Below are 103,996 nucleotides of genomic sequence, written 5' to 3' on the forward strand. Positions count from 1 at the left end.
AGCAGGGCGATCAGGACCCAGAGGATTTCCATGGGTACAAGGGTTCCAGATCGCGTGGCGGAACGGGGAGGGTGGGTTCGGGAGCGGTCCACAGCGGCTGGAGACGGGCCGGGCCCGGGCCCTCACGACGGCCGTCTCACCCCCGCAGCAGCACGAGCCGCCCCATCGCCTCCCGCTCCACACGCGCCACTTCCGCGAGCCGCAGGCCGGCCTCCCGCAGCGCACCCTCCTCCGCCTTCGCGATCAGTCCCGCCACCTCCGTCCACAGCTCCGCGGCCGTCGCGTACAGGTCGCGCCCCGCACGGAGGTCCGCGTCGTCGAGAAGCTCGGCGGCCTCGGTGAGGAAGTCGCGGTAGAGGGCGCGGAAGAGCGCCCCGCCCGTGCCCGCGCGTTCCATCAGCGCGGCGGCCTGCGGCAGGTCGCGGGCCGGGTCGGCCGCGCGGGCGAGCCAGCCGGGGACGAGCTTGGCGGCCTTGTCGATGCCGCGGTGGCCGAGGTTGGCGATGGGCGGGTCGAGGAAGGCGGCGGCGCACGCGGTGATCGCCGGGGCGAGACGGTCGCGTACGAAGAGAGGGTCGCGTACGGAGAGATCCGCGGGCACCTCCACGGTGAACGACCGCGCCCGCGCCGTCATCGGCCCCTTCGCGGTCCGCGCCTCGGCGAGCGCGGAAAGCGGCGCCGTGACCGCCCCGCCCTGTTGCGCGGTGTCGACGAGGTAGGCCCGCGCGTCGTCGTATCCGTAGAGCGCGACGACGTGCCCGCCGAAGTGCACCTTCGAGGTGAAGTACGGCAGGTGACAACTGTCGAGCTGCAGCCCGACCGGCCGCCCCGCATCGAGCTCCGAGGCCGCGTTCGCCCAGGCCTTGCGCGCCGATGACGTCTCGCGGACGTCGAGCGCGAGGCCGAGCGCGGAGGCGAGGTTGCGGGTCAGCTCGAAGGGCTTGACCCGGCCGCCGAGGAACGGGAAGTCGAGGTACTTCGCGTCCCAGTAGACGAACGACAGCCCGGAGCCGAGCCCGAGGAGCATGGGCTCGGACAGGTCGAGCCCCGCGTGCCGCAGCAGCACACCGAGCGCCGTGGTCTCGCAGTGCTCCCCGCCCCGGGTGTCGATGCCGCTCAGGATCACCATGCGCCGAGCCTCGCACGCCTCGTCCGCACGGAGCACCTCCGCGCGCGGATCCGCGCCGCCTGCGCCCACGGATCCGCCCACGGGCGGGCCCGCCACCCCGTCCGCCCGCACAGGTACCCCCCAACCCCCACCGCAGGGCTACCCTCGGCCTCATGAGCGACGAGCACAACACCCCCACCGGGGCCCGGAGTTTCGAGACCCTCGCCATCCACGCGGGGAACACCGCCGATCCGCTGACGGGCGCGGTCGTCCCCCCGATCTACCAGGTCTCCACGTACAAGCAGGACGGCGTGGGCGGTCTGCGCGGCGGCTACGAGTACAGCCGCAGCGCGAATCCGACCCGTACCGCCCTGGAGGAGAACCTCGCCGCCCTCGAAGGCGGCACCCGCGGGCTCGCCTTCGCCTCGGGCCTGGCCGCCGAGGACTGCCTCCTGCGCACCCTGCTCGCCCCCGGCGACCACGTGGTGATCCCCAACGACGCGTACGGCGGCACGTTCCGCCTCTTCGCGAAGGTCGTCTCGCGCTGGGGCGTGGAGTTCTCCGTCGCCGACACGAGTGATCCCGAGGCGGTACGGGCGGCTCTCACCGACCGTACGAAGGCGATCTGGGTCGAGACGCCCTCGAACCCGCTGCTCGGCATCACCGACATCGCCGCGCTCGCGGGCATCGCACGGGCCGCGGGCGCGAAGCTCGTCGTCGACAACACCTTCGCGAGCCCCTACCTGCAGCAGCCGCTGGCCCTCGGCGCAGATGTCGTCGTGCACTCGACCACCAAGTACATGGGCGGGCACTCGGACGTCGTCGGCGGCGCGCTCATCACCAACGACGCCGCCCTGGGCGAGGAGTTGGCGTACCACCAGAACGCGATGGGCGCGGTCGCCGGGCCCTTCGACGCGTGGCTGGTGCTGCGCGGCATCAAGACCCTCGCCGTCCGCATGGACCGGCACAGCGAGAACGCCACGCGCGTCGCCGAGATGCTCGGCCGCCACCCCCGCGTCACGCAGGTCCTGTACCCGGGGCTGCCCGAGCACCCGGGGCACGAGGTCGCGGTCAAGCAGATGCGGGCGTTCGGCGGGATGGTCTCGTTCCGGGTCGAGGGCGGCGAGCAGGCCGCGGTCGACGTCTGCAATGCGGCGAAGCTGTTCACGCTGGGTGAGTCCCTCGGCGGCGTCGAGTCCCTGATCGAGCACCCGGGCCGGATGACGCACGCCTCGGCCGCGGGCTCGCCCCTGGAGGTCCCCGCCGACCTGGTCCGGCTCTCCGTCGGCATCGAGTCCGCCGACGACCTCCTCGCCGACCTCCGCCAAGCGCTCGGCGGCTGATCTCCGACGCTTCGGGTGGTGGGCGGACCCACGGAAACCGGCCGCTCACCACCCGGGCAGGTACAGGCTCACCGCGACCCTGGCAGGTACAGGCGCACCACGACCCCGGCAGGTACAGGCTCACCGCGACCCCGGCAGGAACAGCCTCACCACCCCTGCAGCGGAGGCGTCACCTCCGAAGGCGGCGGCACGAACGGATCCGCCACACTCACCCACACCACGAACGCCAGGAACCCCAGGAACACCGCCCACCACACGAGCCGCCGCACCACGACCCGCCGCCGAAGCAGCCGCGCCCCGCGGTGCACCACCTCGTCCAGGAGGTCCGCCGGCACCACCGGCGCGGGCCCGGCGTCGAGCAGCCGCCTGACCTCGTTCTCCTTACGGTCGGACACACCCCACCTCCCTACGGTCGGACACGCTCGACCCCCCGTACCGTCTCCGCGGCCGTCAGCCGCAGCGCCTGCGAACGCCCGGCGAGCACGATCGACATCGCCCGGAAGCACAGCGTCCGCACCCGCTCCACCGGCACCCCGAGCAACGCCGCGGTCTGCTCCTCGGCGACCGCCTCGTACACCCGCAGCACCAGCACGAGCCGCTCCTGCGGCGACAACTCCCCAAGCACGCCGCCCCGGTTCTCACGCAGCCGCCAGCTCATCATCAGGAAGCGGTACGCGAGTTGCTGCCGGGCATACGTGTACGGGTCCTCGCCGTGCAGCCGGTCCCACGCCGCGTACGTACGCGAGAGAGCCGAGGTGAGCAGCCGCTGCGCCCGCGGGTTCGCGTCGGCCGGCTCGGCGGTCAGCAGGGTCGCGGCATGCAGAAGACGCCCGGCCGCGCCCGCGACGAAAGACTCGAACTCCCGGGCCCGGCGGACGAGTTCATTCGTCTGCCGCTCACGCACCGCGCCTCCCGGAACCCCTGTGCAAAGGTCCCGGTCCCATACCAGGCCAGCGTGCGCCTCAGGTCAAGACATCAGCGCGCACACGTTCGCACCTGTACGCCGGAGCGGCCTCACGAGTCCGCGGGCGCCTGTCCCATGCGGGCCGACAGCGCGTCGTTGAAACGGGTGAGCAGCGTGCAGAAGTCCTCGCGCTCCTTCGGCGCCCAGTCCGAGGTCAGCTGCGCCATCAACTCGCGCCGTGACGCCCGTACCTCCTCGAGCCGGGACAGACCGCGCGGCGACAGCGCGAGCACCACCGCACGCCCGTCCTCGGGGTGCGAGGTCCGCTTGACCATCCCGGACTCCACGAGCGGCGCGACCTGCCGCGTCACCGTCGAGGAGTCGATGCCCATGGCCGCCGCGAGCGCCTTGACGCCCATCGGACCCTCGTTGTCCAAGCGGTTGAGCAGCAGATACGCGGCGCGGTCCATGGAGTTGCGCAACTGTCCGACCCCGCCGAGCCGGGTCTGCTCGGCGCGGCGGGCGAAAACGGCCACCTCGTGCTGCAGATGGTCGAGAAGGGCGCTCTTCTCTCCCGTAGGGCTGTCGGTCGTCATGTCCGGAGTTGTGGGCATGGCCGGGGCTCACTTCACGCTGGAGGCCGACCGACAGATGGTCGGTCCTGGTCGGTGGAATGGGGGACAGGGTACGCGGCCCGCGCGGCCGCCGTACCGGCGCTGCGCAAACCGATGCGCCCGGGTTGCCCGGCCGGGCCGCACCCGCCCCGAACTGCGAGACTCGATGTCATGAACTACCGCACGGCTGACTCCTTGCATCCGTCCCACCCGCGGCACCCGGTGACGCTCGACGACGTGCGGGGAGCGCAGAAGATGCTCATCGGCGTCTCGCGGGTCACCGCGATGGAGGGCAGCCGCCACCTGTCCGAACTCATCGGCTCACCCGTCCACTTGAAGTGCGAGAACCTGCAGCGCACCGGCTCCTTCAAGCTCCGCGGCGCCTACGTGCGCATCGCCGGACTGATCGCCGAGGAGCGGGCGGCCGGGGTCGTCGCGGCCAGCGCGGGCAACCACGCCCAGGGCGTCGCCCTCGCCTCCTCGCTGCTCGGGGTCCGCTCGACCGTCTTCATGCCGCAGGGCGCCCCGCTCCCGAAGGTCGCCGCGACCCGCGACTACGGCGCCGAAGTACGGCTGCACGGACAGGTGGTGGACGAGACCCTGGCCGCCGCGCAGGACTACGCGCGCGCGACGGGCGCCGTGTTCATCCACCCCTTCGACCACCCCGACATCATCGCCGGGCAGGGCACCGTGGGCCTGGAGATCCTGGAGCAGTGCCCCGAGGTGCGCACCATCGTCGTCGGGGTCGGCGGCGGCGGGCTCGCGGCCGGGATCGCCGTCGCGGTCAAGGCGCTGCGGCCCGACGTCCGCGTCATCGGCGTCCAGGCGGCGGGCGCCGCCGCCTACCCGCCCTCGCTCGCACTCGGACACCCGGTGGCCGTCGAACGCCCCTCCACGATGGCGGACGGCATCAAGGTCGGGCGGCCCGGCGACGTCCCCTTCAAAATCGTTGGCGATCTCGTGGACGAGGTCCGTACGGTCTCCGAGGACGCGCTCTCCAGCGCGCTCCTGCTGTGCCTGGAGCGCGCGAAGCTGGTCGTCGAACCGGCGGGCGCGGCCCCGGTCGCGGCGCTCCTGAGCGCACCGGAGCAGTTCGCGGGCCCGGTCGTCGCGGTCCTGTCCGGCGGCAACGTCGACCCGCTGCTGCTGCAGCGCATCCTGCGCCACGGCATGGCGGCGGCGGGCCGCTACCTGTCCCTGCGGCTGCGCCTGGCCGACCGGCCCGGCGCCCTGGCCTCGCTGCTCGCGGCGTTGTCAGTGCTGGATGCCAATGTGGTCGACGTGAGCCACGTACGGACCGATCCGCGGCTCGGGCTCACGGAGGTGGAGGTCGAACTGCACCTGGAGACGAAGGGGCCGCAGCATTGCGTGGAGGTCGCGACCTCGCTGCGGGAGGCGGGCTACACGGTCGTCGACTGACCGCGAACCCCGGCGCTCAAAACCGCTGCGCTCACGCGATGTATCGCGTTATGGTGTGTGACGGCTCGCACACTTGCGCGCCCAAATCTAAGCTTTCCGTGACAAAACCTCACATCGCAGCTGACAGCTGACACCCCCAACCCTGGGAGAACCCACATGCCAGGCGCCATCTACGCCGAAGGCCTGGTGAAGCACTTCGGCGACGTAAAGGCACTGGACGGCGTCGACCTCGACGTTCCCGAAGGCACCGTCCTCGGCCTCCTCGGCCCCAACGGCGCGGGCAAGACCACCGCCGTCCGCTGCCTGACGACGCTGCTCACCCCCGACAGCGGCAAGGCCTTCGTGGCCGGCATCGATGTCGTCAAGCACCCCAACGAAGTACGCCGCTCCATCGGCCTCTCCGGCCAGTTCGCCGCCGTCGACGAGTACCTGACGGGCCGTGAGAACCTGCAGATGGTCGGCCAGCTCTACCAGATGAGCAAGCAGGACGCGAAGAAGCGGGCCGTCGAACTCCTGGAGCGCTTCAACCTCACGGACGCCGCCGACCGCCCCTCCAAGACGTACTCCGGCGGAATGCGCCGCCGCCTCGACCTCGCCGCGGCCCTCGTCGTCTCCCCGCCGGTCATGTTCATGGACGAGCCCACCACCGGCCTCGACCCGACCAACCGCCAGGCCCTGTGGGAGGTCATCAAGGAACTGGTCGACGGCGGTACGACCCTCCTCCTGACCACGCAGTACCTGGAAGAGGCCGACCACCTCGCCCACGACATCTGCGTCATCGACCACGGCCGCGTCATCGCCCGCGGCACCTCCGACCAGCTCAAGGCCCAGACCGGCGGCGAGCGCGTCGAGGTAGTCGTCCACGAACGCGCCCACATCGAAACCGCCCAGGAAGTCCTGCGCGCCTTCGCGAAGACCGAGACCGGTCACACGGTCGACGACCACACCCGCAAGCTCACGGTCCCGGTCACCGGCGGCGCGAAGCTCCTCGCGGAGGTCATCCGCGAGCTGGACGCGCGCGGCATCGAGATCGACGACATCGGCCTGCGCCGCCCGACCCTCGACGACGTCTTCATCTCGCTGACCGGCCACAAGGCCGAGGAGGCGGAGGAGAACGGTGAGGGCGAGGACCCCAAGGCGGCGAAGGCGGCCGCGAAGAAGGCAAAGAAGGAGGCCGGACAGTGAGTGCCGTAACTGACACGGTCAGGCGGGGAGCGCCAGTTGCAGGGGGTGGAATTTCCGGGTCCATTCGGGATTCCTTGGTAGTTGCCCGAAGGAACTTGCTGCGCATGGCAAGGATTCCGGAGATGGTGATTTTTGGCCTTCTCCAGCCAATTATGTTCGTCGTGCTGTTCACTTACGTCTTCGGCGGCTCGATGAATATCGGCGGCTCGTTCGACAAGGCGACGTACACGAACTTCTTGATGGCTGGCATCTTTGCCCAGACCGTCACCTTCGCCACGGCCGGCGCGGGCGCGGGCATCGCCGACGATATGCACAAGGGCCTGATCGACCGCTTCCGTTCGCTGCCCATGGCGCGCGGCGCGGTACTCACGGGCCGCACGCTCGCGGATCTTGTGCAGACGGCCATCACCCTGGCGGTCCTCGCCCTGGTCGGCTGGCTCGTCGGCTGGCGGGTCGGCGTTCCGGACCCGACGAACGTCGGCAAGGTGCTCGGAGCCTTCGGCCTGATGCTTCTGCTCGGTTACGCGTTCACCTGGGTCGGCGCCCTGATCGGCCTCTCCGTACGCACGCCGGAAGCGGCCACGTCCGGTGGTCTGGTTTGGCTGTTCCCGGTCACGTTCATCTCGAACGCGTTCGTGGACACCAGCAACATGACCCCGTGGCTGCGCCATGTCGCCGACTGGAATCCGTTCTCCGCGACAGTCCAGGCTGCCCGCGAGCTCTTCGGCTCCCCGGGCGTCTCGAATTCCTCGGCCTGGCCGATGGAGAACCCTGTCTGGGCCTCGCTGATCTACTCGATCATCATCATCGTGGTCTTCCGCACCCTCGCGGTCCGCAAGTACCGTAGCGCCTCGGCCTGACAGCCCTGCAAACAGAAGCCCCCGGCCGAAAGGCCGGGGGCTTTCTTGTCATTAACTCGCACTTTTCAAGATGGAGTTGAGGCATTCGCCTGCCACGTCCATCCGAATCTGCTTACTGTGTGGGGAAATAGCACGTCCCCAGTGGGAGATTAGGCCCTGCCACCGGGGACGCTGGCCAGTCGTGAAGGGACTGACGTATGAACGAGCGTACCCGTGTGCGTGATGCCGCACCGCGCCGCGTGGCGATCTATCTGCGCGTATCCACGGCGCAGCAGCTCCAGGGCTACGGCCTGAAGTCGCAGGAGGTTCAGTGCCGTTCCTGGTGCGCGGACGCCATGCGAGGTGTCAGGTACGTCGTCGTGGATGTGTACGTGGACGGGGGAGTCTCGGGCAAGCTCGCCAGTCGCGACGAGTTGGACCGTATGACGGCCGATGCGATGGCTGGTCGACTCGACGTGATCGTGTTCAGCAAGCTGGACCGCATCGGTCGGACGATGAAGGACATCCACCGCTGGGTGTTCGACATGACCGGCAAGGGCATCCGGATCGCGACTGCGGATGGTCGCCTGGATTCCGACGGTGACAGCGACCTGTTCGGCGTCCAGCTGTCGCTCCTTGCGTACATGGCAGAGGTCGAGCACGCCTTGATCCTGGAGCGAGCGATGGCCGGGCGGATGCAGAAGATGGAGGTGGGAGGCTGGCCTCTCGGCGAACCACCTTTTGGATTCATGCTCGGCGAGGACGGGAACCCAGTCCGCCATCCCGGGGAGGTCCAGCAGATCGAAGTGTTCGCGGACTTCATGATCAATTCACAGGAAGACGTGACGCGGGAGGATGCGGCGCGACATCTGAACGCACTTGGTTACCGCACCCGCAGCGGCAAGGAGTGGGTTGGCGGCAACCTCGTGGGTCGTGTGCTCAACGGCCTTAAGGGATACGTCGACTTCACCTTCGTGACCGAGGACGGAGGAGGACCGGAGACCGCCACGTACCGGATCGAGACCCCGAAGGTGCTGTCGGACGACAAGGCCGAAGCTCTGCTGGCGGTCCTTTCGCGAACCAAGCGGGTCAGGACCAGGAGTAAAAGTCAGTACCTCCTGTCGAACAGGCTGCACAGCGTCTGTGGCGCGCGCCGGACGGGCGCCATGGTCGCGGTAGGGCGCGTGGTCAACACAGCCGGGCGTTACTACCGATGCATGGCTGGACGGCAGGGCGCCGAGGTCACCGAGCGTCACGAGGCCTGTTGGGAGGTTCCGTGTGACGACGTCGAGGCTGCGGTCTGGGCCGAGGTCAAGGGCCTGATGCGGGACAAGGAGCAGCTGTGCCACCTGGCCGAGGAGTCCCTGGGGGCTGTTCCTGACCGTGTCGTCGCCTACCGCAGTCGGCTTGCCGAGCTCGATGGCGAGGTCGAGAAGATGCGGGAGCACTGCAACCGCAAGATCGCTCTGCTCCGCGCTGTTGGTGGCCGCGATGACGGTGACACAGACCTGGTGGAGGAGCTGGTAACCCAGCTGATGCAGCAGGATGCCGTCCTTGCCGCGGAGCGCGAGCGCGTCACAGAGTGGCTGCTCGAAGCCGAGAAACAGGAAACTCAGGGGCACTCGCTCCAGCACCTGATCCGCACCGTGGATGCGAAGGGCGACGGCTTCACGTTTGAGCAGAAGGCGACTCTGATCAACTTCCTCGAGGTCCAGGTGCGCATCATGGACAAGGGAGTGCCGCGGCCCAAGGGGCTGGTCGACCCGATCACCGAGTGGCACAGGGAAACGGGCCTGGAGATCCCGGTCGGGCTCACGGACGAGATGTGGGAGAAGGTGCGTGGCATCCTCTCCGGCAATCGGCAGTGGCAGGACCCGCGGGGCGGGTTCGAAGTGATGCTGGACAAGCTGCGCACGGGCCGGGCGTGGAAAAGCTACAGCGGTTCGCGGATCATCGGCGGGCGTAGCCTTGGGGCGCTGTACCGGAGGGTGATGCACTGGTTCGAGTCCGGCGAGTACGAGCGCGCGCTGCAAGCTCTCGCGCCCTACGCCGGTGTTCCCGTGCCGCCCGCGTATGTGCTCCCGACGATCGAAGTGACCAGCGTCATCGGCTCGGTACGGGCCGGTGAGCACGTGCCCGGGCGCAGGGCGGTCGGCAGACTTCCCGGCACCGGCACCGGCACCGGCACCGGTGCCGGTCCGGCCCGTGTCCGGTGTCCCGGACAGCGGCCAGGGCGCTCCGTCAGGCGGCTGCGTGGTCTGCCGGGTGCGGCCCCGAGGTGTGCCCGGGTCTGACCGGACGTGCTTGCCCGACCATGCAGGTGAAAGCCCCCGGCCACGTGGGCCGGGGGCTTCCTCGTGCGTCGTCGAGCCGGCTCAGCCCGTGTACGGCTTGGCGTCGAGGATGCGGACCGAGGCCATCTTGCCGTTCGGCAGCTCGTACTCGGCGTCCTCGCCCTTCTTCTTGCCGTTGACACCCGCGCCGAGCGGGGACTGCGGCGAGTAGGTGTCGATGTCCGCGGAGGCGTACTCACGCGAGGCGAGCAGGAACGTCATGGTGTCGTCCTCGTCGCCGTCGAAGGCGATCGTGACGACCATGCCCGGCTCCACCACGCCGTCGTCGGCCGGCGCCTCGCCGACCTTGGCGTGCTCCAGAAGCTGGGTCAGCTGGCGCACCCGGAGCTCCTGCTTGCCCTGCTCCTCCTTGGCCGCGTGATACCCGCCGTTCTCCCGCAGGTCGCCCTCCTCGCGCGCGGCGGCGATCTTCGCGGCGATCTCGGTGCGTGCGGGACCAGACAGGTACTCCAGCTCGGCCTTGAGCTGGTTGTACGCCTCCTGGGTCAGCCAGGTGACGTTGTCGCTGGTCTGGGTCACAGGTGCTCCTCGTAGGTACTGGGAATACAAAGCATCGCCCTACCCCGAAGAATGTTCCTTCCCGGGTGGGCGAAACCACGAGCCTAACAATTCAGGCGGAAAAGGGGGAGGACGTAACGGGGAGATCTATGTCGCCGCAGGTCAGGGACGCGCGCGTCAACGCAGGTCAGCGCTGCGAGCAGCCGACCAGTTCGGCCGCGGTGGCCTTTTCCGTGGTCCGCAGCGAGAAGACCTTCGTGACCTCCGCGGCCCGCTGCTCGAACACGAAGTCCTTACGGCCCACCTCGGCACCGCTCTCCGCCAGCGCCCGCACCGTGCACACCCCGGAGGTCGCCGCGTCCTTGCGGATGTCGAGCTTGATCTCGACCTCGTCCGCGGACATCACCTTGGAGGCGACCAGCTCACCGCTGAAGGCCTGCTGCCCGGAGATGTAGTCGTAACCGAACCATCCGACGATCCCGAGCAGCACCGCACCGAGCACCGCACCGATGATCTTGAGCTTGCGGTCGGCCCGCTCGTCCGACGAAGCCCCGTAACGCGACTCGGGGAGCGTCTGCGGTGCCGCGCTCATGATCGTCCTCTCGGTGAAGGCTGCTTCGGGGCCTGGGGGAATTATCCCGCCCCGGCTTCCGTCACTATAGAGAGCCTCCCGAAGCGACCGATGACCGAGGACCCGCCTTGACTGAGCAACTGCGACTGATGGCCGTGCACGCCCACCCCGACGACGAGTCGAGCAAGGGCGCGGCCACCATGGCCAAGTACGTGTCCGAGGGGGTGGACGTCCTTGTCGTGACCTGCACGGGCGGCGAGCGCGGCTCCATCCTCAATCCGAAGCTGCAGGGCGACAAGTACATCGAGGAGAACATCCACGAGGTGCGCCGCAAGGAGATGGACGAGGCGCGCGAGATCCTCGGCGTCAAGCAGGAGTGGCTCGGCTTCGTCGACTCGGGCCTGCCCGAGGGCGACCCGCTGCCCCCGCTGCCGGAGGGCTGCTTCGCCCTGGAGGACGTGGACAAGGCGGCCGGTGAGCTGGTCCGCAAGATCCGTGCGTTCCGCCCGCAGGTGATCACCACGTACGACGAGAACGGCGGCTATCCGCACCCCGACCACATCATGACCCACAAGATCACGATGGTGGCGTTCGACGGTGCGGCGGACGCGGAGAAGTACCCGGAGTCCGAGTACGGCCCGGCCTTCCAGCCGCAGAAGGTCTACTACAACCAGGGCTTCAACAAGCCGCGCACGATCGCGCTGCACGAGGCGCTGCTCGCGCGCGGCATGGAGTCGCCGTACGCGGACTGGCTGAAGCGCTGGGACGAGTTCGAGCGCGCCGAGCGCACCCTCACGACGCACGTCCCGTGCGCCGACTTCTACGAGATCCGCGACAAGGCCCTGATCGCGCACGCCACACAGATCGACCCCGACGGCGGCTGGTTCCGCGTGCCGATGGAGATCCAGAAGGAGGTCTGGCCGACGGAGGAGTACGAGCTGGCGAAGTCGCTCGTCGACGTTTCCCTCCCCGAGTCCGACCTCTTCGCGGGCGTACGCGACAATGCCTGACATGAGCGCGAATCTGGCACAAGCGGTCCTGCTCGCGAAGGAGCTCGACGAGGACAAGGTGACCCCGGGCGTTCTGGGCTTCCTCGTCTTCGCGGCCCTCGCGGTGGGGGTGTGGTTCCTGATGAAGTCGATGAACCGGCACATGGGCCGGGTCGACTTCAAGGAAGCCCCCGAGACGGAGGCGGCCGCGACGCCGCAGGGCGGCGAAGCGCCGAAGGCCTAGCTTTCCGCGGGTACGGCGAAGCCCCCGGCAGGTGACCGGGGGCTTCGCCGTACGCGTGCGCTCGGGACGGGGGTCAGGCCGAGGCGTGAGAGCTGCGCGGTCACGTCCGGGCCCTGGCCGACCAGAACCTCACACCCCGGCCGGACTCGGCGGATTCACCCCCATCACCTCCCGCGCATGCCGCCCCGGCACCATCCCGAGCCGCCACGCCTGCCAGCCCGCCTCCAGGTCGATCTCGCGTTCCAGCATGAGGGCGTACGCGGCCAGGTACTCGCCGAGTTTTCCGTCCCGGGTCGGGTGGTCGGCCGTGGTGAGCTGGAGGAGTTCCTCGTGGGCGACGGCCGCGCCGATCTCCCAGCCGCCCGGGGAGGCGTAGGGGAGGAGGGTGCAGCGCAGGAAGCGGGCCCAGTCCTCGCCGCGGCGGTCGCCGTAGGAGGCGAAGAGCGCGGCGGCCGTGTCGCACAGGTCGAGTGCCTGGGCGGAGCGGCTGTTGCCCGCGTCCACGATGGCGAGCTCCAGACAGGTCCAGGCTTCGCCGTGGGCCACGCCGATCCGGTGGAAGTCGGCGCGGGCGTCGGCGAGGAGCTGGCGGGCGAAGCCGGAGTTGCGCAGGGAGCCGGTGCGGGCGGCGCCCTGGTCGCGGGTCACGCGGCCCGAGTGGTGCCGTGCGCAGGCGAGTCCGTAGACGTCCCGCATCCGCGAGAACATCGTGCGGGCCCGCTCCAGTTCCCGTACCGACTGGTCGAGGTCGCCGCGCTCCTCGAGGGCCTGGCCGAGGTAGTACAGGGTCCAGGCCTGCCCGCGGGCGTCCTCGTTGTCGCGGTGGCGGGAGAGGGCCTGGCGCAGTCCGTCGACGGCGGGGGAGATGTCGCCGTCCACGAGTCGTGCGCGGGCGATCTGGGTGAGGGCCCAGGCCTCGCCGCGCGGGTCGCGGGTGCGTCCGTACAGGTCGAGGGCGGTCGCCAGTTCGCTCTCGGCGCGCGGGACGTCGCCCATGCGCAGGCAGACCTGCCCGAGCTGGAAGTGGGCCCACGCCTGCCCGTGCACGGATTCGCCGGCTTCGTGGAGGACGAGGGCCTGGTCGAGGAGGCGTACGGCTTCGGCGATCTGGGCGCGGTCGCGTTCCACGGCGGCGAGGGCGTGCAGGGTCCAGGCGCGGTCCGCGTCGAGGGAGGGGGAGGCCTGCAGGTCGAGTGCTTCGCGGAGTTTCGCGGCGGCCTCCGCGAGCTGGCCCTGGTGGTGCAGCGTGATGCCGAGCGAGCACAGGGCGCGGGCGGCGCCTGCCTCGTGGTGGGCCTCGAAGTAGAGGTCGACGACGGAGGCGAGGGTGGTGCGTGCTTTGTCGAGTTCGCCGAGCTGGCGGGCCGCGATGCCCGTACGCCACTGGACGGAGCGGCCGAGGAGTCCCTGGTCGACGGCGGCCGTCAGTTCGCTGATCTCGCCGAGGCGGTAGAGGTCGCCGCGCAGCAGGCAGTAGTCGCACAGGGCGCCCAGGAGGTTGAGCACGGCCTGCTGGTCGACGCCCTCGGCGTGCCGCAGCGCGGCGGTGATGAAGGAGGACTCGTCGTCGAGCCAGCGCAGCGCCGCGTCCAGGGAGGTGAAGCCGTGCGGCCCGAACTGTCCGGCGCGCGTGGACGTCTTGCCGTCGACGAGGCGGATCACGGAGTCCGCGAGCTCGGCGTAGTTGGCGATGAGCCGTTCCTGTGCGGCGGTGCGCTCGGCGGGTTCCTCCTCGTCCATGAGGCGGGCCTGGGCGAAGGCCCGTACGAGGTCGTGCAGCCGGTAGCGGCTGCCGCGCACGTGGTCGATCAGGCCGGCGCGGGCGAGCGCGGTGAGGTGGCGTGCGGCCTCCGCCTCGTCGGTGGCGATCAGCGCGGCCGCGGCGGCCGCCCCGAGGGAGGCGCGTCCGGCGAGCGCGAGCCGCCGCAGGAGCCGGCGGCCGGTGTCGCTCTGGTCGGTGTAGCGCAGCCACAGGACGCGCTCGACGGCGTCGACGGGCCCGTACGCCTCCAGGTCGGCTGCGAGTTGGAGCGGGGTGCGCGGTCCGAGGGCGGATCCGGCGATACGGAGGGACAGCGGGAGTCCGCCGCACAGTGCGCGGATCGTGTCGGAGGCCTGGGCGTCGTACGGTCCGTCGGCGTCTTCCGCGGCGGACTTGAGGAGTTCTTCGGCTCCGGCCGCGTCCAGCGCTTCGACCGGCAGCTGGTGCACCCAGGCCGGGGTCTCGGCGCCCAGGTCGAGCGGCTTGCGGGCGGTGACGAGGACGAGGGATTCGGAGCGCTCGGGGATCAGGGTGCGCACCTGGGCGGCGTCGCTGGCGTCGTCGAGGACGACGGTGACGGGCAGCCCGGTCAGATGCTGGTGGTAGAGCTCGCTGAGGCGGCGCAACTGCTGTTCGGGCGAGGACCGTTCGCGGAACAGCAGCTGTTCGCGCGGGGCGCCGAGCCGGTTGAGGAGATGCAGCAGCGCGTCCCGTGTGGTGCGGGGCGCCTCGGTCGTGCTGTCGCCGCGCAGGTCGACGACGCACGCGCCGCGGAACTGGTCCCGCAGGTCGTGGGCCGCGTGCACGGCCAGCGTGGAGCGGCCCGAACCGGGCGGCCCGTGCAGGACCACGACCGTCGGTTTCGTCTCGGTCGAGGCGCGGGCCGCGTGCACCCACTGGGCGATCCGGGCCACTTCCTGGCGGCGGCCCGCGAACGGCCCGTCGGGCTCGGGGAGTTGCGCGAACGAGCTCTCCAGGACGGATCGCCGTCGCGCCGCCTGGCTCTTGTCGCGCGGCAGCAGCGGTGACGCGGTGGTCTTCTTCGCCTTGGCGCCGGAGCGCCCGGCCACGACCCGCTGCTGGTCGATGTAGGGCCGGATGCCCCGTACTTCCAGGGCCGTCAGCCACTGCAGCCGCAGCTGCTCGGGGCCGCCGGGCTGGTTGCGGGCGCCGGCCGCCTGGTGGGCGGCCGGCCAGTGCGCGGCCGTCACCTTGCCGACGGTCGCCGCGGCGCCGGCGACCGCGACGATGGCGCCCGCACCGAGCGCGGTGTCCGCACCGGTGCCGAACGCGAGGTCGGCGACCGCGGCGGCGAAGGCGGCCACCACGGTCACGAACAGCGGTGTGGCGCCTTCCTTGCCGAAGCGGTCGCCGAAGGACTGCGCCCCGGCCTCATGGACGTCGAGCGCCTGGACGTACGCCGTGTACTCCTCCGCCGCGCTCGCGGCCATCGCGTCGAGCGCGCCGCGCGCCCGGTTCAGCAGTACGTTCCCGTCGGTCCGCCCGCCGGAGCGGCGCACCTCCTCCTCGACCGCGCGCGCCAGCAGCCGCTCGGCCTCGGCCCGATGGCCGTCCCGCATATCGCGCCCCCTCGCCTACCTGTTCTGCTCTCGCCGTACCCAAGTGTCCTGCGGATGAAGCGGGTTCGCGAGGGGCGCAGGTGAGGGGGCGCGCCGCATCAGGCCGGGTCTACCAGTGGATGACGACCTTGTCGCCGGTCTTCACCTGGGTGTCGAACAGCCACTGGATGCCCGCGCGGTCACGGACGTTGACGCAGCCGTACGAGCCGCCGGTGTAGCCGTTCTGCGCGAAGTTCTCCGAGTAGTGGACGGCCTGGCCGCCGTCGAAGAACATCGCGAACGGCATCGGGGAGTCGTAGATCGTCGAGACGTGGTCGCGGCTCTTCCAGTACACGGAGAAGACACCCTCGCGGGTCTCGTAGCCCTTCGCGCCGAAGCGCACGTCGAGCAGCTTGTAGACCTTGCCGTCGATCATCCAGGCCATCTTGTTGGAGGTCTTGGAGATGCACAGCACGCGTCCGGTCTTGCACCGGTCGTCGAGGTCCGCCTTCGAACCGTCCACCTCGGGCAGGTCCACCGGCGGCTTCAGCTCGTCCGGGGTGGGCGTGCGGGTCTGCGAGGTCAGCTTCTCCCAGGTGTCCTCGTACACCGTGCCCGTGGCCTCGATGCCCACGGACTGCTGGTACGCCTTCACCGCCGCCTGCGTGGCGTCGCCGTAGTAGCCGGTCGGCTTCTCCTTGAAGTGACCGGTCTGCTTGAGGCGCGCCTGCAGTTCGCGCACCTTGTCGTTGTTGTCGCCGTGTCCGAGGACCTGCTTCTTCGGGTGCAGTTCGTCCTGCGTCGGCGTCTTCGTGAGCGACGTCAGCTTCTCCCACGTCGACTCGTAGACGATCCCGGTGAGCTTCAGCTTCTGTGCGCTCTGGAACTCGGTGACGGCGCCCTCGGTCGCGGGCCCGTAGTTCCCGTTCGGCACGGCCTTCAGATGCTTCGCCTGGACGAGGCGGGCCTGGAGTTCCCGTACCTTCTCGGAGTTGTCGCCGGGCTTGAGGACGACCTTCTCCGTCTTCTTCGGGTCCTTCGACTCCTTCGCGGAGGGCGAGGCGCTCGGTTCCGCGGTGGCCGACGGCGCCGCGGTGTTCCCGGCGGGCGAGGTCTTGTCACCGCCGTCCGAGCTGCAGCCGCTCACGGTGAGAACGGCCGCGGCGACGGTCGCGGCGAGGATCGTGCGTATGCGCCTGCTGTGCACTCAGGGGCTCCCGGGCAATGGCGTCGATGGAGTCGACGGATATGACGGAGGGGATGAAGTCGCCCGAGGTACGGGACCGACTTCGAGTGACTTGACCGGCTGAGGCGGGTGAAGGTTGCACTGATCCCGATTACGTCCTGATCACGACTTGCGGAACCGCAGGTTGACGAGCGCGGCGCGGGCCATCACCGGCGGGTTCAGGAATCGCACCGGACTGATCAGCCGGGACGCGAAGAGGTGCATGTGCCGCGCGAGGGCCGCGTCCCGCGACGCCGCCGAGAAGACGAGCCGCTCCAGCGGGTTGAACGGACGCGCCTTCGCGAAGTCGACACCGAGCGCCTGGTGCGGGCGCAGCCGCCGGGTGTGCTTGCGGCCGTACGCGGTCAGCGCCTTGTCGAGTCCGCCGCGCCCGGCCACGGCCGGCGCCACCTCCTCGGCCAGCCACCGCGCGGACTGCAGCGCCCAGCCGCAGCCCACGCCCCACAGCGGGTCGGCGGTCAGCGCCGCGTCGCCGATGAACGCGGCGCCGCGCGCGACCGGCTTGCGCAGATGCAGCGGGTAGTCGACCAGACCGATGATCTTCGAGATCCGCTCGGCGGTCCCGAAGTCCGGTGCCCCGGGCAGCGCTTGGACGTACGCCATGAAGGCGCCCTCCAGATCGGCGCGGAACTCCGGCAGCAGCTTCTTGTCCGGCAGCACCGCCACGACCGTCACGTCGTCGTCGTTCGGGAACGCGTACGCCATGTCGGGCTCGCGGAACCACGTGTGCGCGATGCCGTCGGGCAGCGGCAGTCCGCGGAAGTGCGCGAGATACCCGAACCGCCGGTTCTCGTACTCCTTCGCCGGCACCTTCGCGTACTTCGCGACCGCCGAGTCCTTCCCGTCGGCGCCGACCACGAGCCGCGCCCGCAGCTCCCGCTCGCCGCCGTCCGCCTTCACGCGTACGCCGACGACCCGCCCGCGCTCCTCGACCACCCCGGTCACCTGGTGCCCGAGCAGCAGCTCGACGCCCTCGGTCCGCTCCGCGTGCGCGCGGATCAGCGGGTCGAGGGTGCTGCGCCGCACGTTGTAGCCGTACGGCAGCTCGGGCCCGCCCGGCGCGGCCTTCGGCTCGATCCAGCCCCAACGGGTGTGCCAGCGCGAGCGGTTGGGCACGGCGCCGAGCTTCTCCAGGTCGGGCAGAAGGCCGAGTTCGTCGAGGACCGGGTGGGCGTTGGCCGTGAGCGAGTGCGTGCACAGGACCTTGTACGCCTCGGGGTCCGAGCGGCGCTCGAGGAGCGCGACGCGGACCCCGCGCCGGGCGAGCAGGATCGCCGCGGCGCAGCCCGCGAGACTGGCTCCGCTGACGATGACGTCGTACGTGCGCTCGGGCATGGTCATGTGCGGAGGACCCCCAGTGAGTGTGGCGCTACCGGGGAGTAACTCCGTCAGCAATCACCCTGGTTGTCAACCCTCGGGCCCGCGTCCGTGCTCACCCCTGTGGCTGCAGCGAGTCCAGCCACGCGAGAAGCCGCGCACCCTCGCGTGCCGTGATCTCCGGATCGCGCAGGGCGTTCGTCAGCAGCGACATGCCCTGGTACGAGGAGACGAGGCTGAGCGCGAGGCCCTCCGGGTCCTCCATCCCCAGAGCGCCGAACTGCCGGGCCACCCACTCCAGAAGCCGCCCGATCACGGCGCCTGCCTCCGCGTCCAGCGTCCCGTCGGCGCGCTTGTCGAGCTCGACGGCGAGGGTTCCGGTGGGGCAGCCGAAGCGCGCCGCGACCTCACGCTGGTCGATCCACGCCTCGATGAGCGTACGGAGCCGGGCGCGCGGGTCCGCCAGCTCCTCCAGGCGTGCGGTGATGGTGTCCAGATGCGCGCTGTGCTCGGAGAGCGCCGCCCTGACCAGGTCGTCCTTGGTCTTGAAGTAGTAGTAGACGTTCCCGACCGGTACATCGGCCGCCCGCGCGATATCGGCGAGCGTGGTCCGCTCGACACCCTTCTCGTGCAGGATCCGGGCCGCCTCGGTGGTGAGCCGCCGCCGCTTGTCGGCGGCGGCGCGGACGCGGGGCTTCGCTGAGCCGGGCTTATTTGAGTCAGTCACCCAACTAACTATAGACAACCGCCCGTGGTGCCGTGCTACGGTCATCCCACTTAGTCAGTCAACTAACTAACTGACTCACTCACTTCCTACCTCAGGAGATCGCATGATCGTCGTGACGGGTGCCACCGGAAACATCGGCCGGACGCTGCTCCCCCTGCTCTCCGAGCACGGCAAGGACGTCGTCGCCGTCTCGCGCTCCGCACAGACCTCCCCGCTCCCCGCAGGCGTCCGGCACACCCAGGCGGACCCCGGCATCAGCGCGAGCATGCGCCTCGTGCTCGACGGTGCCGACGCGCTCTTCCTGCTCCTCGGCGGTGAGCTGAACGGCGCGGGCGAGCACCCCGAAGCGCTGATCGGCACCGCCCTCGACGCCGGCGTCAAGCGCTTCGTGATGGTCTCGTCCCAGATCAACACCACGCGCCCCGACGCCTTTTCACACACACGCCTGCGCGACTTCGAGACGGCGATCCGCGCCTCCGGCGCCGGCTTCACGATCCTGCGCCCGGGCGGCTTCGCCTCCAACGCGTTCGCCTGGTCCGAGTCCGTCCGCACCCAGCGCACGGTCTACGCCCCGTTCGGCGACGTGGCCCTGCCCGTCGTCGACCCGGCCGACATCGCCGCGGTCGCCGCGGCCGCGCTCTGCGAGGACGGGCACGAGGGTCAGACGTACGAACTCACCGGCCCCGAGGCCATCAGCCCGCGCCGCCAGGCCGAGATGATCGGCCAGGTCCTCGGAGAGCCGATCACGTTCACCGAACTCTCCCGCGCCCAGGCACACGCCCACATGGCCCAGTTCATGCCGGAGGAGGTCATCGACGGCACCCTCGACGTCCTCGGCGTCCCGCTGCCCGCCGAGCAGCAGATCAGCCCCGACGTGCAGCGCGTCCTGCACCGCCCGGCAACTCCGTTCACGGACTGGGTCGCCCGCAACCTGCCGGCGTTCCGCTGACAGCCCACCGGGCGCACGGAAGGCCGTGCGCCCGGGCCGCGCCCGCGCCACTTCCTGCGCCCGGCCGGTTTGTCAGTGCGGTACGGCAGGCTCGTGCCCATGCCGATCACGCACCCGAAACTCACCACCCACGCGTTCCTCGAGCCCCTGTACGGCGACGCGTATTACCCCAACCACGTCCTCGACAAAGGCGCCGCCATCCTGACCCGCCTGTGCCGGCGCATCGAGGCCGAACACCCCACGGACCTCACAGCGCTCTACGCGCTGACTCACGCGGCGACCGAGGAATTCAACGATCTGGAGGCGGAGTTCGACGAGGCAGGCAGCGAGCTGGAGACGGTGGCCCGGGAGCAGATAGGTGAGGAGTTCTGGCTCGTCGCCACCACCTACGGCTTCGCGGACGCGGACGTGGAGCGGCTTATCGCGCCGCGGAACTGGTAGGGCGGCATCGCCCGATCGCCTGGGGGCTTGGCTCTCGGGCGACGCGAAGAGGATCAGGTTTCGCGCCGTGCGCCACCAGTACCCGGATGCCGAGGAACTCTGAACTTGGGTGCATTCCGCAGCGTCACGGTCAGAGTGTTCGTGGGAGTTCAGGTCGGTCATGTGGCGGGTGGACGCCACCAACCCGCTGTCGAAACGATCAATCGTCTGCGTGAACCCGACGTTGTTTGGACAGAGGACGACGGGATGGTTCCCCACTTCGGAAAAGGTGACGCCGCAGGTCCACCTGCTTCCTAACCTCACTGGCATGTCAGGGGGACGCAAGCGCGAAGATCACGCAACACTTGTCGAACTGGGATTCACTCCGGAGGAACTGGCCGAGCTGGGGCTCGACCGGCCGGCGACGGCGGAACCGGCTCGCGCCATGGATGCATACGTCCGCCGCAGCAACCGCCAGGAGGATGTGGCGACGTTGAGGGGGCACGTCCGGGACTTGGTGCAGTGGGCACAGTCCAACGGATTGCAGGTCCGGCATGTCTGGTTCGAGCAGATCTCGGCCTCCAAAGTGCACGTACGGAGGCGGCAGTTCGAGAACGCCACGCAGGCGATCATGGATGGTCGGGCGAAGACGCTCGGAGTCTGGAAGGCCGACCGCTTCGATCGCCGAGGCATGGGGGCCGTCGGCCGGATGCTGGACGAGTTCGACCGCAGGCAGTCCCGCCTGGTGTCGGTTTCCGAAGGGCTGGACTCTTCGAAAGGCGGCCGCGTGGTCTTCGCCATCCTGAGTGAGAGGGCGCGTGATGAAGCGAAGGACATCGCGGCACGTGTGAAGGCCGGTCACGACGCGCACAAAGCGGAAGGACGAAGAGGAACCGGAAAGCCGCCGTTCGGCCTCTACAGCGCTCAGGGCAGTGGAAAAGTCGAGCCCCATCACGATGAGTACGAGACGGCACGGCGGCTGGCCGATCTCCTGCTTGCCGGACGTACGACGAAGGACACAGCCCACCGACTCAACGAGGAAGGGCGCCGCACGCGAAGTGGCGCGACTTGGTCACCGACGGCCGTGAGCAAACTGGCGCAGTCGCCGTTGTTCGCAGGCATGGTTCCCGTCAGGCGCCGCAGGGCCGATGCACAAGGCAATCCTCTGGACAGTTGGGCAGGGCACGGAGAGCCGCTGAGGGACGCGCGTGGCGAGATCGTCATGTGCGGCACGGGCGTGGTGTCTCCGGCCGAGTGGCTCGAGATCAAGGCACTCATCGTCGAGCGGACCGATCATCGATGGCGCAGAGGAAAGCCGATGGCCAAGTACCTCGGCACGGGAATGCTTCGGTGCGGGCGTCTGCGGGACAAGACGGGAAGCGGCGAACTGGAACGCTGTGGTGGCTCGATGGGCCACCGCGGGGGGCGATACCGCTGTCAAGTGCGCCAAACGCGCGGCGAGTCGATCTGCCGAGGGGTTGTGACACTTGCCGAGCGCGTCGACAAAGCGCTCGGACAAGCGTGGTTGGAGCAGGTCACCACACTTGATCCGAATGCTCCCGTGCTACAGGAGATTGCGCGCCGATGGCTCGCCTTTGCCGAGCCGGACACCCAGGTTCGGCGTGTGGAGGCGCTCGCGGCACTCGAGGGCGCGCTGCAGCGATCGAGGAAACTCGAAGACGACTTCTACCTCTACGGGAAGATGGACGAAGCACGGTTCGAGGAACTGAGCGACTCCCTGCACGCTGTCATCGAAGGCGCGTCCGCGACGCTGGAGACGCTCAATTCGGAAGTCGCGCTGATCGCGCGAACGCGAGGCGGGGGACTGCGGCAGGCGTGGGACGAAGCCGGTACGCGCGACCGCCGCATGCTGCTGAAGTGCACGATCGGGGACGGGGGCATCACGGTCCTGCCGGCCACAGGGCAAGGAGACAAGACTCCGATCCTTGAGCGGCTCCGGTTCGACTGGTTGCGAGACTGACCCCGCTTCGTCAAGTGTCATGGGGTCTTCCGTGGTGTGCCGACCCGCGGCTCGACTCGGCCCGCCGTGGCGCGCGGGCACCGCTTCGGCGGGTGCGCGAGGATGGACGCATGGCCAACCGACTCGCGCATGCCACCTCTCCTTACCTTCTGCAGCACGCGGACAACCCCGTCGACTGGTGGCCGTGGGAGCCTGCCGCCTTCGAGGAGGCGCGGCAGCGTGGTGTTCCGGTCTTCCTCAGCGTGGGCTACAGCGCGTGCCACTGGTGCCACGTCCTCGCCCACGAGTCCTTCGAGGACGAGGCCACCGCCGCGTACATGAACGAGCACTTCGTGAACGTGAAGGTGGACCGTGAGGAGCGGCCCGATGTCGACGCCGTCTATATGGAGGCGGTGCAGGCCGCCACGGGGCAGGGGGGCTGGCCCATGTCCGTCTTCATGACGCCGGACGGGGAACCGTTCTACTTCGGTGCGTACTTCCCTCCGGAACCCCGCCATGGGATGCCGTCCTTCCGGCAGGTACTCGAAGGTGTTCACAGTGCGTGGACGGATCGACGCGACGAGGTGGGTGAAGTCGCCGCGAAGATCACCAAGGACCTCGCCGGGCGGGAGCTGAGCATTGATTCCGCAGGCTTGCCCACCGACGAGACTCAGGCCAGGGCGCTTCTCCAGCTGACCCGGGACATCGACCCCGCGAGCGGCTGGTTCAACGGCGACACCAAGTTCCCGCCGTCCATGGTGGTCGAGTTCCTCCTCCGTCACCATGCGCGGGCCGGCTCCGTCGCCGCGTTGGAGATGGCGGAGGGACTGTGTGGCGCGATGGCCCGATCGAGTTTGTACGACCAGGTGGGAGGTGGGTTCCACCGGTACGTGCTCACCCCCCGCCCAGGTGGTCCTTTGATCCCGCACTTCGAGAAGATGCTCTACGACAACGCGCTCCTGTGCCGCGCCTACGCCCACCTGTGGCGCACCACCGGCAGCGAGCTCGCCAAGCGCGTAGCCCTGGAGACCGCCGACTTCATGGTGCGGGAACTGCGCACCAACGAGGGCGGGTTCGCCTCCGCGCTCGATGCGGACTCCGAGGATCCGGTGTCCGGGAAGCATGTCGAGGGCGCGTACTACGTGTGGACGCCCGGGCAGTTGCGGGAGGTGCTCGGGGAGGCGGACGGGGATCTGGCCGCCGTGCACTTCGGGGTGACGGAGGAGGGGACCTTCGAGGAAGGGGCCTCGGTTCTTCAACTCCCGCAGGGGGATGGGCTCTTCGACTCGGAGAGGATCGAGTCGATCCGGGAGCGGCTCCTGGCGGCGCGCGGCGAGCGGCCCGCGCCGGGGCGGGACGACAAGGTGGTGGCGGCCTGGAACGGTCTGGCCGTCGCGGCGCTCGCCGAGACCGGGGCGTACTTCGAGCGGCCGGATCTCGTGGAGGCGGCGATCGCGGCCGGCGATCTGCTCGTACGGCTGCACATGGGGCCCGACGCCCGGCTCGCGCGGACGTCGAAGGACGGGCGGCGGGGTGACAACGCCGGTGTGCTGGAGGACTACGCCGATGTCGCCGAGGGGTTCCTGGCGCTGGCGGGTGTGACGGGGGAGGGGGTCTGGCTGGAGTTCGCCGGGTTCCTGCTCGACCTGGTGCTCGACCAGTTCACGGCCGAGGACGGTTCGCTGTACGACACCGCGCACGACGCGGAGCAGTTGATCCGGCGGCCGCAGGATCCGACCGACAACGCGACGCCGAGCGGCTGGTCGGCGGCGGCCGGTGCGCTGCTCACGTATGCCGCGCACACCGGCGCCGCGCCGCACCGGGCCGCCGCCGAGCGGGCGTTGGGTGTGGTGCAGGCGCTGGGTCCGCGGGCGCCGCGGTTCATCGGGCATGGGCTCGCTGTCGCGGAGGCGCTGCTCGACGGGCCGCGGGAGGTCGCGGTGGTGGGCGATCCGGCGGATCCGGCGACGCGTGAACTGGTGCGGGCGGCGCTGCTGTCGACGGCGCCGGGCGCGGTGCTGGCGTTCGGTCAGGGGCAGGAGTTGCCGCTCCTCGTGGACCGTCCGCTCGTGGGGGGCCGGCCCGCCGCGTATGTGTGCCGAAACTTCACCTGTGACGCCCCGGTCACGACTGTTCAGGAACTGACCGAAAAGCTCGTACAACCGTAGGCACGTGAGACGTGTCGAACATCTTGGGGGCTGAGACGAAACAAGGGATTTGCCGGTTGAGCTTCTGAGCTTCACAATCCCCCCGTATTCTCACCACGTTGGTGGGGGTGGCACGGCCGGGGGGCCGTGCCGACTAGGGGGTCTGGGGGGACTCGGTTTGCTGACGACTGTTGTCATCAGTGCTGTCTCGTTGGCGCTCTTCTGGATGGCCGCGTTCACCTTGTGGTGGCAGATGCACGCGTGGCGCACTCCGGAGACGCTGGCCGCGACGCGCTTCGAGCGGCCGCACGGAAACGACGGGCTTGCGTTCTCGCTGCTGCTGCCCGCGCGCCATGAGCAGGCCGTACTGGATCACACGATCCAGCGGCTGCTCGAATCGAGTCACGCGGCGTTCGAGATCGTGGTCATCGTCGGTCATGACGATCCGGAGACCGCGGCGGTCGCCGACGACGCCGCGCGCCGGGACCGGAGGGTTCGGGTCATCACCGACACCCATGAGGTCAAGAACAAGCCCAAAGCGCTCAACACCGCGCTGCCGCACTGCCGCGGCGATGTCGTCGGGGTCTTCGACGCCGAGGACCAGGTGCATCCGGAGCTGCTCGCGCACGTGGACCACGCGTTCCGTTCGACGGGCGCCGACGTGGTGCAGGGCGGGGTGCAGCTGATCAACTTCCACTCCAGCTGGTACAGCCTGCGCAACTGCCTCGAGTACTTCTTCTGGTTCCGCTCGCGTCTGCACCTGCACGCGCTCAAGGGCTTCATCCCGCTGGGCGGCAACACCGTCTTCGTACGGACGGACGTGCTCAGGGAGGCGGGCGGCTGGGACCAGAACTGCCTGGCCGAGGACTGCGATCTGGGCGTGCGGCTCTCGTCGGTCGGCAAGAAGGTCGTCGTCGCGTACGACTCCGACATGGTCACCCGCGAGGAGACCCCGGGCACCCTCGTGTCGCTCCTGAAGCAGCGCACCCGCTGGAACCAGGGCTTCCTGCAGGTCTACCGGAAGAAGGACTGGAAGCAGCTGCCCACGCTCGGGCAGCGCCTTCTGGCCCGCTACACGCTGATGACGCCGTTCCTGCAGGCGTTCACCGGCATCATCATCCCGCTCAACGTGGCCATCGCGATCTTCCTCGACGTGCCCGTGGGGATCGCCTTCATCACGTTCCTGCCGCTGATCACGGCCTTCGTCACCTTCGTCTTCGAGGTGGTCGGGCTGCATGACTTCGGCAAGCAGTACGCGCTCAGGATCCGCCTTGTCCACTACCTCAAGCTGATCATCGGCGGTCCCTTCTACCAGGTGCTCCTCGCCGGTGCCGCGATCCGCGCAGTGTGGCGCGAGAGCCGCGGCAACAACGAGTGGGAGCTGACCAGCCATGTCGGCGCACATCTGAGCCCTGACGCACATCTGAGCCCTGAGGAGATCCGCGCGTGACCTCCACGCTTCCGGCGGCGGAACCGGCTTCGGCCGAGATCCCCGCCCCACAGTCCCGTGCGTCCCAAAACGGTCAGCGGACGCCGGAAAAGCCCGGCGACAAGCGGAAGTTGACGGTCCGTCCGGTCATACGGTTCCGCAGCTCACCGCCCGACCTGATCCTCTGCACGCTGCTGCTCGCCGCGATCCTCGTCGTCCAGGGCTGGAACATCGCGGGCTATCCGAACCTCAGCGACGACGAGGGCACCTACCTCGCGCAGGCCTGGGCGGTCCAGGAGGGCAGGGGCCTCGCGCACTACACGTACTGGTACGACCATCCGCCGCTCGGCTGGATCCAGATAGCGGGCCTCACCTACCTCCCGTCGCTGTTCAGCCCCGAGTCGATGAGCGTCGCGAGCATGCGGCTCGCGATGCTGCTCGTCAGCGCGGTCAGCGCGGTGCTCGTGTACGTCCTGGCGCGCCGGCTGTGGCTGCCGCGCTGGGCGGCCGGTCTGGCGATGGCGCTGTTCGGGCTCTCGCCGCTCGCCGTCGTGCTGCAGCGGGAGATCTTCCTCGACAACATCGCCGTGATGTGGATGCTGCTCGCGTTCTGTCTCGCGGCTTCGCCGTCGCGGCATCTGTGGCACCACTTCGGTGCGGGGATCGCGGCCGCGGTCGGGGTGCTCACCAAGGAGACGATGCTGGTCATCCTCCCCGCGGTGCTGCTCACGATGTGGCGGCACAGCCATCGCGACACCCGGAAGTTCGCGGTCACGGGCGCGATCACGGGCTGTGCGCTGATCGGGTTCGGCTATCCGCTGTACGCGCTCCTGAAGGGCGAGCTGTTCCCGGGCGACGGCCATGTCTCGCTGTGGGACGGCATCACGTACCAGATGAGCCGCCCGGGCTCGGGCTTCATCTTCGACCAGGGCTCCGGCTCGAACGGCGTCCTCGAATCCTGGCTCTATTACGACAAGGTGCTGCCCGTCGGCGGTCTCGCCGCCGCGCTGCTGCTGCTCGTCGTGCTGCGCTGGTCGGTGACCGCACGGGCGCTCGCGGGCCCCGCGCTCGCCGTGGCGATCCTCGCGCTCGTCTCGATGCGGCCGTCCGGCTATCTGCCGGCGATGTACATCATCCAGGCGCTGCCCTTCCTCGCGCTCGTCCTCGCGGGCGCGGCGGCGAGCATCGCGCACGCGGTCCTGCGGCGCTTCGGCGCCGGGCCGGGGCAGCCGCGGGTGGTGACGGGGCTGCGCTGGGCGACGGCCGCGGCGCTCGCTCTCGCGGCGCTCGTGTACGTGGCGCCGCGCTGGTACGACGGCAACCGCACCGCCATGACAGTGGACGCCAACGGCCCCTACCGCGCGGCCGCTTCATGGATGGCCACGCACGTGGAGGACCGCGCCGACCAGCGCGTTCTCGTCGACGACGCGCTCTGGCTCGACCTCGTGCACGCGGGCTACGAACCGGGCCTCGGCGCCATCTGGTTCTACAAGGCCGACCTCGACCCGGCCGTCTCGAAGACGATGCCGCGCGGCTGGCGCGACGTCGACTACATCGTGGCCTCGCCGACGGTACGACGCGACGCGGTGGATCTGCCGAACGTCAAGGCGGCGCTGGAGCACTCCGAGGCGGTCGCGGTGTTCGGCACGGGCGAGGACCGGATCGAGATCCGCGCGGTCGACGCGGACGGCGGGGGGAAGCGTTGAGCGTCTACGAGGGGACCCCGGCCGAGGACGAGGCGTCCGCGCCGGTGGACGATCTCACCGCCGTGCCGGAGCCGGGCGCGGTCACGGTGATCGTGCCGAGCTTCAACGAGTCGGGGAACGTACGGGAGTTGCTGCACCGGATCACGGAGTCCGTGCCGTCGCGGGTGCCGTGCGAGGTGATCTTCGTGGACGACTCCACGGACGACACCCCGGACGTGGTCGCCAAGGCCGCGCAGGACTGCCCGTTCCCGGTCTCGGTGATCCACCGCGAGGTGCCGGTGGGCGGGCTCGGCGGTGCGGTGGTCGAGGGCATCAAGGCGGCGGCCTCGGAGTGGATCGTGGTCATGGACGCGGACCTCCAGCATCCGCCGTCCCTCGTACCGGAGTTGATCGCTGCGGGCGAGTCCACGGGCGCGGATCTCGTCGTGGCCAGCCGCTATGCGAAGGGCGGCAGCCGCGCCGGGCTCGCGGGCGGCTACCGCGTCGCGGTCTCCCGTGCGTCGACCTGGCTGACCAAGGCGCTCTTCCCGCGGGCGCTGCGCGGGATCTCCGATCCGATGAGCGGCTTCTTCGCGCTGCGCCGCTCGCTCGTGGTCGCGGAGGGGATGGCGCAGGAGCTCCGCCCGCTCGGCTACAAGATCCTCATGGAGCTCGCGGTCCGCTGTGAGCCGCAGAAGGTGGCGGAGGTCCCCTTCACCTTCCAGGACCGGTTCGCGGGGGAGTCCAAGTCGACCGCGCGCGAGGGCCTGCGCTTCCTGCGCCACCTGGTGGAGCTGCGCACCGCGCGCCCGCTGTGGCGGATGCTGGCCTTCGGCCTGATCGGCCTCACGGGCTTCGCGCCCAACCTCCTTGCGCTGTACGGGCTGACGGCGGCGGGCATGCACTACCTGCCCGCGGAGATCGTGGCGAACCAGTTCGGGGTCGCGTGGAACTTCCTGCTCATCGAGGTCCTCCTCTTCCGCACCCGCCGCCACGGCCGCACGGCCTCCCGCCTGGCCCGTTTCGCCCTGCTCGCCAACGCCGACCTGGTCCTGCGCATCCCGCTGATCGCGCTGCTCGTCGGCACCTGGGAGATGGACGTGCTCCCGGCCACCACGGTGGCGCTGCTGCTGACCTTCGTCCTGCGCTTCGCGGGGACCGAAGCGCTCGTCTACACCCGCAAGCGCACCGGCTACACCCGCAAGCGCACCAACCGAGCCGCACGACAGGGGGAACAGTGAGACGACCGAAACGCAGAACGGCCCTCGCCGGGGTCGGCGCCCTGACCACGGGCCTGCTGCTCGCGATACCGCAGCAGCCCGCCTCCGCCGCCCCGAACCTCATCAAGAACCCGGGGTTCGAGACGGCCGGCACCGCGGACATGCCGGAGTGCTGGTCCAAGTCCGGCTGGGGCGACAACGACTTCACGTTCACGGCCACGCCCGACGCCCACACGGGCACGAAGGCGATGAAGGTCGAGATCACCCGCCGCGTGGACGGCGACCGCAAGGCGCTCATCACGGAGAACGCGGCCTGCGCGCCCCATGTGACGCCCGACAGGCAGTACGACCTCAGCCTCTTCTACAAGTCGACGACCCCGGACGCGTCACTCACCCTCTTCCGCCACGACGCCACGGCCGGCTGGCAGTACTGGACGGACCTCAAGACCCTCCCCGTCCAGGCGGCCTACGCGAAGACCGAGGTCCGTACGCCCGCGGTCCCCGCCGGTACCGACCAGATCGCCTGGGGTGTCAGCGTCTACGGCACCGGCTCGGTCACGACCGACGACTACGTGATGGAAGAGGTCGCCCCGCCGACGCCGGACCCGGAGTGCACCGGCACCGAGGCGGAGTGCGCGGACGGAAAGTGGGAGGTCCTCGCGACCCCCAACCCGGTCCGCTCGATGCACAGCGTCGTCCTGCACAACGGCAAGATCCTGATGATCGCCGGTTCCGGGAACGACCAGACCGCCTTCGAGGCGGGCAAGTTCACCAGCGCCGTGTACGACCCGAAGAACGGCACGTACAAGCAGATACCGACGCCGAAGGACATGTTCTGCGCGGGCCACGTCCAGCTCAGTGACGGCAAGGTCCTCGTCATGAGCGGCACGAAGGGCTTCCCGAGCGCCGACGGCACGATCGGGTACCAGGGCTACAAGGACTCGTACCTCTTCGACCCGGAGACCGAGCAGTACATCAAGACGAACGACATGAACGACGGGCACTGGTACCCGTCGGCGACCATCCTCGGCAACGGGGACGTCATCTCGTTCGGCGGTCTGAAGGAGGACTCCACCGGCTCCGTCACGGCCGAGAAGTACTCGCAGGCCCAGCAGAAGTGGCTGCCCATCAACGAGGTCAACCAGACCTGGTCGTACTGGGGCCTGTACCCGGCGATGGTCCTGATGCAGGACGGCCGCCTCTTCTACACGGGCAGCCACACCTTCGGCAACGGCACGCCCGGCACCGGCGCCTCGATCTACGACTACGACGCCAACACGATCACGGACGTCCCGGGCCTCCGCAAGAAGGACGAGCGCGACGAGTCCGCGAGTGTCCTGCTGCCGCCCGCCCAGGACCAGAAGGTCATCACGATGGGCGGCGGCAACAACGAGCAGAACCCGGCCGCCAACCGCCTCGTCGACATCATCGACCTCAAGGACCCCAGCCCGCAGTACGTCCAGGGCCCCGACATCCCGCTCGGCACCGTCGACCAGGGCCAGGGCAAGCGGGCGCAGACCGGCGCCGAGGGCAAGATGTACGTCTCGGCGGTGCTGCTGCCGGACGGCAAGGTCCTGGAGACCGGCGGCGCGCTGCACGACCGCGCCGACCCGGTGTACGAGACCTCGCTGTTCGACCCGCAGACCGAGACCTTCGACCAGGTCGCCACGGACCCCGAGGAGCGCGGCTACCACTCCTCCGCGTTCCTGCTGCCCGACGGCCGCGTCATGACGACCGGCGACAACCCGGGCAACGGCTCCTGGAACCATGACGTCTCGGTCTACTCGCCGCCGTACCTCTTCAAGGGCCCGCGCCCGCAGATCACTTCACTGATCGACAAGCAGTGGACGTACGGCGACACGCAGCGGATCACGGTCGACCGGCCGATCGCGAAGGCGGAGCTGATCCGCCCCGCGGCCGTCACACACTCCTCCGACCCGAACCAGCGCTTCGTGGACCTGCCGCTCACGGTCGACGGGAACAACATCGACCTGAACGTCACGTCCAACCCGAACCTGGCCCCGCCCGGCTGGTACATGCTCTTCGCGGTCGACGCGAACGGTGTGCCCTCGATCGCCGAGTGGGTCAAGCTCGGCGGCCCGGCGGCGCTCGCCGAGGACGAGGCGCCGGCGGCCCATGTCCACGACTTCGCCCAGGACTTGGCGAAGTCCCCGAAGACCGACAGGCCGCGCCGCGACTCGGTCCCGGTCAGCCCCACGATCTCGGGCTGCGACCGCCACTACGGCACGGCCAACACCTGCGTCCCGACGGCCTTCCCGCCGGACGTGAAGAACACGACGAAGGCCCGCTGCACCTGGCTGAAGGACCACGACTACGGCCGCCTGAAGGTGCACGGCGACGACCCGCTGAACCTTGACCGCAACGGGGACGGGCTGGCGTGCGGGAAGGGGGATGTCCGCAGGCGCTGACCGGCTGTACGGGGTGGGCCCCGGAACGGACGTCCTGGGCCCACCCCGTGCGTCGGGCGGCGAGGTCGCCGCGTCCATGGCCGATGGACGGGAGGCTCTCCTCGGAGTACGGTGGATATATTCAATATCCGGTCGTATATCTCGGAGGTGCCGTCATGGCCAAGACCCTGATCGACATCGACGAGCAGCTCCTGGCCGACGCCGCGATCGCCTTCGGCACGAAGACCAAGAAGGACACGGTCATCGCGGCGTTGCAGGAGGGTGTGGCCCGCAAGCGCCGTGCCATAGCGCTGGCCCGCCTCGCGGCGCGGTCGGATGCGGGGCAGTTCGACGAGCTCCTGGACAAGGAGACGTATCGCCGGTGAGCGCCGCCGTCTACCTCATCGACACCAGCGCCCTGGTGCGCGTCCTCAGGCCACCCGCCCGGGAAACCTGGGAGAAGCCCCTGGAGGAGGGGATCATCGCGCGCTGCCCCATCACCGAGCTCGAGTTCCTGTACAGCGCGAAGAACGCCGAGGACCGCGCCGAACTCGTCGCCGACCTCGATGACTTGTTCGGGTGGACGCCGGTCGACGACCGGGCGTTCTCGCGCGCCTGGGACGTGCAGCGCGAGATGACCGGCCAGGGCAAGCACCGCTCGGCCGGTGCCGTCGATCTCGTCCTCGCGGCAACGGCGGAGCTTCAGGGGCTGACCGTGCTGCACTATGACCGCGACTTCGAGACGATCGCTTCCATCACGGGCCAGCCCACCCAGTGGTTGATGCCGCCGGGCACCATCTGACGCAGGCGCGCTCCTCGGCAGGGCGGCCTGCGGGATCTCAGAGCGTGAGCCCGCCCCCGAACATGTCGATCGCCCGGTCGAGAAGTTCCACGAGGTCGTCCTCACAGCCCCGTTCCCCCCAGTACAGGGAGGTCTGCATCAGGGCCGCGAGCACCGCCGCGGTGAACACCCGCACCTCCAGGTCCCCGGGATCGCGGCCCGCGCGTTCGGCGAGGGGCTCGGCGAGGAGGCGGGACGTCGCGGCCATCGACTCCATGAGACGGGCCCGCAACGCCGGGACCTCCACGAGCAGCCGGGTGCGCTGCACCAGCTCCTCGTGGTCCGTCTCCATGAACGCCTCGATGGCGCGCACGATCACGAACCGCAGCGATTCCAGGGGCGGTTCATCGGCCGGACGCGACATCAGGACCCCCAGCATCACGGGGTCGTACTCGTCGCTGAGGACGATGTCCTCCTTGGTCGCGAAGTAGCGGAAGACGGTCGACGGCGAGACCTGCGCCTCCTGCGCGATCTGCTCGATCGTCGTCGCGTCGTACCCCTGCTCCTTGATCAGCGCGTACGTGGCCCGCCGGATCGCGATCCGCGTCCTGAGCTTCTTGCGCTCGCGCAGCCCGAGCTCGGGCTGTCCCTCGGTGAGCAGCGGGGGCACGGCGGGCGGGGAAGCAGGGGTTTTCGAGCGGGCGGCCATGGCGCCATTGTCGGGCATACGGGCCGTCATCCGGGCTCCGGTCAGGGAGCGGCGGCCGTCGCCCCGGAAGCTGCCGCACCCTCACCCGTGCGCCGCTCCCGCGCCCGCCCCGGCAGCAGCAGCGCCGCGAGCCCCGCGGTGACCAGGGCCGCGGCCCCGCAGACGAGCAGGACGACACCCATGCCGTGGACGTACGCGGCGTTCGCCGACTGGGCGAGCGCCGGGTCGCCGAGCCCCGAGGCCACCGCGTGCGCGGCGACCACGGATTCGCGGGCGGTCGCGGCCGCCGCGTCCGGCAGCGTGCCGGTCGCCAGCTCCGCGGTGTACGCGCCCGCGAGCAGCGAGCCGAGCAGCGCGATCCCGAGCGCGCCGCCCACCTGCCGTACGGTCATCAGGAGCCCCGAGCCGCTGCCCGCGCGGTCCTGGGGCAGCGCGGACAGGGCCGTCGTCATGGCGGGCATCATCGCGAAGCCGAAGCCGAGGCCGGCGATGCTCAGCCACAGTGCCGTGAACCCGTAGCCGCTGTCGGCTCCGGTGTTGGAGCCGAGCAGCGCGGCGAAGCAGAGGACGACGAGGCCGGTGCTCACGACGGTGCGCGCGCCGAGCCGTTCGACGAGCGGCGCGCTTCCCCGCGCCGCCACGATCATGCCGCCCATCAACGGCAGCAGCCGCAGACCCGTCCCGAAGGCGTCATGGCCGAGCACGGCCTGCAGATAGGGCGGCAGCACGAACATCAGGCCGGCGAGCACGAACATCACCAGCGTCGCCGCGAGGGTGTTCAGCAGGAACGGGCGGTGCCCGAGCAGCGCGAGGTCGAGCATCGGCCGCTCCGCCCGGCGCTCGCGCAGGACGAGGCCGGTGATCAGGAGCACGCCCGCACCGAGCATGCCGAGCACGAGGGCGTCGCCCCAGCCGCGGACGGGCGCCTCGATGATTCCGTACGTGAGCGTGCCGAGCCCGGCCGCGGTGAGCGCGGTCGAGACGGCGTCGACGCGGGGCGAGGCGGGGTCGCGGGTCTCGGGCAGCAGGAACACACAGGCCGCGATGCCGAGCGCGACCATCGGCACGTTGATCGCGAAGACGGAGCCCCACCAGTAGTGGTCGAGCAGCCAGCCGCCGACGATCGGCCCGAGGGGCAGCCCGGCCGCGGAGGCGGCGGTGACGATGCCGATGGCACGGCCGCGTTCGTGCTCGGGGAAGAGCGAGGGCAGCACGGCGAGCGCGAGCGGCATCACGAGCGCGGCGCCGACGCCCATCACGGTCCGCGCGGCGATCACCGCGCCGACCGTGTCGCCCAGCATGCCGACGACCGAACCGGCCAGGAAGATCCCCAGCCCGGCGACCAGCATCCGGCGCCGTCCGAACCGGTCGCCGAGCAGTCCGGCCGGGAGCATCAGGGCGGCGAACACGAGGATGTACGCGTCCGCCATCCACTGCTGCTGACCGGTGCTCGCACCGAGTTCGGCGGCGAGGGTCGGCAGCGCCACGTTGAGGATCGTCATGTCGAAACCGAGCACGAGCATGCTCGCGACCATGGCGCCCAGGGCCCACCAGCGGCGGGGGTTCAGGTGCGGAGTCTCGGTGGTCATATTCTGAGAGTAGCTCTCAAGTGAGAGTCACTGTCAAGTTTTTCCCAGGGGTGCCGGCGCATCCGGGCAACGAAAAATGGCCGCGGCATCAATGCCACGGCCACTTCGGAGCGGAGCGGAACTACGCGTGCTGGTACGCCACCAGCGAGATCCCCACGTAATGCACGACGAACGCCGCCAGCGTGAACGAGTGGAAGACCTCATGGAAGCCGAACCAGCGCGGTGACGGGTTGGGCTTCTTCAGGCCGTAGATCACGCCGCCCGCCGTGTAGAGAAGACCGCCGACGATCACGAGGACCAGGACCGCGATGCCGCCCGTGCGCATGAACTCGGGCAGGAAGAAGACCGCCGCCCAGCCCATCGCGATGTAGCAGGGGGTGTAGAGCCAGCGCGGGGCGCCGACCCAGAAGACACGGAACGCGATGCCCGCCACCGCCGCCGCCCAGATCGCCCAGAGCAGCGGCCGCGCGGTGGAGCCGGGCAGCAGGAGCAGGGCGAGCGGGGTGTAGGTGCCCGCGATGATCAGGAAGATGTTCGCGTGGTCGAGCCGGCGCAGCACCGCCTCGCCGCGCGGCCCCCAGGTGCCGCGGTGATAGAGCGCGCTCACGCCGAACAGCAGGCAGGCTGTCAGGACGAACACGCCCGTGGCCACCCGCGCCCGGGTCGAGTCCGTGAAGGCGATCAGCGCGAGCCCGGAGATCAGCACCGCCGGGAACATGCCGGCGTGCAGCCAGCCCCTCAGCTTGGGCTTCACGGGGTGCGGCAGCTCGATCTCGGCCGGTTGCGTCATGGGCGTAATGCTACCTACGGCCCCGTAGGTTAAATGTCCACTGTGCCCATGCTCACGTGTGAGGCCCTCTGGACATATGGGCGAAGGGGCCCGATGATCAAATGAGTGAGGTCGGCACCGGATGAGCGGCTGTGCACTTTCACCAAGGCGCGAGGCATCCGGGTCGCAGCCCCCAAGGGGCCCCCAACTCCACAAACCCTCATTTTTAGGAGCGATCGTGGCGCGCGACAACGCGGCTCCCACCACTGCCCCCACTTCCCACCAGGGCCTCGTCGCCTGGGTGAACGAGATCGCAGCCCTGACCGAGCCGGACAGGGTGGTCTGGTGCGACGGTTCCGAGGCGGAGTACGAGCGCCTCGCGGAGGAACTGGTCGCCAAGGGCACGTTCAAGAAGCTCGACCCGGTCAAGCGCCCGAACTCCTACTACGCGGCCTCCGACCCGACGGACGTCGCCCGGGTCGAGGACCGCACCTTCATCTGCTCCGAGAAGGAAGAGGACGCGGGCCCGACGAACCACTGGATGGCCCCCGCGGAGATGCGCGAGGTCTTCGAGGGCAAGGACGAGCAGGGCGGCGTCTTCCGCGGCTCGATGCGCGGCCGCACGATGTACGTCGTCCCGTTCTGCATGGGCCCGCTCGGCTCGAAGCTCTCCGCCATCGGCGTCGAGATCACCGACTCGGCGTACGTGGCCGTCTCGATGCGCACGATGACCCGGATGGGCCAGGCGGTCCTCGACGAGCTCGGCGAGGACGGCTTCTTCGTCAAGGCCGTCCACACGCTCGGCGCCCCCCTCCAGGAGGGTGAGGCCGACGTCCCGTGGCCCTGCAACACCACGAAGTACATCTCGCACTTCCCGGAGTCCCGCGAGATCTGGTCGTACGGCTCCGGCTACGGCGGCAACGCCCTGCTCGGCAAGAAGTGCTACGCCCTGCGCATCGCGTCCGTCATGGCGCGCGACGAGGGCTGGCTCGCCGAGCACATGCTGATCCTCAAGCTCACGCCGCCGCAGGGTGAGTCGAAGTACGTGGCGGCCGCGTTCCCGTCCGCGTGCGGCAAGACCAACCTCGCGATGCTGGAGCCCACGATCTCCGGCTGGACCGTCGAAACCATCGGCGACGACATCGCCTGGATGCGCTTCGGCGAGGACGGCCGCCTGTACGCGATCAACCCCGAGGCCGGCTTCTTCGGCGTCGCGCCCGGCACCGGCGAGCACACCAACGCCAACGCCATGAAGACCCTCTGGGGCAACTCGGTCTTCACGAACGTCGCGCTCACCGACGACAACGACATCTGGTGGGAGGGGATGACGGAGGAGACCCCGGCGCACCTCACCGACTGGAAGGGCAACGACTGGACTCCCGAGTCCGGCGTCCCCGCGGCCCACCCGAACGCCCGCTTCACCGTCCCCGCCTCGCAGTGCCCGATCATCGCGCCCGAGTGGGAGGACCCGAAGGGCGTGCCGATCTCGGCGATCCTCTTCGGCGGCCGCCGCGCCTCCGCGGTGCCGCTGGTCACCGAGTCCTTCGACTGGAACCACGGCGTCTTCCTCGGCGCGAACGTCGCCTCCGAGAAGACCGCCGCCGCCGAGGGCAAGGTCGGCGAGCTGCGCCGCGACCCCTTCGCCATGCTGCCGTTCTGCGGCTACAACATGGGCGACTACATGAACCACTGGGTCAAGGTCGGCGCCGACAAGGACCAGGCGAAGCTGCCGAAGATCTACTACGTGAACTGGTTCCGCAAGAACGACGCGGGCAAGTTCGTGTGGCCGGGCTTCGGTGAGAACTCCCGTGTCCTCAAGTGGATCGTCGACCGCCTCGACGGCCGCGCCGAGGGCGTGGAGACCCCGATCGGCGTCCTGCCGACGAAGGAGTCCCTGGACACCGACGGTCTCGAACTGGCCGACGACGACCTCGACTTCCTGCTCACGGTCGACAAGGAGATCTGGCGCGAGGAGGCCTCCCTGGTCCCCGAGCACCTCAACACCTTCGGCGACCACACGCCCAAGGAACTGTGGGACGAGTACCGGGCACTGGTGAAGCGCCTGGGCTGAGCCCCGGCGGCGCCCCGTGCGTGACGCGTGCCCCTGAAGGCCCAACTGCCTTCAGGGGCGCGGTCGTTGACAGCTGTCCCACGGCTACCACATTGCTGCGCACGCCCTCCCTCATGGGGAGATTGCGGGCACACTCGGTCCATGAGGACACCGGTCAGTGACCCGCTGCGGGTCGGTGGCTACCGCATCGTGGGCCGCCTCGGATCCGGCGGCATGGGCTGGGTCTATCTCGCCCGCTCCCGCGCCGGGCGGCCCGTCGCGGTCAAGGTCGTGCGCCCCGAGCTCGTCGCCGACCCGGCCTTCCGGCTGCGCTTCGCGCGCGAGGTCGCCGCGGCGCGCGCGGTCAGCGGCGCGTTCACCGCCGCCGTGGTCGACGCCGACCCGGACGCCGAACTCCCCTGGCTCGCCACGCTGTACGTGCCCGGACCCTCCCTCAGCGAGGCCGTACGCTCCGGCGGCCCGCTCACCGAGCCGTATCTGCGCCGCCTGGGCGCCGGCCTGGTCGAGGCGCTGATGGCCATCCACGCCGCGGGCATCGTGCACCGCGACCTCAAACCGTCGAACGTGCTGCTCGCCGCCGACGGCCCGCGCGTCATCGACTTCGGCATCTCCCGCTTCGCGGGATCCAGCAGCATCACGCAGGCCGGCGTCGTGATGGGCACCCCGCCCTTCATGTCCCCCGAGCAGCTCACCGGCTCCGGGGTCGGCCCGCCCACCGACGTCTTCGCGCTCGGCGGCGTCCTCGCCTTCGCCGCCACGGGCCGCTCGCCCTTCGGTACGGGGGACCGCGCCGCGTACCGCGACGGCACCGAACCGCCCGATCTCGCGGGCGTACCGGCCGAGTTGAAACGGCTCGTGGTGCCCTGTCTGGCCCGCGAGCAGTCCGCCCGGCCCGGGCTCGCCCCGCTCCTGGAACTCCTCGCGTGCGACGGTGACGTACCCCGCTGGCCGCCGCCGTCCGTGGCCGCCTCGATCCGGGCGCGCGAACGCGACCTCGACAGCCGGCAGGGCGAGGACCCGGAGAGCCCGGCCGCCTCCGTGCCGTCCTGCCTCCAGTTGCACGCCCAGGCGCTGCTCGACGCCGGACTCACCGACGCGATGGTCTCCGGGGCGGTGACGCATGGAGCCACGCGTACGCGTTGACGACGGCCGCGAGCTCGATCTGTCCACGCACTGGCGCAAGCTGGTCCGGCTGTGGTGCGAGAAGCTCGGCGCGGAGGTCACCGGGGACGAGGAGGCGCTCAGCCTCGACCTCGACCTGCCCGGCTCGGACCGGGCGCTGACCCTGCGGTTCACCACGACCCGGCGGCTGCTCGTGGCGTTCATGACCGACGGCCGCCGGCTGCGCGCCGACCAGCTTGCGGTGGCGGCCGCGGCGGCCAACGCCTGGAACACCGAACAGCTCTTCCCGATGCTCTCGGTCTGGGACGTCCGCGGCCCCGACCCCTGCATCGCGGGCGTCTGCCACCTGCCCCTCGTCGGCCGGATGACCCCGGCGGACTTCGCATCGACGGCGGACGACTGGACGGACCAGGCGCGGCAGATGTTTCTGCGGTGCCATCAGGTGTTCCGGCTGTAGGGGGCGCGGTGGGCTTCGGCGCTCGGGCCGGGGCGAGGGGGCTCGGATGGGCGCGGCGGCGGTGCGGGTGGTTCGGCGTGATGGACCGAAGGCGGGGCGCGGAGGGGGAGTCGGGTGGAGTGGTCGCTTCGGGGGTGTGGAGTGGGGCGCGGAAGGCTGCTGCTTGGCGCGGGGCTCGCGGGTGCGCTGGGGCTCGGGCTGTTTGCCGCCGTGCCCGCGGCGGCGGGTGAGCTCGCCTGCTCCGGCGCCCTGTCGACCCGGCTCGACTGTCTGGCCGGGGAGATGGAACGGGGGAGTGCGCCGCATGTCGCGGAGCTGGACGGCCCGGTTCAACTCGGGGTGCCCGCTTCCCAGTTGGGACTCCAGGTCCACCGTGAACGCCTGGCGGACCTGACCGTACAGATCCCCGCGCGGCAGGAGACCGGCCCCGGCGGCACCGTCCTGCTGCTCCTCGCCGACGAGCGGCGGCTCGCGCCGGACAGCACGGTCACGGCCCTCGACGCGCCCACCCTCGATGCCGTACGGGCCGCGGGTCTGTGCACCGGGAAGCCGCGGCAGCAGCTGTGCGAGCGGCTCGGGCGCGAGCAGTCCGGCGCCGCGCTGCTCGACGCGCGGCTCGCCGATCCGCTCACCGATCCGCTCGGCACCACCGAGGACGGTGAGGGCGACACCCTGCTGTGGGTCCTGCTCGGCGTCGTCGCCGCGCTGCTCCTCGCGGCCGCCCTGCTGCTGCGCGCGGCCCGCAGCCCGGCCGTGGCGGAGGGCGGCGGAGGAAGGGGGCGCCGGGCGCGGCCCCGCGCCGACCCAGCGGCCCAACCACCGCACACAGAACCGGAGTCGGAACGGAAGCCGAAGCCGAAGCCGGAACGGAAGCCGAAGCCGGAGCCGGAGCCCGGGCCGGACCTGTCGGCCACCCCGCCCCGCGCCCTGGTCCGCTCGGCCCTGCACCCCGAGGGATACGTGGAGGTGGACCACTGCCTCTACCGCGCCCGCTGGACCGGCGGCCCGTCCACGGCACCGCCCGCCGTCGGCGCGTACGTGGACATCGGCCCCGTACAGCCGCACGAGCGGCAGCCGGACGAGAAGCCGGACGAGAAGCCGGAGGGGAAGCCGGAGGACAAGCCGGACCGGACCGCCCCGCACCTCCTCGCCCTCCCGCCCCGACCGGCCACGGACCTCACGGACCCCGCGCACCCGACCCACCCTCCTCACCCCCCAGGAGACCCTCATGACGCATGAACCACCACCACCCACCGCCGTCCCCCAATACGCCGACTTCGACTTCGAGCTCGACAACAACGCCCAGCGGCTGCCGCTCGTGCTCTGTCTCGACAACTCCCGTTCCATGGAGGGGCGTCCGGTGCAGGCGCTCAACGAGGCGCTGCGCGAGTGGACCCGTGAGCTGCACGACGACGTCAGCCTCAGCTACAGCGTCGAGGTCGCCGTGATCACCTTCGGGGACCAGTCCGTGACCGCATGGCGTGGCGCGGAGCGGCTCCGGCCGGGCGTGAACCTCAGCCCGTTCGTGCCCGCCCACGCCTTCACCCCGCCGACGCTCGCCGCCAACGGCGTGACCCTGATGACCGAGGCCGTCGAGCTCGCGATGCATATCGTCTCCGCCCGCAAGACGGAGCTGCGCAAGCTCGGCCTGCAGTACTACCGCCCCCAGATCTGCCTGGTCACCGACGGCCTGCCCACCGACGGCACCGGCCACTACACGACCGCCTGGCAGCGCATCGTCCCCGTGCTCGCCGAGGAGCAGCGGCTGCGGCGCTTCCGGCTGTACGCGATCGGGGTCGGCGGGATCACCGACCGCGGGCAGGCCGTCCTGAGCGCGTTCGCGCCCACGTTCAACGCGCAGTTGCAGGGGTTCCCGTTCCGCGAGCTGCTGCAGATGATGTCGGCGAGCGCGGCCGCCGAGCAGAAGGGCGAGGGCGAGGAGGCCTTCGAGAAGATCTTCCACCAGTTCCGTACGCAGCGTCCCGCCTGGGAAGCCTGAGCGATGGAGCGCACGGGCGGGACGGGCGGCGCGGGCGGTGCGGGGCACCGGCGGACCGGTGCGTGGCGCACCCACGGCGTGAGCGTCCAGGGCTACCGGCACCGGCGCAACGGCACGCCCTGCCAGGACGCGTGGGACAGCGCGGTGTGGAGCGGCGGCGAGCAGGGCCCGGTCCTGGTGCTCGCGGTCGCGGACGGAGCGGGCAGCCGGCCGCGCTCGCAGGAGGGCGCGCAGCTCGCGGCCCGGCTCGCGACCGAGCACTTCGGCCGGGCAGCGGCCGCCGGACGGACCGTGCAGGGCGCCCCCGTGCACGAGCTGCTGCACACTGCCTACCAGGACGTGTGCGGGGACTTCCTGCTCGCCGTCGAGCGGACCGGGGATCCGCCGGAGGACTTCGCGACCACGCTCACCGTCGTCGTCATCGCCCCCGACTGGCTGGGTCATCTGAGCGTCGGTGACGGCCTGGTGATCGTGCGGGCGGGCGCGGACGAGGAGGGCGCGGGCCTCTTCCATCTGCTGCCGCAGGCCGCCGCGGCCAGCGAGTACAGCAACGAGACGGTCTTCCTCACCTCGCGTGACGCGGGCCGCTGGGTGCGCACCGACTGCGTGGCCGACCCGGGGATCGACGCGGTGGTGCTCTCCACGGACGGCCTGACACAGGCGGCGCTCACCCGGTCCCGTACACCCAACGCCTCCTTCCTCTCCGCGGTGCTCGGCCCGCTCGAATCACCGACCGCGGACCCGGGGGCGGACGAGAAGGACCTCACCGAGCTGCTGCGCTCCGACCGGCTCTCGGCGGTGAACGCGGACGACAAGACGCTGTTGAGGGCGGTACGGATATGAGTGCTGGTCCGGGTGGGGGCGGCGGGAGCCGCCGGGTGCTGCTCGACGGGCGGCCGGTCACGCTGGCCGAACGGCCGCTGAAGGGCGGGGGAGAGGCATCCGTCTTCCCCGTGGAGGGCGACGCGGGCGTCGTCGTGAAGCTCTACCGCGAGCGGCCCGGACCCGAGCAGGAGCGCCGGCTGACCCGCATGCTGGCCATGTCCCCGCTGGGCGACCGCCCGGTCGACTCCTCCCAGGCGCCCGAACTCGCCTGGCCCACCGCGCTCGCCCGCTCCCCGGAAGGCGCCTTCCTCGGCTACGCGATGCGGCGCTTCGGCGAACCCCAGCACGTCCAGCTGGTGGGCCTGTTCACGCGCTCGCAGCGGCTGCGGCTGTTCCCCGAGCGGGCCGACTGGCGGTTCCTGCTCGGCGTCGCCTGGAACCTCGCCTTCATGACGGCCCGGATGCACCACGAGGGCCTGGTCGTCGGCGACTTCTCCAGCAGCAACGTCGTCGTCGACGCGAACGGCTTCGTCACCTTCCTCGACTGCGACTCCATCGCCTTCACGGACCGCCGCACCCGCGAGTCGTTCCCCTGCCTGATGCACACGACGGACTACTCGGCGCCCGAGCGCCAGGCGGGCGGCCCCGCCACCCCGCAGAGCGACGACTTCGCGCTCTCCGTCCTCGTCTACCAGCTCCTCGCCGTCGGCAACCATCCCTTCGGCGGCGTCCCGCACGACAGCCAGGAGGACTCGACGGTCAAGGACAACATCGCGGCGAGCATCTCCTACGTCGTACGCCCCGAGCGGGTCGTCGTGCCGCGCGGCATCATCGACCCCACGGTCCTGCCGCCCGGCCTGCTCACCCTCGCCCGCCGGGCGTTCGGCCCGGGCGTCCTCGACCCGAAGGCGCGCCCCACCGCGCAGGACTGGCTGCGGGCGCTCGACGAGGAACGCGGCCGGGTCCGTATCTGCCCCGCCCGCCCCCGCCACACCTTCGGCTCCCACCTGCCGTCGTGCCCGTGGTGCGCCCGGGCCACGACGACGGGCCAGGACCTCTTCAACGCCCCCGTCCCGCGCCCGCCCGCCGCGGCACCCCCGCCGATGGTGCCCCCGCCCGCGCCGCCCCCGGCCCCCGGACTCGACAGCCGGAAGCTGGTGTGGGCGCTGGTGGTGCTGCTCGCGGTGATCGTGGTGGTAGCGGTGATAGGTCAGCTTTAACTTTAGACTCAATCCAAGCTAGGATGGACTCATCCCTGAAGCATTGCCGGAGGTCCCTGCCATGTACGAGCCGATCCGCGCCAAGTCGGTCCACTCGCCGGGCCCCGACGGCGACTTCCCGCACCGCACCCGCGAGGAGGAGCTGGAACTCCAGCTCGCGGGCCACCTCGCGGCGCTTCTCGCGGTGACCGACGAGCTGCGCGGCCTCGCGCCGTCGACCGAACTGGACGACGCCTCGGCCGAGCTTGCCACCGCGGTCACGCGCCTGCGCGGCGGCCGCGCCCCGGTCCGCGCGGGCGTCGCCACGGCCATCCACGAGCCCCACCTGGCCGCACTCCACCAGCGCGCCCACGCCCTCGCGGGCCGCGCGCTCGTGGTGGCGGCGTCGCGCGCGGACACGGCCGCGGCGATCCTGGCGGCCCGCCGCATGGAAGCCCACGCGACGGCCCTGACACCCGCGGCGGTCTGACCCGCCCCGGACCCTGCCCCTACGGCTGGCTGTACCCGTCGAGGAACCGCCCGATCCGGGTCACCGCGTCCGCGAGATCGGCGGCCTGCGGCAGCGTCACGATGCGGAAGTGATCGGGCTCGGGCCAGTTGAACCCCGTCCCCTGCACGACCATGATCTTCTCGGCCCGCAGCAGGTCGAGGACCATCTGCCGGTCGTCCTTGATCTTGAACACCTTCGGATCGAGCCGCGGGAACAGATACAGCGCGCCCTTCGGCTTGACGCACGTGACACCCGGAATCTGCGTCAGCAGGTCGTACGCGGTGTCCCGCTGCTCCACGAGCCGCCCGCCCGGCAGCACCAGATCGTTGATCGACTGCCGCCCGGTGAGCGCGGCCACCACCCCGTGCTGCGCCGGCATGTTGGCGCACAGCCGCATGTTCGCGAGGATCGTCAGCCCCTCGATGTACGAGGACGCGTGGGCCCGCGGCCCGGAGATGACCATCCACCCCGTGCGGTACCCGGCGACCCGGTACGCCTTCGACATCCCGTTGAACGTCAGCGTCAGCAGATCCGGGGCGAGCGCGGCGGTCGGGGTGTGCGTGGCGTCGTCGTAGAGGATCTTGTCGTAGATCTCGTCACTGCACACGAGCAGGTTGTGCCGCCGCGCGATGTCCGCGAGCCCGCGCACGACGTCATCGCTGTACACAGCCCCCGTGGGGTTGTTCGGATTGATGATCACGATCGCCTTGGTGCGGTCGGTGACCTTCCGCTCCACGTCCGCGAGATCCGGCATCCAGTCCGACTGCTCGTCGCACCGGTAGTGCACGGCGGTCCCGCCGGACAGCGACACGGCGGCCGTCCACAGCGGGTAGTCGGGCGCGGGAACGAGCACCTCGTCCCCGTCGTCGAGCAGCGCCTGCATCGCCATGACGATGAGCTCGGAGACCCCGTTGCCGATGTACACATGCTCGACATCGGTCTCCACGCCGAGCGTCTGGTAGTGCATCATCACCGCGCGCCGCGCGGACAGCAGCCCCTTCGCGTCGCCGTAGCCGTGCGCGGTCCCGACGTTCCTGAGCACGTCCTCCAGGATCTCCGGCGGGCAGTCGAACCCGAAGGCCGCAGGGTTCCCGGTGTTCAGCTTCAGGATCCGGTGCCCTGCCGCCTCCAGCCGCATGGCCTCCTCGAGAACCGGACCCCGGATCTCGTAACAGACGTTGGCTAGCTTCGTGGACTGGATCAGCTGCATACGGCAACTTTACGAGCGTGTTTCGTCCGCCCGCGCGGTCTTTGCGGCCGCTTGGCCGCAGGGGCCGCGGCGGCGTACGGGCCCGCCTTCCATCGCAATGCGCCGGACGGCGGGCACGTACGGAATGCCGGATTACGGGCCGGACGGGGCTTGGATGTCCCGGCCCGGATCCGGGACGTGACGTCTGCCACGCGGGTCCGTCATCCGGACCCGCAGCGACCACCACACCCCTGGAAGGGCCAGGGCGATGAGGCCCGCGCTCACCCACAGCGGTCCCCGCGGGCCCCACGTCAGGGCGAACCCGCCGAGAACGGGTCCGATCACCGCGCCCACGTTCAGCGCCGCCGTCGCGTACGCGCCGCCCAGCGTGGCAGCGTCCTCCGCGGCGTACAGGATGCGGGAGATCAGCGTGGCGCCGACGCCGAAGGAGAGGGTGCCCGCGAGCAGGGTCAGGGCGACCGTGGCCGGCGGGGACCCGGCGGTTGCGGCGAACGTGGTCCAGGTCGCGAGCAGCGCGAGGCTCCCGGCGCCGGCCACGGCGCGCGGGCGGCTGTCGGCGAGGCGGCCCGCCAGGGTGACGCCGAGGAAGGAGCCGAGGCCGAAGAGCGCGAGCAGGGCCGGCACCCACGCGTCCGTGAGCCCGGCCACGTCGGTGATCACCGGGGCGAGATACGTGAACGCGCAGAACGTCGCACCGTTCACCAACGCGCCGAGGAGCAGGGCCAGTTGGAGGCCGGTGCGGCGCAGGACACGCAGTTCGGCGCGGGTGTCGGGGCGGGGGGCCGCCGATGCGTCCGACGGCGTGCGGGGAGGGGCAGGCGCCGCGACGAGGATCGCGAGCAGCGCCGGTACGGAGAGCGCGGCCACCGCCCAGAACGCGGCGCGCCAGCCCCAGAGCTGACCGAGGAGCGCGCCCGCCGGGACCCCTGCCACGCACGCCAGCGTCACCCCGCTCAGCAGGACGGAGGCGGCCCGGCCCTTCTGGTCCGGGCGGACCAGCGTGACGGCCGTGGCCAGGGCCACCGCCAGGAAGCCCGCGTTGGCGAGGGCGCCCAGGACGCGCGTGGTCAGAAGGACGGCGAAGCTGCCGGTCAGGGCGCCGGCGACATGCACCGCGAGGAACGCGGCGAGGAACGCCAGAAGCGCGGAACGGGGCCGGAAGCGGCGGGCGAGAAGCGCCATCGTGGGCGCGCCGACGACCATGCCGACCGCGAACGCCGAGGTCAGCAGCCCGGCGTCGGACAGCGGTACGCCGAGGTCGCGGGCGATGTCCGGGCCGAGCCCGGCGAGCATGAACTCCGAGGTTCCTTGCGCGAACACGGCAAGGCCGAGGAGATGGAGGAAGAAAGGCACAGCAGAACTCCGCAGCACACGGTGGGCCGCACGCGAGGTCACGTACAGCCGGTGGAAGAGGACCGTGGAACGGCAGACCGGCAGCAGGCGGCACCCCGCACGCAGAGGCGGGGTGTGACAACGCGAGCAGCCACCGGGGAGCCGGTGGCTAGAGTCTGGAGGCCTCGGGGCTGGACATGGACCGCAGGCTAGGCGGGGCGCCCGCCCGCGGTCCAGCGAATTCCGGTGACGCGGCCGTGCGCCGCACGGCGGCTACGCGGCGGTGCGCCGCACCGACCGCCCCGCCAGGACATCCGTCCGCTTCCCGTCCTCGATCACGAACGTGCCGTCGATGAGGACGTGCGGGATGCCCACGGGCAGCGTGCGCGGGTTCTCGAAGGTCGAACCGGCCGCGACCGTCGACGGGTCGAAGAGCACCAGGTCGGCGCGGTAGCCCTCGCGGATCAGGCCGCGGTCGGTGAGCCGCAGCCGGGCCGCCGGGCGCGAGGTGAGGTGCGCGACCGTCTCCTCCAGGGAGAGGATGCCCAGCTCGCGCGAGTACCGCCCGAGGTACTGCGGGAACGTGCCGTACGCGCGCGGGTGCGGCTTGAAGCCCTGCAGAATGCCGTCCGAACCGCCCGTGTGCACACGGTGCTTCATGATCTGGCGGACGTTGTCCTCGTGGCCCACGTGCTGCAGGATCGTCGAGCCCAGCCGGTCGTTGATGAGGAGACGGCGGGCCGTCACCCACGGCTCCTCGCCGCGCATCTCGGCCGACTGCTTGATCGTCTTGCCGACGCAGGAGGCGAGGCCCGGGTCCGAGACGCCGCTGATCTCGATGGTGTCCCACTCGATCGGCACGCCATGGCAGCCGTCCGCGCCGATGACCTCCATGTGGTGGCGGATCTTCTCGGCGGTCTCGTCGTCCTCGAGCCGCGCGAGGACCGCCTCGGGCCCGCCCTCGCTCGCCCAGCTCGGCAGCATCGCGACGAGCGTGGTGCAGCCGGGGGTGTACGGGTAGGTGTCGAGGCTGATGTCGGCGCCCTCGTCCAGCGCGCCGTCCAGGAGGGCGAGCAGATCCGGTGCCTTGCCCTTGTTCACCCCGAAGTTCATGGTGGCGTGGGCGAGATGCAGCGCGCAGTCCGCCTCGCGCGTCAACGTCACCATCTCCTCGTACGCCTGGAGCGCGCCCGCCCCGTACGAGCGGTGGTGCGGGCAGTAGTAGCCGCCGTACCGCGCCACGACCTTGCACAGCTCGCTGAGCTCGGAGTCCTTGGCGTACATGCCGGGCGTGTACGTCAGCCCCGACGACATCCCGACCGCGCCCTGCTCCATGCCTTCCGCGACCAACTGCCGCATCCGGTCCAGCTCTTCGGGCGTGGCCTCGCGGTCGTCCCAGCCCATCGCGTACATCCGGACGGTGCCCTGCGGAATGAGATACGCGGCGTTGACGGCGATCCCCTGCCGGTCGAGCCGGTCCAGGTACTCGCCGACGGTCCGCCAGTCGAAGTCGATGTCGCTCCCGTCCCCGTTCCAGCCGGTGATGGCCCTGCGGACCTCGGCGAGGGTGCGGTCGTCGACGGGCGCATAGCTGAGCCCGTCCTGCCCCAGCACCTCCAGGGTCACGCCCTGGGCGGCCTTGGCGCTGTGGTCCGGGTCGCGGAGGAGGGCGAGGTCGCTGTGGGCGTGCATGTCGATGAAGCCGGGGGAGAGGGCGAGGCCGTCGGCGTCCAGGGTGCGGGTGCCTGTGGGGCGCGGCCCCTCGGTGCGGATCTCGGCGATCCGCCCGCCGTCTATGCCGACGTCGGCGGTGTACGACTTCTCGCCTGTGCCGTCGATGACTTGGGCGTTGCGGATGACGAGGTCCATGGGGGTGCCTCTCGGAAGACTCAGCCCGTCCGGCGTTTGAGGACGAGCGCGTTCAGCGCGAAAAGGGGGTCTGGGGGCGAAGCCCCCCACGCGGCGGAGCCGCAAATGTCACTGCCGGGAAGGGGCGGGGTGGGGGCTAAAAGTACGTGCGGACGAAATCGACGACCGTGCCGTCCGACTCCACCACCGGAATCAACTGCCACTTGTCGAACGACGTGCACGGATGGGAAAGACCCATCCCCACCCACTCCCCGACCGCCACGGCCTCCGACGACGAGGTCCGCATCCACGTGTGCTGATCCGAAAGCCCCGTCACCGTGACCCCCTCGGCGGGCCGCTCCGTACCGTCCAGGGAGCGGACCACCTGCGCGACCGGCAGATCGAGGTCATACGCCGCATCCCGCTTGCCCGCGTTCGCGAACGCCTGCGACGGCGTGGGGCGGGACATCACCTGGGCCCAGAGCCGGAACGCCGGCTCCAGCGCACCTTCCGCGGGGACCCGGTTGAACGGGGTCAGATGACGGTAGTGGCCGTCGTCGTGCGACACGTACGCACCGGAGCGAAGCAGCTTCAGAACGGGCGCCGACAGCGACGGAATCTCGGCGAACACCGTCGCCACCGCGTCGAACCACGCCGAACCGCCCGCGCTGATCACGATCTCGTCGAGCCCGGAGAAGTACCCGGCCTTGTCGAAGTCGGCGGCCAGCGAGACGAGACGTCGCAGCCACGCCTCGACGGACTCCAGGGAGGCGTCCGGCACCTCGCCCTCGTATCCGGCGACACCCACAAGACGCAGCGTGTCGGCGGCGGCCACGGCGAGTGCGATCTCGACGCACTCGGCCTCGGTGCGGACCCCCGTCCGGGCGCCCTCACCGGCGCCGAGCTCCACGACCACGTCGAGCGGCCGCGTCGCCCCGGCCGCCGCGAGCGCGGTGTGCATCAGCTGGACGCCGGCCACGGAGTCCACGTAGCAGACGAGACGGAAGGACGGGTCGGCGGCGAGTTCGCCGGCGATCCAGGTGAGCCCCGCCGCGTCCACGATCTCGTTGGCGACGAAGATCCGCTGCACCCCGAAGGCCCGCGCGACCCGCGCCTGGTGCGGGTTGGCGAGCGTGATGCCCCATGCCCCGTACTCGGCCTGGCGCGCGAAGAGCTGCGGGGCCATCGAGGTCTTGCCGTGCGGTGCGAAGGCGAGGCCGTGGCGCTCGGAGTACGTCTCCATCAGGCGCAGGTTGTGCTCGACGCGCTCGGCGGAGAGGGCGAGCACCGGTGTGGTGAACCCGCCGGTGAAGAGGTTGCGGCGCTCGGCGGCCAGCTCGCCGACGGTCATCCCGTCCGCGTTCGGCGGCAGTCCCTTGAAGCGGAAGTCGATCGTCTCGTCCGCGAGTGCGGCCACGTTGTCGGCTGCCATCGAACCCTCCTCCTGGCCCGTTGCACCCTCTGCAACGGTCATTGCGTACTGCGCGTACCTCTGTCTAACATCCGTGCCAACACCGGGTCAACGCCCACCCGTGGCCGCCCCACGAGAAGGAGCCGACGTGCCCCACCCGAACGTGCCCGACCCCGGAGCCGACGCCGGAGCACCGCGCTTCGACGTCGCCTGCCTCGGCGAGTCCATGGTCACGTTCCGGCCCGTACGGCCGGGGCGCCTCGCCGACGTACCCGCGTTCGATCGCGGAATCGGCGGCGCGGAGTCCAACGTGGCCTGCACCCTGGCGCGCGCCGGACACCGCGTGCAGTGGATCAGCCGCGTCGGCGACGACGGCTTCGGCGCGTATCTGACGCGCGAGATCGAGCGCTGCGGCGTCGACACGTCGGCGGTGCGCAGGGATCCGGAGCGGCCGACCGGGATCTACTTCCGTACGGCGGGGGAGCGGGCCACCGCCGAGGACGCCCCCGAGCGCGAGGGTGCCCCCGACGGACCCCTCGCCGAGGTCGCGTACTACCGCGCGGGCTCCGCCGCCTCCGCCATGTCCCCGGCCTCGATGGCGCCGTACCCGGACACCGCCGGCACCCGCGTCCTGCACCTCTCCGGCATCACCGCGGCCCTCTCCGCCGACTGCCTCGCCCTGATGCGCGAGATGACCGCCCGCCGCCCCGGCCGCCCCCTCGTCTCCTTCGACGTGAACTACCGCGTGAACCTCTGGGACGACGCGGCCGAGGCGGGCGCCACCCTCAAGGAGCTGGCCCGCGGCGCCGACCTCGTCTTCGTCGGCGAGGACGAGGCGGAGGCGGCCTGGGGCATCACGGGCGGCCCGGACGCGATCCGCGCGGCCCTGCCCGAACCGGCGATGCTGGTCGTCAAGCAGGGCTCGACGGGAGCGACCCTCTTCGAGACCACCGCAGACGCGGGCACCGGCACCGGTACGAGCACAGCCACCGGCACCAAGACCTACGCCCCCGCCCTCACCGTGGACGTCACCGCCCCCGTAGGCGCCGGTGACGCCTTCGCCGCCGGATTCCTGAGCGCGACCCTGCGCGCCCTGCCCGCGACCCAGCGTCTGCGCCACGGCCACCTCTTCGCGGCCGCCGCCCTCACCGTCCCCGGCGACATGGCCGCACCGCCGGGCCACGCCCGGGCGGGCCGGCTGGCGGCGCTCTCCGACGCGGACTGGGGCACACTGCGCCTCGGCCCCGGCTGGACGATGACCGGGGCGGATGGGGAGGTTGTGACCGTATGAGCCAGACCGTCGACCGCGCGCTGAGCATCCTGCCGCTGCTCGCGGAGGGACCCGCGGACCTCGGGCAGGTCGCCGAGCGCCTGGGCGTCCACAAGTCCACCGCGCTGCGGCTGCTGCGCACGCTGCACGAGCACGGCCTGGTCTACCGCCAGTCCGACCAGCGCTACCGCCTGGGCGCCCGGCTGTTCGCGCTCGCCCAGGAGGCCGTCGAGAACCTGGACGTGCGCGAGATCGCCCACCCCCATCTCGTCGATCTGAACGCGAAGATCGGGCACACCGTCCATCTCGCGGTGTACGAGGAGAACGAGGTCCTCTACATCGACAAGGTCGAGAGCCGCTACCCGGTGCGGATGTACTCGCGGATCGGCAAGCCCGTCGCGATCACCGTCGCCGCGGTCGCCAAGCTGCTGCTCGCCGACCTCTCCGAGCCCGAGCGGCGCGCGATCGCCGAGAAGCTCGACTACCCCATGTACACGCCCCGTTCGATCCCCAACGCGTCCGCGTTCCTCAAGGAGCTCGCGGTCGTACGGGAACAGGGCTGGGCCACCGACCTGGGTGGCCACGAGGAGTCCATCAACTGCATCGGCGCCCCCATCCGGGGCGCGGACGGCAAGGTGGTCGCTGCGATGTCGGTCTCCGCGCCCAGCGTGGTCGTCACCGCCGAGGAACTCCTCACGCTGCTCCCCGTCGTCCGCCGCGCGGCGGACGCGATCAGCCGCGAGTACTCGGGTCACGCACCCGCGTAGACGCCCCCGAGTCGCAACCCCGACACCCCGACACCCCACACCGCAAGGAAAGTTCATGACCGAGAAGATCCAGCTCATGCCCTCCACCCACACCACTCCGCCCGCGAAGTTCTCGCACGGGGTCAAGAAGGGGAACGTCCTCCAGGTCGCCGGCCAGGTCGGCTTCCTGCCGCACGAGGACGGCAAGCCCCCGACGCCCGCGGGCCCGACCCTGCGCGAGCAGACCCTGCAGACCTTCGCGAACGTCAAGGCGATCCTCGAAGAGGGCGGCGCCACGTGGGACGACGTGATGATGATGCGCGTCTACCTCACGGACGTGGACCACTTCGCGGAGATGAACGAGATCTACAACGCGTACTTCGAGGAGCAGGGCCTCAAGGCCCCGGCCTCCGCGCGCACCACCGTGTACGTGGGCCTGCCCAAGGGCCTGCTCATCGAGATCGACGCGCTGGCCGTCCTCGGCTGAATGACGTTCCCCGGCGGCACGGCGCGCACTCCCCTGACCGCGCCGTGCCGTGCTCAGCCCTGCCCTGAACCGCCGCAACACCAGCACAGAACAATGGAGTTCCCCCCATGGTGCCCGGAATACAACTCGCCGCAGCCGCGCCCCCCGCCGAGACACCACCGCACACCGGTGGCATCCTCCCGCTCATCGGCGGGACCGGAGGCCTGCTCACGGTCGCCGTCCTCGGAATCGCCCTCCTGCTCTTCCTGATCATCAAGGTCAGGCTGCAGCCCTTCGTCGCGCTGCTCGCGGTGTCGATCGCCGTCGGTCTGTCGGCCGGACTGAGCGTCACCGAACTCTTCGGCACGGTCCAGAGGTCCACCGCGACCTCGCTGATCGAGTCCGGCATGGGCGGCATCCTCGGCCACGTCACGATCATCATCGGCCTCGGCACGATGCTCGGCGCGATCCTCGAGGTCTCCGGCGGAGCCGAGGTGTTGTCCAAGCGCCTGCTCGGTCTCTTCGGCGAGAAGCGCGCCCCGCTCGCCATGGGTATGACGGGTCTGATCTTCGGTATCCCCGTCTTCTTCGACGTCGGCATCTTCGTCCTCGCACCGATCGTGTACGCCGCCGCCAAGCGCTCCGGCAAGTCGATCCTGCTCTACGCGATGCCGCTGCTCGCGGGTCTGTCCATGACCCACGCCTTCCTTCCGCCGCACCCCGGTCCCGTCGCCGCCGCCGGACTCTTCAACGTCTCGCTCGGCTGGGTCATCGTCATGGGCATCGTCGTCGGCCTCCCCGCCGTCCTCGCCGCGTGGGCCTACTCGGCCTGGATCGGAAAGCGCATCTTCGTCCCCGTACCGCAGGACATGCTCGAAGCGGCCGAGGAGGCCAAGGAGGCCGTCGCCGCCGAGCAGCGCGCGGCCGGGGTGAAGCCGCCGGAGAGCCCGGTCCCGCTCGGCACGGTCCTCACCATCATCGGTACGCCGCTGCTGCTGATCCTCGCCGCGACCTTCTCCTCGATCGCGCTCGACCCCTCGACGCTCCGCTCGGTCATCGAGTTCTTCGGCCACCCCTTCGTGGCCCTGACGATCGCCCTGCTCATGGCGTACTACCTGCTCGGCATCCGCCGCGGCTGGTCGCGCAAGTCCCTGGAGACGGTGTCGACCTCGTCCCTGAAGCCGGTCGGCAACATCCTGCTCGTGGTCGGCGCGGGCGGTGTCTTCGGCGCGGTCCTCAAGGGCTCCGGCATCGCCGACGCGCTCGCCGACACCTTCGACGACATGGGCCTGCCGATCATCGTCCTGGCGTATCTGATCTCGCTCGTCCTGCGCGTCGCGCAGGGTTCGGCGACGGTCGCGATCGTCGCCACGGCCGGCATCGTGGTGCCCCTGGTGCAGGGCGGCGACCACTCGCAGGCCTTCCTTGCCCTGGTCATCATGGCCATCTCGGCCGGTTCGATCTTCGCCTCGCACGTCAACGACGGCGGCTTCTGGATCGTCGCGAAGTACTTCGGCATCTCCGAGCGCGACACCCTCAAGTCCTGGACGGTCCTTGAGTCGGTCCTCTCGGTCGCGGGCTTCGCGGTCGCGGCGGTGCTCAGCATCTTCGTCTAGCGGTACGCGTATGAGCGAGCGCCCCCGGTCTCCTCCGACCGGGGGCGCTCGCGCACAATGGGACTCATGTCGACCCCAGGCTTCGGCCCGCCGCCCGGAGAGTTCCCGCCCCCTCCCGCGTACGCGCCGCAGACACCTCAGCCGGTGCCCACGGGCCCGGAGTTCGTGGCGTTCGACAAGAACAACGCGGTGGTCATCGACGCCGAGGGCGTCTCCTTCGACATCGGCGGCCAGGTCGCCGACTTCCCCTGGCAGCAGCTCTCCCAGCTGCACTACACGGCCCAGGGCGTCTTCCTGCGCGTCGGCATCACGCACTCCGCGGGCTGGTTCCAGGAGTGCGTGATCAACGCGAAGAAGCAGCAGAAGATGATCGAGTGGCTCACCGAACTGGGCCCGGTCGCCGCGTACTACCAGGCCCAGCTCCTCAACCGGGGCTGATCAGGCGCAGTACTGCTGCTCCTTCCCGATCGACCGGTACATGCAGTCCGCGTTCTCCAGGAGCTGCAGCACGGCGTCCCGGTTGCGCGAGGTCTCCCGCTCGATCACCTCGTCGGGCGGGTAGAAGCCGCCGCCGCCCGCCGAGGACGGGTACATCTCGAAGGTGTAGTGGAAGATCTTCTGCGATCCCCACATCCAGTCGCCGACCGAGCCGTCCGTGATGTACAGATCGCTGGACTGCTGCGGCGTGTACCCGTTGCTCGCCGCCATCTTGCGGCCGATCGCCGCGTGCGCGTCGCGGTCGTCGGCCGTCAGGCCCGTCGCGGTGTCGCTGTACGTGTAGCCGTACGGCCAGAGCACCAGCTCGCTGTACGTGTGGAAGTCGATGGACGCCTTGATCTGCTGCTTGCCGCCGACGACGCGGCTGCGCACGAAGTTCGCGACCACCTGCACCTCGGGCGCCGACTCGGCCGACGGGCCGCGGTAGGTCTCCGAGGACTTGGAGCCGGAGGAGCCGCCGCAGCAGCCCCAGCGGTGGTTCCAGTTGCGGTTGAGGTCCGTGCCGACGTACGACGAGCCCGAGTTGGGCTGGCGGTTCTTGCGCCACGAGCGGTAGTTGCCGGTCGCGATGTCGTACTCGCCGCCGTCCGGGTTGACGTCCGGGATGATCCAGATCTCGCGGCCGTTCACCATGTTGGTGATGCGCGCGTCGGAGCCGTATCCGGCGCCGAGTTCCCGTACGAGATAGAGCGCCATCTCGACCGTGAGGTGTTCGCGCGCGTGCTGGTGGTGCGTGAAGAGGACCTCGGGCTCGGCCTCGTCACTGCCCACGTTGTCACTGATCTTGATGGCCGTGATGTCCCGGCCCTGGTAGGACTTCCCGATCACGCGCTTGCTCATGATCGAGGGGTTCGCGGCGATCCGCTGGTCGATCTCCGCGTTCATCTCCGCGAAGTTGTGGTAGCGCGAGTCGGCCGGCGGGAAGTCCAGCGGCTTGACGTCGGCGCCTCTCAGGCGCTCCGGTACGGCGCCGAGCTCCGTCAACTCGTAGCCCTGTGCGCGCAGTTGCTTCGCCTGCGCGGCGTTGGCGGTGACGACGACGGCGTGCCCGTCACTCTCGTCGATCGAGACGCCGGACCGGGCGATCCTGGTGACGGCGGCCCGGTCGAGCTTGTTGTCGGCGATATGGATCTCGTACTGCTGCCTGCTCTCCTCCTGGACGGCGGCCGCCGCACGGGCCTCGTCGGGCGAGGCGTCGGCGGTCAGCGGGGCGGCGAGGGCCAGGGCGACGACCGCCGCGAGCGCGGCCGTTCTCTTTCCGTGGCTGCTCGTTCCGCGGATGCGTAGGCGCATGACATCTCCTGAGCGGTGTGGGGGTGGCTCATGGCGACGCGAGTGCGGGGTCATCGTGGAGGAGTGGCATGGTCCCGTCAATACCGAGTCCTGCACGCCCTCTTGTGCCGCGGCCGGATTACGCCGATGGTGACCGGTGATCTCGATCATCGGGGACGAGCGGGGAGGCCAGTGATGGCAGACGCGGACAGCACCACCACCGACACCGCACCACGCAAATCGAGTTGGAGATACATCGGCCCTGGCATCGTTGTCGCCGCGACGGGCGTCGGCGCCGGAGACCTGGTGGCCACCCTGGTCGCCGGCAGCAGCTTCGGCTACACGCTCCTGTGGGCCGCGATCATCGGCTGTGTCGTCAAGATCGCCCTCGCGGAGGCGGCCGGCCGCTGGCATCTCGCCACCGAACGCACCCTCTTCGACGGCTGGGCGAGCCTGGGCCGCTGGGCGAGCTGGTTCTTCGGCATCTACGTGATCATCTGGGGCTTCGTCTACGGCGCCGCCGCCATGTCGTCGTCCGGACTGCCGCTCCAGGCGCTCTTCCCCGGCGCGGACATCGACCTGAAGTGGTGGGCCATCGCCACCGGTGTGGTCGGCCTGGTCTTCGTCTGGTTCAACAAGTACGCGGTCTTCGAGAAGGTCATGACCGTCCTGGTCGGCGTCATGTTCGTGGTGACCGTCTACCTCGCGATCCGCGTCACCCCCAACCTCGGCGACGCCTTCGCGGGCCTGCTCCCCGTGGTCCCCGACGAGAAGGACTCGGTCCTCAACACCCTCGGCCTGATCGGCGGCGTCGGCGGCACCATCACCCTGGCCGCGTACGGCTACTGGGTGAACGCCAAGGGCTGGACCAACTCCGGCTGGATGAAGGTGATGCGCCTCGACAACCGGGTCGCCTACATCACCACCGGCGTCTTCGTCATCGCGATGCTCTTCGTCGGCGCCGAGCTGCTGCACTCCTCACAGGTCGCGCTCGCCAAGGGCGACCAAGGTCTGCTGCAGCTCACGGGCATCCTGGAGGAGGAGTACGGCGGCGCCACGGCGAAGCTCTTCCTCGTCGGCTTCTTCGCCACGTCGTTCACCTCGCTCATCGGCGTCTGGCACGGCGTGAGCCTGATGTTCGCGGACTACATGGCCCGGATGAACAAGTCGGCCGGCCGGGCGACCGGCGCCGAGATCGCCTCGGGCACGCGCGAGAAGTCCGGCGCCTTCCGCGCCTACCTGCTCTGGCTGACCTTCCCGCCGATGGTCCTGCTCTTCTGGGACCAGCCCTTCCGCCTGATCATCATCTACGGCGTCCTGGGCGCGGCCTTCATGCCGTTCCTCGCGCTCACCCTCATCTGGCTCCTCAACTCCGCCCGGATGCCGGCCGAGTGGCGCAACCGGCGGTTCGGACTGAGCAACGCGATGCTCATGATCGCGGGGCTGCTGTTCCTGGTCCTCGCCGTCAAGTACGTCGTGGACGTGGACTGGGCCGAGTTCTTCTAGCGGCACGCGACTGCGGCACACCACCCGCGGAGCGACGTACCCCCGAAGACCTGTGAGGGCCTTCGGGGGTACGAGGGGCAAGGGTACGAGGGTCAAGGGGTACGAGCGGGGCTACTTCGCGTCGTACCCGAACAGCGAGCCGCCCGCAGGCAGCCCGTTCTGGCCGGGCTGGTACGCGGTGGCCGTGCCGGTCGTGCCACCCGGGGTGACGTTCCCGAACGGCAGGGCGTACAGCGAACCCGTGGCGACGGGGCCGTAGGGCAGACCCGCGTACAGGTTCCGCGGCGTGAAGTGGACGCTCTTGCCGATTCTCGCGTCGGCGCTCGGCGAGCCGGGGATGCCGTCGCCGTCACCGGCCTCGATCCACTGGTCGTTGGCGCCGGCCGAGCCCAGCAGGGAGAACGTGTGGATGGCACCGGCGTTGGTGACCGTCCCGACATCCTCGCCGAGGACACCGACCGCGATCTTCAGCGTCGCGGTGGAACCGACCGCACGCGGCGCGGTGTTGACCGCGCTCAGGGACGAGCCCGCGGCGTCACCGGCCTCGATCGTGCCGGAGCGGTCGTCGTCGGCCGTGCCCTGGTTCAGGGCGTGGGTGTAGTCCCAGGTGTTGTCGGACTTGAGGTGGACGAGCATCACATTGCCCGCGCCGGCGTGCTGCGGGCCGCCCTCGACGGACGGCATGGCCTCGCCCGGGGAGCCGATGGCGAGGATCGAGTCGGTGGCCGAGGCGGCACCGGACGGGCGGTAGGCGACGAGCGCGAGCGCCGCGCCGAACTTGTCACCGGCCTCGGCGGCGCCGGAGATCTCCACGTTGTCCTGGTCCATGCCCGCGACCAGCGTGGGGATGCCCTTGGCGTCCGGCTTGTGGCTGAAGGCGGCCAGGTTCCCCGCGTTGGCGTCGCCGCTGATGGCGTCGTTCGGGGCGCCGATGGCGAAGAAGTTGGCGTCGCCCGCGACCGCCGTGCCGAAGGCGTCGTTCGCCTCGGCGGCGCCGGGAACGTTCGACGTGTCCTGGGTGATGCCGACGTTGGTGTCGCCGTGCACGTAGAAGGCCGCGCCCGCCTTGGCGAGCGCGCCGACGGATTCACCGGGCGCGCCGAACAGGACCCACGGCTCACCCGCGGCGGTCGTGCCGGCGGCGAGCGAGGCGCCCATGCGGTCGCCGTCCTCGGGCCCGGAGGCGCCGATGGAGCCGTTGCCCGCGCCCTGCTCGAAGTGGCGGGCGGCCGGGCCGCTGCCCAGGCCGTTCTTGCCGCCGAAGAGGATGTCGACGAAACCGGCGTCGACCTTGTCGCCGACGTTCTCCTCGGAGGCGCTGACCACGAGGTCGGTGTAGCCGTCCTCGTTGTAGTCGACGGTGGCGAGGTGGTTGCCGAAGTGGTCGCCGCCCTCGGCACCGCCCGGGACCCAGGCCAGGTCCTGGTCGATGACCGCGCTGCCCTTGCCGCCGCCGTACGAGACGGTGACTCGGCCGGCCGTGGTGTGGACGTCCACCGTGGCTTCCGGGTCGCCGATCGCGATGTCCTCGGCGCCGTCACCGTTGAAGTCGGTGATGCGGGTGGCGTTGACCTTCGAGGTGATCCAGGAGGCCAGGTCGTCCACGCGGGAGATCACACCGGCCGTGGACGTCTGGGTCTCGTCGATGCCGAGGCAACCGCCCTGGAACGACTGGCTGTTGAGGCCCACGAGTTTGCCGCCGCTGATCACCGGACCGCCGGTGTCGCCCATGCAGGCGGCCTGGCCGTCCTTGCCGGTGACGTTCGCGGAGGTGGCCGCGGCGGAGTCCACGGTGTACGCACCGGTGTGCAGGCGCAGGGGCGCCCACTCCGTCTTCGTACGGCCGTACCCGGCGAAGCCGAGCTCGGCGCCTGCGGCGGGCGGGGCGGTCGCGAGGCCGATGGGTGTCACATTGGTGACGGGACGGCTCATGCGGGCGAGGACCACATCACGGTCGGTGCGCGGGACGAGCTCGACGATCTTGCGCTCGGCACCCTGGGTGCCGGCGAGGTCGGCGCGGCCGACGATCGCGGTGGTCGTCGTGGCCGGTGCGCCGGCGGGGACCGCGAGCGAGACGGCCGGGTCCGCAGCGAAGCAACTGGCCGCCGTGATCAGCCATTCGCTGTCCACGAGCGCCGCCGAGCAGCCGCGGTCGTGGTCGCCGATGACGACCTTGGCGGTGTACGCGTACGTGGTGTCCGAGTCGGCCACGGGAGTGCCGCCGGTGATGGCGGCCGCGGGCGCCGTGGACAGCGCGAGCGATCCGGCGGCCAGGGCCGCGCCGAGTGCGGCCAGGCGGGTGCGTCTGGTGCTGGGCATGAAGGTCAGTCCCCCCGTTGGCTACTTGGTGGTCCGGATCTCGACGAGCATGTGGTCGCGGCCCTCGGGGTCCGCCGTGTCGCCGACGGCGGCGAACTCGCCCTTGGGGACGTCGAAGGACACCTCCTCCGACTCCACGGTCATGTCGACCACGGCCGACTGCTCGCCGGCGCCCTTGACGCCGAACACCGCGGGGATCTCCATGGTCAGCCAGCCGCTGTTGCCGGTGACCTTGAAGCAGACCTTCTCGTGCTCACGGACGTAGACCTCCATCAGGCCCGTCTCGCTGCCGCAGGCGGCCAGCGTGATGCGGCCGTCACCGCGCTTGAGGAGGACGTCCTGCTCGGCGAGGATCTTGTCGGCGTCGGGATAGCCGTAGTCCTCGACCGCGTATCCGGGGGCGGCGTCGGCGACGGAGTCCGCCGCCGGAGCCTCGGCGGCCGGCTGCCCGGGGCCGACGGTCAGCACCAGGGCCACGGCCGCGACCGCTGCCGCGCAGCCCGTCGCGAGCGCGCGTCTCCATAGCTTCATTTTCATTTCTCCCCTTTTGACGACCCAGGCGCATCAAGCGCTCGAATTGCGGTCCGTATTCAAGCCTGCAATTTCTTTGCTTGTCTACTCGATCGGGGTTGTATAAGGGAACGTGAATGAATCGTGAAGGTCGGTCGCGGGCGGACTCACCAGGCGTCCCAAGGGTTGTACGCCCGTGCGTGGCTGATTCAGAACGTCCGGTTTTCTCTTGTCGGAGTTTTATCGCCCTTGACTCGACGTGGATTTCCCTCATTGAATCGTGCCGCCGTTCTCGCCTGCTCGCCGCGTTTTATCCGCGCTTTCCTGCGAGATGTCCGCTGAAAGGGAAGGACGCACACTTTGAGACCCACGCCCACGTTCATGAGCAGACGCAGCCTCCTGGCCGCCACCGCTGCCGCCACCGCCGTGACCGCACTGCCCTTCGCCTCGCCCCGCGCCTACGCGGCGGCCACGGGCCCGCTCGCGGCGGACGACGTCCCGCAGCTGCCGTCGCTTCCCGACACCCCGCGCGGCAAGACCGTCTCCGCGTGGAAGGCCGGCGGCCGTGCCGTGAAGACCGCGGCGGCCGCCGCGCTCGCCGGCACCGACGCCGACATCGAGCGCTTCCTCGCGAGCGAACTGGCCTCGGCGATCGCCGAGGACAACCAAGTGGCGCTCTTCAAGAGCCTGTCCGCCACCGGGAAGGGCACCACGCGGGAGATCACCGAGGCGCTGGCCTCCGGGGACGCGGCGATCGCCGCCTTCCTCGCCGGCGGCTACAAGGCCGTGGAGCTCGAGGACCTGCGCGCCCTCACGTTCGCGATCCACAACAAGGGCGAGCGCAGCGTGAAAGCCGCCGCCACCGCGGCACTCGAGGCCGACACGCCCGAGGCGTTCCTCGCGTTCATCACCGACAAGCAGTTCACCGCACGGCTCAACGACGAGCAGGCCGAGGTCTTCAAGATCCTCGCCAATGCCTCACCCCAGGTGGGGGAGTACGCCCAGCGCGCGCTCGACGAGGGCTCGGCGGGCTCGATCGGCTGGTTCCTGGAGATCGGCCAGCACATCGCGCGCGCCCGCGACCAGGAGACCGCCAAGATCGACCAGCTGGTGGCGATCGTCGAACGCGAGGGCCGGCGCGCGGCGTTGACGACGGAACAGGCCAAGGCCGAGTCCGAGAAGGCGCAGACCGCCGCCGCGAAGGCCAAGGCGGCGGCGCTCGAAGCCGCGGCCGAGGCGGACGCGGCCCGCGACGACGTGAAGAAGTCGGCGGCTGCCGCGCGCAAGGCGGCCGGCGCCGCCCGGGGCGCGGCGAAGGCCGCGGGCACCGCCATCAACGCCTCCAACGCGGCCCAGCGCGCGGCCCGCAGAGCCGCCTGGTCGGCGAACGCCGCCGCCGCGGCGGCCGCCACCGCAGCGGCCGCCTCGTCCGCCGCGTACCGCTCGGCGATCGCCGCGTCCAAGGACGCGGGCAAGGCGCAGGCCGCACGCGATGCCGCGGTCGGCGCCCGTAATGCCGCCGCCAAGGCGCGTACCGCCGCGGCCGCCGCCGACCAGGCCGCGATTGCTTCCTCGCAGGCCGCGACGGCGGGCGGCGCCGCCGCCTCCGCCGCGAGCAACGCCGCGGCCGCCGCGAACGCCGCCGCCACCGCGGCGACCGCCGCCGGTGCCGCGCAGAGCGAGGCCGCCGCCGCCCGGCAGGCCGCTCGCGAGGCCGACGCCCAGGCGGCGCTCGCGGGACGCGCCGCGAACCAGGCCCAGGCGCTTGCCGGCAAGGCCGCGACGGCGGCGCGAGCCGCGCGCGACGCGGCTAACTCCGCCGCTGAACACGCCGACAACGCCGCCGACGCCGCCGAGGAGGCCGCGAAGTACGCGGGCCAGGCCATCGACTACGCGAACCGCTCCACCAAGTTCGCCGCCGAGGCCAAGAAGGCCGCGGACGCCGCCATCCAGGCCGTCAAGGAGGCCGAGGCGGTGGAGAAGGAGGCGCGGGACGCCGAGGTCACGAAGATCGCGGAGTACACCCAGCAGGGACTCGACGAGGCGCGGCGCCTCGCGGAGCTGGAGAAGCAGGACATCGAGGCCGCGCGCAACCAGCTCACCGAGAAGCAGTCGCAGGACGCGGCCACCCGCGATCTGATCGCGGCCGCCGAGAAGGCGCTGGCCGCCGGCGACGACGCCGTGGCCGTCGAGAACGGCCGCAAGGCCGCGTTCGCGCTGATGAGTTCGCACGGAACCTGGACCCGTGAGGCCGCCGAGTTCGCGCTCGCCGCCGACGACGCCTCGATCCTCACCTGGGTCGACACCGACCGGGCCATCGCCGAGCGCCAGGACGACCGCGAGACGGTCCTCTATCTGTCCGGTGTCTCCACGGTCGATGTGGCCAAGGCGGCGACCGCGGCGCTGGAATCCGACGACGACTCGGCACCCACCACGTTCCTGACCGCCGGCCTGACCGACGCCGCGAAGACCGACAACACCGCCGCGATCTTCCGCGTCCTCGGCAAGAACCCGGGCACACGCGTCAAGGCCGTCGCCACGGAGGCGCTCGACGACGGTTCCGCCAAGGCCGTACAGGACTTCTTCGCGACCAAGTACGGAGCCGCGCAGAAGGAGGACGACCAGGCCGCCGCCTTCAAGATCCTCAGCACGGCGGGCCCGTACACCAAGATGGCGGCGCAGGTCGCGCTCGAAGGCCCGTCCTGGACGCTGCGCGACTTCGTCTCCGTGGTGCACCCGAAGATGGTCCAGCTCGACGCGGACCTCGCCACGCATATCGCCGCCATACGGGCCACTTTGGCGCGCGCCGCGAAGGTCGCGCAGGACGCGCTGACCGATGCGGCCGAGGCGTCGAAGGCGGCGGCCGAGGCCCGTCAGGCGGCGGATGATGCCGTCTACTGGGCGCAGGTCGCCAAGGACTCGGCCATCGAGGCCGGCAAGCTGGCCACCCAGGCCGATGCGAACGCGGACTCGGCCGAGCAGTCGGCCGAGGACGCCAGGTCGTCCGCCGAGACGGCCCAGAAGGCGGCCCTCGCCGCACGCGGCTACGCCCGCCGCGCCAACTATTCGGCCAACCAGGCCACCGCATCGGCGATTTCGGCCGTCCGTTCCGCGGCGAGTGCCCAGAACTCGGCGAACGCCGCCCGCGCCTCGGCGATCGCGGCCGGCAAGTCGGCGGCGGAAGCGGCACAGGCCGCCAGCGAGGCGCGCGCCATCGCCGCCGCCAAGCGCAAGGCCGAGCAGGAGGCCGAGGCCCGGCGCAAGGCGCAGGAGGCGCAGGACGACAAGGACAGCGGCACGGACCGTGCCGACACCTCCGACAACGACAAGACCGAGAGCCCGGCGAAGACCTTCCTCGGCGGTACGGCCGAGGACTGGAAGGAGATAGCCGACCTGCTCGGCGCCGTCTCCACCATCACCGGCGGCCTCGCCGCGCTCTCGCTGCTCATCCCGCCGCCCGCGGGTGAGGCGGTCGGCGCGATCCTCGGCGCGGTCTCGCTCACCACCGGAGGTCTGAGCGCGATCATCTACGGGTTCGCGGAGGGCTGGACGTCCGCGGACTTCTACAACTCCGCGATCGGCACCGCACTCGCCCTCGCGACCGGCGGCATCCCGTGGACCAAGCTGGGCGGCGCGTCGGGTCTGATCGACGACCTGTACAACGGCATCAGGTCCGCTCCGGCCCTGGCGCAGCGCCTCGGCATGGAGGTGCTCTCGCCGGTCTGGGGGACGTTCACCACCGCATGGGACTCGGCCGGCGACACCTGGGACAAGATCACCCCATGGTGACCTTCCTTTCGCTGTCCACCGCCGCGTGGTGCGCCGTCGCGGCCGTCATCACACCTGTCTTCATCGTGCTGATGCGCTGGACGATGCCGACGGCCGGTGGGAAGAGGAGTGTGTCCCTCATCCCGCCGGCCGCCGGCGCGGGCCTCGCGGCGATGGGCCTGGTGGGGAAGGATCCGCTGCCGGTGATCCTGTACCTCTACTCGGCCCTGCTGCTGATCTTCCTCATCGGGTTCGTCCCGGTACGGAAGTGGGTGTACGCGGACACCCTGCGCCAGGCGAAGAACCCTGACGTCAAGGTGCAGATGCATACGCCGTCGCTGCTGTGGATGGTCTTCTCGATGCTGGTGGCGGCGGTGGCCGCGGCGAGCGTGTGGATGGAGAACACCTGACGGCTCAGTCCTGCTTGGTGAGATACAGGGACGGCCCTTCCTCCGGGTCGTCCATGAAGTACACCTCGCCCTCCTCCTCCACGTAGAGCTGGACGCCGCCGATCTTCCCGAGACCGCCGTCGCTGACGGTGAGATAGACGAAGTCGCTGTTGCGCTCCGGGTCGTAGTCCCAGCTGCCGCCGAAGTCCGCCGGGTTCGAGTGCCCGTCCTGCATCACGTCGTCTGCGGTGAAGGTCCCGTCCTCCTCCAGACGCACCACGCCCCCGGTCTCCGCGTCCCGGTAGACCCCGGGTATCGCCTCGGCGGGTACCGGTGCGAAGCACCCGGTCAGGAGCAGTGCCGCCGCTGCGGTGACCAGTGCGGCGCCGTACCTCTTCTTCATCGCGTCCCCCTCAGCTCGAAGCCCTGGCGATGGGTTTTTAACGCGTTCAAAAACCCTGCCGCGCAGGATTCTAACGCGTTCAAAAACCTCTCCGGGCAGCACCCCGAGGCCCCGCCGCACCGGGGGAGCGGTGCGGCGGGGCCTCAGAGTTCCCATGGGGGGTGCGGGAGGGGTCAGGGGAGGTCGTGGACGTGCGGGCCGACCCCGTTCGACCAGGAATTGCCCGCCGTGGCGTCCCAGTTGGTGGACCAGGTCATCGCGCCCCGGATCGACGGATATGTCCGCGGCGGCTTGAACGAGCCGCAGTTCGTGCCGCGCGCCAGACAGTCCAGCGCGTTGCGTACGACGGACGGATCCACGTAGCCGGAACCCGCGCCCTGCGTGGAGGCCGGGGTGCCGATGCCGACCTGGGACGGGTCGAGCCCGTTCTCCAGCTGGATGCAGGCGAGGGCCGTGAGGAAGTCCACGGAGCCCTGTGAGTAGACCTTGCCGTCGCAGCCGAGCATGGAACCGCTGTTGTAGTACTGCATGTTGACGACGGTGAGGATGTCCTTGATGTTGAGCGCCGTCTTGAAGTATTCGTTCGACGTCGACTGCATGTCGATCGTCTGCGGCGCCATCGTGATGACGAGGTCCGAGCCGGCCTTGGACGAGAGCGACTTCAGCGCCTGCGTCATGTACGTGGAGTTGAGGCCGTTCTCCAGGTCGATGTCGACGCCGTCGAACCCGTACTCCTGCATGAGCGCGTGCACGGAGTCCGCGAACGCGGTCGCCGATGCGGGGTCGTCGACCGCAACGGCCCCCTTCTCACCGCCGACCGAGATGATCACGGACTTCCCGGCGTCCTGCTTGGCCTTCACGTCGGCCTTGAACTGGGCCTCCGTGTAACCGCCGAGCCCGCCCGAGTCGAGCGTGAAGTCCACGGCACCCTTCGTCGCCGTCGCGTCGGCGAAGGAGACCGCGATGATGTCGTACTGCGCGGGCACATCCGATATCCGCTGCACCGTCGCGCCGTTGTTGAAGTTCTGCCAGTACCCGGTGACGGCGTGCTTCGGTACGGCGGCGGCTGCGGGAGCCTCGGCGACATCGTTGTCCGCACCTTGTGCGTTCACGGCGAGCCCGGTCAGCGCGAGCGCCGCCGCCCCGCACGCTGCGACGAGTGACCGCCGCATGCGCCGGGAACGCCTGTGCCTGTGGGGGGAGTTGGTCATTGCTGCCTCCATGTGGGGGTGTGGGGGTGGAGGTGCGTGCCCGCCGCAATCTGGTTCAGACCAATGAGGTTGTCAAGACCTGTGGAAGCAGTCGGCGGCCGGCGCCGGAAGAGGCCGGCCGTCAACTCCCCGATCTTCACTCCCTGTCGATCAAGTTCCCACCAGGAGTTACGCCGATCCTGTGTTGAGCTGAGCATGACGTGGATATGGTGCTGATGCAGGGAAGACCACAAGTGGTCGGAAGTGATCGGGGGGATTGCTCATGCCGACTGTCATTGGCGTCACCGCACCCGACCTGATCCTGCCGCCGCCGGACCAGCACACTCCGCCGGCCGCGGTGCTCCAGACCCCCCAGGGCCGCACCACCCGCCCCCTGGAGGCATCACTCTCCGACATGCACGCGCTGCTCGAACAGCACGGGTATGTCATCGTGCTCTGTCCGGCCTCGCTCCCGGCCTCCGCGCTGCACCGGCTGCACACGGTCCGCAGCGTGCTCGAATCCGACCGCATCGCGCTGCTCGACCTGGACCTGCCGCCGCTCGGACTCTCGCTCCTGGCCCTGCAGTTGAGGCAGCTCTCGCTCTGTGACTTCAGCCCCGGGGTGCTCGCCTCGGCCGCCCGGCTGCTCTCGCACTACATCTACGCGGGCGCCGTCCTGAGCTCGGTCACGAAGCTTGACCGTGTCCCGGTCAGCCTCAAGCAGCACGCGAAGTCATGGGTGCCGGGCTCACAGTTCGCCGTCCTCGCCAACCCCAAGCCCCAGCTCATCCGGCTCGGCAGCGGCGGTCAGGGCGCACGGCTCGAACCGCCGCCTTTCGCGACACAACTCCTGTTCGCGAAAGGCCAATTGCAGACCGAATGGGTCACATCCACGCTGGCCCGCTCCTGGCATGTGCAAGCGATAGCGGAAGCTCCGCTTCCCGCGGAATCCGCGCGCTGGTGGGCCACCGGGAAGCTGATCGAATTCGCCGCCGCGATCCCCGACATCTCCGTGCTCTACCAGCTGGTCTCCTCCGTGAAGCGCGAGGAATGCCACTGGTGCGGGCTCGAACTCATCGGTGACCGCTGTGGTTTCTGTTCTTCTCCGCTGCCGGAAACCGAGAACCAATCGCGTCCGCAGGGTGTCCTCACCACAGGACACCAACGCAAAGCCATCAGTCCCTGAAAGAGCCTCCTGTATACGTCCCCACCTGATCGAGGTAGTCGGGCCCATGAACTCTCGTCAGCGCCGCGGTGTCATCCTGCTGCTCCTGTCGGTCCTGTGTGCACTCGGCGCCTTCGCCGGGGTGCTCTCGGTGATCCGCGACGTCAACTCCAAGGTGGGGCCGGAGGTTTCCGCGTATCGGCTCAAGGGCGATATCGCCCCGTACAAGGAGCTCGAAGCCGGACAGTTCGAGAAGATCAAGATGCCCGAGCGCTGGCTCTCCCAGAACGCTGTCACGGATCTCGCGGAGATACGGGGAAAGATATCGGTCACGCAACTGCGCAAAGGATCACTGCTGCAGTCCGACATGATCGTCAAGCGGCCCGAACTGGGCGACGGTGAGCAGGAAATCGCGATCATGATTGACGCGGCGACCGGTGTCGCCGGAAAGATCACACCAGGCTCCACGGTCAATATCTTCGCCACCTTCAAAGCCGCGAACGAAGGCGACAAGGACCAGTCCAAGGTCATCGTCCAGAATGCCCGCGTCCTCGACGTCGGAAAGCTCACCCCGCTCGAACCACGCGAGGACGACAGGTCCGGCCGTCCGGTCGACGCCGTGCCGATCACGTTCGCGCTCAACACCCTCGATGCCCAGCGCGTCGCCTACGCCGAATCCTTCGCTGAGCACGTGCGCCTCGCCCTGATCTCGCAGGGCGGCGACACCCCGGTGACCCCGGGCGACCGCAGCTACACCCTCGACGAGGACAAGTAGGGGGCCTTGTGACGACCCGCATCCTGCCGGCGGTGGGCGACGCGGACTCCGCCCGCTCGCTCTCCACCCTTCTGAGCCAACTCCCGGACGCGGAACCGGCCTTGCCGGTCCCCGACTCGACGGCCCTCCTCGACACCCTCGCGCGCCTGGCGGGCGAGTCCCTCGAAGAGCTCCCGGAAGTCGTCCTCGTCCACGAACGCATCGGCCCCGTCCCGGCCCTCGAACTCATCCGGGAAGTAGCCATGCGCTTCCCGGTCGTGGGCGTCATCCTCATCACCCAGGACCCGAGCCCCGGCCTGTTCTCGGCGGCGATGGACGCGGGCGCACGCGGCCTCATCGGTCTCCCTCTCGGATACGAGGAGCTGGCGGCCCGGGTCCAGACGGCGGCCTCCTGGTCCCTGGGCGTCCGCCCGCACCTGACCCAGGGCCCGGAGGCGTACACGGGCCCCGGCGGAACGGTCGTCACGGTCACGGGCTCCAAGGGCGGTGTGGGAACCACCCTCACCGCGGTCCAACTAGCCCTCGCCGCCCGCGCGTCGGGCCGCTCCGTGGCCCTCCTCGACCTCGACCTCCAGTCGGGCGACGTCGCCTCGTACCTGGACGTCCAGTTCCGCCGCTCGATCGTCGACTTGGCGGGCATCCCGGACATCAACCCCCGGGTCCTCCAGGACGCGGTCTTCACGCACCCCACGGGCCTCGGCCTCCTCCTCGCCCCGGGCGAGGGCGAGCGCGGCGAGGACGTCACGGACCGCGTGGCCCGCCAGGCCGTCTCGGCCCTCCGCAACCGCTACGAGGTCGTCGTCGTGGACTGCGGTACGCAGATGAGCAGCGCGAACGCGGCCGCCATCGAGATGGCCGACCAGGCCGTCCTGCTGGTCACCCCGGACGTGGTCGCGGTCCGCGCCGCCAAACGCATGGTCCGCATGTGGGATCGCCTCCAGATCCGCAAGGCGGAGGAAACGGTCGTGGTCGTCAACCGCCACACCCGCAACACGGAAATCCAGCCGCCCCTGATCGAACGCATCACGGGCACCCGAGTGGCCCGCACCGCGGTCCCCTCCAACTTCAAGGAACTCCAGTCGGCGGTGGACGCGGGCCGGATGCAGGACCTGGACAGCCGCAGCACGGTCAAACAAGCACTCTGGGGACTCGCAGGGGAGCTGGGACTCGTGGCAGCACCACCACCGAAATCCTCCCGCCTGACCGGCGACCGAGGCTCCATCGGCTTCGCCCGCCGCCGCCCCCGAGGCGACGACGGCTCGGTCACCCTCGAATTCGCGGGCATGGCCCCGGTCATCTTCGCGGTGATCGCGATCCTGTGGCAGTGCGTCCTGTACGGCTACACGTACTCCCTCGCCGGCAACGCGGCGGACGAGGGCGCCCGCGCGGGGGCGGTGGCGGCGGTCCGCGGCGAGGACCCTGTGGTCGCCTGCGAACGCGCGGCCCGCGAGAACCTCCCTGGCGCGTGGAAGGACAGCTTCGACGCGGGCTGCGGCCGCGAGGGCGACTTGTACAAGGCCAACGTTTCGGTCGACGTCCCGCTCTTCTTCCCGGGCTTCGACGCGGGCTGGAGCGTCGACGGTGAAGGGGGTGCGATATGGGAGGGGTGACAAATCCAGCCCCGTCGGCGTTTGAGGCGATCCGAACGAAGTTCGGATGCAGGGGCCGCAGGCGCCACGCACCCGCACTCAAAGACGACCGAGGCGCCGCCATCCTGGAGTTCACCGGCTTCCTCCCCACCCTCATCCTCGTCGCCCTCACCTGCATCCAACTCGGCCTGGTCGGCTACAGCTTCAGCCAAGCCGGCTCAGCAGCCCGAGCCGCCGCAAGATCCGCCTCCCTCGGCGAGAACCACGAACAGGCCGGCCGCCAGGCCATGAGCGACTGGCTCGCCGACGACGCCACGTTCACCCGAAGCGGCGGCGACACCGCACGCGTCCAAGTGACCGTCGAAATCCCCGAGTTGGTCCCGTTCATCGACATGGGCTGGCAAGCCACCCGCACCGTCACCATGCCGATGGACGACTGAACGAGGGGGCAACCCATGAGCCTGAAGTCACGCATCAGCACCCCCGAGGACAACGGCACGGGAGGCCGCGAGGACGACCACACCGTCGCCGTCTACCGCGGCAAGCTCCTGGAGGAGATCGACCTCGCGGAGATGTCCAGCCTCGCCGCGGGCGAGCGGAGGGCCCGCCTGGAGCGCGTCCTGGGCCACATCATCAGCCGCGAGGGACCGGTCCTCTCGACGACCCAGCGCGCCCAGCTGATCCGCAGGGTCGTCGACGAGGCCCTGGGCCTGGGCGTCCTCGAACCGCTCCTCGAGGACGCCAGCATCACCGAGATCATGGTCAACGGCCCCGACGCGATCTTCGTCGAACGCGCCGGACGCGTGGAGCAGCTCCCCATGCGCTTCGCCAGCAACGAGCAGCTGATGCAGACGATCGAACGCATCGTCTCGACCGTGAACCGCAGGGTCGACGAGTCGACGCCGATGGTCGACGCCCGCCTCCCCTCCGGCGAGCGCGTCAACGTGATCATCCCCCCGCTGAGCCTCACCGGCGCCACTCTCACGATCCGCCGCTTCCCCCGCGCGTACAAACTCAACGAACTGATCCGCATGGGCTCCCTCGACGAGCACATGCTGATGCTGCTCTCCAGCTTCGTCCGGGCCCGCTTCAACGTGATCGTCTCCGGCGGTACGGGCACCGGCAAGACCACGCTCCTCAACGCGCTCTCCGCCCTGATCCCCGACCACGAACGCATCATCACCATCGAGGACTCCGCGGAACTCCGCCTCCAGCAGGCCCACGTCATCAGCCTCGAATCGAGGCCGCCGAACGTGGAGGGCAAGGGCCAGATCACCATCCGCGACCTCGTCCGCAACAGCCTCCGCATGCGCCCCGACCGCATCATCGTCGGTGAGGTCCGCGGCGGTGAGACGCTCGACATGCTCCAGGCGATGTCCACCGGCCACGACGGCTCCCTCGCCACGGTCCACGCGAACAGTGCCGAGGACGCCCTCATGAGGCTCCAGACCCTGGGCTCCATGTCCACGGTCGAGATCCCCTTCGAGGCCCTCAAGGACCAGATCAACTCGGCGGTCGACGTCCTCGTCCAGCTGACCCGTTTCGCCGACGGCTCCCGCAAGATCACCGAGATCGCGCTGCTCGTCTCGCATGGCCGCGACGAGTTCAGCATCACGCCGGTGAGCCGTTTCGCCGCGCAGCCGATGGGCGCCGACCGCATCGTCCACGGCGTGTACGAGCACCTCCCGCTGCCCCGCCGCTTCGCCGACCGCCTCTATCTGGCGAGCGAGCCGATCCCCCCGGCCTTCGGTGTCACGGACGGCGGCCACGAGCTGACCAGCAGAGAGGCATCCGGCCGATGAACAGCCCCGTCCTCCTCGCCCTCGGCAGTACGTTGCTCTGCGGCGCCCTCGCCACCGCGGGCCTGCAGACGTACGCCTCGGGCAAGGCCCAGCGCCAGGCCCTGGTCGAACGGCTCTCGCAGACAGGCCACCACACGGTCGGCCGGCAGCGCCGTTTCACGGCGGTGGACCAGCGGCTGCGGCGCACCCAGCTCGGCCGCCGTATCCAGCTCAAGCTCTCCGCGACGGGCCTCGATCTGACCCCCGGCGAGTTCTTCGTCTACATGATGGTCACGGTCGTCGCGCTCTGGCTGATCGCGACGTCTCTCCTCGCCCCGTTCTTCGGCCCGATCGCGGGCCTGGTCGGCGTCTGGTCCGCGAACACCTTCCTCAACTGGCAGCGCCAGAAGCGCATCGAGGCCTTCATCAACCAGCTTCCCGACCTGGCCCGCCTCCTGGCGAACGGCACGTCGGCGGGCCTGGCCCTGCGCACCTCGCTCGCGATGGCCGCCGACGAACTCGAAGCCCCCGCGGGCGAAGAGCTCACCGTCGTCTCCAATCAGCTGTCGGTCGGCCGCAGCATCGACGACGCCCTCGGCGAACTCGCCGAACGCCTTCCGTCCCGTGAACTGATCGTCCTCGTGACGACCCTCGTGCTCTCCAACCGCGCCGGCGGCACGATCGTCGGCTCCCTCCGCAATCTCACCGAGACGCTGGAGGAGCGCAAGGAGACCCGGCGCGAGGTCCGCACGATGCTCTCCGAGGTCAACGCGACGGCCTTCACGATCCCGTGCCTGGGCGTCGGAGCGATGCTCATGCTGAACGCGATGAACGACGGCGCGCTCGCGAAAGTCACCGGCTCGCCGCTCGGCCAGGTCCTCATCCTCATCTCCCTCGGCCTGTACGCGGTCGGCTTCGTCGTCATCCGCCGTCTCGGCAAGATCGAAGTCTGAGGAGCCTGACCATGCTGGGACTCGGCCTCGCCGCCCTCGTCGCGCTCTCCGTGGCGGGCGTCTTCACGGGCGTCCGGATGTACCGCGCGGACGCCCGCCTGCCCGGCGACCTCGCGATCGCCCTCGAATCGGGCTCCTCCCGCGTCTCCGCCGCGGACTCGGCCATCGACCGCCTGGGCATACGGTTCGCCCCTACGGTCCTGCGCCTCATGGGCCCGAAGAAGGTGGACGCCAAACGCCGCAAGATCGACATGGCCGGAAACCCCGGCGGCCTCACCATCGACCGCTACGCGGCCCGCCGCGCGGTCTACGGCCTCTTCGGCGCGGTCTGCGCGCTCTCCCTCTTCGCCAACGGAGTGCCCGTCTTCGGCCTCCTGGCCCTGGCCTTCGGCCTCTTCGCCGCGGACGCCCTGATCTGGCAGGCCATCCGCGACCGCAAGGACCAGATCGAGCGCACGCTCCCCGACTTCCTCGACGTACTGGCCGTCGTGGTCTCCGCGGGCCTGGGCTTCCGCCAGGCCCTGGACCGCGTGGCGGAACGCTACGAGGGCCCCTGGTCCGACGAACTCCGCATCACCCTCCGCCAGATGGACATGGGCGTCTCCCGCCGCGACGCGTTCGAGCAACTCCGCCGCCGCAACGCCTCCGAACAGGTCTCCCAGTTCGTCACGGCCCTCCAACAGGGCGAGGAACTGGGCGCCCCCATCGCGGACACCCTCATCCAGATAGCCAACGACATGCGCCGCACCGACGCCCAGAACGCCCGCCGCAGGGCAGCGAAGACCATCCCGAAGACCACGATGGTCACCCTCATCTTCATGGTCCCGGCCACGCTGATCCTCATCGTCTGCGGCATGTTCCTGGGCTCGGACACCGACTTCGGTTCGATCCTGGGGGGCTGATGCCGGTGCCGACGCTGCGCGCGCATTTTTCCCCCACCCCGCCCCTTCCCGGCAGTGACATTTGCGGCTCCGCCGCGTGGGGGGGCTTCGCCCCCAGACCCCCTTATCGCGCTGAACGCGCTCGTCCTCAATCGCCGGACGGGCTCAATAGAGCCCGTCCGGCGATTGAGGACATCTTTCAGCCCGGCCGGCGTTTGAGGCCTGCGACCGAAGGTCGCATCGGGGTCCGGGGCGGAGCCCCGGGAAACGGTGAAAGGGCGGGGCGGGGAGAAAAGAAGGGAGGCGCGCCCACATGGACCGCAAGACGGTGAGCTTCCAGGACCAGGCAAGGCGTGCCGCAAACCAAGCCGGACACCACCCCAGCGGCGCAGCCCTGAGCGGCTTCCGTCCGGCACGGACAAGGCAGCCAAGACCAGCCCTGGTCCAAAGCCACCCCCAACTGGATGCACCCCAGGGCGCGTTCGCCCAGGACGAGCCCACCCCCAGCCTCCCCATCCAACTGAACGCCCTCCAGGCCCTGTGCCGCCAAGTCTTCGGCTTCCGCCTGGCCATGATCACCCTGGGCGCCCCCTTCGCCCTGGCAAGGGCAGAGGGCCAGGTAGGCAGCTGGCTGATCGGCAGCGCCGTAGTGGTCAGCCTCATGGGCTCCTACGCGATGCTCCGCGACTGGGAGACCCTCGGCCCCCTGGTCCTGAAACACAAATGGCTCATGGCCATAGACATGACCTTCGGAGCGGTCCTGCTCCTGACCGCATCCCCGGACTCCCCCCTCGGCTACGCCACCGTCTGCACCCCTCTCCTCGGCGGCCTCCTCTACGGCTGGCGAGGAGCCGCCCTCTACACAGCGGCCCAGATCCTGTGCCTCGCCGCCGCGTACACGGCCTGGGCCGACGCCACGACAACCCCGGCCAGCACCACCCTCATCTCCGGCTTCTGCGTCGCCGCGGGCATCATCGGCGTCACCTTGCGCAACCTCATGTTCCGCTTCGGCGCGGCGACCCAGGCCCTCAGCGAGGCCACGAGCCGGCTCGCCGTCACCGAGGCCGTCGAACAGGAACGCGCCCGCCTGGCCCGCGAGATGCACGACTCGGTCGCCAAGACCCTGCACGGCGTCGCGATGTCCGCCGACGCCCTCACCCAGAGCGCCGACCGCATGGACCCGCTGACCGTCCGCCACCAGGCCGGCATCGTCGCCCGCAGCGCCCGCCGCGCCGCGGCCGAGTCCCGCGAGATCCTCTCGGACCTGCGCCGCCGGGCGGACTTCGCCGAAGGCCAGGACCAAGGCCAGGGCCACACCCCAGGCGTGGACGTCGCCGACGAACTCCGCGCCCGCGTCCAGGACTTCACCACCCGCACCGGCGTCCACACCGACCTGACCACCCGCGACGCCCCCGCCCCCCACCTCCCGCACGCCGTCGCCCGCCAGCTCCTCACCATCGCGAGCGAGGCCCTGGAGAACACCCACCGCCACGCGCACGCGAGCCACGTCACCGTCGAGTACGGCGTCATCGCGCACGAACTGCTCCGGCTCTCCGTGCAGGACAACGGCAAGGGCCTGCCCCCGGGCACCGACCTCGAAGAACTCCGCAAGGCAGGCCACTTCGGCCTCGTCGGCATGGTCGAACGGGCCGCGGGCATCGGCGCCCGCATCCGCATCGGCCGCGGTACGGCCCGTACGGGCACCGAGGTCCGCCTCGACATCCCCCTCGGCGCCCTCACCCCTCGCACCTCCGCCCACCCGACCGCCCCCCACCCGTCAGCCCCCCACGCCCCCGCACCGCTCAGCTGACGCAGACCTCAGAGAGGAGCCCGCTCATGCCGGAAGCCACACCGTCCCCCAGGCACACTCCTACGGGCGCGTCCTCGCACCACGTCTCCACCCACACCTCGTCCCACACCTCGGCACCCCACTCGGACCACACCCCGCCCCAGATCCCGCTCCCGCCGCAGGCCCAACTCCCGGCCCCGCACGACCCGTTCGGACCGGTCACCCACCAGGCCGCCACCGCCGCCCTGCGGGTCGTGGTCGCGGACGACAACCCGGTCGTACGGGCCGGGCTCACCGCACTCCTCGGCGGCCGCGACGACCTCCAGGTGGTCGCGGAGGCCGCCGACGGCCGCCAGGCCCTGGCCGTCGCACAGCAGCACCGCCCCGACGTGGTGCTCCTCGACGTCCGGATGCCCGGCGTGGACGGCATCTCCGCCCTCCCGTACCTCGTCCAGGTCGCACCCGTCCTGATGCTCACGTACAGCCGCGAGTCGGCGATCGTCCAGGAGGCCCTGCGCCTGGGCGCGGGCGGCTACCTGGTCCACGGCGAGTTCACCGCCGACCAGCTCGCCGACGCCGTACGGGACATCAAGGCGGGCCGCGCCCACTTCACGGCCTCCGCCCAGGATGCCCTCCTCGCGCATGTACGGGGAACGGGCACCGAACCGCCACCGGGAGCCGCCCCCGGCCTCCCCGACGGACTCGGCCGGGTCTACGAGACCGGAATCCCCTTCACCGGAACGAGCAAAGTCCCCGGGATACCCGTCCAGCCCGCCCACCCCGCCACCGAGGCACACGGTCAGCATCCGGCCATTCCAGGACCACCTGTCTCGGAACCGCCCTTCGCAGAGCAAAGTCTTTCGCAAATGCAATCGCCTGTGTCACAGTCCTTTAGGTCCGGATTCGGCCTGAGCGCAAGGGAGGTGGAGGTCATGGACCTCATCGCGACCGGCATGAGCAACCAGCAAATAGCCGCCACCTGCTTCATCAGCGAGAAGACGGTCAAGAACCACATCAACCGCATCTTCGCAAAGCTGCACAGCACGAGCCGCAGCGAAGCGATCGCTGTCTGGCTGGGGACGGTGCGGCGATGAGGACGCGATGCAGTGAGCTGACCCCGAAGGCCCAACTCGGGCTTTGGGCCCGGAGTTGGGCCCACGGGCCCTCCGGTGGGACCCCTGTCCCGGCATACGTTTCTCGTGTCGAAGGCGGCACCGGCCAGGAGGAAGCCGGTTCTGGTTTCGACCTCAGCGAGAAGGGTGAGTCGGCCGGCACGCGGTCGGCCGGATCCGAAGGGGAACCTGATGTCGAAGCTCTACGTGAAGTGGCAGACCCGGGTCATCGAGCGGATGCAGGGGGAGAAGGCGGACGAGGGTGCGGGGTTCGTGGAGTACGCCGGTCTGCTGGTTCTGATTGCGTCGATCGTGACGCTGGTGATGGGTCTGGGCCTGGACAACACGATCTCGACGGCGATCGACACGGCCGTTCAGACCATCACCGGCGGGTGACCCTCTCGCGTCTGCGCAGCGACAAAGGAGCGACCATCCCCCTATTCGTCTGGGTAGTGGGGATGGTCCTCTTTGCTGCGTTCGTCTTCTTCGTCTTCGCCAAAGGGGCGGTCGCACGGAGCGGTGCTCAATCCGCTGCGGATGCGTCCGCCCTCGCTGCCGCTCAGGATGTTCGCGACGAGTTAAGGCTGGAGTTCATCGCCGGACTGCCAACTGGAGTGTGGGTGTTGCCTCTTGAAGGCAAGATTCCGTCGCCCGGCAACGGGATTGCGGGTGCCCAGCGTCTCGCTGCGGAGAACGACTCCCGACTGCTGGGAGTGAACCCGACGTTCGTCCGGGGAGACCTGGCCTACGAGGCCCGGATCGAGACCAACTACACGGTCGGCGATTCGCTCGTACCTGGCACAGAGGACACGCGGGCCAGGGCGGATGCCACGGCCGTGATCGAGCCTCGCTGCAAGATGCTGGCCAACGTTCCGGGACAGACCATCGAGTTCACCTGCGACGGCAGCGGCCTGTGGGTTATAGATCCCAAGACGTTCAACGCCGGTGATCTGCCCACGGCCAAAGAGCTCTACGAAGTCAACCTGGCGGAATGACGAGAGAAGGAAGCTGTTCCGATGAGCAAGCGGTACACCATGAAGGCCCGCAGGGCGTTGACCGCAGTGGCGATCACAACCGGTTTGGTTTTCACGGTTGCCGGCTGTGGCGGGGATGACGGTGGGGGCGACGACGCCAAGGCGTCGGAGTCCAGCCCCGCCAAGAATGACAAGAGTGACAAGCCGAAGGAAGAGCCGGAGGCTCCGGCCGAGAGCGAGGTTCTTGCCGAGGTCAAGGGTGGGCAGAACATCACGCTCTCGTTCAACTCTGTCGTGCGCGATGAGGGCGGCTTCCTCACGGTGACCGGCAAGGTGAAGAACGATGGTTCGGCACGCTGGATCGCCGGTGACTGGCGGGGCGATGAGAAGGAGTTGCAAAGGAACGCAGCTTCCATGGCGGGCGCGACCCTTGTGGACAAGGCTGGCAAGAAGCGGTATTTCGTCCTCCGGGATACCGAGGGACGCTGTCTCTGCACGAAGTTCACGCCGCTCAACAGCGGTGAGGAGCGGACGTGGTACGCCCAGTTCCCCGCACCGCCGGACACCGCGACCAACGTGACCTTTCAGATCGCAGACATGCCCCCGGCCGAACTCGAAATTTCCGAGGGCGAGTGACCCATGCGAAAGGCCACTCTCACCGTCGCAGCTACGCTGCTGACCACGCTCACGCTCACGATCGGTACAGCCCATGCTGACGACGAGCCCAGTCAGCCACCGGGCTCCACGACCACCAGTCCACCACCCGAAGTGGACGCCAACTCGCCCAACCTGAAGCTGGAAGACGGCGCAACGCTCGCCCCCGCCAAGGTCCTCGACATCAAGTCCGTCGTAGAAGACCTCGGCGGCGAGGAACGCCGCGAGGACACCAACTCCGACGTCAAGTTCGCCCTCCAGGCCGAAGTCCTCTTCGGCAAGGACAGCGCGAAGCTGAACCCGGACGCCAAGTCCCGTATCCAGGCCATCGCCGACGAGATCGACACCCAGGGCGCGACGAAGGTCCGCGTCTTCGGGTTCACGGACAACCTCGGCTCGTACGCGCACGGCAAGACGCTCTCCAAGAAGCGCGCCGACGCCGTGCACAACGAGCTGTCCAAGTCCCTCGGCGCGGAGATCACCTTCGAGGTCCGCGGGTACAGCGAGGACTATCCGATCGCGTCCAACTCCTCGGAGGAAGGCCGCAAGAAGAACCGTCGCGTGGAGGTCTCGTTCCCCCGTGGCGAGTCGGCGGACTCGGCCGGCTAGCACCCACTCACGCGTCCGGGCCGGGCTCTCCGACGGAGGGCCCGGCCCGGACGGGTGACGTCAGGCGCACCGAGGTGAACTCGGCGACCAGGTAGGGGGCGCCTCCGCGCTGCCCGCCTCAAGCGTGCGGCTGATCCCCGCTACAGCAGGTGATCGGCTTTGCCCGCCTTGATGTCGAGGATCATCTGACGCAGCGCGTCCCGGCTGTCCTGGAGATACGTCTCTTCGGCCCCGGCGAGCGAGATGTAGCTGTTGCCTTCAGGGTCGGTACCGAGGCGGAAGCAGGCCGAGCCTTCCGCACAGAAGGGCTCTTCCCAGGTGATGTCGGCCATCGTGATCCCTTCAGAGTTCATTGGCGATGGAGTGGACGAGGTCGCGTGACGCATCGGGTGTGAGCGCGAGGCGCTCCAGCCAGTCCAGCTGACCCCGATACTTCGACAACTGCGCCTCCTCGTGCAGGAATTCCGGACCGTGCGTGCTGTCCACTTGCACCGTGTCGAGTTGAGGGACGGGCCCTTCGGCATAGATCACCGTTTGCCCGGACCCGGGGAAGGAACCGGCAGCGAACGGGACGACACGTAGGACTACATTGTCCCGCTCGGTGAGCCTGAGCAGGTGCTCCATCTGGGCGCGGGCCACCTTGCATCCACCGAACTGCATGCGCAATACCGCCTCGTGGAGGATCGCGACGAACTCCGGCGGGTCCTCACGATGGAGGACTTGGGCCCGTTCTAGTCGATGGGCGACACGAAGGGCGACCTCGTGTTCGGGCAGCGGGGGGACGCTCGTCCGAAAGATGGCCAGGGCGTGGTCGTTGCACTGGAGCAGCCCGGGCATGTGGACGAAGTGGGCGATGCGCATGCGCATCGCACGCCATTCCATGTCGGCGATGTCCAGGTGGCCCGCCGGGAGGTTGCCCCGGTACCGCTCCCACCATCCTCGCGCGGGCCGTGTCATATCGACCAGGGCATCCACGTACTCCTGCTCTGCGCAAGCGCAGTTGCAGGCCAGCGTCCGTAGGCGGTCGGGGCTTATCGCGCGGATGCCGGACTCCATGTGGGAGATCTTGGAGCGGTCAACTCCCAAGAGCCCGGCGGCGTACTCGATCGACATGCCTGCGGCGAGGCGCAACTTGCGCACCTCGGCGCCCAGTCGCTTCTGCCGCTCTGTCGGGGAGGTCCTGGCAACCATGCCGGGAGTCTACGGTGGGGCTCAACTTCCAGTGAAGAGGTGGCACATGGTGCCCGTAGCTGCGTACAGTGAGTGACGGAACGGTCACGCATCAGCTCGCGTGAATCCGGAAGCGCACCCCTGCCCACGTCACGGCGCCGACGCCCCGGCAGGGACAAAGCCACCACCTCACGCCAGCCCGCCCACCCGACCGCCCAATTCCCTCACCGCACAAGGGAGTTCACCCATGCTGCTCGTCACTCACACTCCGGCCGACCCGGCATCCCGCACCGCCGCAGCCCCCTCCCCGCCCCTCCCCGCCCTCTCGTACAGCCTCACGCTCCCCGCAGCCCTCTCCACACCCTCCATCGCCCGCCACGCAACAGCGCGCATCCTCCGTACGCACCACCTCCCCGAACTCGCCGACGCTGCGGTCCAGACCGTCAGCGAACTGGCCTCCACAGCCTGCCAGTTGACCTCCGCACCCCAGATCTACCTCTCCCTCCGCTACCGCTCGGCGGCCCTCCGGGTCGTCGTCTACGACAGCGAACCCCGCCCCGCGCACGCCCGCCTCGTCGCCGCCCTGGACACCCGGCGCCGTATGTCCCTGCGCCTCCTCGCCCGCGTCGTCAAGTCCTGCGCGGGCACCTGGGGCTGCGACGAATCCCCGGAACCGGGCGGCGGCACCCGCATGTGGGCGGTCCTGCCGTACGCGACGACGTCCAGGTACACCTGAGCAGCCCGAACGGGCCGGACCCCACTGGGATCCGGCCCGCTCGGCTTCGCGGCCGCTGACGTCAGCAGGCGTAGGTGTTGTACGAGGCCTGCTCAAAGTCCCCGCCCAGCCGCTGGTTGTCGAAGCTCCAGCGGCCCTGGTAGGCGGCGCGGTTCATGTAGAAGGTGTGCTTGGTGCCGTGGTACTTGGCGTTGATCGCGCCGTTTTCGTAGGTGTAGAGGTGCTCAAGGCCCGAAGTCCATACGCCGCCATCCACGTCCGGGAGGTAGGTCCGCTTGCGGTCCACCTTGCCGAGCGTCGCCGGGCCGGCAATGCCGTCGTCGTCAAGGCTCCATCGCCGCTGGAGGCTCTTCGTGGCGGCCTTGGTGTTGGCGCCGAAGTTGCCGTCGATGTCCTCCTTGTCGAACGCTGTGCCGTTCGACTCGATGGCGCCCTCGGCGTAGAGCACGTTCTGCCAGAAGCAGGTCGCGCCGGAGTGCTCGTACGAAGACGTGGACAGGGTGCCCTCGTCGCCCATGTCGTCGAAGATGGTCCCGGCACCGCTGATGTACCCACTGGAAGCGGAGGCGGACGCGGGCGACACCCCGATCGCCAGCGTCCCGGCGGCGACGGCACCGACGGCCGCGGCGGCGAGACGGCCACGAGTGCTGCGGAAGTTCATCATGTTCCCCCTCTGTCGATGTGACCTGACGACCCTCACAGACAGACCTTGCAGCGACCTGGAATCACCTGCTGAGCCCTCACATGGCATCACGCGACACCGAATGGCGCCATTCTGGCACCACGAATTCCCTTCCCAAATCTGCAGGTCAACGCCCTGCGGGCGCAACGATCGCACCCCATGGCACCGCAATGGCTCGTCATGGCGCCAATCGTGTGCCATAGTGGTGCCACCACCCCGGAACGGGGCCACCGAAAAGACGACGACCAAGGAGCACCCACCATGTCGGCCACCGCCACCACCCCCTCCCTCTCCTCCTCCCTCTCCCTCTCTCCCACCGAGAAGGCCACCCTCCGCACCGCCGCCTACGGCGCCGTCTCCCTGCTCGCCGCCGCCGACAGCACCGGCCGCCCGGGCAAGATCGCGGCCCACGGCTCGATGGCCCTCAACGCGAGCACGGGCCCGGTCGGCCACGTCCTCGCGGAGAAGGGCAAGGTGCACAGCCTGTCCGGCAAGTCCGTCGCCGAAATCGCCGACAAGGTCCTCCCGGCCCTCACCGAGGCGGTCACCCTCCTCGCCGCCCGGGACGCCTCCGCGGCAGACGACTTCCGCACCACGGTCGAACTCGCCCTCGCCACCGGCACCCACGCCCGCAAGGGCGGCGCCACCCCGGTCATGACCGCCATGACCACCCGCATCACGTCAGCAATGACCACGAAGTGACCGTAGCCCTTGGCACGCGAACGGGCCGGACCCGCAAGCGGAGTCCGGCCCGTCGGTCGCCAGGGGCTACTAGCAGTCGTTGCGCGTGTAGGAGGCCGCTTGGTGAGATCCCGTGCTCAGATCCTCGAAGTGCCAGTGCCCCGACCCCTCGGCGCGGGACATCTTGAAGCTGTGGTACTTGCCGTGGTACGTGGCCAGGGTGTTGCCGTTGGCGGCGATGCCCCGGTACTGCAGCTTGCCGCTCCAGATCCCGCCGTCGACATCCGGGAGATAGACGCGCTTCGCATCCAGCTTGCTCATGGTGTTCTTGCCGACGATCCCGTCGACGGTCAGGCCCCAGCGATGCTGCAGGTTCCGCGTGGCGTACCTGGTCTTCGAGCCGAACTCGCCGTCGATGTCGGACTTCGCGAAGCGGTACTCGTCGTTCTTCATGGCGCCCTCCGCGTACAGCACGTTCTGCCAGAAGCAGGTCGCGCTGGAGATCGCGTGCGAGCTCGAGGACAGCGTGCCCTCGTCGCCGAAGTCGTCGTAGATGGTCCCGGCGCCGCTGATGTACCCACTGGAAGCGGAGGCGGACGCCGGCGACGCCCCGATCGCCAGCGTCCCGGCGACGACGGCACCGACGGCCGCGGCGGCGAGACGGCCACGCGTGCTGCGGAAGTTCATCATGTTCCCCCTCTGTCGATGTGACCCGACGACCCTCACAGACGGACCTTGCAGCGACCTGGAATCACCTGCTGAGTCCTCCGCCCCACCCGGGATGGCTCCGGGTGGGGCGGAGGTGTGCTCCGGCGGCGACGGGGCTCAGGCGGGGGCTGCCATGTCGAGGACCTCGTAGATCCCGACCGTTCCGCCATTGGCCAGGTGAGGGTGTCCGGTCAGCAGCTTGTTCACTGCGTCGGCGTCCTCCGCCTCGATGAGCGCGTAGCCCGCGACGTGGTCACCGCCCGCCTTCGGGTCGGAGACCACCTGGGTCGGGTTGCCGGGATCGGTGAGGGCCGGGCCGGCGCTCGCGTCCCACGCCAGCCACGCCTTGGCGAAAGCCTGCTGCTGCTCGGCCGGAATGCTGGAGAACATCTCGGCCGGTGACATCGGTGACCGGTACAAGACCAGGAACTTCGACATTGGGTCGATCCTTTCGTGGAGGCCGGCCCCCTTCGACTCCATAACGTAGCGAAAGGGGCACTTTGGGTGCCATTGGGCGCCTATGCCCCAGAGTGCACGAGGTTTAGGACAGCCGCCGTCCGCAATGCGCAGGCCGCCGAGCGGATCGAACTCAGCGGTGCTTGACGTACTCCACCTTCGCCGGGCCCTCCTCCGCCAGGAGCTCGCCCTGCTCCCATCCGCACGCCTCGTAGAACGCGACCGCGCGGGTGTTGGTGGTGAAGGTCTCCAGGCGGATCGTCCGGTACTCGGCCAGGAGCAGGCCCTGCGCGTGCGACAGCAACTGCCGTCCCAGGCCCCGGCGCTGGTGAGCGGGATCGACCATCATCAGGTCGACCGTCGCCCCGTCGACGATCGAGAACCCGACGATCTCGCCGCTCTCCGCCTCGACAAGACAGTGCACCCCGCCCTTCTCCAGCGCGGCCCGCACATGCTCGTCCGACGCACCGCTCCCGATGAACCAGTCCACGGCCTCGTCCCCCAGGAACGACCGGTAGCACGTGTCGATCGTGCGCCGCGCCAGCGCCTGCAGGGCGGTGAGGTCGGTGGGGCGGGCGGGGCGGATGGTGGGGGAGGTGGGCGTGGCAGCTTCGTCGTGCATGGTCAGGTGTCCTGTTCGGGGTAGAGAGGGGCCGGCTGTGCGCCCGGTGCTCGCACCAGGTGCAGGTCGAGTTCGGCGGCTGCCAGCATGCGGGTGATTTCGATGGGGGCGTGCCGGACCTCCCGGACCACGGCGGAGGCGGGGTCGAGCCGCCGCGTCACCCCGTCGAGCCCCGCCGCTTCGACCACGTAACGGTACCCGCGGGGCGAGGCCGGGTCCTCCGCGAGCGCCCAGCGCGCGCCGTGGCGCCGTACGAGGAAGTCGGCCAGGTACGACATCAGATCCGTCTGCAGCGTCACCCAGTCCGACTCCTCGAACTGGGCGAGCGGCAGCCGCTCCACGTACTGCTGCAGCGCGGGGATCAGCGCGATCGGGTCGCTCTCGTAGACGTCCTCCGGCACGCCCAGCATGCGCGCGACGCCCACGATGTTGAGGTGCCCCTCCTCCGTCCACCGTTCCAGATCCGGCCCCGGCACACCCATGGCACTCCGTCCCTCATTCAGAGGGCCTCAGTAATAGCCCTTCGACCCGTCAAGGATCTCCCGGACGATATCCGCATGCCCGGCATGCCGAGCCGTCTCCTCCACCATGTGCGTCAGCATCCAGCGGAGGTTGGCCTGGCCGGCCTTGTAGCCCGTGTGGCGGCCCACGTCGTCGAGGGAGGCGGCGGCGACGATCTCGTTGCTGCGCGCGCACTGCGCCTCGTACGCGGCGAGGAGCTCGGGCAGCGTCATGCCCTGCGTATCGAAGTCGCCGTCATCGCGGCTCTGGTCGAAGGCGGGATTCACCGACTCGTCGCCGCCGAGGAAGATCACCTCGAACCACGTGTGCTCGGTCCACCGCATGTGCGCGATCAGCCCGGCCATGGTGGTGAGCGGGGAGGACGGCAGCACGGCCCGGTGCGCGTCCTCCTCGCTCAGCCCCTCGCACTTCCAGCGGAGGATCTTGCGCTGCAGATCCAGCCAGCCGACCAGGGAGGTGCGCTCGTCGGGCTGGAAGGGCGGACGTTCGAATGTGGGTGTCATGGCGGCGACGCTAGTGGAGCTCGTCCGCGGACGGCATCCGGATTTCGGCAGGGCGGGGCCACACCTTCGCGTGGTGTTCGGTGAAGGTGGGAACTCTCTTGTCCGGATGGGAAGTTGAGTGGGTGTCAGGTCGATGCTTCGGGTGGGAAGAGGGGGCACGTGGTGCGGATCGAACTGTCGGTGGAGCAGCCGTCCGAGGCGAAGCTGCTGCATGATCTGATGCTCGGCGGGCGGGCGGGGCTGCGGGCCGACGGCATCGTGGTCGAGAGCGTGGGCACGCCGCCGGGGCCGGGGGAGATGGGCGGCGCGGCCGAGATCATCACGCTCGTCGTGGAGAACGCGCCGAACTGGGGCACCCTCACCCTCATGTTCCTCACCTGGCGCGAGGCGGCCCGCCGCTCCGCACCCGGCGCCCCCGCACCGCTGACGGCCCGGCGGGACACGGACGGTGCGGAGGTCCGCCTCACCGACGCACAGCTCCGGGACCCGGACGCGGCGGGCAGCGAGCTGGACCGGCTGACCTCCGCGCAGGGGGAGGCGGCCGAGGGCGGCGAGGCGGCCGCAGAGGGCGAGGCGGCCGTAGAGGGCGAGGCGGCCGCAGAGGGCGAGGCGCCCGAGGAGCCAGGCCCCCCGGAGCCCAGAGGATGAGCGCCCCGGCCGCAGGCGAGCGACCGGACCCGACGCGGTCCGCGTGCGTGCTCATCGGCACGTGGCAGTACGACGACAAGAAGGTCGCGGACCTGCCGACCGTGAAGAAGAACCTCACCAGGCTGCGCAAGCTGCTGGCCTCCCCGAAGGTCTGGGGCGTCTCGCCGGAGCGCATTTTCACCGTGGTGAATCCGGGCCGCTCCATCGACATCACGTACAAGATCAAGGACGCGGCGAAGCAGGCGTCGGACACGCTGCTCGTCTATTACAGCGGGCACGGCTTTCTGGACGTGACCAGGACCGACGAACTCTTCCTGGGCCTCACCACGTCCAGCGCCGGTGATTTCGAGTCGCACTGCAGCTTCGACGCGGTGCGCAATGCCCTGAAAGGTCACGAAGTACCGCCGCGCGTGGTCGTCATGCTCGACTGCTGCTACAGCGGGAAGATCACCAGGACCATGGCACCGGACGGCATCGTGCCCGTCAGGGCGTCCGTGGAGGTCAGCGGCGAGGGCGCGGAGGGCGTCCTGGTGATGACCTCGACCAAGGACGTGATCAAGACGGAGGCCGACGGGGACGGCGGCCTCACGCCGTACACGGGACAGGTGATCTCCCTCCTGGAGAAGGGGGACAGCCGCCGCCCGGATGTCCCGTACTTCTCCCTGGGCGATGTTCACGCGTACGTGAAGAAGGGCCTGAGGGAGCTGAGCACCCGTCATCCGGTCCCGAACTTCGTCGACTCGGACGGCATCGGCGCCCTGCCGTTCTTCGGCAACCTGAGCGGACCCGGGCAGCAGCAGCCGAGTGTGGGCGGCGGCCGTACGGGAGGGGCCCGCCGCCGCACGATCGCCGTGGCCACCGCGGCCGCGCTGGTCATCGGAGCGACGGGCGGCTGGTTCGCCGCGGGCGCCTGGGGTCCGGAGCAGGAGGCGCCGGCCCCCAAGCCCGCGGCGGCTCCCAAGCCACCCGAGATCCCGGGCCCCTGCGGCAAGAAGAGCCCCGCCACCCTCCTCGACGTGAGCGACGCGCTCGACGAGGACGGCAAGAACGAAGTGCAGGGCGTCAAGGTCGACGGACTCTCCGCCCTCGCGCTGACGACTACGACGGAAGGGCAGGTCAGGGCGCTCGCGGTACGGGACGCGGGCGAGCCGCCCCACCTGTACGACCTCACGCTCGGGACGGCCGAGAGGCTGACGCCCGAAGTGACCGGCGTGCAGCGGCTGTTCCAGACCGGCGGGGAAAAGGCCCCGGAGTTCGACGGCGAGGGGCTCGTCCTGGAGGAGGGCGGCGAGACCGTCCTCGTCTCCTCCGAGCTGGGGCCGTCCATCTCCCGGTTCCGGGTGTCGGACGGCAAGCAGCTGGGGGAGGAGCTCCCGCAGCCCGCCGCGTTCCGCCCGCCCGGCGAGGGCCAGGCCTCGCGCACGCGCGCGCTCGAATCACTGACCGCCACGCAGGACGGCAGGTATCTCTTCACGGGGATGGAAGGACCGCTGCTCGGCGAGGACGACATCCACGGCCGCCACCAGCTCCGCATCCAGCGCTACAAGGGCGAGTATGGAGGGGCGTACGCCCTGGACAAGCAGTACGCGTACCAGACCGAGGAAGGGCTCTATCTCTCCGAGCTCGTGGCTCTGGACGACCACCGGCTGCTCGCCCTGGAGCGCGGATACATCCGCGGCCTGGGCAACGGCATCCGGGTCTACACGGTGGATCTCTCGGACGCGGCGGACATCAGCGAGAACGAGAACCTCTCCCGCGACGAGGGCGCGCTCGCCGCGAAGAAGTCCCTGCTCGTCGACCTCGGGGCCTGCCCCAGCCGGGGCATCACCTCCGACGAGAAACAGTCGAACCCGCTGCTGCAGAACGTCGAGGGAATGGCCCTCGGCGAGGAGCTGACCGGTCCGTATGCGGGGCGCCGCGCGCTCTACCTGGTGGCGGACAACAACTCCCGCAAGTCCCAGTCCACCCGCGTCTACGCACTGGCCGTGGACGTGGAGGCGGACGGCGCCTGACCGTCCGAACGTGGAGGCGGGGTCGCCTGTCCGTCACCCGCCTCCACGCGACCAGGTCCCCTACGGGAGGTTGTGCACGTGCGGCCCCACCGCGTTCGACCACGCGTTACCGGCCGTGGCGTCCCAGTTCGTCGACCAGGTCATCGCACCCCGCAGCCCCGGGTACGTACGCGACGGCTTGAACGAGCCGCAGTTCGTGCCGCGGGTCAGACAGTCGAGCGCGGCGTTCACCACGGACGGGGCGACGTAGCCGGATCCGGCGCCGCGCGTCGAGGCGGGCAGGCCGAGACCGACCTGCGACGGGTCGAGGCCGCCCTCCAGCTGGATGCAGGCGAGGGCCGTGAGGAAGTCGACCGAGCCCTGTGAGTAGACCTTGCCGTCGCAGCCGAGCATGGAACCGCTGTTGTAGTACTGCATGTTGACGACGGTGAGGATGTCCTTGATGTTGAGCGCCGTCTTGAAGTATTCGTTCGACGTCGACTGCATGTCGATCGTCTGCGGTGCCATCGTGATGACGAGGTCCGAGCCCGCCTTCGAGGACAGCGAACGCAGCGCCTGCGTCATGTACGTGGAGTTGAGGCCGTTCTCCAGGTCGATGTCGACGCCGTCGAAGCCGTACTCCTGCATCAGCGCGTAGACGGAGTCGGCGAACGCGGTCGCCGAGGCCGCGCTGTTGACCGAGACCGTCCCCTTCTCTCCGCCGATCGAGATGATCACGGACTTGCCCGCCGCCTGCTTGGCCGCGACATCCGCCTTGAACTGGGCGTCCGTGTAGCCGCCGAGCCCGGCCGAGTCGAGCGTGAAGTCCACGGCGCCCGGCGTCGCCGTGGCGTCGGCGAAGGCGACCGCGATGATGTCGTACTGGGACTGCACATCGCTGAGCTTCTGTACGGTCGCGCCGTTGTTGAAGTTCTGCCAGTAGCCGGTGACGGCGTGCGCGGGCACATCGCCGCCCCCGCCTCCGCCGCCCGGCGCGGTCTTCGCGTTCACCGCGGTGGTACGGGGCGACTCACCGGCGGCGTTCGTCGCGGTCACCTGGAAGCTGTACGAGGTGTCGGCGGACAGACCCGTGACGGTCGCCGAACTCCCGCTCGCGGACTGGACCTTGGTCCCGTCCTTGTAGACGTTGTAGCCGGTCGCGTTCGAGACCGGGCTCCAGGAGAGCGAGACGGAGGACGACGTCGTACCGGAGACGGCCAGGCCCGTGGGGGCCACCGGCACCACGGGGTCGGGGTCGCCGCCACCGCCGCCGTCGGGTCCGACGACCGATATGTCGTCGGCGAAGTAGGGCTGCTGCCCGTACCAGCCATGGGTGTAGACCGTCACCGATGTCGTGTTCGCGCCGGTGGTGAAGGAGGTCTTGAGCTCCTTCCAGGAGGACGAGTCGGGCGTCCACGTGGACACATCCGTCGTCCCCGTGCCCGATGCGCCGAGGTAGGCGTAGCCGCCCTGTACCCAACCACCGAGCTGGTACGTGGAGTTGGGCTGCACGGCCACCGTCTGGCTGCACCGTGCGTTGTCCTGCCCGGCCGGGGTGGCCTTGAGCGCGGCGCTTCCGCCGTGCGTGGGCGTGGCGACCGTGGAGCCTGCGGTGCAGGTCCAGTTGGCGAGCCCGTTCTCGAAACCGGGGTTCTTCGCCACGTTCACATCGGCGGCCTGCGCGGTGGTGGCCAGGCCACCGACCGCCAGCGCACCGCCGGCCAGAGCGACAAGGAACAAACGTCTTGCGGAGCCCACGACTTGCCTCCGGGGGAGAGGGGGGTGAGGAAGAAGGGACGGCGGCCACCGTTGGGGAACGTTTGGTGCTGCCGCGCAATCTGGTCCAGACCAATCAGGTTGTCAAGACCTCTGGAACCCCCCGGGCTCCGTCAGCGCCCGGTTCCGCCCGAGTCCGGTTCCGCCCGAGTCCGGTTCCGTCAGAGCCTGCGCGCCTCGATCAGGAACCGCGTGCTGTGCGCCACGAACGGTCCGTCCGCCCTGATCTGCTGGTCGAGCAGTCGCAGTTGGGGCAGATACGTGTCGACCGTGAATCCGGGGACCATCCAGATCACCTTGCGCAGGAACACGATCACCGCGCCGATGTCGAGGAACTCGATCCGCAGCCGTTCGAGCCGCAGGTCGACGATGCTCAGACCGGCCGCCTCGGCCTGCGCGGACTCCACGTCCGGGTGGCGCCGGCGGCGGACCGATTCCGGCTGCGGGCCCAGGAAGTACTCGACCAGCTCGAAGACGCTCGCCGGCCCGACATGCTGCGCGAAGTACGTACCGCCGGGCGCCAGGACCCGGACGATTTCGTGGAAGTTCATTTCGTTCGGATGGCGGCTGGAGACGAGATCGAAGGCACCGCCCGCGAACGGGAACGGCCCCTTCTCCTCGGCCGCCACCACCGTCGTCCCCAGCGGATGCAGCAGCGCCGTCGCCTTCAGGAGATTCGGCGGATACGCCTCCGTCGCCGCACTCAGCGCGGGCGCACGCTCCGCCGACTTGAGCGCGCCCGCGAGCACCTCGCCACCGCCGGTCTGCAGATCGAGCGCCGCCCGCGCCCGGGCGAGACGCCCGGCGAGCAGCCCCTGATAGCCCCAGCTGGGCCGCAGCTCACTGGCCCGGCCCTCGAACCAGCTGAAGTCCCAGCCGGAGACATCGACCTGCTCGGCTTCCTCGACGAGCTCCTCGAACGTGCGCATGCGGCCGATGCTAGGCCGAGACCCCTGCACGGGGCCGCACACCACGACCGGGATGTCGAGGTCGGCCCACGAGGCGGGCGCCCGTACGGACGAGTGCCTCCGGCCCGGCGACCCGGCTACTGCCCCCGTGCGCGCAGCTCCGCCAGCATGTCGCGCGCCGTTTCCGCGTCGTCCCAGGTGGCGGGGCCGTCCGGTTTCACCGCGAGGCGCGCGAGGGCCTCGGCCGCTCCCACCGCACCCAGGTACGCGATGGCCTCGTCCGCCTCCAGGCCCTCGGTGACGGAACGCTCGGCGAGCGGGACGGCCCACGCGGCGAACCGTTCCGGCGTGGCGTCCAGGGCGAGCCACGACCACACGGACTCGGCGACATCCGTCCGCCAGTCCGCGATCAGCCACAGAAGCGTCGCCTCGATGTGTGTCAGCGCGTGCAGTTCCAACGGGCGTGCGCCCGGCCGCAGTTCGGCCGCGAGCGCGTCCACCCGCGCCCAGGTCACCTCCGCCGGATGCGGCATCCGCGCCCGTACCGCCGCACCCGCCCACTCCCAGGCGTGCTCGAGGAGACCGGGCGCGGGGGAGCGGGGGACGGGCGGCGGCGGGTCGTCGAGCAGGGCTTCGAGCACGTGGCGGGCCCGGGCGGCCTCCCGCTCCGTACGCGGCAGGGACCGCACCTCGGCGGGCAGACAGCGGTCCCAGGGCGGGGTGAGGGACCGCAGCGAACGGGGCAGCGCGTAGTCCGCCCCGCCCTCGCCGCCGTCGCCGTCCGCCCCGCCCTCGCCGTCCGCCTCGTACGACCAGCGGGCCACGCCCGGATCCCAGCCGAGCTCCGCACTCTGACCGCCCACGCGCTCACACTCCCAGGTACTCCCGTGCCGCATCCGGGTCGGACATCTTCGACCAGTCCATTGTGCCGTTGCGGGTGCGCTCGTTGATCGCGTCCTGCATCCGGCCCATCTCGGCGGCGCTCAGCTTCTTGCCGCCGATCGACACGTCCACGTCGTTCTTCGCCATCTCGCCGGCCGCCGTACGCGAGTCCTTCGCGGGCTTCCCGTTCCGGCCCGGCTTGAACTCGCTGAAGATCTGCGTCCAGCGGTCGTTCGAGTCGATCTCGACGGTCGCCTTGCGGTCCGGCGCCTTGTCGGCCCACTTCCGCAGCCGCTCGACCTGGTTGGCGAAGGCGGGCTTACGGGTCGCGGAGCCCGCGTTCTTCACCTCGACCACGTGGTACGTGCCGTCCTTGCCCTTGTACGCCACGTCGGCGTCGGGGATCTCGTCCAGGTCGAGCGTCTCCGAGCCGAGGTCGGCGGGCCGCCCGGCCTCCGTACCCGGCCCCGCGTCCACCTGCGTCCCGGGCGCGGCGTCATCGGCGGCGCGCTGCACGGCGTGCACCTCGGCGCGGGCCTGGTCGAGCGCGTCGGCGGTCTTCGCGTTGACCACCTTGCCCTCCAGCGAACTCGCCGCGTCCGGACGGACGTTGGGACGGCTCGCGAGATCGCTCAGCTCGTCCAGGGCGTCCGCGGCCTGCTTCTTGCTGATCCCGCCGTCGGCCGGGTTGTCCTGCGCCCGCTCCACGAGCCCGTCGATCTGCTCGTCCGACACGGAGGAACCACGGTCGCGCAGCGCCGCCTTCGCCGCGTCGGTGCGCGCCGCGAGCGCGGCGTCCTGCGCCTTGCGCGCGTCCTCCGCCAGATCGGCGTCGTCCGGGTTCTCGCGGGCCTTCTTCGCCGCGTCGTCCGCGTGCTGCTGCGCCTCGTCGGCGGCCTTGCGGGCGGCCCCGACGTCACCGGCCTCGCGCGCCTTGCGGGCGCGGGAGGCCGCGTCGGTCGCGGCGTCGGCGAGCTTGCGGAACTTGTTGAGCTTGTTCAGCTTGTTGATCTTCTGCAGCCACTTGGCGGCGCCCACACCCGGAATGAAGACCGAGCCGATGTTCCAGATGGTGTTGCCGAGGCCCTTGCCCCAGTCGCCGTTCTCGAAGGACTCCTTGTCGATGAACGAGTCGATGAGGAAGTCGGCGACGAAGTCCTCGGGGGTGGAGATCCACTTGAGGGGGACGGTCAGGTAGTTCCAGCCGCCCTCGTCCCACTCCTTGCCCAACTGGTCGGCCTTCTCGCTCCACCAATTGGTCGTGTAGTCCTTGAGCCCGTTCCAGCTGTCGGTGAAGAACTTGCCGGGGTCGGTCACCATGTCCCAGGTGCCCTTCACGTCCTCCCAGGCGGCCTTGAAGGGCTGGGTGACGACGTCCCCCAGCTGCCCCCAGAAGCCCTTGTCGTCCCCGCCGTCGCCCCCGTCGCCGCCATCTTCCGTATTGCTTACGGGAGTTGTGTCGCCGCCGTCGTCCCCGCCGTCGTTCCCGTCGTCGTTCCCGCCCTCGCCGGACTGGGTGCCGCCGGTGGTGCCACCGTTCGTGCCTCCGTCGGCCCCACCGTTCGTGCCTCCGTCGGCCCCACCGTTCCCGCCGCCACCGTCCCCGCCCTCGCCATCCCCACCACCGCAATCGCCCCCGGTGATGGTGCACACCGCGCTGGACACGGTGCTGGAGATGGTCCCGTTCATGCCGAGCGCGACGACGCCCACGACGATCGCGGCGATCAGGGCGAGCAGCGCGGCGTACTCGGGCATCGACTGCCCCTCGTCCGCCCGCCATTTGATCCAGCGCGCGACACTGAACGGCCGCCGCGCGACCCGCTCGTACGGATCACTGGCGTACCAGTCCCGCGTGGAGGCCCGGCTGAGCAGCACGATCGCGAGGACGGGCAGGATGAGCTGGGTGAGCCCACGCGCGTCCCCGCGCCCGAGCGACCCGAACGCCTGCAGCACGTACAACCCGTGCGCGGCGATGAAACCCCACCGAGCCTTCCGCCGGCCTCGCCACGCCCACCGCGCGGCAACGGCCCCGGCGACCCCGGGTATCAGCCCGTACAGCAGCAGCCCGAGCAGCACCCCATCGGTCTCCTCGGCGGCCATGAGCACACCGACGGTGCTGAAGAGAGCGATCCCGAGCAGCGCGTAAGTGACGGCCATCGCGACGCCGAGGGCCCGGGGGAGGGGGTTCCGGTGGACGGGCTCATACCCGGGTGCGCCGTAGTACGTCCCGGCCATCGGTCCCCCAACTGGTCATGTTCACGCGGCAGTTCCTCCACGCAACCACGCCCGACGGACCTCGCGGATGGGCCTCGGGACCCAACTTTCCGCCCGGCGGTCCCTACGCGTGGGGCCCCACGCTCACCGGCCCCACCACCAGCGAAGCCACCCCTTCGAGCACCGCCCCCACCCGCGCGACCCACTCCTCCAGCTCCTCCACCTGGCCCGCCGTGAGCGACCCCAGTGCCTCCACCGTCACCGTGATCCGGCGGCCCGAGCGCTTCTGGTGCCAGACGCCCGCGACCTCCCCGTCGATCACGAGGAGCGGGTAGTTGCCCGCCTGGCCGCGGGCCGTCGCCCGCTCGAAGGCCGGGCCCGGGAAGAAGCGGTCGCGGGGGTACGTGTCGATGCCGAGGGAGTCGAAATACGGGAGGAGCCGCACGCCCCGCACCGGCTCGTACGAGCCGAAGTCCGTGTCACCGGCCGCCACCCACGCCACCGTCCCCTCGAAGTCGACCTCCTCGACTTCGCAACTGTGAAAGGTCGTCCGGGCCCAACTGACGGGCATCGCAAGCCACTTGGCGAAGGACTCGGGCGTCGCGGGACCGTACGCGTGCAGATACGAGCGGACGAGGGCGGGAAGCGCCACGGAGGCCGGCAACGGCGGCCCCGCCTCGGGACGCGTGTACGTGACCTTGCGGCCGCGCAGCGGGCCGAAGCAGAGCGCCCCGCGGTGCCCCGCCGTGTGCATCACGGTCCGCCACCGCGGCCACTTCGTCTGGAAGGCGTCCATGGTCAGCTCGCCCGCCCACGGCCCCGTACGCGCCACGATCTCCTCGGTCAGCTCGTCCACCGTGAGGAACCGCCCGTCGAGCGCGTCCGCGATGGCCGCGATCACCTCGTCGGTCTGCGCGGTGTCGAGCCGTACGCCCTCCGGATGCTGCGCACCGGTCGGAGTCGCCGACAACGCGCCCGTCCAGAGCGGGAGTTCGGCGGCCGGAAGCAGATGGACCGTGCCGCGCGGGCCGTACGTCTTCACCAGCGCCGCGGGCTTGGCGAGCGCGTCCCGCACGTCCTGCCGCGTCGCCTCCGCGTGCCGCAGCGCGAGCGACAGCTCGGCCGCCGAGGCCACCTGCGCGTGCACCCCGCACATCGCGCCCGCGAGCCGCGCGAGCTCCTGAGGCGGATCACCCTGCGCGGGCACGGTGAGGGACTGGCGCGCGAACCGGCGGGCCTGGGCGGCCGCCCAGGTCACAGCAAGAGGTGTGGGCATACGGGGATTATCGACCGTGTCCCGTCGCGCACGCAGAGCGATCGGTGGCGCCGTGATTCAGGCCACACGTGACCGCCTGAATGCGCTTAAAACCGGGCAAGTCGCACCAAGTCCGCACCCTTGAATCCGCATCGTTATCCGAAACCGGGTCACCGCTATGTAGGGATCGCGTAAGTTCAGACCAGCGAGAATTCGCGTGGGCAAACTGCGCGTGTGACGGTACCGCGCAGTGGAGGGGGCTGCGCGGTGCCGTCTTTCGTTTCCGCTTCACACCGGCCTCGCGTTGATGTTGGGCCCCCGGGCTCATTCCTCTGGGCCCGCCCCGCCCTTACCGTGCGGCCATGACCTTCGCCGCGCTGCGCTCCTGGGCCGCGGGGCTGATCGCGCTGGCCATCGCCGCGTACCCCCAACTGGCCCTGCTCAACGACCCGTTGACCGACCAGAACCGCCACGGCCCGTTCGGCACCGGCGTCACTCCCGAGGGCACCGACTGGGCGGCCTGGGGCGACCTCCTCGTCCTGCCGCTGCCCGCCGCGGTCTGCGCGGGCTTCACGGTCCTGGTCGCGGGCCGCCTGCACCGCACCCCGTTCCGCGAGTCCCCCGCCCAGCACCTCCTCGCGACGCTCCCCGTCCCGCTCGCCGCCCACGCCGTACACCTGGCCTGGCTCTGGCCCGAACTCCCCGCCGAGTCGATCCTCCTGACGAGCCTGGGCGTGCTCCTCGGCGCCCTGGCCGGCATGCTCCTGGACCTGCGCCTGGAAGGCCGCGACTGATACGCGCGACGCGAAGGTCCCGGCTGAACCCACCGGCGCACAGAGTCAGTTGGGCCCCAGGGCCCATGACGCACCCACCCCCGTACCTCTAACCTCTGCGCGTGCCTGCCCTCCTGATCGTCACCGCGGCGCTCTACGGCGCACTCGCCGGCGTCCTCGCCCCGCGCGTGGCCTACCGGCTCTCCGTGCCCGCTGGAGATCCTTGGCGCGCGGCCTGCCCGTCCGGACATGCCCTCACCGGACCGTGGGGCGGCTGGCTCGGCACGACACGCTGCGCCACCGGACCGTACGGACCGAGCGTCACCGCCCTCGTCCTGCTCACCGCCACGCTGTGCGCCGCGCTCGCCGCGGCCACCGGCGCCCGGCCCGAGCTCGCGGTCTGGCTGCTGCTCACGCCGTTCGGGGTGGTCCTCGCGACCGTGGACCGAAAGGTTCACCGTCTCCCCGACATCCTCACGCTGCCCCTGGCCGGAGCGGCCGCCGCGGGCCTCGGCCTCGCGGCCCTCTCGGCCTCCGCACAGGGCCGCTGGACCGGCGCCCTCCTGGGCGGACTCGCCCTGGGCGGCGGCTACTTCCTGCTTTTCCTCGCCCACCCGAGCGGCATGGGCTTCGGCGACGTCAAGCTGGCGCTCGTCCTCGGCGTCCCCCTTGGGTGGTACGGCTGGGAGATCCTCTTCCTCGGCTTCCTGGCGGGCATCCTGTACGCCGGCGGATACGCCGCAGCCCTTGTGCTGCTTGGCCGCGCGGGCCGCAAGACCGCCATGCCGCTGGGACCCTGCATGCTGGCCGGAGCGGCCACCGGACTGTTGCTCGGCGGTTTCGGAGCGTAATTGCGGCACGCCGATGCACACAGCAGCCCTTACGAAGGGTTATGGTGGAAACCCCCCCTCGGGCCGGTCCATCTCCCCCCCCATGGACCGGCCCGTTTTCTTTGTCTAGCGCCGGCCGGCCCAGATGTTCGTGCCGGGCGTGGACACCGCGAACTCGTCGATCGCCGCCAGCTCCGACTCCGTGAGCTTCGCGCCGGACAGCGCCGCCACGTTCTCCTCCAGCTGCTTCACGCTCGACGCGCCGATCAGCGCCGACGTCATCCGCTCGTCCCGCAGCACCCAGTTGAGGGCGAGCTGCGCGAGGGACTGGCCGCGGGAGGCCGCGATGTCGTTCAGCCCGTTGAGCCGCCGTACGACCTCGTCGCTGAGCAGCCCCGGATCGAGCGACTTGCCCTGCGTCGCCCGCGAACCCTCCGGAATACCCGTCAGATACTTGTTCGTGAGCAGCCCCTGGGCGAGCGGCACGAACGAGATACAGCCCATGCCCGCCTCCTCCAGGACGTCGAGCAGGCCGTCGTCCTCGGTCCAGCGGTTGATCATCGAGTACGAGGGCTGGTGGATGAGGGGACGCACCCCCATCTCCTTGAGGATGCGGACCGCCTCGCGCGTCTGCTCACTCGTATAAGAGGAGACACCTACATACAGCGCCTTGCCCTGCTGCACGGCGGACGCGAGCGCGCCCATCGTCTCCTCCAGCGGGGTGTCCGGGTCGAAGCGGTGCGAGTAGAAGATGTCGACGTAGTCGAGACCCATCCGCTGCAGCGAGTTGTCCAGCGAGGACAGCAGGTACTTCCGGCTGCCCCACTCGCCGTACGGACCGGGGTGCATCAGATATCCGGCCTTGCTGGAAATGACCAGCTCGTCCCGGTACCGGCGGAAATCCTGCTGGAGCAGCTTGCCGAAGTTCAACTCGGCGCTGCCGGGCGGCGGTCCGTAGTTGTTCGCGAGGTCGAAGTGCGTGACGCCCAGATCGAAGGCGCGGCGCAGGATCGCGCGCTGGGAGGTGAGGGCCCGGTCGTCACCGAAGTTGTGCCACAGGCCGAGCGAGATGGCGGGGAGCTTCAGGCCGCTGCGCCCGGTGCGGCGGTACTCCATGGAGTCGTACCGGCCGGCCGATGCGGCGTAGGGAGCGTCGTTCATGCTCTCGAACCTACGTCAGAAGGATGGGCCGACTTACGTCGGAACCGTGACACTCCCGCGCCGGAGGCCCCTTACTGCGGCGGTAGGCTTTCGGGCTCGGGGACTGCCGTCTGCACGTGAGGGGCTGAAACGAACGTGGCTGGTTCTTCAAGGCTGCGCGACACGCTGCGCGGCCTGCTGGTCAGGCTGTACGCGAGCCGCGTGGAGGGCCACCTGGACCACGACCAGGTGCCCAAGCACATCGGCGTCATCATGGACGGCAACCGGCGCTGGGCGAAGGCCGCGGGTTCGACCACGGCCCAGGGGCACCAGGCGGGTGCGGACAAGATCTCCGAGTTCCTCGGCTGGTGCAGTGAGACGGACGTCGAGGTGGTCACGCTGTGGCTGCTGTCGACGGACAACTTCGACCGTCCGAAGGAGGAGCTGGTCCCGCTCCTCGGCATCATCGAGGACACGGTCCGCTCGCTCGCGCGCGACGGCCGCTGGCGTGTGCACCACGTCGGCGCGACCCATGTACTCCCCTCCGGTCTGCAGACCGTACTGAAGGAAGCGGAAGAAGCGAGCGGGGCGAACACGGGGATACTCGTGAACGTCGCGATCGGGTACGGCGGGCGGCAGGAGATCGCGGACGCGGTCCGCTCCATGCTGCTCGACGCGGCGGACCGCGGGGTGTCCCTGGAACAGGCCGCGGAGTCCGTGGACGTCGAAACCATCGGCAAGCACCTCTATACGAGTGCACAGCCGGACCCGGACCTGATCATCCGCACCTCGGGCGAACAGCGCCTCTCGGGCTTCATGCTCTGGCAGTCGGCCCTGTCGGAGTACTACTTCTGCGAGGTCTTCTGGCCGGCCTTCCGCAAGGTCGACTTCCTGCGGGCCCTGCGCGACTACGCGGCTCGGCACCGGCGGTTCGGCGCGTAGACCTGCTGTTCGGGGTGGGGCGGGCCCCCTCGGTGACAGAGGTCACCAACTGTTCGGCGAAGCGTCGTCATATGCCATTGCATGGCTTCGCGTGTTCGAGGGAATATCCCTTCCAGGTCGGCGTCCGACAAACGGAAGCCGTATCTCAGTGAGCGGCACAGAGCCCGCTCACCCGGGAGGCCCTTTGCACCAGGTGGACCGTACGCAAGTGCGGCGTCGTGGTTGGGCCGGTCTCCGGCCCTTGCTGGCCGACCGGTCCGGGAAAGCCCGCGACGTCGTCGCTCCCCGACCTCTGCTGAGGGGGTACGTCCTTCCGTGGTGACCAGCACTAAGCGCCGCATGCCCGACAGGCGCACCTATGTACTCGACACCAGCGTTCTGCTGGCCGACCCGGGCGCCCTCCACCGCTTCGATGAACACGAGGTCGTACTCCCGATCGTCGTGGTCACGGAACTCGAGGCGAAGAGGCATCACCCGGAGCTCGGTTACTTCGCCCGGCAGGCCCTGCGCCGGCTCGACGACTACCGCATCCGCCATGGCCGGCTCGACGCCCCCATCCCCCTCGGGGACCTGGGCGGCACGCTCCGCGTCGAACTCAACCACTCGGACCCGGGCGTGCTCCCGGCCGGCTACCGGCTGGGGGACAACGACTCCCGGATCCTCGCAGTCGCCCGCAACCTCCAGGCCGAGGGGTACGACGTCACCGTCGTCTCCAAGGACCTGCCGCTCCGTATCAAGGCAAGCTCCGTGGGCCTCCTCGCCGAGGAGTACCGCGCCGAGCTCGCCATCACGGATTCCGGCTGGACGGGCATGGACGAGCTGGACCTTTCCGGCGAACAGGTCGATCTGCTCTTCGAGGAGCAGACGCTGTACGTCCCGGAGGCGGCCGATCTCCCGGTCCACACCGGCCTGATGCTCAGCTCCGAGCGCGGCAAGGCGCTGGGGCGCGTGACGGCCGACGGCAACGTCCGGCTCGTGCGCGGGGACCGTGAGGCCTTCGGCATCAAGGGGCGCAGCGCCGAGCAGCGCATCGCGCTCGATCTGCTGCTCGATCCCGACGTCGGGATCGTCTCGATGGGCGGCCGGGCCGGCACCGGCAAGTCGGCGCTCGCGCTCTGCGCGGGTCTGGAGGCCGTACTCGAACGCGGGCTGCACCAGAAGGTGATGGTCTTCCGTCCGCTCTACGCGGTCGGCGGGCAGGAGCTCGGCTATCTGCCCGGTACCGAGGCCGAGAAGATGGGCCCGTGGGCGCAGGCCGTGTTCGACACCCTCGGGTCGGTCGCGGGCAAGGAGGTCATCGAGGAGGTCGCCGCGCGCGGCATGCTGGAGGTGCTTCCGCTCACGCACATCCGCGGACGCTCCCTGCACGACGCCTTCGTCATCGTGGACGAGGCCCAATCCCTCGAACGGAACGTTCTGCTGACCGTTCTGTCCAGGATCGGGGCAAACTCCCGTGTCGTCCTGACCCATGACGTCGCGCAGCGCGACAACCTCAGGGTCGGGCGGTACGACGGTGTCGTCGCCGTGGTCGAGAAGCTCAAGGGGCACCCGCTGTTCGCGCACATCACGCTGACGCGCAGCGAGCGTTCGCAGATCGCGGCCCTGGTGACCGAAATGCTGGAGGACGGCCACATCTGAGAAGTGTGGCCGGGAAAGCGGCAGTTGGGCGCCGCGCGGGAAAGCCGTAGAGCTTACCTGCGCGGCGCCTTCGCGTGTGCGCGGTTCCGCGAAACTGATGCCGTAAACGGGGTGTGAGCTTTCCCACGCAACGCAGAATTGCCTCGGCCCGTCCGGTTCCGGCAGAGTCTGGGTCCTGTCAGGCCCCGCATACGGCACTCCTGTACCCCCAGCGGTACGGGACCAGTTGAACCACGTTGGAACCTCAACTACATAGCGATCGCCGTATGCCACCCGCGACACAAGAGGCTCCTCCCGCACAGGAGTTGCCCCACCGGGTCCGCGCTTCCCGTGACCACGTTTCAGGGGGGAAGCCAGCGCTTAGGGGCACGATTGCGTCCGAACGGTCACCCCTCGGGCGATGCTGGAAGGAAACCGTGTGAGCCGGATTTCGGTCCGGGGATTCGCAGTGGCCTCGGCCACCGCGGTCACCACTGTCGGCGCAGTCGTGGGCGTTGCCTCGGGCAACACCCAGGAGCCCTCGAACGACTTCGAGGCGACCGCTGCCGACGGAGGGACTCTCCTCGCAGACATACCCGCAGGCCAGCAGGTCGAGGTGCAGACCGCATCCCTGACCCAGCAGGCCGACGCGCAGGCTGCCGCCGCCGACGTCGTGGCGCAGAAGTCCGCGGAGGAAGACGCCCGCAAGCAGGCGGCGAAGGACGCTGTCGCCAAGAAGGAAGCAGCCGAGAAGGCCGCCGCCGAGAAGAAGGCCAAGGAGCGCGAGGAGAAGCTCGCGGCCAGCCGCTCCGAGGCGCGTGCCGACGCCGGTGACTTCGCCCAGCAGTCCTCGTACTCCGTCGCCGAAGTCCAGGCGATGGCGCGCCAGATGGTCCCCGCCGACCAGTTCCAGTGCTTCAGCAACATCGTGGACCACGAGTCCAGCTGGAACTACAAGGCCACCAACCCTTCCTCCGGTGCCTACGGTCTGATGCAGGCCCTGCCCGGCTCGAAGATGGTCTCCGCCGGCGCCGACTGGCAGACCAACCCGGCCACTCAGATCAAGTGGGGCCTGAACTACATGGAGGACCGTTACGGCGGCCCGTGTGGTGCCTGGAACTTCTGGCAGCAGAACAACTGGTACTGACGGGGGTCCGGGGGTGTCCCCCGGAAAATGCAGCCCCGGTACCGCTCAACTTCGCGGAGCCCCTCACCGTCCTTCGGTGGGGGGCTTCGCGCGTGTAGGTTCGAGCCGTTCGGATCCGGGGGGATCAGGTGGGGGGAAGAAGGAAGATCATGTCGAGACTGCCAGGGTGGCTCGGCCGCGTCGGTAACGGGCTCTCCCGCATGGGCGAGCGGCTCGACGAGCGGCGCGAGGAACAGGATTCCTCGGCCGCACGGGACGCGGAGACGGAGGCCGCCGCCGTACGCCGGGAGGAGGCCGCCGAGACGCCGCGCGGCGGCGAGACCGCGCCCGATACCCCGCCCGACACCGTGCCCGCGCCCCCCGCGTACGCGCCGGCCATAGCGGCCAAGGCCGACCCCGTGGCCGCCGTGCCCTGGGGCATCCGCGTCGCGGCCGAGGCCGGCTGGCGCCTCCTCGTGCTCGCCGGCGCCCTCTGGGTCCTGATGCGGGCCATCTCCTCCGTGCAGCTGGTGGTGTTCGCGTTCGTCGCGGCCCTGCTCATCACGGCGCTCCTGCAGCCCACGGTCGCCCGTCTCAAGCGGATGGGGCTGCCGCGCGGGCTCGCCACCGCCGTCACGTTCATCGCGGGCTTCGTCATCATGGGCCTGGTCGGCTGGTTCGTGGTCTGGCAGGTCATGGACAACCTGGACGACCTCTCCAGTCAGGTGCAGCGCGGTATCGACGAGCTGAAGGACTGGCTCATCGACAGCCCGTTCCACGTCACCGACGACGAGATCAACGACATCGCGAAGAACCTGCGCGACACCATCGGCACCAACACCGAGGAGATCACCTCCGCGGGCCTCGCGGGCGTCACCGTCATGGTGGAGATCCTCACCGGCATCCTGCTCGCGATGTTCTCGACGCTCTTCCTGCTCTACGACGGCAAGCGCATCTGGCGCTGGACCCTCAAGCTCGTCCCGGCCGCGGCCCGTCCGGGCGTCGCGGGCGCGGGCCCGCGCGCGTGGCGGACGCTCACCGCGTATGTGCGCGGCACGGTGATAGTGGCCCTGATCGACGCCATTTTCATCGGTATCGGCATCTACTTCCTGGATGTCCCGATGGCGGTGCCGCTCGCCGTGTTCATCTTCCTGTTCGCGTTCATCCCCCTCGTCGGCGCCGTCATCTCGGGTGCGCTCGCGGTCGTCGTGGCGCTCGTGACGCAAGGCGTGTTCACGGCCCTCATGGCCCTGATCGTGGTCCTGGCCGTGCAGCAGATCGAGGGGCACGTGCTGCAGCCGTTCATCCTGGGGCGCGCGGTGCGGGTGCATCCGCTGGCCGTGGTGCTCTCCGTCGCGGCGGGCGGCATGGTCGCCGGAATCGGCGGAGCGGTCGTCGCCGTACCTCTGGTCGCGGTGACGAACACCGTGGTGGGATATCTGCGGACGTACGCACAGGACAACGCGTTGAAGCAGGCCGCGGCGGCGAGCGCGCCCCCCGCGCCGGCGGCGGCCACGGCCCCGACGGACGGCACTCCCGGATGACGGGCCGCCGTCCCCGACGACGGACGGCAGCCCTTGATATCCGAGCCCGAACTGGTCGGCGACGACGGTGAGATACCGCGCCCGGCGGCCGCGCACGCCGACCCGGCCGTCTCATCCGACGCGTTGGACGACGAGGACGCGCCGCCGGAGCCCCTTGCCCTGCCGCGCGGGCGCAGGCCCTGGCTGTGGGCGGCCGGCGGTGCGCTCGCCGCGTCCGTCGTCTGGGCGGGCGTGCTGTACGAGGTGAACGAGCGGCCGCCCACCGACCTCAAGGGCTACTCACTCCCCGACGACCTGTGCACCAAGGCCGAACTGCGCCGCCTCGGCGCCAAGTACGGCGCGCCCCGGCCCCAGCACCGCGCGATGCGCGAGGATCCGGCCATGGACCGCGCGTGGTGCGACGTGCAGCTCGGCGGCCTCAAGCACGGGGCCGTGAACTACGAACTGTCCGTCGAGCTGGTCCTGCACAAGAAGTCCGATCCGCAGCCCGAGTTCGAGGTCCTGGCCACGCAGTCCGACTGGGAACCCGGGGACGGCGTCGTCGACTTCCGCGAGGTGGACGGCCTCGGCGAGCGCGCCGTCTTCGTCCACGACGACACGTACGGCACCCCGCAGCTGGCGGTCCTCGACGGGGGAGTGGTGATCCGGATGACCCTCTTCCACTCGTACGAATGGAAGGAGGGCGAATCGGACGCCGCCACCGGACAGCCCGACTACAAGGGCGTACAGGCGATTCTCGCCGCGGACATGAAGGCGCTGATGGCGGCGCTCAAGGAGTAGACCGCGGGCGTACGGGAGGGGCCCGCCGACCTTGACCGGTCGGCGGGCCCCTCCGTACTTCTCCTGCCGCTCAGACTGCGACGGCCTCCGTGAGGACGGCCTCGGCGTCGAGCGTCGCGCCGACCGCCTGCAGGACGGCGGCGATCTTCACGGCCTCCTGGACCGTCTCGCGGTCCACCCCGGCCTTGCGCAGCACCTGCTCGTGCGAGTCGAGGCACTGGCCGCAGCCGTTGATGGCGGAGACGGCGAGCGACCACAGCTCGAAGTCCACCTTCTCCACGCCCGGGTTGCCGATGACGTTCATCCGGAGCCCGGCGCGCAGCGTCCCGTACTCCGGGTCGGAGAGCAGGTGGCGCGTGCGGTAGAAGACGTTGTTCATCGCCATGATCGCGGCTGCGGACTTGGCCGCCGTGTACGCCTCGGCGCTCAGCTGCTCGCGCGCCTCGGGCTCCAGCTCGCGCAGCACGCGCGGCGAGCGGGAGGCGATGGCGCAGGCGAGGACCGTGCCCCAGAGCTGCTGCTTGGGCAGCTCCGAGTTGCCGATCACCGAACCGAGGTTCAGCTTCAGGTCCTTGGCGTAGTCCGGCAGTGCGGACTTCAGCTCATCGAGTGCCATGAGGGTCACTCACCGGCCAGGAGCGCACCGGCGTCGAGGGTGTCCTCGCCCTTGGTCCAGTTGCACGGGCAGAGCTCGTCGGTCTGCAGGGCGTCGAGGACCCGCAGGACCTCCTTGGGGTTACGGCCGACGGAACCGGCGGTCACCATGGAGAACTGGATCTCGTTGTTCTGGTCGACGATGAAGACGGCGCGCTTGGCGAAGCCGTCCTCGCCCTCGATGCCGAGGTCGCGCATGAGCTCGTGCTTTGAGTCGGCCATCATCGGGAACGGCAGGTCCCGCAGGTCGTCGTGGTCCTTGCGCCAGGCGTGGTGGACGAACTCGGAGTCACCGGAGAAGCCGAGGACCTGTGCGTCGCGGTCGGCGAACTCCTCGTTCAGCTTGCCGAAGGCGGCGATCTCGGTCGGGCACACGAAGGTGAAGTCCTTCGGCCACGCGAAGACGATCTTCCACTTGCCCTCGTAGGTCTTGTGGTCGATCTCCGCGAACTCCTTGCCCTTCTCCAGCGAGACGCAGGCGGTCAGTTCGAACGCGGGGAACTTGTCACCGACAGTGAGCACACGCTCTCCTTGCAATGTGGAAATCTCCCGTTTGGGAGGTTTCCGGAGGGTTGGACGGATCCCGATCTTCACACGGAGCGTACTGATCGCAGAAATAGCTAGACTCGCTCACCGTGATCGGACCTATCGATCAACGGAAGGGGGGCGCATGGCCTTGGCGAGGCAGCGCGACCGGCAGCCCACGCTCGCGCAGCTGCGCGCGTTCGCCGCGGTCGCCGAGCATCTGCACTTCCGGGACGCGGCCGCCGCGACCGGCACGAGCCAGCCCGCGCTCTCCGGCGCGCTGTCCTCCCTGGAGGACGTCCTGGGCGTACGGCTCGTGGAACGCACCACCCGCAAGGTGCTGCTCACCCCCGAGGGCGAGCGGCTCGCGGTCCGCGCGCGGTCGGTGCTCGCCGCGGTCGACCAGCTCGTCGAGGACGCCGCGACCGTACGGGGCCCGTTCACGGGAGCGCTCCGCCTCGGCGTGATCCCCACGGTCGCCCCGTACCTGCTGCCGACGGTCCTCCACCTCGTACGCGAGAAATACCCGGCCCTCGACCTCCAGGTCCACGAGGAACAGACGTCCTCCCTGGTGGAGGGCCTCACCTCGGGCCGCCTCGACCTGCTCCTGCTCGCGGTCCCGCTGGACGCCCCCGGCACGGTCGAACTCCCGCTCTTCGACGAGGACTTCGTCCTGGTGGCCCCGCTCGGCCATGAACTCGGCGGCCGCGAGGGCATCCCGCGCACGGTCCTGCGCGACCTCGACCTGCTGCTCCTGGGCGAGGGCCACTGCCTGCGCGACCAGGCCCTCGACGTCTGCCGCGAGGCGGGCCGCCGCGACGCCCCGGTCACGACGACGGCGGCGAGCATGTCCACCCTGGTCCAACTGGTCGCGGGCGGCATCGGCGCCACCTTGCTGCCCCGCACGGCCCTGCCAGTGGAGACGACCCGCTCGGCCCAACTCGTCACAGGCACCTTCGCGGACCCTGCCCCCTCGCGGCGTATCGCGCTGGTGGCACGGGCAGGGGCGGGGCGGGGGCAGGAGTACGCGGAGCTGGCGGAGGAACTTCGGGGGGCGGTGCGGGGGTTGCCCATCAGCCCCTGCGGCGATTGAGCAGATCCGAACGAAGTTCGGATGCGGGGTCCGGGGCGAAGCCCCGGTTTCGGGAAGGGGCGGGGTGGGGGAGAAAGCCCGCCGCAGGCGCCCCCCCCCCCCCCCCCCCCCCCCCCCCCCCCACCCCCAACCCCCCCCCCCCCCCCCCCCCCCCCCCCCCCCCCCCCCCCCCAACCAACACCCCCCCCCCCCCCCCCCAAACCCCCCCCCCCCCCCCCACAACACCACCCCCCCCCCCCCAAAACGCGGGGAG

General features: G+C 70.1%; 97 protein-coding genes (1 of these 97 only partly in view). 58 read left to right on the top strand and 39 right to left on the bottom strand.

Features of this window, described 5'->3' with window-relative positions; genetic code table 11:
* Together ACIBI4_RS09765 and ACIBI4_RS09770 are read right to left on the bottom strand one after the other, a co-directional pair.
* A protein-coding gene (locus tag ACIBI4_RS09765) for a hypothetical protein (RefSeq protein ID WP_399203121.1) crosses the window boundary here: on the bottom strand, nt 1-32 show its 5' end (the start). The gene continues 1,087 nt to the left of window position 1, outside the view; 32 of the gene's 1,119 nt are visible here — the first part of the coding sequence; the start codon lies at nt 30-32; its stop codon lies off the left edge, out of view.
* A 104-nt stretch (nt 33-136) separates the two neighbouring features.
* Nucleotides 137-1,129 (bottom strand): BtrH N-terminal domain-containing protein, encoded by a 993-nt coding sequence (locus ACIBI4_RS09770; protein ID WP_399203122.1) that lies wholly within the window; start codon nt 1,127-1,129, stop codon nt 137-139.
* A 152-nt stretch (nt 1,130-1,281) separates the two neighbouring features.
* Between ACIBI4_RS09770 and ACIBI4_RS09775 the strand changes: the two genes are divergently transcribed.
* Complete coding sequence (locus ACIBI4_RS09775; RefSeq protein ID WP_399203123.1) at nt 1,282-2,451, top strand: cystathionine gamma-synthase; 1,170 nt, start codon at nt 1,282-1,284, stop codon at nt 2,449-2,451.
* Between the two features lie 146 nt (nt 2,452-2,597).
* Here the strand turns inward: ACIBI4_RS09775 and ACIBI4_RS09780 are convergent, their stop codons facing one another.
* From ACIBI4_RS09780 to ACIBI4_RS09790, 3 genes are all read right to left on the bottom strand, one after another.
* On the bottom strand, nt 2,598-2,846 hold the full coding sequence (locus ACIBI4_RS09780) for a hypothetical protein (RefSeq protein WP_399203124.1): 249 nt from the start codon (nt 2,844-2,846) through the stop codon (nt 2,598-2,600).
* An 11-nt stretch (nt 2,847-2,857) separates the two neighbouring features.
* Entirely contained in the window at nt 2,858-3,355 is a 498-nt protein-coding gene (locus ACIBI4_RS09785) for a sigma factor-like helix-turn-helix DNA-binding protein (RefSeq protein WP_399203125.1), read from the bottom strand.
* Between the two features lie 110 nt (nt 3,356-3,465).
* Entirely contained in the window at nt 3,466-3,969 is a 504-nt protein-coding gene (locus tag ACIBI4_RS09790; RefSeq protein WP_399203126.1) for a MarR family winged helix-turn-helix transcriptional regulator, read from the bottom strand.
* 171 nt (nt 3,970-4,140) lie between these two features.
* Between ACIBI4_RS09790 and ilvA the strand changes: the two genes are divergently transcribed.
* The 4 genes from ilvA (at nt 4,141) to ACIBI4_RS09810 (ending at nt 9,706) form a co-directional block, all read left to right on the top strand.
* Complete coding sequence (ilvA, locus tag ACIBI4_RS09795) at nt 4,141-5,388, top strand: threonine ammonia-lyase (protein WP_399203127.1); 1,248 nt, start codon at nt 4,141-4,143, stop codon at nt 5,386-5,388.
* A gap of 156 nt (nt 5,389-5,544) precedes the next feature.
* Nucleotides 5,545-6,573, top strand: coding sequence for an ATP-binding cassette domain-containing protein (locus ACIBI4_RS09800; protein WP_399203128.1), 1,029 nt, complete (start codon nt 5,545-5,547; stop codon nt 6,571-6,573).
* Nucleotides 6,570-7,433, top strand: a complete 864-nt coding sequence (locus tag ACIBI4_RS09805) for an ABC transporter permease (protein WP_399203129.1) — start codon at nt 6,570-6,572, stop codon at nt 7,431-7,433. Before ACIBI4_RS09800 ends, ACIBI4_RS09805 begins: the two co-directional genes overlap by 4 nt.
* A 197-nt stretch (nt 7,434-7,630) precedes the next feature.
* Nucleotides 7,631-9,706 carry a recombinase family protein gene (locus ACIBI4_RS09810; RefSeq protein WP_399203131.1) on the top strand — a complete coding sequence of 692 codons (2,076 nt, stop codon included), beginning with the start codon at nt 7,631-7,633 and terminating at the stop codon, nt 9,704-9,706.
* An 81-nt stretch (nt 9,707-9,787) separates the two neighbouring features.
* Here the strand turns inward: ACIBI4_RS09810 and greA are convergent, their stop codons facing one another.
* Together greA and ACIBI4_RS09820 are read right to left on the bottom strand one after the other, a co-directional pair.
* Nucleotides 9,788-10,285: a transcription elongation factor GreA gene (greA, locus tag ACIBI4_RS09815; protein ID WP_399203132.1), complete on the bottom strand. Its 498-nt coding sequence runs from the start codon at nt 10,283-10,285 to the stop codon at nt 9,788-9,790.
* Nucleotides 10,286-10,451: 166 nt separating this feature from the next.
* Nucleotides 10,452-10,856: a DUF4307 domain-containing protein gene (locus tag ACIBI4_RS09820; RefSeq protein WP_399203133.1), complete on the bottom strand. Its 405-nt coding sequence runs from the start codon at nt 10,854-10,856 to the stop codon at nt 10,452-10,454.
* A 107-nt stretch (nt 10,857-10,963) separates the two neighbouring features.
* Here ACIBI4_RS09820 and mca point away from each other — a divergent pair, with 107 nt between their 5' ends.
* Entirely contained in the window at nt 10,964-11,845 is an 882-nt protein-coding gene (gene mca / locus ACIBI4_RS09825; RefSeq protein WP_399203134.1) for a mycothiol conjugate amidase Mca, read from the top strand.
* Nucleotides 11,838-12,068 (top strand): hypothetical protein, encoded by a 231-nt coding sequence (locus ACIBI4_RS09830; RefSeq protein WP_399203135.1) that lies wholly within the window; start codon nt 11,838-11,840, stop codon nt 12,066-12,068. The genes mca and ACIBI4_RS09830 overlap by 8 nt, the downstream gene beginning before the upstream one ends.
* 129 nt (nt 12,069-12,197) lie before the next feature.
* On the opposite strand, the gene ACIBI4_RS09835 is transcribed toward ACIBI4_RS09830, so the two are convergent.
* From ACIBI4_RS09835 to ACIBI4_RS09850, 4 genes are all read right to left on the bottom strand, one after another.
* The gene (locus ACIBI4_RS09835) at nt 12,198-15,410 is read right to left on the bottom strand and encodes a tetratricopeptide repeat protein (RefSeq protein WP_399203136.1); all 3,213 of its coding nucleotides are present in this window, start codon (nt 15,408-15,410) and stop codon (nt 12,198-12,200) included.
* Between the two features lie 109 nt (nt 15,411-15,519).
* Complete coding sequence (locus ACIBI4_RS09840) at nt 15,520-16,596, bottom strand: peptidoglycan-binding protein (protein WP_399203137.1); 1,077 nt, start codon at nt 16,594-16,596, stop codon at nt 15,520-15,522.
* A 141-nt stretch (nt 16,597-16,737) separates the two neighbouring features.
* Complete coding sequence (locus ACIBI4_RS09845; RefSeq protein WP_399203138.1) at nt 16,738-17,976, bottom strand: NAD(P)/FAD-dependent oxidoreductase; 1,239 nt, start codon at nt 17,974-17,976, stop codon at nt 16,738-16,740.
* A gap of 91 nt (nt 17,977-18,067) precedes the next feature.
* Nucleotides 18,068-18,679, bottom strand: coding sequence for a TetR/AcrR family transcriptional regulator (locus tag ACIBI4_RS09850; RefSeq protein ID WP_399203139.1), 612 nt, complete (start codon nt 18,677-18,679; stop codon nt 18,068-18,070).
* 103 nt (nt 18,680-18,782) lie between these two features.
* Here ACIBI4_RS09850 and ACIBI4_RS09855 point away from each other — a divergent pair, with 103 nt between their 5' ends.
* From ACIBI4_RS09855 to ACIBI4_RS09900, 10 genes are all read left to right on the top strand, one after another.
* Nucleotides 18,783-19,628, top strand: a complete 846-nt coding sequence (locus ACIBI4_RS09855) for an NAD(P)H-binding protein (RefSeq protein WP_399203140.1) — start codon at nt 18,783-18,785, stop codon at nt 19,626-19,628.
* Nucleotides 19,629-19,727: 99 nt separating this feature from the next.
* On the top strand, nt 19,728-20,069 hold the full coding sequence (locus ACIBI4_RS09860) for a DUF5713 family protein (RefSeq protein ID WP_399203141.1): 342 nt from the start codon (nt 19,728-19,730) through the stop codon (nt 20,067-20,069).
* 169 nt (nt 20,070-20,238) lie between these two features.
* A complete protein-coding gene (locus ACIBI4_RS09865) occupies nt 20,239-22,029 on the top strand; it encodes a recombinase family protein (protein WP_399203142.1) in 1,791 nt (596 codons plus the stop codon).
* A 110-nt stretch (nt 22,030-22,139) separates the two neighbouring features.
* Nucleotides 22,140-24,176, top strand: a complete 2,037-nt coding sequence (locus tag ACIBI4_RS09870; RefSeq protein ID WP_399203143.1) for a thioredoxin domain-containing protein — start codon at nt 22,140-22,142, stop codon at nt 24,174-24,176.
* Between the two features lie 157 nt (nt 24,177-24,333).
* Nucleotides 24,334-25,605 carry a glycosyltransferase gene (locus ACIBI4_RS09875; RefSeq protein WP_399203144.1) on the top strand — a complete coding sequence of 424 codons (1,272 nt, stop codon included), beginning with the start codon at nt 24,334-24,336 and terminating at the stop codon, nt 25,603-25,605.
* Nucleotides 25,602-27,290: an ArnT family glycosyltransferase gene (locus tag ACIBI4_RS09880; protein ID WP_399203146.1), complete on the top strand. Its 1,689-nt coding sequence runs from the start codon at nt 25,602-25,604 to the stop codon at nt 27,288-27,290. The genes ACIBI4_RS09875 and ACIBI4_RS09880 overlap by 4 nt, the downstream gene beginning before the upstream one ends.
* A gap of 44 nt (nt 27,291-27,334) precedes the next feature.
* Nucleotides 27,335-28,510: a glycosyltransferase gene (locus ACIBI4_RS09885; protein WP_399203246.1), complete on the top strand. Its 1,176-nt coding sequence runs from the start codon at nt 27,335-27,337 to the stop codon at nt 28,508-28,510.
* Nucleotides 28,507-30,918 (top strand): galactose oxidase-like domain-containing protein, encoded by a 2,412-nt coding sequence (locus ACIBI4_RS09890; protein ID WP_399203147.1) that lies wholly within the window; start codon nt 28,507-28,509, stop codon nt 30,916-30,918. The genes ACIBI4_RS09885 and ACIBI4_RS09890 overlap by 4 nt, the downstream gene beginning before the upstream one ends.
* Nucleotides 30,919-31,073: 155 nt before the next feature.
* Nucleotides 31,074-31,283 carry a type II toxin-antitoxin system VapB family antitoxin gene (locus ACIBI4_RS09895; protein WP_399203148.1) on the top strand — a complete coding sequence of 70 codons (210 nt, stop codon included), beginning with the start codon at nt 31,074-31,076 and terminating at the stop codon, nt 31,281-31,283.
* Complete coding sequence (locus tag ACIBI4_RS09900) at nt 31,280-31,699, top strand: PIN domain nuclease (protein WP_399203149.1); 420 nt, start codon at nt 31,280-31,282, stop codon at nt 31,697-31,699. Before ACIBI4_RS09895 ends, ACIBI4_RS09900 begins: the two co-directional genes overlap by 4 nt.
* A gap of 37 nt (nt 31,700-31,736) precedes the next feature.
* Here ACIBI4_RS09900 and ACIBI4_RS09905 read toward each other — a convergent pair whose 3' ends face one another.
* From ACIBI4_RS09905 to ACIBI4_RS09915, 3 genes are all read right to left on the bottom strand, one after another.
* Nucleotides 31,737-32,387: a TetR/AcrR family transcriptional regulator gene (locus tag ACIBI4_RS09905; RefSeq protein WP_399203150.1), complete on the bottom strand. Its 651-nt coding sequence runs from the start codon at nt 32,385-32,387 to the stop codon at nt 31,737-31,739.
* Nucleotides 32,388-32,428: 41 nt separating this feature from the next.
* Nucleotides 32,429-33,976, bottom strand: a complete 1,548-nt coding sequence (locus ACIBI4_RS09910) for a DHA2 family efflux MFS transporter permease subunit (protein ID WP_399203151.1) — start codon at nt 33,974-33,976, stop codon at nt 32,429-32,431.
* A 121-nt stretch (nt 33,977-34,097) separates the two neighbouring features.
* A complete protein-coding gene (locus ACIBI4_RS09915; RefSeq protein ID WP_399203152.1) occupies nt 34,098-34,766 on the bottom strand; it encodes a hemolysin III family protein in 669 nt (222 codons plus the stop codon).
* Between the two features lie 217 nt (nt 34,767-34,983).
* Between ACIBI4_RS09915 and ACIBI4_RS09920 the strand changes: the two genes are divergently transcribed.
* From ACIBI4_RS09920 to ACIBI4_RS09955, 8 genes are all read left to right on the top strand, one after another.
* Nucleotides 34,984-36,816 (top strand): phosphoenolpyruvate carboxykinase (GTP), encoded by a 1,833-nt coding sequence (locus ACIBI4_RS09920; protein WP_399203153.1) that lies wholly within the window; start codon nt 34,984-34,986, stop codon nt 36,814-36,816.
* A gap of 141 nt (nt 36,817-36,957) precedes the next feature.
* Nucleotides 36,958-37,959, top strand: coding sequence for a serine/threonine-protein kinase (locus ACIBI4_RS09925; RefSeq protein WP_399203154.1), 1,002 nt, complete (start codon nt 36,958-36,960; stop codon nt 37,957-37,959).
* A complete protein-coding gene (locus ACIBI4_RS09930) occupies nt 37,937-38,395 on the top strand; it encodes a hypothetical protein (RefSeq protein WP_399203155.1) in 459 nt (152 codons plus the stop codon). Before ACIBI4_RS09925 ends, ACIBI4_RS09930 begins: the two co-directional genes overlap by 23 nt.
* A 141-nt stretch (nt 38,396-38,536) precedes the next feature.
* Entirely contained in the window at nt 38,537-39,634 is a 1,098-nt protein-coding gene (locus ACIBI4_RS09935) for a hypothetical protein (protein ID WP_399203156.1), read from the top strand.
* On the top strand, nt 39,624-40,394 hold the full coding sequence (locus ACIBI4_RS09940; RefSeq protein WP_399203157.1) for a hypothetical protein: 771 nt from the start codon (nt 39,624-39,626) through the stop codon (nt 40,392-40,394). The genes ACIBI4_RS09935 and ACIBI4_RS09940 overlap by 11 nt, the downstream gene beginning before the upstream one ends.
* 3 nt (nt 40,395-40,397) lie before the next feature.
* Entirely contained in the window at nt 40,398-41,237 is an 840-nt protein-coding gene (locus tag ACIBI4_RS09945; protein WP_399203158.1) for a PP2C family serine/threonine-protein phosphatase, read from the top strand.
* Nucleotides 41,234-42,439 carry a hypothetical protein gene (locus ACIBI4_RS09950; protein ID WP_399203159.1) on the top strand — a complete coding sequence of 402 codons (1,206 nt, stop codon included), beginning with the start codon at nt 41,234-41,236 and terminating at the stop codon, nt 42,437-42,439. Before ACIBI4_RS09945 ends, ACIBI4_RS09950 begins: the two co-directional genes overlap by 4 nt.
* 61 nt (nt 42,440-42,500) lie before the next feature.
* Nucleotides 42,501-42,908, top strand: a complete 408-nt coding sequence (locus ACIBI4_RS09955; protein WP_399203160.1) for a hypothetical protein — start codon at nt 42,501-42,503, stop codon at nt 42,906-42,908.
* A 19-nt stretch (nt 42,909-42,927) separates the two neighbouring features.
* Here ACIBI4_RS09955 and ACIBI4_RS09960 read toward each other — a convergent pair whose 3' ends face one another.
* The 4 genes from ACIBI4_RS09960 to ACIBI4_RS09975 all read right to left on the bottom strand — a co-directional run bounded on the left by ACIBI4_RS09960 (nt 42,928) and on the right by ACIBI4_RS09975 (nt 48,751).
* Entirely contained in the window at nt 42,928-44,139 is a 1,212-nt protein-coding gene (locus ACIBI4_RS09960; protein ID WP_399203161.1) for a pyridoxal phosphate-dependent aminotransferase, read from the bottom strand.
* Between the two features lie 132 nt (nt 44,140-44,271).
* Nucleotides 44,272-45,492: a Cmx/CmrA family chloramphenicol efflux MFS transporter gene (locus ACIBI4_RS09965; protein ID WP_399203162.1), complete on the bottom strand. Its 1,221-nt coding sequence runs from the start codon at nt 45,490-45,492 to the stop codon at nt 44,272-44,274.
* A 252-nt stretch (nt 45,493-45,744) separates the two neighbouring features.
* Entirely contained in the window at nt 45,745-47,340 is a 1,596-nt protein-coding gene (locus ACIBI4_RS09970) for an amidohydrolase family protein (protein WP_399203163.1), read from the bottom strand.
* A gap of 136 nt (nt 47,341-47,476) precedes the next feature.
* Complete coding sequence (locus ACIBI4_RS09975) at nt 47,477-48,751, bottom strand: amino acid deaminase (protein WP_399203164.1); 1,275 nt, start codon at nt 48,749-48,751, stop codon at nt 47,477-47,479.
* Nucleotides 48,752-48,956: 205 nt separating this feature from the next.
* On the opposite strand from ACIBI4_RS09975, the gene ACIBI4_RS09980 reads away from it, so the two are divergent.
* The 5 genes from ACIBI4_RS09980 (at nt 48,957) to ACIBI4_RS10000 (ending at nt 53,266) form a co-directional block, all read left to right on the top strand.
* Nucleotides 48,957-50,021 (top strand): sugar kinase, encoded by a 1,065-nt coding sequence (locus ACIBI4_RS09980; protein ID WP_399203247.1) that lies wholly within the window; start codon nt 48,957-48,959, stop codon nt 50,019-50,021.
* Nucleotides 50,018-50,767: an IclR family transcriptional regulator gene (locus ACIBI4_RS09985; RefSeq protein ID WP_399203165.1), complete on the top strand. Its 750-nt coding sequence runs from the start codon at nt 50,018-50,020 to the stop codon at nt 50,765-50,767. Before ACIBI4_RS09980 ends, ACIBI4_RS09985 begins: the two co-directional genes overlap by 4 nt.
* 55 nt (nt 50,768-50,822) lie before the next feature.
* Nucleotides 50,823-51,233, top strand: a complete 411-nt coding sequence (locus tag ACIBI4_RS09990) for a RidA family protein (protein ID WP_399203166.1) — start codon at nt 50,823-50,825, stop codon at nt 51,231-51,233.
* 119 nt (nt 51,234-51,352) lie between these two features.
* Entirely contained in the window at nt 51,353-52,828 is a 1,476-nt protein-coding gene (locus tag ACIBI4_RS09995; protein ID WP_399203248.1) for a GntP family permease, read from the top strand.
* Between the two features lie 66 nt (nt 52,829-52,894).
* A complete protein-coding gene (locus ACIBI4_RS10000; RefSeq protein WP_399203167.1) occupies nt 52,895-53,266 on the top strand; it encodes a hypothetical protein in 372 nt (123 codons plus the stop codon).
* On the opposite strand, the gene ACIBI4_RS10005 is transcribed toward ACIBI4_RS10000, so the two are convergent.
* Nucleotides 53,267-54,619 carry a M14 family metallopeptidase gene (locus ACIBI4_RS10005; protein ID WP_399203168.1) on the bottom strand — a complete coding sequence of 451 codons (1,353 nt, stop codon included), beginning with the start codon at nt 54,617-54,619 and terminating at the stop codon, nt 53,267-53,269.
* Nucleotides 54,620-54,793: 174 nt separating this feature from the next.
* Here ACIBI4_RS10005 and ACIBI4_RS10010 point away from each other — a divergent pair, with 174 nt between their 5' ends.
* Nucleotides 54,794-56,104, top strand: a complete 1,311-nt coding sequence (locus ACIBI4_RS10010; protein WP_399203169.1) for an Nramp family divalent metal transporter — start codon at nt 54,794-54,796, stop codon at nt 56,102-56,104.
* Between the two features lie 111 nt (nt 56,105-56,215).
* Here the strand turns inward: ACIBI4_RS10010 and ACIBI4_RS10015 are convergent, their stop codons facing one another.
* Nucleotides 56,216-58,423, bottom strand: coding sequence for a trypsin-like serine protease (locus ACIBI4_RS10015; protein ID WP_399203170.1), 2,208 nt, complete (start codon nt 58,421-58,423; stop codon nt 56,216-56,218).
* A gap of 21 nt (nt 58,424-58,444) precedes the next feature.
* Nucleotides 58,445-58,954 carry a hypothetical protein gene (locus tag ACIBI4_RS10020; protein WP_399203171.1) on the bottom strand — a complete coding sequence of 170 codons (510 nt, stop codon included), beginning with the start codon at nt 58,952-58,954 and terminating at the stop codon, nt 58,445-58,447.
* Between the two features lie 360 nt (nt 58,955-59,314).
* On the opposite strand from ACIBI4_RS10020, the gene ACIBI4_RS10025 reads away from it, so the two are divergent.
* Together ACIBI4_RS10025 and ACIBI4_RS10030 are read left to right on the top strand one after the other, a co-directional pair.
* The gene (locus ACIBI4_RS10025; RefSeq protein ID WP_399203172.1) at nt 59,315-62,722 is read left to right on the top strand and encodes an ALF repeat-containing protein; all 3,408 of its coding nucleotides are present in this window, start codon (nt 59,315-59,317) and stop codon (nt 62,720-62,722) included.
* The gene (locus tag ACIBI4_RS10030) at nt 62,716-63,111 is read left to right on the top strand and encodes a hypothetical protein (protein WP_399203173.1); all 396 of its coding nucleotides are present in this window, start codon (nt 62,716-62,718) and stop codon (nt 63,109-63,111) included. Before ACIBI4_RS10025 ends, ACIBI4_RS10030 begins: the two co-directional genes overlap by 7 nt.
* Nucleotides 63,112-63,115: 4 nt before the next feature.
* On the opposite strand, the gene ACIBI4_RS10035 is transcribed toward ACIBI4_RS10030, so the two are convergent.
* On the bottom strand, nt 63,116-63,493 hold the full coding sequence (locus tag ACIBI4_RS10035; RefSeq protein ID WP_399203174.1) for a hypothetical protein: 378 nt from the start codon (nt 63,491-63,493) through the stop codon (nt 63,116-63,118).
* A gap of 173 nt (nt 63,494-63,666) precedes the next feature.
* A complete protein-coding gene (locus tag ACIBI4_RS10040) occupies nt 63,667-64,704 on the bottom strand; it encodes a chitinase (protein WP_399203175.1) in 1,038 nt (345 codons plus the stop codon).
* 262 nt (nt 64,705-64,966) lie between these two features.
* Between ACIBI4_RS10040 and ACIBI4_RS10045 the strand changes: the two genes are divergently transcribed.
* The 13 genes from ACIBI4_RS10045 to ACIBI4_RS10105 all read left to right on the top strand — a co-directional run bounded on the left by ACIBI4_RS10045 (nt 64,967) and on the right by ACIBI4_RS10105 (nt 76,965).
* The gene (locus ACIBI4_RS10045; protein WP_399203176.1) at nt 64,967-65,869 is read left to right on the top strand and encodes a hypothetical protein; all 903 of its coding nucleotides are present in this window, start codon (nt 64,967-64,969) and stop codon (nt 65,867-65,869) included.
* 46 nt (nt 65,870-65,915) lie between these two features.
* Nucleotides 65,916-66,623, top strand: coding sequence for a Flp pilus assembly protein CpaB (gene cpaB, locus ACIBI4_RS10050; RefSeq protein WP_399203177.1), 708 nt, complete (start codon nt 65,916-65,918; stop codon nt 66,621-66,623).
* An 8-nt stretch (nt 66,624-66,631) separates the two neighbouring features.
* Complete coding sequence (locus ACIBI4_RS10055; protein WP_399203178.1) at nt 66,632-68,233, top strand: AAA family ATPase; 1,602 nt, start codon at nt 66,632-66,634, stop codon at nt 68,231-68,233.
* Nucleotides 68,230-68,652, top strand: a complete 423-nt coding sequence (locus tag ACIBI4_RS10060) for a TadE/TadG family type IV pilus assembly protein (RefSeq protein ID WP_399203179.1) — start codon at nt 68,230-68,232, stop codon at nt 68,650-68,652. The genes ACIBI4_RS10055 and ACIBI4_RS10060 overlap by 4 nt, the downstream gene beginning before the upstream one ends.
* A 15-nt stretch (nt 68,653-68,667) precedes the next feature.
* Nucleotides 68,668-70,014, top strand: coding sequence for a CpaF family protein (locus ACIBI4_RS10065; RefSeq protein WP_399203180.1), 1,347 nt, complete (start codon nt 68,668-68,670; stop codon nt 70,012-70,014).
* A complete protein-coding gene (locus tag ACIBI4_RS10070) occupies nt 70,011-70,946 on the top strand; it encodes a type II secretion system F family protein (protein ID WP_399203181.1) in 936 nt (311 codons plus the stop codon). The genes ACIBI4_RS10065 and ACIBI4_RS10070 overlap by 4 nt, the downstream gene beginning before the upstream one ends.
* An 11-nt stretch (nt 70,947-70,957) precedes the next feature.
* Nucleotides 70,958-71,848 carry a DUF5936 domain-containing protein gene (locus ACIBI4_RS10075; protein ID WP_399203182.1) on the top strand — a complete coding sequence of 297 codons (891 nt, stop codon included), beginning with the start codon at nt 70,958-70,960 and terminating at the stop codon, nt 71,846-71,848.
* Between the two features lie 550 nt (nt 71,849-72,398).
* Nucleotides 72,399-73,637 (top strand): sensor histidine kinase, encoded by a 1,239-nt coding sequence (locus tag ACIBI4_RS10080; RefSeq protein WP_399203183.1) that lies wholly within the window; start codon nt 72,399-72,401, stop codon nt 73,635-73,637.
* A gap of 26 nt (nt 73,638-73,663) precedes the next feature.
* The gene (locus tag ACIBI4_RS10085; RefSeq protein ID WP_399203184.1) at nt 73,664-74,710 is read left to right on the top strand and encodes a response regulator; all 1,047 of its coding nucleotides are present in this window, start codon (nt 73,664-73,666) and stop codon (nt 74,708-74,710) included.
* A gap of 210 nt (nt 74,711-74,920) precedes the next feature.
* Nucleotides 74,921-75,124: a hypothetical protein gene (locus tag ACIBI4_RS10090; protein WP_399203185.1), complete on the top strand. Its 204-nt coding sequence runs from the start codon at nt 74,921-74,923 to the stop codon at nt 75,122-75,124.
* Nucleotides 75,121-75,723 (top strand): pilus assembly protein TadG-related protein, encoded by a 603-nt coding sequence (locus ACIBI4_RS10095; RefSeq protein WP_399203187.1) that lies wholly within the window; start codon nt 75,121-75,123, stop codon nt 75,721-75,723. The genes ACIBI4_RS10090 and ACIBI4_RS10095 overlap by 4 nt, the downstream gene beginning before the upstream one ends.
* A gap of 21 nt (nt 75,724-75,744) precedes the next feature.
* A complete protein-coding gene (locus ACIBI4_RS10100; protein WP_399203188.1) occupies nt 75,745-76,338 on the top strand; it encodes a hypothetical protein in 594 nt (197 codons plus the stop codon).
* A 3-nt stretch (nt 76,339-76,341) separates the two neighbouring features.
* The gene (locus ACIBI4_RS10105; protein ID WP_399203189.1) at nt 76,342-76,965 is read left to right on the top strand and encodes an OmpA family protein; all 624 of its coding nucleotides are present in this window, start codon (nt 76,342-76,344) and stop codon (nt 76,963-76,965) included.
* A gap of 140 nt (nt 76,966-77,105) precedes the next feature.
* Here the strand turns inward: ACIBI4_RS10105 and ACIBI4_RS10110 are convergent, their stop codons facing one another.
* Together ACIBI4_RS10110 and ACIBI4_RS10115 are read right to left on the bottom strand one after the other, a co-directional pair.
* Complete coding sequence (locus ACIBI4_RS10110) at nt 77,106-77,297, bottom strand: hypothetical protein (protein ID WP_399203190.1); 192 nt, start codon at nt 77,295-77,297, stop codon at nt 77,106-77,108.
* 10 nt (nt 77,298-77,307) lie between these two features.
* Nucleotides 77,308-78,156, bottom strand: a complete 849-nt coding sequence (locus ACIBI4_RS10115) for a helix-turn-helix domain-containing protein (protein ID WP_399203191.1) — start codon at nt 78,154-78,156, stop codon at nt 77,308-77,310.
* A gap of 226 nt (nt 78,157-78,382) precedes the next feature.
* Between ACIBI4_RS10115 and ACIBI4_RS10120 the strand changes: the two genes are divergently transcribed.
* On the top strand, nt 78,383-78,871 hold the full coding sequence (locus ACIBI4_RS10120; protein ID WP_399203192.1) for an ATP-binding protein: 489 nt from the start codon (nt 78,383-78,385) through the stop codon (nt 78,869-78,871).
* Between the two features lie 61 nt (nt 78,872-78,932).
* Here the strand turns inward: ACIBI4_RS10120 and ACIBI4_RS10125 are convergent, their stop codons facing one another.
* Nucleotides 78,933-79,532 (bottom strand): peptidoglycan-binding protein, encoded by a 600-nt coding sequence (locus tag ACIBI4_RS10125; protein ID WP_399203193.1) that lies wholly within the window; start codon nt 79,530-79,532, stop codon nt 78,933-78,935.
* Nucleotides 79,533-79,814: 282 nt separating this feature from the next.
* Here ACIBI4_RS10125 and ACIBI4_RS10130 point away from each other — a divergent pair, with 282 nt between their 5' ends.
* The gene (locus tag ACIBI4_RS10130) at nt 79,815-80,255 is read left to right on the top strand and encodes a hypothetical protein (protein WP_399203194.1); all 441 of its coding nucleotides are present in this window, start codon (nt 79,815-79,817) and stop codon (nt 80,253-80,255) included.
* Nucleotides 80,256-80,324: 69 nt separating this feature from the next.
* On the opposite strand, the gene ACIBI4_RS10135 is transcribed toward ACIBI4_RS10130, so the two are convergent.
* From ACIBI4_RS10135 to ACIBI4_RS10155, 5 genes are all read right to left on the bottom strand, one after another.
* Entirely contained in the window at nt 80,325-80,921 is a 597-nt protein-coding gene (locus ACIBI4_RS10135) for a peptidoglycan-binding protein (RefSeq protein WP_399203195.1), read from the bottom strand.
* Nucleotides 80,922-81,059: 138 nt separating this feature from the next.
* Nucleotides 81,060-81,380, bottom strand: coding sequence for a hypothetical protein (locus tag ACIBI4_RS10140; protein WP_399203197.1), 321 nt, complete (start codon nt 81,378-81,380; stop codon nt 81,060-81,062).
* Nucleotides 81,381-81,531: 151 nt separating this feature from the next.
* The gene (locus ACIBI4_RS10145; protein ID WP_399203198.1) at nt 81,532-82,020 is read right to left on the bottom strand and encodes a GNAT family N-acetyltransferase; all 489 of its coding nucleotides are present in this window, start codon (nt 82,018-82,020) and stop codon (nt 81,532-81,534) included.
* A gap of 2 nt (nt 82,021-82,022) precedes the next feature.
* Entirely contained in the window at nt 82,023-82,502 is a 480-nt protein-coding gene (locus ACIBI4_RS10150; protein ID WP_399203199.1) for a hypothetical protein, read from the bottom strand.
* Between the two features lie 27 nt (nt 82,503-82,529).
* Nucleotides 82,530-83,045, bottom strand: coding sequence for a DinB family protein (locus tag ACIBI4_RS10155; RefSeq protein WP_399203200.1), 516 nt, complete (start codon nt 83,043-83,045; stop codon nt 82,530-82,532).
* Between the two features lie 162 nt (nt 83,046-83,207).
* Between ACIBI4_RS10155 and ACIBI4_RS10160 the strand changes: the two genes are divergently transcribed.
* Complete coding sequence (locus ACIBI4_RS10160; RefSeq protein WP_399203201.1) at nt 83,208-83,693, top strand: hypothetical protein; 486 nt, start codon at nt 83,208-83,210, stop codon at nt 83,691-83,693.
* Nucleotides 83,690-85,705 carry an esterase-like activity of phytase family protein gene (locus ACIBI4_RS10165; protein ID WP_399203202.1) on the top strand — a complete coding sequence of 672 codons (2,016 nt, stop codon included), beginning with the start codon at nt 83,690-83,692 and terminating at the stop codon, nt 85,703-85,705. Before ACIBI4_RS10160 ends, ACIBI4_RS10165 begins: the two co-directional genes overlap by 4 nt.
* 60 nt (nt 85,706-85,765) lie before the next feature.
* Here ACIBI4_RS10165 and ACIBI4_RS10170 read toward each other — a convergent pair whose 3' ends face one another.
* From ACIBI4_RS10170 to ACIBI4_RS10190, 5 genes are all read right to left on the bottom strand, one after another.
* Nucleotides 85,766-87,424: a chitinase gene (locus ACIBI4_RS10170; RefSeq protein ID WP_399203249.1), complete on the bottom strand. Its 1,659-nt coding sequence runs from the start codon at nt 87,422-87,424 to the stop codon at nt 85,766-85,768.
* A 197-nt stretch (nt 87,425-87,621) separates the two neighbouring features.
* A complete protein-coding gene (locus ACIBI4_RS10175; protein WP_399203203.1) occupies nt 87,622-88,389 on the bottom strand; it encodes an SAM-dependent methyltransferase in 768 nt (255 codons plus the stop codon).
* Nucleotides 88,390-88,505: 116 nt separating this feature from the next.
* Nucleotides 88,506-89,231, bottom strand: coding sequence for a hypothetical protein (locus ACIBI4_RS10180; protein ID WP_399203204.1), 726 nt, complete (start codon nt 89,229-89,231; stop codon nt 88,506-88,508).
* A gap of 4 nt (nt 89,232-89,235) precedes the next feature.
* Nucleotides 89,236-91,407 carry a hypothetical protein gene (locus ACIBI4_RS10185; RefSeq protein WP_399203205.1) on the bottom strand — a complete coding sequence of 724 codons (2,172 nt, stop codon included), beginning with the start codon at nt 91,405-91,407 and terminating at the stop codon, nt 89,236-89,238.
* Between the two features lie 181 nt (nt 91,408-91,588).
* Nucleotides 91,589-92,740, bottom strand: a complete 1,152-nt coding sequence (locus ACIBI4_RS10190; RefSeq protein WP_399203206.1) for a winged helix DNA-binding domain-containing protein — start codon at nt 92,738-92,740, stop codon at nt 91,589-91,591.
* Between the two features lie 341 nt (nt 92,741-93,081).
* Between ACIBI4_RS10190 and ACIBI4_RS10195 the strand changes: the two genes are divergently transcribed.
* Nucleotides 93,082-93,513, top strand: coding sequence for a hypothetical protein (locus ACIBI4_RS10195; protein ID WP_399203207.1), 432 nt, complete (start codon nt 93,082-93,084; stop codon nt 93,511-93,513).
* 101 nt (nt 93,514-93,614) lie between these two features.
* Nucleotides 93,615-94,343 carry a prepilin peptidase gene (locus ACIBI4_RS10200; protein ID WP_399203208.1) on the top strand — a complete coding sequence of 243 codons (729 nt, stop codon included), beginning with the start codon at nt 93,615-93,617 and terminating at the stop codon, nt 94,341-94,343.
* A gap of 105 nt (nt 94,344-94,448) precedes the next feature.
* On the opposite strand, the gene mgrA is transcribed toward ACIBI4_RS10200, so the two are convergent.
* Nucleotides 94,449-95,483, bottom strand: coding sequence for an L-glyceraldehyde 3-phosphate reductase (gene mgrA / locus ACIBI4_RS10205; RefSeq protein ID WP_399203209.1), 1,035 nt, complete (start codon nt 95,481-95,483; stop codon nt 94,449-94,451).
* 135 nt (nt 95,484-95,618) lie between these two features.
* On the opposite strand from mgrA, the gene ACIBI4_RS10210 reads away from it, so the two are divergent.
* The 5 genes from ACIBI4_RS10210 (at nt 95,619) to ACIBI4_RS10230 (ending at nt 101,471) form a co-directional block, all read left to right on the top strand.
* Nucleotides 95,619-96,404, top strand: coding sequence for an isoprenyl transferase (locus ACIBI4_RS10210; protein WP_399203210.1), 786 nt, complete (start codon nt 95,619-95,621; stop codon nt 96,402-96,404).
* Nucleotides 96,405-96,719: 315 nt separating this feature from the next.
* The gene (locus tag ACIBI4_RS10215; RefSeq protein WP_399203211.1) at nt 96,720-98,042 is read left to right on the top strand and encodes a PhoH family protein; all 1,323 of its coding nucleotides are present in this window, start codon (nt 96,720-96,722) and stop codon (nt 98,040-98,042) included.
* Nucleotides 98,043-98,442: 400 nt separating this feature from the next.
* Nucleotides 98,443-99,168 (top strand): transglycosylase SLT domain-containing protein, encoded by a 726-nt coding sequence (locus ACIBI4_RS10220; RefSeq protein WP_399203212.1) that lies wholly within the window; start codon nt 98,443-98,445, stop codon nt 99,166-99,168.
* Between the two features lie 149 nt (nt 99,169-99,317).
* Nucleotides 99,318-100,691 (top strand): AI-2E family transporter, encoded by a 1,374-nt coding sequence (locus ACIBI4_RS10225; protein ID WP_399203213.1) that lies wholly within the window; start codon nt 99,318-99,320, stop codon nt 100,689-100,691.
* 33 nt (nt 100,692-100,724) lie between these two features.
* Nucleotides 100,725-101,471, top strand: a complete 747-nt coding sequence (locus ACIBI4_RS10230; protein ID WP_399203214.1) for a hypothetical protein — start codon at nt 100,725-100,727, stop codon at nt 101,469-101,471.
* 70 nt (nt 101,472-101,541) lie between these two features.
* Here the strand turns inward: ACIBI4_RS10230 and ACIBI4_RS10235 are convergent, their stop codons facing one another.
* Nucleotides 101,542-102,087 (bottom strand): alkyl hydroperoxide reductase, encoded by a 546-nt coding sequence (locus tag ACIBI4_RS10235; protein ID WP_399203215.1) that lies wholly within the window; start codon nt 102,085-102,087, stop codon nt 101,542-101,544.
* Nucleotides 102,088-102,092: 5 nt separating this feature from the next.
* Nucleotides 102,093-102,647 (bottom strand): peroxiredoxin, encoded by a 555-nt coding sequence (locus tag ACIBI4_RS10240; RefSeq protein WP_399203216.1) that lies wholly within the window; start codon nt 102,645-102,647, stop codon nt 102,093-102,095.
* A 148-nt stretch (nt 102,648-102,795) separates the two neighbouring features.
* On the opposite strand from ACIBI4_RS10240, the gene ACIBI4_RS10245 reads away from it, so the two are divergent.
* A complete protein-coding gene (locus ACIBI4_RS10245; RefSeq protein ID WP_399203217.1) occupies nt 102,796-103,743 on the top strand; it encodes a LysR substrate-binding domain-containing protein in 948 nt (315 codons plus the stop codon).
* Nucleotides 103,744-103,996: the final 253 nt, after the last annotated feature.

Source organism: Streptomyces sp. NPDC050418, assembly GCF_044458745.1.
In the GTDB taxonomy this organism is placed as follows: Bacteria; Actinomycetota; Actinomycetes; order Streptomycetales; family Streptomycetaceae; genus Streptomyces.

Excerpts from the sequence above, each read along its gene's own strand:
- ACIBI4_RS09770 (WP_399203122.1), bottom strand. The coding sequence starts at position 1,129 with ATGGTGATCCTGAGCGGCATCGACACCCGGGGCGGGGAGCACTGCGAG.
- ACIBI4_RS09775 (WP_399203123.1), top strand. The coding sequence starts at position 1,282 with ATGAGCGACGAGCACAACACCCCCACCGGGGCCCGGAGTTTCGAGACC.
- ACIBI4_RS09790 (WP_399203126.1), bottom strand. The coding sequence starts at position 3,969 with ATGCCCACAACTCCGGACATGACGACCGACAGCCCTACGGGAGAGAAG.
- ilvA (WP_399203127.1), top strand. The coding sequence starts at position 4,141 with ATGAACTACCGCACGGCTGACTCCTTGCATCCGTCCCACCCGCGGCAC.
- ACIBI4_RS09800 (WP_399203128.1), top strand. The coding sequence starts at position 5,545 with ATGCCAGGCGCCATCTACGCCGAAGGCCTGGTGAAGCACTTCGGCGAC.
- ACIBI4_RS09810 (WP_399203131.1), top strand. The coding sequence starts at position 7,631 with ATGAACGAGCGTACCCGTGTGCGTGATGCCGCACCGCGCCGCGTGGCG.
- ACIBI4_RS09820 (WP_399203133.1), bottom strand. The coding sequence starts at position 10,856 with ATGAGCGCGGCACCGCAGACGCTCCCCGAGTCGCGTTACGGGGCTTCG.
- ACIBI4_RS09830 (WP_399203135.1), top strand. The coding sequence starts at position 11,838 with ATGCCTGACATGAGCGCGAATCTGGCACAAGCGGTCCTGCTCGCGAAG.
- ACIBI4_RS09835 (WP_399203136.1), bottom strand. The coding sequence starts at position 15,410 with ATGCGGGACGGCCATCGGGCCGAGGCCGAGCGGCTGCTGGCGCGCGCG.
- ACIBI4_RS09845 (WP_399203138.1), bottom strand. The coding sequence starts at position 17,976 with ATGACCATGCCCGAGCGCACGTACGACGTCATCGTCAGCGGAGCCAGT.
- ACIBI4_RS09855 (WP_399203140.1), top strand. The coding sequence starts at position 18,783 with ATGATCGTCGTGACGGGTGCCACCGGAAACATCGGCCGGACGCTGCTC.
- ACIBI4_RS09860 (WP_399203141.1), top strand. The coding sequence starts at position 19,728 with ATGCCGATCACGCACCCGAAACTCACCACCCACGCGTTCCTCGAGCCC.
- ACIBI4_RS09870 (WP_399203143.1), top strand. The coding sequence starts at position 22,140 with ATGGCCAACCGACTCGCGCATGCCACCTCTCCTTACCTTCTGCAGCAC.
- ACIBI4_RS09895 (WP_399203148.1), top strand. The coding sequence starts at position 31,074 with ATGGCCAAGACCCTGATCGACATCGACGAGCAGCTCCTGGCCGACGCC.
- ACIBI4_RS09905 (WP_399203150.1), bottom strand. The coding sequence starts at position 32,387 with ATGGCCGCCCGCTCGAAAACCCCTGCTTCCCCGCCCGCCGTGCCCCCG.
- ACIBI4_RS09910 (WP_399203151.1), bottom strand. The coding sequence starts at position 33,976 with ATGACCACCGAGACTCCGCACCTGAACCCCCGCCGCTGGTGGGCCCTG.
- ACIBI4_RS09915 (WP_399203152.1), bottom strand. The coding sequence starts at position 34,766 with ATGACGCAACCGGCCGAGATCGAGCTGCCGCACCCCGTGAAGCCCAAG.
- ACIBI4_RS09925 (WP_399203154.1), top strand. The coding sequence starts at position 36,958 with ATGAGGACACCGGTCAGTGACCCGCTGCGGGTCGGTGGCTACCGCATC.
- ACIBI4_RS09930 (WP_399203155.1), top strand. The coding sequence starts at position 37,937 with ATGGAGCCACGCGTACGCGTTGACGACGGCCGCGAGCTCGATCTGTCC.
- ACIBI4_RS09940 (WP_399203157.1), top strand. The coding sequence starts at position 39,624 with ATGACGCATGAACCACCACCACCCACCGCCGTCCCCCAATACGCCGAC.
- ACIBI4_RS09945 (WP_399203158.1), top strand. The coding sequence starts at position 40,398 with ATGGAGCGCACGGGCGGGACGGGCGGCGCGGGCGGTGCGGGGCACCGG.
- ACIBI4_RS09950 (WP_399203159.1), top strand. The coding sequence starts at position 41,234 with ATGAGTGCTGGTCCGGGTGGGGGCGGCGGGAGCCGCCGGGTGCTGCTC.
- ACIBI4_RS09955 (WP_399203160.1), top strand. The coding sequence starts at position 42,501 with ATGTACGAGCCGATCCGCGCCAAGTCGGTCCACTCGCCGGGCCCCGAC.
- ACIBI4_RS09960 (WP_399203161.1), bottom strand. The coding sequence starts at position 44,139 with ATGCAGCTGATCCAGTCCACGAAGCTAGCCAACGTCTGTTACGAGATC.
- ACIBI4_RS09970 (WP_399203163.1), bottom strand. The coding sequence starts at position 47,340 with ATGGACCTCGTCATCCGCAACGCCCAAGTCATCGACGGCACAGGCGAG.
- ACIBI4_RS09975 (WP_399203164.1), bottom strand. The coding sequence starts at position 48,751 with ATGGCAGCCGACAACGTGGCCGCACTCGCGGACGAGACGATCGACTTC.
- ACIBI4_RS09980 (WP_399203247.1), top strand. The coding sequence starts at position 48,957 with ATGGTCACGTTCCGGCCCGTACGGCCGGGGCGCCTCGCCGACGTACCC.
- ACIBI4_RS09985 (WP_399203165.1), top strand. The coding sequence starts at position 50,018 with ATGAGCCAGACCGTCGACCGCGCGCTGAGCATCCTGCCGCTGCTCGCG.
- ACIBI4_RS09990 (WP_399203166.1), top strand. The coding sequence starts at position 50,823 with ATGACCGAGAAGATCCAGCTCATGCCCTCCACCCACACCACTCCGCCC.
- ACIBI4_RS10000 (WP_399203167.1), top strand. The coding sequence starts at position 52,895 with ATGTCGACCCCAGGCTTCGGCCCGCCGCCCGGAGAGTTCCCGCCCCCT.
- ACIBI4_RS10005 (WP_399203168.1), bottom strand. The coding sequence starts at position 54,619 with ATGCGCCTACGCATCCGCGGAACGAGCAGCCACGGAAAGAGAACGGCC.
- ACIBI4_RS10010 (WP_399203169.1), top strand. The coding sequence starts at position 54,794 with ATGGCAGACGCGGACAGCACCACCACCGACACCGCACCACGCAAATCG.
- ACIBI4_RS10015 (WP_399203170.1), bottom strand. The coding sequence starts at position 58,423 with ATGCCCAGCACCAGACGCACCCGCCTGGCCGCACTCGGCGCGGCCCTG.
- ACIBI4_RS10020 (WP_399203171.1), bottom strand. The coding sequence starts at position 58,954 with ATGAAGCTATGGAGACGCGCGCTCGCGACGGGCTGCGCGGCAGCGGTC.
- ACIBI4_RS10025 (WP_399203172.1), top strand. The coding sequence starts at position 59,315 with ATGAGCAGACGCAGCCTCCTGGCCGCCACCGCTGCCGCCACCGCCGTG.
- ACIBI4_RS10030 (WP_399203173.1), top strand. The coding sequence starts at position 62,716 with ATGGTGACCTTCCTTTCGCTGTCCACCGCCGCGTGGTGCGCCGTCGCG.
- ACIBI4_RS10035 (WP_399203174.1), bottom strand. The coding sequence starts at position 63,493 with ATGAAGAAGAGGTACGGCGCCGCACTGGTCACCGCAGCGGCGGCACTG.
- ACIBI4_RS10040 (WP_399203175.1), bottom strand. The coding sequence starts at position 64,704 with ATGACCAACTCCCCCCACAGGCACAGGCGTTCCCGGCGCATGCGGCGG.
- ACIBI4_RS10045 (WP_399203176.1), top strand. The coding sequence starts at position 64,967 with ATGCCGACTGTCATTGGCGTCACCGCACCCGACCTGATCCTGCCGCCG.
- cpaB (WP_399203177.1), top strand. The coding sequence starts at position 65,916 with ATGAACTCTCGTCAGCGCCGCGGTGTCATCCTGCTGCTCCTGTCGGTC.
- ACIBI4_RS10065 (WP_399203180.1), top strand. The coding sequence starts at position 68,668 with ATGAGCCTGAAGTCACGCATCAGCACCCCCGAGGACAACGGCACGGGA.
- ACIBI4_RS10070 (WP_399203181.1), top strand. The coding sequence starts at position 70,011 with ATGAACAGCCCCGTCCTCCTCGCCCTCGGCAGTACGTTGCTCTGCGGC.
- ACIBI4_RS10075 (WP_399203182.1), top strand. The coding sequence starts at position 70,958 with ATGCTGGGACTCGGCCTCGCCGCCCTCGTCGCGCTCTCCGTGGCGGGC.
- ACIBI4_RS10080 (WP_399203183.1), top strand. The coding sequence starts at position 72,399 with ATGATCACCCTGGGCGCCCCCTTCGCCCTGGCAAGGGCAGAGGGCCAG.
- ACIBI4_RS10085 (WP_399203184.1), top strand. The coding sequence starts at position 73,664 with ATGCCGGAAGCCACACCGTCCCCCAGGCACACTCCTACGGGCGCGTCC.
- ACIBI4_RS10090 (WP_399203185.1), top strand. The coding sequence starts at position 74,921 with ATGTCGAAGCTCTACGTGAAGTGGCAGACCCGGGTCATCGAGCGGATG.
- ACIBI4_RS10100 (WP_399203188.1), top strand. The coding sequence starts at position 75,745 with ATGAGCAAGCGGTACACCATGAAGGCCCGCAGGGCGTTGACCGCAGTG.
- ACIBI4_RS10105 (WP_399203189.1), top strand. The coding sequence starts at position 76,342 with ATGCGAAAGGCCACTCTCACCGTCGCAGCTACGCTGCTGACCACGCTC.
- ACIBI4_RS10110 (WP_399203190.1), bottom strand. The coding sequence starts at position 77,297 with ATGGCCGACATCACCTGGGAAGAGCCCTTCTGTGCGGAAGGCTCGGCC.
- ACIBI4_RS10115 (WP_399203191.1), bottom strand. The coding sequence starts at position 78,156 with ATGGTTGCCAGGACCTCCCCGACAGAGCGGCAGAAGCGACTGGGCGCC.
- ACIBI4_RS10120 (WP_399203192.1), top strand. The coding sequence starts at position 78,383 with ATGCTGCTCGTCACTCACACTCCGGCCGACCCGGCATCCCGCACCGCC.
- ACIBI4_RS10125 (WP_399203193.1), bottom strand. The coding sequence starts at position 79,532 with ATGAACTTCCGCAGCACTCGTGGCCGTCTCGCCGCCGCGGCCGTCGGT.
- ACIBI4_RS10130 (WP_399203194.1), top strand. The coding sequence starts at position 79,815 with ATGTCGGCCACCGCCACCACCCCCTCCCTCTCCTCCTCCCTCTCCCTC.
- ACIBI4_RS10135 (WP_399203195.1), bottom strand. The coding sequence starts at position 80,921 with ATGAACTTCCGCAGCACGCGTGGCCGTCTCGCCGCCGCGGCCGTCGGT.
- ACIBI4_RS10140 (WP_399203197.1), bottom strand. The coding sequence starts at position 81,380 with ATGTCGAAGTTCCTGGTCTTGTACCGGTCACCGATGTCACCGGCCGAG.
- ACIBI4_RS10145 (WP_399203198.1), bottom strand. The coding sequence starts at position 82,020 with ATGCACGACGAAGCTGCCACGCCCACCTCCCCCACCATCCGCCCCGCC.
- ACIBI4_RS10150 (WP_399203199.1), bottom strand. The coding sequence starts at position 82,502 with ATGGGTGTGCCGGGGCCGGATCTGGAACGGTGGACGGAGGAGGGGCAC.
- ACIBI4_RS10155 (WP_399203200.1), bottom strand. The coding sequence starts at position 83,045 with ATGACACCCACATTCGAACGTCCGCCCTTCCAGCCCGACGAGCGCACC.
- ACIBI4_RS10165 (WP_399203202.1), top strand. The coding sequence starts at position 83,690 with ATGAGCGCCCCGGCCGCAGGCGAGCGACCGGACCCGACGCGGTCCGCG.
- ACIBI4_RS10175 (WP_399203203.1), bottom strand. The coding sequence starts at position 88,389 with ATGCGCACGTTCGAGGAGCTCGTCGAGGAAGCCGAGCAGGTCGATGTC.
- ACIBI4_RS10185 (WP_399203205.1), bottom strand. The coding sequence starts at position 91,407 with ATGGCCGTCACTTACGCGCTGCTCGGGATCGCTCTCTTCAGCACCGTC.
- ACIBI4_RS10190 (WP_399203206.1), bottom strand. The coding sequence starts at position 92,740 with ATGCCCACACCTCTTGCTGTGACCTGGGCGGCCGCCCAGGCCCGCCGG.
- ACIBI4_RS10195 (WP_399203207.1), top strand. The coding sequence starts at position 93,082 with ATGACCTTCGCCGCGCTGCGCTCCTGGGCCGCGGGGCTGATCGCGCTG.
- mgrA (WP_399203209.1), bottom strand. The coding sequence starts at position 95,483 with ATGAACGACGCTCCCTACGCCGCATCGGCCGGCCGGTACGACTCCATG.
- ACIBI4_RS10220 (WP_399203212.1), top strand. The coding sequence starts at position 98,443 with ATGCTGGAAGGAAACCGTGTGAGCCGGATTTCGGTCCGGGGATTCGCA.
- ACIBI4_RS10225 (WP_399203213.1), top strand. The coding sequence starts at position 99,318 with ATGTCGAGACTGCCAGGGTGGCTCGGCCGCGTCGGTAACGGGCTCTCC.
- ACIBI4_RS10235 (WP_399203215.1), bottom strand. The coding sequence starts at position 102,087 with ATGGCACTCGATGAGCTGAAGTCCGCACTGCCGGACTACGCCAAGGAC.
- ACIBI4_RS10245 (WP_399203217.1), top strand. The coding sequence starts at position 102,796 with ATGGCCTTGGCGAGGCAGCGCGACCGGCAGCCCACGCTCGCGCAGCTG.